This window comes from Thioalkalivibrio sp. ALgr3, assembly GCF_000377325.1.
Lineage (GTDB): Bacteria > Pseudomonadota > Gammaproteobacteria > Ectothiorhodospirales > Ectothiorhodospiraceae > Thioalkalivibrio.
In genome coordinates, this window is the sequence record NZ_KB897977.1 from 1 (window position 1) to 113,608 (window position 113,608).

Below are 113,608 nucleotides of genomic sequence, written 5' to 3' on the forward strand. Positions count from 1 at the left end.
GGTGATGCGGGTGATGCGCGAGCACGAGCTGCTCGCTCCGTATCGGGCCCGCCGCAACCTCGGCCCCGACGTGCACGACGGCACCATCGTTCCGGAGGCGCCCAACCGGATGTGGGCGACCGACGCCACCACGACTTTCCTGCCGGAGTGCGGGCAGGTGACGGTCTTTGCCGTCGTGGACCACTACAACGCCGAGGGCCTGGGGATCCACGTGGCTCGACCCGGGACCCGCTTCGAGGCGCTGGAGCCGCTGCGCCAGGCGGTGCGAAGGGTCTTCGCCGGCTTCCACGAGGACATCGCCGCCGGCGGTGGCCTTGCGCCACGATCATGGCAGCCAATATCTGAGCGAGGCCTTCCTGCAGGAGCTCGGCTTCCTTTACCTCGATTGCTCGCCGGCGTTCGTCTACGCCCAGGAGGGCTACGGCGTGATTGAGCGGTTCTTGCGCACCATCAAGAAATAGCTGATCTGGTGCCATGGGCCCGCACCGTAGTGGACTTCAATGAGGCCCTGCAGCGCTGGCGGGTGCGGTACAACCAGGGCTGTCTGCTGGAGTGCCTTGGGTTCCGGTGGTCGGCGTTGGTCCGTGCTGACTACCTTGAGGCCATGCCGAGAGCGGCGCGACCATGCTTACGCGGTGTCCAAGGATTGGTGTGCGGTACATGGGCAGCCGATTAGTAATCTCAAACAGTCAGGCTCACTGTGTGAGCCACCGTGATTGTTTCAGACTATTGTTGGGGCCCATGTGTGGCCCCTTTGCGCGGTCTAAGGGCAAGCTTGTCCGCGTTATGTCGACTTCGTGCTTCGCGTAACTGCCAGGCAGTGGGCTGGCACGATTCGATTGTATATGTCGTGTATATATCGCGCCTGTACCCGGGTGAGCCCCCATTTGAATTGGCGTAGACAGCGGCGAGTACGTGGGGGTATATATGGGGGTACACCCGATTTATGGATGCTAATCAACGCTTTCGAATCAATCATATATATTGAAGGTGTGGCGCCTGCCGGGGACGCCATTTCCTCTGAAATGATGTAAATACCTGAAAATAAAACCTTTTCTGGATGGCTTCGTATTGCATCCGGTACAGGTTTCCGGTACAGGGTGCCGGTACACGGCGGCCCTGCTACGGGGCTCTTCCCGTGTTGGTCGGATGCCATCCCCGCTGCTCCCGAAGAGCTGGCAACGTGCTCTCTCTCTCTCTCTCTCTCTCTCTCTCTCTCTCGTAACCGCTCACGGGTCTTCAATGGGTAGACCACCGTTGGCAGTGGTCTCAAATCCGCCAATTAGACCTAGTTGCGCTGGGCTCCAGACTTCACCCCCGACTCATGCGGGTTCAGCTTCCCCTTAATCCGGGTTTTCGTAACCCTGGGCCTCACTTTTGACAGCGCTTCGGTTTGGCTCCAGTTCCTCGCCCTATCTGGATCCCGATGGCCTTTGCGTTGGTCGTGGTGGGTGTGTTGGCCTTGATAATGAAGCGTAAAGGCTTCAACGTTTACCGACTGCTACAGGAGACATCCATGGAAATTCTGCAATCGTTAGGCACCATAGCCATCGGGGTAGCGTTATTTTTTCTGATCGTCAAGGCGATCAAGGCGATGAAAGGAAGGGGTAAAGAGTGAAGAATTTGTTAATAGTGGGCTGCATTAGGTTAGACTAATGATGCAATCAGGCATTCTAGCCTGCAAGTTAAAAAGGCTTGTGTCTCTTCAAACAAAGAGTCTTGTGAAGTGAGAGAAGACACAATACATTCACGCTATGAATAACGAACAACGCTCTTGGTCGGGGCGTTGGTCAATGCATTGCGAGCGATGGTTTTTGGGAAAGGCCGGTTGCGTTTAGGGGAGGGGGGTTAGATTGAGAGAAATAAAAATCGGGTGATGGGTGAAGGTGGGGTATAAGGGCGGGTAAAGTAAAGAAAGGTGCGGCAGGATAGGGTGGGGAAAGGTAAAGTTACCGGGGCGGGTGTAAAAAGTGAAGGAGGCCCCAAGGAGGGACCTCCCTGGGGCTACCTGATTTCGTCTATGCCTAGCAGATCCTCAATGGATTGTGGTTCGCCACGGATGGATTCACGGGGCAGGTCGTCCATCAGGACGTTCCCCACGTTGCGGATACCCGTCACGTTGTTCAGAGCCAGTGCGGTCCATAGGTTCTGAAAATCGTTCTGGGAGTATTCATAGTCATCCCGGAATGGTGCAGCAGACAGGCCACGAATGGCCCCGTGCATGGAATCCAGGAAGTCGATGGTGGGGTTGCCCGTGATGAAGTCTGTAGCCAGACCACTGGAACGCCCATAGTTGAAGATGCCGTCATCCAGCATGGGAGTCATCGGCGCAATGGTGTCCACCGCACCCGGCAGCAGGGACGCAAACCCGGCACGCTGGAAGGCACTGAGTCCGATCTCCTGCATGGACAGACGTTCTTCCCGGAAGTCCTCAGCATCCGGGCGACCAAGCGAGTTCAGCGACTGCTGGGCCGCATAGGCACCACCGGCCCACATCATGGAGAACATGAACGTGGTGAAGGTCTGAAAATCCTTCATGTTGATGCCCTGCATGAGCTGCTTCTGGTAAGCGTTCATCATAAACGAGCGGAATTGACCCAGAAGCTGGCCAACGGTCGTGTGCATGAAGGCCGGAAGTTCACCCGGCAGGTTCCGTTGGACCATCCGGGAGCCCCAGCGGTGCATGGCATCCAGAAATGCCTCACGCACTTCGGGTTCCCATTGCTCCAGGTTCAGGACATCAGCATACCGACCGCTCTCCATCTGCTTCTTGCCAGACTTCTCGGCCAGCTCTCGCTGGACCCTGGGGATCATGTCTTCATCCAGTCCCAGAGAACGCACACGGGCGTTGTCCAGTTGCCCTGCCTTGGACAGCTTCAGCATCTTGTGGGCGGCACTGAGTCCGGCCATGCGCTGCATGTAGATGGTGATTCCAGACATGCCAGACAGATCACCGACGCCTCGCTTCAGAACCTCCACAAAGTTGGATGCCTTGTTGAGTGCTCGGACGCCCGAGTCGCCTTCCATGCCGTGGGGCTCCATACGGTAGCCCGGTTGGATGACCATACGTTCGGCACCAAAGACCAGCTCGAACTCTTCCATCTCCCTCAGGATGGGTTCTTCCAGTTCACCGTTACGGCCCCGCTGGACAATATCCCGGAACTTCGGGACGTTTCTCAGCAGAGTCGTCACGCCTACCTGAGACATCACAGGACCCCATTCGGCAATCTGGGCGAAGCCCACCTGCCCCATGAGGCGCGTAAAGTTCCAGTCACGGACGAACCTCAGGACCTGATGGAAGGCGCTGTTCACATTGTCTTCCGGTGGCCGACCCGTAATCAGGTTGTAGGCCATCGTCAGGTCGTTCAGCTCCTTCGGGGTAGCACCCTCGGACGCTGCAACGTTCTTCAGCCGGTCGAACTCAGCATCAGTGCGGATACCCCGCTGGGCTACCTCTTCCGGGTCCAGGTGCGGCCTGAGCCGCTGGGCAACCGCGATGTGGCCGGTGATGTTCCTCAAGTAGCTGATATGCAGGCGTTCAGCATTGTTCTCGGTCAAATCCGAGAAGTGCAGCCTGCGCCCACTCGGGAGATCAATGGCCGTGTCTTCGTCCATGGTAATCCGTTGGCGAGCAAAGGAAATCTGACCGGCATCATCGGCACCGGCCTGACGGTCTGCTGCCTGTAGATGACGGACCACGTTTTGAATCTCGGATTCGTCCAGATTGGACTCCCTCAGGATTCGGCGGGTCGCATCTACGTCCCGGCCAAAGAAGGCCCGGTTGAACGTCGCTTGGAGACCGTGGCCCTTGGCGTTGAACCTTCGGAACACGGCCTTGGACATGGACTCAGCAACGTTCCTCGGCGTGTTTGGATCACCACGGATGATGGCCTCGGTCAACAGGTCACGGATACCCGCGCCCCCTACCTCGGGATCATTCGTCAGAGCATGGAACTTGTTGGGTTCCCACTGACGGTGGATGTACCGCATGTTCTCCTGGACTTCCTCGAAGCCAGCCAGTCCAGCCTGACGGGCACGCTCCAAGATGGCCTTGTTGCCGTCCTGAATGGCCTGCGCAGCACGCATCACGTTCTCGTCTTCGTCTCCACCAGTCCGAATGGCCTGGGTGACACGCTCGAAGAACTGCGTGCGGGCAGGTCCGGGGAAATTCCGGTTCCAGAAGTTATGGCCTTGTTCGCGAGCAAAGTTCTTCCATGCAGGCAGGGCGTTCTTCAGGAAGTTCACGGCTCCAGCGGTAAACAGACGATCTTGAGTCTCAGCCGCTGAGTGCATCCGCACCTGCTGGTCTGCTTGGCCCACAATCCGGCGTCCACTGTCTCCCGCAAGCGGGTCAGACAGCAGTGTCCGGGCCAGGAAGTTCATGGTGGCACTGTCGGACGCCATAAGACGGCCAGCCATGTCGATGCGGGCCTTCTGGTAAGGCACACGGGCACGGTGGGACACCGCTTCCGGGACCGCATCTTCATCAATGGGCGAGTCGATGGGGTCCATTCGGACACCCTCAACCTGAGCCGCACCTGCGTCACCACCAGTCCCCGTCTCCGGGGCTCGGGCCTGTTGCGCCGGGGTGGCGTCGAACACAGACGGACGCTGCTCTTGTGCGCGGCCCGTAAGGACCTCTTCACCTGCGCCGATGCCCATGCGGCTACGGGCAGGAGCATCAAGCTCTGCCTGTTGGTCCTGGATCAAACGCTGGAGATGGTCAGCCCTTTCTTCCAACTCGCGGGTCCGCTGAGGGAGTTCCTGAGCTTCATGGGCTTGGTCTCGGGCTGCCTGTTGGACGCGCTGCTGGGCACGCTCACGGATCTTGGAGCCTTCCTTGCGTCCGATACGTCCGTGACGTTGTGGAGTCAACGCTTGGATTACAGCTTCATCCAGATCGTCCTCACGGGAGCTATGTTGGCGATGCGTAGCTGCGGCCTCCAGGTCCCCTCGGTCCCTCAAAGGCTGCGGCGTGGTATCCACTCCCTCTTCACGCAGCACACGTTCTTGGGGAGTCTCTGTCTCCAGACGCTCACGGGCTACTCGGGTGCCTTCCAGTTCCTGTTGGACTTCCCTCAGGGCCTGTTGGTTGGCCTTCAGGTTGTCCACCGCACGGTCAACCTCAGTACGATCCAGACGGGTTGCCACTTGAACGGCATCCTTCATCTGCTCTTCGTTCCACTGCTGGGCAGCTCGGGTGAACCGTTCCGGATCATTCGCCAGTCCAGTGACCTGGCCGGGAAGCTCGGTCTCGGTCCCCGGACTACCGACCGGACGTGCAATGGCACCGAACGGAGCACCAATGGCCGCGCCCATCAAGGCAGCGAAGACCACATCATCAGCACCTTTGGTCTCCCGTTGGGTGTTGATGTAGGACTGGATGGCACCCTCAGTACCGGCGGCAGCCCCAGCGGCCCGCAGGGTGCGCGTCAGGCGAGTTGCCTTGGCAGAAAAGATCCAGGGCGCTGCCGTGCCCTCGGTTAGCGCCACTGCTGCTAGCGCCGACTCATCGAGAACCCCGGCCAGCAACCGTGCGCTGGTGCCCGTCCACCCTGCCTGGGCAATCTGCTCTTCCACCTCGCGTTCCTCCATGTAACGCTTTCGGATGTTGTCGGCTTCCTCTCGGGACTCCGCATCCTCGAAGATGTGGTGGTCGTCAGCGGGAATGTCCTTGGTCAGATCACTCCAGACATCTTCCGTGAACTCGAATGCCGGATCGGACTCCGGGGTGTCGGCTTTCATGTGGTCCGCAATGGCGGGAGCAACTGCGTCCAGCTCACGCCCAGCGGCGAAAGCCTCAGTGAAGCTCATGGCTTCGTCTTCGATCTGTGACTCAAGCCGCTTGCGCTGGATTCGACTGAGACGCTGGGGACGTTCAGCACGCCCAATAGGCTGGTCATGTTGACCAGAGGATGGCCGGGAGGGCTGTTGCCCTCTTTCGACCGGTACTTCAATCGGTTGACGGCCCTTTTCATTGCCTTCGTCATTCACTCCACTCATTCCACTTTTCCTTCTCGTTTGCTCTGGCGTATATTGCCAATCTTGTTTGCTTGCGTTATCACGTTCGAGTTCAGTTCACAACACCATGCCAAGCATCAATTTCGGCATGGACCTGTTAGTAGGTGGTTAGCCGAAAGCAATCACAGATGACGGGTTAATCCTGAGTGCTTGCCTGCGAGCTTCTTTGTCCGACAATGACCCGTCTGCGCCCTCCTGGGCGGGCACCTCACGCCAGGCCGCTTGTACCGCCTGACCAATCCGTTCCTCGTCCCAATCCAGTCGGTCAAAGATTGCCGTCATCTCCCTTACCGCCTCGGTCTCTTCAGTAAGACCAATTGCATTATTGTTTCCCTTGATCCACGAACAGAGTGGTTCCATACGCTCTACATCGGGAAGATAGCTGTTCTTTTTACTCGCCTTCTTTTTCTTGGGAACATCCCCCCACGAGCACGGCGCACCCTCCCCGATTTTGTGAGGCAGGAAGCGTGCTGCTTTCCGGAATGCGCTGATGTAGGTGAACGACACTCCGGTTTTCTTTGCCGCATCCATGAGCGTCAAGCCATCTAGCTTACCCTCCCAGAATGCTTCCCAGGCCGCTTCTGTCTTAGCGCTTGGCACCCGGTTACGCTGACTGGGGTGTTTCCACTCAGGCGGACGTTTTTGATGTTCTGTCATCTCTTCAGCCCCATGTGTCCAAACGGCTCAATCTTCCGATTCCCTGGAGCAGCGTTCGCGTTCCTTCTGGCAGTCGATAGCCATTTTCAGAACCTCCTTGTCATCCACTGCATTGAGGATGTGGAGGCTCTTCGTCTGACGGCGGATTGCCGTCCGGGCAAGCTCCAAGAAGCTGTACTTCTTTCCGGACGCTCTTTCGACCAGCCCTTGCATTCTCCGGAGCTGCCGGTGGGTAGGTCGGTCATAGTCGCCGACTTTACAGATCTGCTTGTCGTTGGTCTTCTGTGCTTCGCTCATTTTGCTACTTCCTTATTTCCCTTCTTGCTAGAGTGAGCCCAAGCCCGTTTGCTCAGTGCTTCAAGCGCCGTATGGTTGTTCATCTCCATGGCACTTTCGATGGTTCGTGCCAGGTTCTCAATAGCGACTCGAAGGACGATTGAGCGGGAGAAGTTGTAGCCGCTCATACCGTTGAGACTCACTTGGACATCGTTTAGCGTCTCTTTGGTGCGGGGGTCAAAGGAGAAACTTTGGCTCAGTCGTTTGCGGGACTGAGATACTTGTAGGTGTGGCGATTGGTTGGTCATATTTATTTCCTTGAGTGTAAATAGACAAAATTACAGGGCAGCGCGCGGGCAACCCGTTTTACACGCAGCTCCGCCATTGAGCGGCCTTTGAACGGGGTTCTCGGTTAGGCCACCGGGGTGCTGGCTGCGTCAGTCCAACTGCCTATGGGTAAAAGGTGCGTGCGTGCTGAGGAAGGAGGAGGGGCGCAAATCGGCTGTGCAACTAGCCTTATTGCCAAGCGCCTGGGGCTCATGCCCCAAGGCCCTTGTGCTGCGACGCACCGTCTATTTAGTCCGCGTCGGGTTCCGGGAGGTCTTCCAGATACTCTGGAATCTCGGCGTAGTTCTGGAAGTCTCCGCGCTTCGGAGACAGGCGGGTAAAGGTCTGGTCACGATTTCGGGGACCGTTGCCACCTTCGATACCAATCCTCTCGCCTACAAGCTGGGCGACTTCCTTCATCTTATTGGAGACCAGCATCCCCGCGCGGGGGCTCTTCGTCAGCGGAATCAGGGCACGAAAGCTGTCATGCACACGGTCGAATGACGCTTCCAGTTTCTTAACATCCTTCTCCAGCTTCTCCAAGGAGTTCCCCACTTCATCCGTGGCCTGATCGATCTGTTCCCTGAGCTTGGCCTGGGCGCGTTCTAGCTTGTCACTGTATTCTTCCGCGAGCTTGTCCTGCTCGACATGGGCTGCCCGTTCCAGTGCATCAATCACGGAATCGTGATGGGCAATCTCATCCCGGAGGGTCTCGACTTCCTCTAGGCTCCCTTCTCCCCGCGCCATCTGATGTGAGGCGTTGTTCAGATGCTCTTCCTTCTCGGCCCGCTGCTCTTGGTGGTGCTTGAGGTCAGCCCGAATACGCTCCAGCTCCTCACTGGTATGAGACTGCTCGTTCTTCCGGGCCTGGGCTTTTGCCCGGTTGCGATGCATCTGACGCTTGGCCTCGGGAGTCTTACTGTCTTCGTCCTTTACCCATTCCTCTGCGTCAATCGCGAGGCTGTCCATATTGACGCTGAAGGGCAGTCCGTCTGCTGTGTTCGTGCGGTAGCTTTCACTCATTGATGCGGTCCTTCTTTCGGCTATTGGTTCGTTGCTTGTGCGGAGGTGGTGCCGCACTTGGGCGGAATGGTCGCTGAGAGCTCCTGAGAGGCCACTCACGCCGTGGTTGGGGGTGTTTATGGCCTTCCCCTAGCGGGTAAGGAAGATGTGCCTCTCCGTGGACTCTCAGTGGCTCGGACGCTCATTGGTCCTTGCTCTCGGTTGACCTTGAGTGCTAATTGGAGAAAAAAAGCCCACCGGGGCCCCGGTGGGCAAACCAAGAAGTAGGTATGGAGTCTTCCAAGCTCCAAATGCCTGCTCTGTGTCCTATCGCAGCAGGACACACCACAAACACGGATCTTTCTCCGTCCGTAGCCGGAGCATTAGCGGGACTCTAGAGGATGCGGTGTTTCTGGTCTGTCCTGGTGATACGTGGCGGGGCCTTGGTATGTGGCCTTCACCTGATATTGTGGGAGCAAGCTAGGCTATCTGGGAGATAGGAGGTCTTTCTGGGAGGCGTGTCCGCTAGCCGTGGCGGGGCATTGATGGGATTGCCTCTGAGATTGGACTTCAGTAGGTCGTGCGTCGGTTCTAGTAGACTGAAGATGTCATCTAGGCTGCTTGACGTGGACTACGGCCTGCCTTCGCGTCCCCTGTAGGCCATGTATAAGACCAAGATACAGGGATAGGTTGGTTGTGCTGTATGGGATAGGACTTAGATAAGGCATTGGGGTGTCCCTATGTAGGTCTTAGGGCAGCCCTGAGGTGAGACTTAGTGGGTCAAATGGGGGAGAAACTGTCGTTTCACCCTTGATTGTGGAAGCAAGTTATCCATAAGGGATGCTCTTGGCCTCTGTGTCTGAGGGGGGGCTAGAGAGAGGATATTTATTTGTCCTGAATGGGATAGGACTTAGAGGAGGGCTGTAGATCCCCTGAGGCAATCCCAAGGGCCATCCTTAGGTCTTCCTAATGGTTATCTTTAGGGAGAGACTTTCTTCTAGCTTCCCCCTGAAATTGTGGGTTCAAGTTTTCCACAAGTTGTCCACAGGGTGGTGGCTTTCCAATCATGTGCGTGTCTTTGTCAGTGCTAGTGCTGGAGGCGGCGAACCATTGCAATTAGTGGGTGTTTCCTGCTAGCGCCGCGTCTGGACCTCCAGGTCCAGCGAACCATTGCAACGCTCTTTCCGCCGAGGCTCGCATCCGTTCCTTTTCGGGAAGGGTTATGCAGTTAGCGTTGTTGGTGGGAACCAGGGAAGCGTTTCATGTGGTGTAGCGGTGTTCTTTGGTGTATGTCAAAGGCTGGCATTGGGCGCAGTTTGACATATGCCAAACGAGATCAGCGTTTTATGGTTGACTCGTGAAGTTTGTTCTGATGTGCTGACGACGAATTTCAACGCAACGGGAGTAAGATCAATGACTATTGAACTCATGGGGCTGACCTTTGAAGTGAAGCACAATCACCTTTACACCGCTATCGGTGACCATGAACTATTGGTCTTGATGGAGTCTTGGCGCTCCTGGTATGTCGCTGCTGGGAACCGCGAGTGGTTTCCCGCTTTGTGACGTGTAGACAGACTCCCGGTGGATAGTTGTGGAGCCAAGTGCGGGGACTGAGAGTCCACTGAGGGGCGCGCATGGGCTAGGCGCTAGGGTAGGCGGGCATACGGGATAAGCGGGCGCTGTGCGGCTTCTCCGGGGCGTTCTGTGTGGTATTGCAGCATGAGGCAGGGGATGCGGCAGGGTGTATGCTCAGCGGAGGCGGAGGAACTGAGAGTCCACTGAGGGCGGCGAAGGGCGCTGCCGGTAGGGTTCACCTCTCGATGAAAATCCGCTGTGTGCCACTCTCAGTGGCCTTAGAGCCGAATCATTGGCGACGCGGGGGCGTCATCGCGCCCCTTGTCGGTGTTCCTTTACAGCTCTGCTGATGGTAGACCGGGATGCCCCGGTTTCTTCTGCTACCTCAGACCAGGACAGTCCCCGCTCCAGTAGCCTGATGATCCTTTCATGGCGCTTTGTGTCCTTGGGCCGTCCCCGGTACTTGCCTTTCGCCTTGGCGCTTTCAATCCCCTGCGCCTGACGGCGTCGGCGGTCTTGGTAGTCTTTTCGGGCCAGTGCGGCAAGCATATCTAACATCATGTCGTTCATGGCCCGGAGCATCCGCTCTGTTACTTCGTCCCCTTGGTTGTCTGCCATGCTCCATGAGGTCGGCAGATCCAGCGCCACCACCTTCACGCCCCTGCTGCGGATCTCTGCCTTCAGGCGCTCCCAATCGTCCGCGTTTAGGCGACTGAGACGGTCCACCTGCTCGACCAGGAGAATATCCCCCTCGCCGCAATCTTCCAGGAGACGGAACAACTCGGGCCGTTTCAGGCTGGCCCCCGATTCATTCTCGACGTAGTAGGCGGCGATGCGCTGGCCCCGTTCGCTGGCGAACTGCCGAAGGGATTCCTTGGCGCGGCTGGCGTCTTGATCGTCTGTGCTGGCCCGAAGGTATGCCCGGATGAACGACATAGTTGCTCCTGTTCCCGTGAGGGTGGTTTGATTTGGATGGTTTGACAATAGCGGTTCGGTAAGGGTGGTGTCAAAACCATGGTTCGGGATTTCACGGCAGAACTTGGGTGGTTCGGTCTGGGCGTACCCAAATGAAACCATGGGTCGCGGTGGTCCGAGCAGCGCGCGTCTGGAGGGAGTAACGGCGGCAGGCAGGTTGATAGACGGGGCAGATTCTTGGCGGTGGTGGTCGGGATTCAGACTCAAGCCAGGCAATGATGGGACGGGCCGATAGGTGCGCAGGGCCTGCCACGGTTTGACGCGAACGCATACAGAAGGGACAGGCCGGAGCGGTCATTCGTTTGCGCCTAAGGCCGGTCCATGTGGTTCCCGTGAAGGCCACCCCCTGCATGATGGTGGCGGTCCCGGCAGCAGGGATTCCCTGGAATGTACCGGCAGCGGGCGTCTCGCTTCACGTTCGTGACAAGCCTGGTTTCCTGTGCTTGTCTGGGAGGGTAGCTAAGAGGGGCCCCCACGGGGGAAACTCGCCGCCGCCAGTGTAATCAACACCCGCTCAAAAATTTGCGGCGTATAGAAAACGGGGTTGCGCCACACACAGACAACTGAGTCCATTGGGGAGTCCATTGGGCTGGTTCTGTTCTGGAGGGAGCAATATGGGGATATTTCGCGGGATCAAGTCAACGTATAGGAAAATTCAGGCTGCGGCCTTGATTGAGAACTTGCTGAGAGAGGAGAAGGAGAACGGGAACTTCGAGGGAGATCCACAGAGCACGGCTACTGGGTTGGTTAGGGATTGCTGGGATATCTTGGGGGAACTTTTAAGTGGGAAGATGACAGGTGGTCGCCCCCACAAGGTGGTGATTGCCGCTCAGTCTTTGGCGAAAGCCATAGAAGACACAGATGCCAGCGATCCGAACTATACGGCTTATGGCATGGCGCTGAGTCGTCTCTTGCAAGCAGCGGAGGACCATCAAGTTCAGTTGGGCTTAACGGCGGGAGACTTCGGGGTTTTTGATGAAGCATTCCGGACGCTCAAGAACCAGCAGGATGAATTGTCGGAACTCTTGTGAATGTGTTCAGCCGTGCAGGGGGAACCCTTGGCATTCCTCCGGCAGCTCCAGCGCCTGGGCCACCTCCACGAACTCGAACCGATCCGGGGTATAGTACACATCCAGCCCCATGACATTGGTGCGACGGCCCAGGAATTTCTCCACTTGGGGGATTCTGAGGGCACTTTGGGTTGCTCTGGTTTGAACCCAATGGCGCAGACCATGAGCAGGGGCAAGAGCCTTGTCTTCACTAACATGCTGGCGGGCATGTCTCGCTAGCCTTTTGCTGACTGCGGCGGAAGCACTGCCATTTCGGTTCTTTGGCTGGCACTCCGGGAAAAACCATGCATGGCCGTCTTCTATCCGTTGCTCCAGTCGATTCTTGAGTAGACCGAATGTTGTGTGGTCGGTCACCGGGATTTTGCGAGTAGCGTTCTCTGTCTTTCCTTCCTGGATGTTGAGCCAGATAACGCCGTTTCGCTCGGAATCGGGGGCCACATCATCCGTTCCGAGTGAGCAGGCGTCATCAAGCCTCATGCCAGTGACTGCCATGAGCCGAACGATCAGAGGGTCAGCCGGATGCTTTTGGGCGGTGGCATCTACGGCCACCAGTAGAGCCCGAACCTCGGGTTCGTTGTAGGGGCGTCGCTTGGTCGGCTGTTTGGTGGAGCCGTTGGAGTTGTTCTTGGGGATGGTCTGATTCGTCCAGGGGGAAGGCCCTTCGGTGTAGCCGTTACCGTCCAGCCATCTCCAGAACTGGCGAAACGTGCTCATCATCCGTTTGACCGTTTCTCGGCTGCGGTCCCCACCCGCGAGGTCTTGGCGGATGAAAGCGGCGGCGGCTTTCCTGTCTATGTCCTCAATGCAGGGGTGCTTCTGAGAAAGGAGCGTCAATCCTTGGCGGTGCATGGTCTCGGATTTGGCGGGGTAATCAGATTCGGACAGCCATTGAAGGGCCAGGGGCCAGATTTCCGTTTTATTGCCGCTGGCCCGGTCGTAGAAGTCTTTGGCAGCCTTGTATCCGCTGCGATATTCAATCTCCTCGGCTCTATCAACGAGCAAGTGACTGATGGGGTTATTGCCATCTGCATCGGTCTCTGACTGAGCCAATGCGTAACGCCAGCCGATGGCTTCGGGGTCTCCGCCGAGCTGCCCGCGAGCCTCGTCAATCTGCGCCTGCCAGCGGTCCAGGAGAGGCCATTTCCGGCGCTCGGCTTCTTTGAGGCTGTCGGTCTTCAGGCTTTGGACGAACTCATACCGGCCCAGTAGCTCCCGCACGTCGCCGGGGACTTCCAGACGGGCATACCAGGTCTGATAGCGTCGTTTCAGGTTCTTCGGCATTGGAGCCTCCGGAATGCTCCGGACGTGTCGTCCGGTACAGAGTTCCGGTACAGGGTGGCTGATTAAATGCCTGGAAGGCAAGGAGAAAGAGGGTCTTAGACTATCCCTTGTCCCCTCCTGCCGGGGACGCCATATTTATACCGCTCTCGATTTTCCGTCCCCGCGCGACGCGGAACGGCGTATTCCTGACTACACTCAAAGGACATGACCTCCACGTGACGAACGTGAGGGCCGTGCAACCACGTCAAGGAGCGGTTCATGAACAACAGCTTTGCCCCCATCCAGACTCGTCCGCTGTCCGCGGATACCGCCGTGCTGCGTTGCGACGGTGTCCTGGCGCCGCGGGTGACACCGGATTCACCGGCGGATCGCGCCATGACCGATCTGCGCAAGGTGCCGGCGGTGACGACCATGGCGGACATGCGGGCCGACGAGGCGCTGCAGCGGATGATCCATGCCGGGGTCCGTCTGTTGCTGGTGGTCGATGCGCAGGACTCGGTGAAGGGTGTGGTGACGGCCCGCGACATCATGGGCGAGGGCCCGGTGCGGGCGGCCCAGGAAGAGGGGATCCCCCGCGAGGCGGTGGAAGTGAAGCACGTAATGAGCAGGGTCAGCGAGCTGGAAGCGATGGATCTGGACAAGGTCGAGCATTCGCGAGTGGGCGACGTGGTCCGGACCCTGAAGAAATCGGGTCGTCAGCATGCCCTGGTGGTGCTGCGCCGGGATGATGGCAGCGAGGCCGTGTGCGGGCTGTTCTCGGCCACCCAGATCGGGCGCCAGCTGGGGGTGGATGTGTCCCCCGAAGGGCCGGCCCAGTCGTTCGCCGAGCTGGAGCGGTCGCTGGCGTCCTGAGCCGTCGGGGCAGGGGCGGAGGCCTCTCAGGGGCCTTCGCCGCGCCCGTTGCCGCCGTCTGCGTAGGGGTAGCCCGGCGCCTCGAGGTCCTCCTGAAAGGTTTCGAGGCGTTCCACGGCGATGTCGGTGCGGTGGAACTGGGCGATGTGGAAGACCGCGTCGCCTTCGTTCACCAGGGGCAGGCGCAACTGGCCGATCACGATCCCCGATACCGGGGCACGGATTTCGGTCTCGCGTTCGCCGAACGGGTCGGAGACGATCGCCAGAAGGGTCTGGTCGCGGGTTACGCGGTCCCCTTCGCGCACGAAGATCCGCAGGATGCCGCTTTCCGGTGCGCGTACCCAGCTGGCGGAACGCGCCATCACTGGCTCCTTGCGCCGCCGCTGGCGGGGCGGCGCCGGCAGCATGCCCAGATAGCGCATGACCTCGATGATCCCGTGAACCCCGCCGCGGATGGAGAGCTCGTCGAAGCGCAGGGCCTCGCCGGCCTCGTACAGCAGGATGGGGACCTGCCGCTCCGCGGCGGCCTCGCGCAGGGAGCCGTCGCGCAGGGCCGAGTTGAGGATCACCGGTGCGCCGAAGGCCTGCGCCATCTCGCGGGTCTCGCGGTGGTCCAGGTTGGCGCGGATCTGCGGCAGGTTGGAGCGGTGGATCGCGCCGGTGTGCAGGTCGATGCCGTGGGTGCTGTTGTGCACGATCTCGCGCATGAACAGGCGTGCGACCCGGGCCCCCAGCGAGCCCTTGCGGGATCCGGGGAAGACGCGGTTGAGATCGCGCCGGTCGGGCAGGTAGCGGCTCTGGTTGATGAAGCCGTGCATGTTGACCACCGGCACCGCCAGCAACGTGCCCTTCATCCGCCGCAGGGCCGGCACCTTGAGCAGGCGCCGGATGATCTCGACGCCGTTGATCTCGTCGCCGTGGATGGCGGCGCTGACGAACAGCACGGGCCCCTTCTGCCGGCCGCAGACCACCTGCACCGGCATGTGCGCCGGGGTATGGGTGTACAGGCTGCCGACTTCCAGTTCGACCGTGCGCCGTTCGCCCGGCTGCACGGTGGTGTCGCCCAGCGTGACCGGGCGGTTGCGGCGGGCCCGCGGCAGTCCGGCCATTCAGCCGCGACCCTTGGTCTTGGTGCGGTTGGGCTTGGCGTTCTTCTGGATGAAATCGATGATCATCCCGGCGACGTCCTTGCCCGAGGCGGCCTCGATGCCCTCCAGTCCGGGCGAGGAATTGACCTCCATGACCACCGCGCCGTGATTGGACCGCAGCAGGTCCACGCCGCAGACGTTCAGGCCCATCACCTTGGCCGCGCGCACCGCGGTGGCGCGTTCCTCCGGGGTGATGCGGCAAAGCGCGGCGCTGCCGCCGCGATGCAGGTTGGAGCGGAACTCGCCTTCCTTCGCCTGGCGCTTCATCGACGCGACGACCTTGTCGCCGATCACGAAGCAGCGGACATCCGCCCCTTTCGCCTCCTTGATGTATTCCTGCACCAGGATGTGCTGCTTGAGCCCCATGAATGCCTGGATCACGCTTTCGGCCGCCTGCTTGGTCTCGGCCAGCACCACGCCCAGCCCCTGGGTGCCCTCCAGCAGCTTGATCACGCAGGGGGTGCCGCCGACCGTGTCCAGCAGGTCCTCGATGTCGTCCGGCGAGTGGGCGAAGCCGGTGACCGGAAGCCCGATACCGCGGCGCGACAGCAGCTGCAGGCTGCGCAGCTTGTCGCGCGAGCGCGAGATCCCCACCGATTCGTTCAGCGGGTAGACGTTCATCATCTCGAACTGGCGCAGGACCGCCGTGCCATAAAAGGTGATCGAGGCCCCGATACGCGGGATGACCGCGTTGAATTCATCGAGGATATCGCCCTTGTAGTGGATCTGCGGGTTGTGCGCGGTGATGTTCATGTAGCAGCGCAGCGGGTCCACCACCCGCACTTCGTGCTCGCGCTCCTGGGCGGCCTCGACCAGGCGGCGGGTGGAGTAGAGCTTGGCGTTGCGCGACAGGATGCCGATCTTCATGGGGTTTCCCGGGGGCTGGTTGCGGGTTCGTCGTCGTGGTCCTGCTGCAGGCTGTCGGGCTGCTCCGGGGGTTTCCCCAGGGCGAAGGATGCGCCGGGGTCGACCAGAAACCGGCCCCGCATCGCCTCGCGCCCGAGCAGCATGCGAAACAGCATGGTATCGCGAGCGGTCAGGGAAAGATCCACCGGCAGCAGCGATTCACCGATGCGTACGGGCGTACGGATGAAGTAGCGGTCGCTCTGGTGGCCGCCGGAGTCGGTGACCGGGCGTACATCCAGCACCGGGGCTTCGCACCAGGTCTCGGTCGTGCTGTCGTGCTGGCGCGGGTGCATGCCGAAACGGACCCATTCGTGCCCGTCGCGCTGGAAGGTTTCAATCGCGAACGCGTGCAGCGCCGAGCTGCGCGCGCCGGTATCGACCTTGCACTTGATCCAGTCGAGCCCCAGTTCCGGCAGCCCCACCCACTCGCGCCAGCCCAGTAGCGGACGGGTCTTCATCCGCCCCTCGCGGGCCCGATTTCCGGGTACAGCCGATTGCAGTACATCAACGTCTCCTGATGAAGTCCATGTGAGCTGTGGGGATCGGTTTGCGGCCCGGCCGTCAGGTGCCTAAATTGCGCGGCTTCGGAACGGGGGAGATCACCATGACGCAACGTACCATCGGGAAGACGACTCTGGCCACGCTGCTGGCCCTGCCGGGCGCGGCCCTGGCCCAGGACGAGGCCGTGGAGCTGGCACCGGTATCGGTGACGGCCACCGGCTACGAGACCCTGATCGAGGATACGCCGGCATCGGTCACGGTCATCGACCGCGACGAAATCCGCAACCGCCCGGGGGTGGGCGTCGGTGATCTGCTGCGTGGCGAGGCGGGCCTGGCCACCGCGGTGGACGGTTCGGTGGGGCAGGACCCGATCATCCGCGGGCTCAAGCGTGACCAGGTCCTGGTGCTGGTGGACGGCGTGCGGGTCAACGCGATGCAGCCGCCGGCGCGCGGCTCGCTCGCCTCCTACGTGAACATGGACCTGATCGAACGCATCGAGATCGTGCGCGGCCCGAGCTCGGTGCTCTACGGTTCCGGCGCGATGGGCGGGGTGATCAACATCATCACCCGCAGCGGCGATTTCACCGAAGAAGAGGAGATGAGTGCCTGGAGCCGTCTGGGCTACAGCTCGGTGGATCGCGGGCTGCGCACCGCGCTGGGCGTGACCGCCTCCAACGAACGCCACGTGCTGGACTTCTCCACCGCCTATCTGGATACCGACGACTACCGCATGGGCGACGGCGACCGCCTGGACGACAGCGGTACCCGCCAGGAGGCCTATCACCTGCGTTATCGCACGCGCCTGACGCCGGACCACGAACTCGGTTTCCGTGCCCAGCGCGACGAGCGCGAGGACGTGTGGTATCTGGCGTCGCGGACGTTCAACGAAACGGACCCGGATGATGTTTTTCCGGGCACCAATGACCCTAACGAGCTGCAGCAAAGGCTGCAGGCCCCGCCTCAGGGCCTGAATACCCATTACACGCCGACCCAGACCCGGGACCTGCTGGAGGCGACCTACCGGGGCGATTTCGGTGGCGCCTGGGCGCCCCGCGTCGAGGCCTCGATCTATCGCCAGGAGCTCTCGCGCGGCAACTACGACTGGAGCCATGCGCTGGGGCGGGACTACCGCGTGTCCGACACCGATTTCACCACCGACGGGGCCCGGATCCAGACGGAGCTGTTCCCGACCGACAACCAGATCCTGCTGGTGGGCGCCGAGTACTGGCGCCTGCGGGCCGGTCCGGATTCCTATATCGGGAACGTCGATCAAGACTTTCGGCCCCGAGAGAATGCCCCGATGAATCTGATCGATGATGGGCAGATCGATTCGCAGGGCGTGTTCGTGCAGTACGAGACCTTCCTTGATGCCGGCACCCTGAACCTTGGCATGCGTTACGACCGCGTGGAGGGTGATGCGGATGACGTGCGCGGTGCGGCGGGTGATCTGCAGAAGGTGGATCACAACCTGAGCTGGTCCGCCGGCTTCAACTGGGACCTGCGCGATGAGGTCAACCCGTATGTCAGCCTGTCCGAAGGCTACCGTTCGGCCAGCCTTCTCGAACGCTATCTGAATTACGAATACAGCGATGGCTACCGCTGGATCGCCGACCCCCAACTGGATCCCGAGCGCAACCGGACCCTGGAGGTCGGGGCGCGCGGCCATCTGCAGGGCTTCAGCTACATGGTCTCCGCCTACGAGAGCCGGATACGCGACTACATCGGTGCGGTGGTGTTGCCGGGCACGCAGAACCAGCGTGAAACGGTCAACCTCGACGAAGCGCGCATCCGCGGGGTCGAGCTGCAGGTCCAGCGCCCGTTCACCGAACACGTGACCGGCGAATTCACCGGCACCTGGATCCGCGGCGAGAACCGCGACAGCCGGTTCGACGAGCCGCTGGCGGAGATGCCGCCGCCGGAGGCCAGCATCGCGCTGCGTCGCTCGGTGGAGCAGGGCTGGCAGTGGGAAGGCCGGCTGCGCGCGGTGGCGCGGCAGGATCGCACGGCGGACCGCTTCACGGATAACACCGAACGCGAGACTTCCGGCTTCGCGACCGGGGATCTGCTGGTGGGCTATCGTTTCCAGCCGTCCGGTCTGCTGCGCCACAACGAGCTGACCTTCCAGGTGAACAACATCGCCGACAAGGCCTACCGCGAGCATGTGACCGGCCAGCGCGAGGATCAGATCGACCCGGCGCGGGGTGCGCAGGAGATCCTGGCCCCCGGTCGCAGCTTTGGCGTGGTCTGGTACGCTGAGTTCTGATCCGGCCCGCGACCGGAGCCGTCATGGATACCGGGGCCGCGGCCCCGCTCGATCAGAGGAAGGAAGATGCGTTTGCGCGTGATCGATTTCGGGCAGCAGCCCGCACTGCGTTCCCAGGCCGTGTACCACGGCGTGGCCGAGGCGATGGGGCCGGACGACGATCCGGTCCTGACCCTGGTAAACCCCGATGATCCCTACGTCTGCGTGGGACTGCATCAGGAGATCGCCCTGGAGGTGGACGAGGAGTACTGCGAGGAACAGAACCTCCCCATCGTGCGCCGGCATGTGGGGGGCGGCGCGGTGTATCTGGACCGCGACCAGATGTTCTTCCACTTCATCTACCCGAGCGCGAAGGCCCCGCGCATCGTCTCGCAGATCTATCAGAAATTCATCGATCCGGTCATCCACACCTATCAGGATCTGGGGGTCAACGCGACCTTCCGTCCGGTGAACGACATCCACGTCGACGGACGCAAGATCGGCGGCACCGGCGCGGCCAGCATCGGCGATGCCACCGTGATGGTCGGCAGTTTCATGTTCGATTTCGACACCGCGACCATGGCGCAGTGCCTGAAGGTGCCGTCGGAGAAGTTCCGCGACAAGCTGCGTGCCGGCATGGAGGACTATATCACCACGCTGACCCGCGAGTTGGGCGAGAAGCCGCCGCGCGAGACGGTGCGCGACGCCTTCCTCAAGCGGGTGGGCGAGGAGCTGGACGTGGACGTCGAGCTGAGCGAGCCGACGGCCGAGGAGGTCGCCGCCATCGATGAACAGCTGCAGGCCCTGGCGGATCCCGAGTGGACCTATCGCAAGGGCCGCAAGTTCGTCGAGATGGGGGTCAAGATCGCCGCGGGCACGCATCTCACCGAGGGCGCGCACAAGGCGGCCGGCGGGCTGATCCGCGCGCAGCTGATGGAAAAGGACGACGAGATCGCCGATCTCCTGCTGTCCGGCGACTTCACGGTGTTCCCCGAGGACGGCATGGACCGGGTTGCGGAGGCCCTGCAGGGGATCCCGCTGGAGGAGCCGGTGCTGCAGGATGCGGTGGCCACGGCCATGTCCGGAGTGGGGCTGGATGCCCCGGGGATTGAACCTGCGGATGTGGCGGCGGCGATTCTGGCAGCCCGCCACCACGAACCGCACTGAGGAAAGGCTGCGGCGGCCGGTCCGTTTCCGGGGCCGGCCGCCGTGGGCGTGCCGTGGCGCGCGGCGTCAGCTGCCCTGCGTCGGGGAGCCGGTCACCGGCGCGGCCGGGCTGTCGACACTGGACATGGCTCCGGCACCGAACAGGTCGCGCATGCCGCCCAGTGATCCCAGCAGGGCGGTGCCTTCCATCGGCACGAACACGCGGTCGCCCTGTTTGGCCAGTTCGGGCAGCATCTCGATGTAGCGCTGCGCGATCAGGTACTGCACGCCGGCCATCGGGTCGTCGGCCTTGCCCTCGAGGGCGGCCATGACGTTCTGGATGGCCTCCTTCTCGCCCTGGGCCACCAGGATGGCGGCCTGTTTCTGGCCCTCGGCCTTCGCGATCTCCGCCTGCTTGTCACCCTCGGCCTTCTGGATCTCGGCTTCCTTGTAGCCCTCGGCCTCGCGCACCGTGGCGCGGCGGTTGCGCTCGGCGACCATCTGCTGGTTCATCGCCTCGCGGATCTCCTGCGGGGTGTCGATGTCGCGGATCTCCACGCGGTTCACCTTCAGGCCCCACTTGTTGCCGGCCTCGTCCATCACCGTCTGCAGGCGCGAATTGATCTCCTGGCGCGACTCGAAGATCTTGTCCAGCTCCATGGTGCCGATCTCGGAGCGCAGCGAGGTCTGGGCGAGGGTCTGGATCGCCAGCACCAGGTTCTCGGTGCCGTAGACCGCGGCCTGCGGGTCCATGATCTGGTAGTAGAGCACGCCGTCGATCTGCACGCCGACGTTGTCCTGGGTGATCACCGACTGGCTGGGGAAGTCCAGCACGACTTCGCGCATGTCGATCTTGTCCTCGGTGCGGACCACCGGCTGGTCGTTCTTGAAGGTGAGGATCGTGATCGCCCGGGGACGGTCGATGAACGGGATGATCAGGTTCAGGCCCGGCTCCAGGGTGCGGTGGTACTTGCCGAGGCGTTCGATCACCTGGGCGCGGCGCTGCGGGATCATGGTGATCCCCATGCTGAGGAAGACCGCCACGAGGACGGCGATGGCGATGAGGGTGATGAGCGTATTCATGCGGGATTCCCTTCGTTGGTGTGGCTGGAGTGGGTGCCGGGGTCGTCGCCGGCCGGGCGGACCACGGCGGTGATGCCCTGGAAACGCTGGATGCGCACGGCGTCGCCTTCCTGCAGGGTCTGCTGCGGATCCTCGGGCCGGGCGGGGTAGGCATCGCCCAGCACGCGCACGCCGAGCCCTCCATTGTAGGGTTCGAGGTGCAGGATCTCGTTGCGCACCCGGGGGTCATCGGGCGGCCCCTGCTGCGGGCGGCCGGCCCAGCGGCGGCCGACCCAGAACGCCAGGGCGCCGGCCAGGATCATGCCGACCACGCCGGCGCTGAGCTGGCCGGCCAGTTCGGCACCGAAGGCCGCGGCCACCATGGCACCGAGGGCGCCGCCGGCCAGTACGAGGGTGATGCCGCCACCGCCCGACATCAGCCCGCCGAGGATGGCGAGGTCGATGATCAGGATCAGCAGGGCGGCGAGCAGCCAGATCTGCCAGGGATCGAGGGCCCCGGCCCAGGAGGCGATGTCGGCCATGATTCGGTTCCTTCCGTTGCGTGGTTCGACCCTGCCCGACTCGGCACGGGCTTGCAATGCATGGTCACGGTCCCGAGTGGATGCCCGCGCCCGGTACGGGCTGCCATACTGCGGGTTTTGATGGCCGGAGACAGCAGATGGCGGACGGGGAACGCCTGCGGCGCTTTGATGCCGAGGACTACAACAAGGAAGGCGTGCTGCGGCGCAAGGTCTATGAACGCGAGCTGCGGCGGCTGCAGGTGGAGCTGATCAAGCTGCAGCGCTGCGTGAAGGCCGAGGGCCGCCGCGTGGTGATCCTGTTCGAGGGCCGTGACGCGGCCGGCAAGGGCGGGGTGATCAAGCGCATCATGGAGAAGAGCAACCCGCGCATCGTGCGTACCGTCGCGCTGGGGAAACCCTCGGACCACGAACGCGGGCAGTGGTATTTCCAGCGTTATGCCGCGCATCTGCCTACGGCGGGCGAGATCGTGCTGTTCGACCGTTCCTGGTACAACCGCGCCGGGGTCGAACGGGTGATGGGCTTCGCCTCGGAAGAAGAGGTGCAGCGCTTTCTCCATGCCTGTCCGACGTTCGAGCGACTGCTGGTGGAAGACGGCATCGAGCTGTACAAGTACTGGTTTTCGGTCAGCGAACAGGAGCAGGAACGCCGCTTTCAGGCGCGGGTGGAGGACCCCGTCAAGCGCTGGAAGCTCTCGCCCATGGACCTGAAATCGCGTGAGCTGTGGCATGAATTCTCGAAGGCCAAGGACGACATGCTGCGCCATACCGATACCGCGCATGCCCCATGGCGCATGGTGGATGCGGACATCAAGCGCCACGCGCGGCTCAACTGCATCGCCGATATCCTGGAGAATATCCCTTACAGCGACCATCCGCCCGAGAAACCGGAGCTGGGACCGCGCGTCTGGGCCCACGACCAGGAAGCACGTGGCCCGCTGCTGACGGGCAAGTACATCCCCGCACGCTACTGACGGGGCGTACGAGGAGCTTCAGGGCAGGTTCAGAGGGGGCTCGTCGAGGGCGGCGCGCTGCTCGCGCAGCGTGAGGATGTGCTCCTCCCAGAAACGCGGGGTGTAGAACACCGGGAAGCCCTGGACGAAGGCCGGGTCGTCCGCGCGCCGGGCGAGCCAGGCGGCGTGGCGCAGGATGCGCAGGGCCCGCAGCGGCGCGATCAGGGCCAGCTCGCGGCGGTCGAAGGGACGAAAGTCCTCGTATCCCTCCAGCAGGTCCAGCAGCTGTCCGGTCATGGTCGGCGTATCGCCGGACAGGAACATCCACAGATCCTGCACCGCGGGCCCGGTGCGGGCGTCGTCGAGATCGACGAAATGCGGGCCGGCATCGGTCCACAGCAGGTTGCCGCGATGTGTGTCGCCGTGCAGGCGGATCGCCGGGACTTCGCCCAGTATCGGCTCGAAGTCCCGCAGACGCTCGACCAGATCGGCACTGAGGTCGCGGTAGACCGATACCAGCTCCGGCGGCAGATGCGCGCCGGACAGGACATCCTCGCGGGCCGCGGTGGCCAGACCGGCAAGGTCCATGATCTCGCGATGCAGGAAGGGGGCGGCGGCGCCGACGGTGTGGATGCGGCCGATGAAACGTCCGATGCGTTCCAGCACCTCGGGATGTTCCAGATCGGGACTGCGGCCTCCGCGCTGCGGGTACAGCGCGAAACGGAACCCGGCGTGTTCGTGGAACGTCTCACCGGTGGCATCCGCCAGCGGGGCGACTACCGGGATCTCCGCCGCCGCCAGCTCGAGGGCGAATGCGTGCTCCTCGCGGATGGCGGCATCGCTCCAGCGCCCGGGACGGTAGAACTTGCCGATCACCGGGAGCGAGCGGCCGTCGTCCCCCTCGGTGCCGATCTGGTAGACCCGGTTCTCGAAGGAATTGAGCTCCAGCAGCCGCCCGTCGCAGCGCAGCCCGGTGGTTTCCACCGCATCCAGGATGCATTCGGGGGTCAGGGCGTCGTAGGGGTGGCTGCTCATGGCGCGATTGTGACACAGCCGCGACCCGTGCGGCCGCGCACGGGTCGAGCGCATATATTAGGATGACGCCATTCCATCCAGGTCTTTTTCTGCGGAGTCCCACTTGGACAAGGCAACTCTTTTCGGCGTGGTGCTGGGGCTGGCGGTGATCTTCGGCGCCATTGTCCTGAGCGGTCAGGCGGCGGATTTCTGGCATCTTCCGGCGGTGCTGATCGTGTTTGGCGGCACCATGGCCGCCACGTTCATCAAGTTCCCCTTCCGCCACGTGATGAGCTCGTTCCGCGTGGCGGTGAAGACCCTCTATCACCAGGAGGATGACCCCCGTGCCCTGATCGAGCGCACCAAGGAACTGGCGCAGGTCGCGCGCAAGAAGGGGCTGCTGGCACTGGAGGACGAGGAGACCCCCAACGAGTTCTACGCCAAGGCCCTGCAGCTGTCGGTGGACGGTTTCGAGCCCGAGCGTATCCAGCACGTGCTGCGCGAGGATCTGGAGCTGTCGCTGGAGCGTCACGAGACCGGACAGAAGGTGTTCCGGTCCATCGGCGAGCAGGCGCCCGCCTTCGGCATGATCGGAACCCTGGTCGGGCTGGTGCAGATGCTGGGCAACCTGGAGAGCCCGGAAGCGGTCGGCCCCGGCATGGCGGTGGCTCTTCTGACAACGCTTTACGGCGCGATCTTCGCGCAGCTTGTGGCCCTGCCCATCGCGGACAATCTGGAAATGCGGGCGCGCTCCGAACACATCACCCGGAACCTGATCGTGGATGCCGTCAACTGCATCCACCAGGGCTTCAACTCGCGCATGATCGAGGAGATGCTGCTGCCGTACCTGCCCAGCAAGCAGCGCGAGAAGGCGGCCGAGGAGCTCGAAAAGCAGGGACAGGCCGAGGGGCAGCCTCAGGGGTCGTCTTCGTAGATGGCCGTGCGCAGGAGCAAGAAAGGCGAGGGCGGCGCACCGCGCTGGATGACCACCTTCGCCGATCTGATGGCGGTGCTGGTGGTGTTCTTCGTGATGCTTTACGCCTTCTCCACCATCGACGCGGAGAAGTACGAGCAGATGGCCGATTCGCTGCGCGAGGTGCTGGGTTCCACCGAGGTGCAGGAGGAAGTGCCCGCCATTCCGGAGCCGACCGTCATCGACCTCGAAGGCCGCTCGCCGGAGCCGCGCACCGTCGAGGAGCCGGAACCCGAACCGGAATACCGCGAGCAGGACGAGATCACCGAGGCCCTGCGCGAGGCCCTGCAGGACGAGCTCGAGCAGGGGCTGATCGACATGGCGGAAGACGACGCCGGTATCCTGCTGCGCTTCGAGGAGCAGGCCGCCTTCGAGATCGGGGAAAAGGATCTGAACGTGGACTTCGTGCCGGTGCTGGAACGGGTGGCCGAAGTGCTGGCCGAGACCCCGGGCCAGATCGTGATTGCCGGGCATACCGACGACTTGCCGATCCGCAGCGAACGTTTCCGTTCCAACTGGGATCTGTCCACCGCGCGGGCGGTCTCGGTGGTGCACGTGATGGAGGACACCGGGGTGGAGCCGGCCCGCATGCGTGCCACCGGCCATGCGGATACCCGCCCGCTGCGCCCGAACGTGGATGCCGAAAGCCGCGCCCGCAACCGGCGGGTGGACGTGCTGCTGATGGACGCCGACGACGCCGATCCGGGCGGGGGGTCGACCGACATCATCGAGGGAGACAGGGGGACGAATGGGCCGGTGCCGCTGGATGAGGCCGTGCCCGAGGCCGACGGAACGCCGGATGGTTAGCCGCGGCACAGGGGGGGCCGCCCTGCCGTCGGCACGGGATTCGTGTCGGGGCGGGCAGGGTTCGTGATAACCTTTGCATGAAGGTTATCCGAATTTATTTCATTTTCTGAATCAGCGACGTTCGACCCCGCGTATGGGTCGGCGAAGGAGTTTCGCAATGCCTGCAGTATCCCTCCCCGACGGCAGCCGCCGCGAGTTCGATCAACCCGTCACCATCATGGACGTGGCGAAGGATATCGGCACCGGCCTGGCGAAGGCGGCCGTCGCCGGCAAGGTGAATGGCGAACTGGTGGACGTGCGCCACGAGATCGACGACGACGCCGAGGTCGCGATCGTCACCGACCGCGATCCGGAAGGCGTGGAGATCATCCGCCACTCCACTGCGCATCTGATGGCGCAGGCGGTCAAGGAACTCTTTCCCGATGCCCAGGTGACCATCGGCCCGACCATCGAGAACGGGTTCTACTACGACTTCGCGTATGACCGCGGCTTCACGCCGGAAGATCTGGAAAAGATCGAGAAGCGCATGAAGGAGCTGGCGAAGCAGGATCTGCCGGTGGAGCGCTCGACCATGGACCGCGACGAAGCGGTGGAGTACTTCCGCAACATGGGGGAGGAATACAAGGCCGAGATCATCGAATCCATCCCGAAGGGCGAGACCATCTCGCTGTACCGTCAGGGCGATTTCATCGACCTGTGCCGGGGCCCGCACATCCCGTCCACCGGCAAGCTGAAGGCCTTCAAGCTGACCAGCGTGGCCGGGGCGTACTGGCGCGGCGATTCCGACAACGAGATGCTGCAGCGCATCTATGGCACCGCGTGGCCGAACAAGCAGCAGCTGGAAGAGCATCTTCATCGCCTGAAAGAGGCGGAACGCCGCGACCATCGCAAGATCGGCGCGGAGCTGGACCTGTTCTCCATCCAGGACGAGGCCGGCGGCGGTCTGGTGTTCTGGCACCCGAAGGGCGCGCGCATCCGCCGCGAGATCGAGAACTTCTGGTACGAGATGCACGAGAAGGCCGGCTACGACTTCGTCGTGTCCCCGCACATCGCCAACCTGGAGCTGTGGCACACCTCCGGCCACGCCGAGTTCTATGCCGACTCGATGTACGAGCCGATGCAGGACGAGCACCAGGCGTTCCAGCTCAAGCCGATGAACTGCCCGTTCCATGTGCTGATGTACAAGGACCGGCTGCATTCCTATCGCGATCTGCCGATCCGCTGGGGCGAGATGGGCACGGTGTACCGGCGCGAGATGTCCGGGGCGCTGCACGGCCTGATGCGCGTGCGCGGGTTCACCCAGGACGATGCCCACATCTTCTGCCGCGAGGATCAGATCGAGGCCGAGGTCATGGGCGTGATCGACCTCACCCTGGAGACCCTGCGCACCTTCGGCTTCGAGGATTTCGACGTGAATCTGTCGACCCGGCCGGATGACGCGGTGGGATCCGACGAGATCTGGGATCACGCGACCCGGGCCCTGCGCGGCGCGATCGAGAAGAAGGGGCTGGAATACAGCCTGGACGAGGGCGGTGGCGCCTTTTACGGACCAAAGATCGATATCAAGATCCACGACGCGATCGGCCGCCAGTGGCAGTGCTCCACCATTCAGCTCGACTTCAATCTGCCCGAGCGTTTCGACATGGAGTACGTCGCCGAGGACAACGAGCGGCGCCGCCCGATCATGATCCATCGCGCCCTGCTGGGATCGGTGGAACGCTTCTTCGGTGTGCTGATCGAGCACTATGCCGGGCACTTCCCGACCTGGCTGGCGCCGATCCAGGCCTCGGTCCTGACCATCACCGAACGCCAGGACGACTATGCCCGGGACGTGGCGCGGCGGCTGCGCGAGCAGGGCTTCCGCGTCGAGCCCGACTTGAGAAACGAAAAGATCGGCTTTAAGATCCGCGAGCACACGCTTAAGCGCGTGCCGTACCTGCTGGTGCTCGGAGACCGGGAGATGGAAGAGGGCAAGGTCGCGGTTCGTACCCGCGACGGCGAAGACCTCGGTACCATGTCCCTGGATGAACTGAGCGAACGCCTCGGGAAAGAGGTTGCCAGCCGGGGCACCGGAACCTGAACTGGAGAAAAGGCCATTAGCGCAGCGAAAACCGTTCGCCTGAACGATCAGATTACGAGTTCGAAGATCCGGCTGATCGACGCCGAAGGCGAGAACCGGGGGATCACCACCAGCGAAGAGGCCCTCGACATGGCCCGCGAATCGGGGCTGGACCTGGTGGAGATCTCGCCGAACGCCGAACCGCCGGTCTGCCGGATCATGGATTACGGCAAGTACAAGTTCGAACAGTCGAAAAAGGCGCAGGAAGCCAGGAAGAAGCAGAAGCAGATCCAGATCAAGGAAGTGAAGTTCCGTCCCGGGACGGACGAGGGCGACTACAACGTCAAGCTGCGCAATCTGCGGCGCTTCCTGGAAAATGGTGACAAGGCCAAGGTCACCATCCGTTTTCGCGGGCGCGAGATGCGCCACCAGGAGCTGGGCAATCAGCTTCTGGATCGAATCGAAGAGGACGTGACCGACATCGCGGTGGTGGAGCAGCGCCCCAAGATGGAAGGACGTCAGATGATCATGGTGATGTCGCCCCGCAAGAAGCAGTAGGGCCGACATCGACAAGGGGCGGCGGGTCTCCGCATACCTGATCGCCCTTTTCACAAACGACCGGCCCTGCGGGGAACCGGTCCCAAATGCCGGAGCAGAAAATGCCGAAGATCAAGACCAACCGGGGTGCGGCCAAGCGCTTCACCCGTACGGGGTCGGGAAAGTACAAGCGGTTCCAGTCGCACCGCAGCCACATCCTGACCAAGAAGTCCACCAAGCGTAAGCGTCACCTGCGCAGCCCGGCGATGGTGCACGAGGCCGACACGGCCGCCGTGCGCAAGATGCTGCCCAACCATCGTTGAACTGACCGAGGAATCGAGACATGCCACGAGTCAAGCGCGGTGTAACCGCTCACGCCCGTCACAAGAAGGTCCTCAAGCAGGCGAAGGGGTACTACGGGGCACGCAAGAACGTCTATCGCGTTGCCAACCAGGCGGTCATCAAGGCCGGCCAGTACGCCTATCGTGACCGTCGCCAGAAAAAGCGCGACTTCCGTTCGCTGTGGATCGTCCGCATCAACGCCGCTGCGCGGCAGTTCGACCTGTCCTACAGCCGCTTCATGAGCGGGCTGAAGAAGGCCGGCATCGAGATCGACCGCAAGTCGCTGGCCGATCTGGCGGTGCACGATCTGACCGCATTCGGCAAGCTGGCCGAACAGGCGAAAGCCGCCCAGGCGGCCTGAGATCCCGCAGGATCACCGCCGTCCTGGCCCTCCGCGCGAGGAGGGGACGGCCGGCAATCCCGGATCATGCGGGAATCCCGAAAGGGGAGGGTTCAGGCCCTCCCTTTTTTGTTTGCAAGGGGGATCGTACGTGGAGCAATTGCAGGAGCTGACCGACGAGGCGCTGGCGCGTGTCGAGGCCGCCACGGACCTCAAGGCGCTGGATGACGTTCGGGTCCATTATCTGGGCAAGAAGGGCGTGCTGACCGCCCAGCTCAAGGAGCTGGGACGGCTGCCGGCGGAAGAACGTCCGGCCGCGGGACAGGCGGTGAACGCGGCCAAGGAACGGGTGGCGGAGGCCATCGAGGCGCGCAGGACCGCACTGGCCGAGGCCGAGCGGGAGGCACAGCTGGCGCGCGAACGTGTGGACGTAACCCTGCCGGGGCGCCGGTCCGCGGGCGGGGCGCTGCACCCCATCACGTCGACCATCGAGCGCATCGAACATTTCTTCGCCGGTCTCGGGTTCCGCGTGGCGGAGGGCCCGGAGGTGGAAGACGACACCCACAATTTCGAGGCCCTGAACATCCCGGCGCATCATCCGGCGCGGGCGATGCACGACACGTTCTACTTCGATGCCCACCGCGTGCTGCGGACGCATACCTCGCCGGTGCAGATCCGCGCGATGGAACAGCAGAAACCACCGCTGCGCGCGATCGCGCCGGGGCGGGTCTACCGCTGCGATTCGGATCTGACCCACAGTCCGATGTTCCATCAGATCGAGGGGCTGTGCGTGGACGAGGACATCACCTTTGCCGATCTGCGCGGGATCCTGGATGCGTTCCTGCGCGGCTTCTTCGAGCGCGACGATCTGGCCACACGCTTCCGGCCGTCGTATTTCCCGTTCACCGAGCCCTCGGCCGAGGTGGACATCCAGTGCGTGCACTGCGGCGGCGACGGTTGCCGGGTGTGCAAGCACACCGGCTGGCTGGAGGTGATGGGCTGCGGGATGGTGCACCCCAACGTGCTGGGCCATGTCGGGATCGACCCCGAGGAATACACCGGGTTCGCGTTCGGCCTGGGCGTCGAACGCATGGCCATGCTGCGCCACGGGGTCAATGACCTCCGGCTGTTCTTCGACAACGACATCCGCTTCATTCGGCAATTCGGGCAGGCAGGCTAATGCGCATCAGTATCGAATGGCTGCAGGACTGGCTGCAGATCAACGAGACCCCGCAGGAGCTCGGGCACCGCCTGACCATGGCGGGGCTGGAGCTGGACGCCATCGAAGCGGCGGCGCCGGCGTTCCACGGCGTGCGGGTTGGCCGCGTCACCGCGGTGGAGCCGCACCCGGATGCCGATCGCCTGCGGGTGTGTCAGGTGGAGGCGGGCGAGGCGGAACCGCTGAACATCGTCTGCGGCGCACCCAATGTCTATACGGGGATGGTGGCGCCGGTCGCGGTGGTCGGGGCGGAGCTGCCGGGCGAGTTCCGCATCAAGCGCTCGAAGCTGCGCGGCGTGACCTCCGAAGGGATGCTCTGTTCCGCACGCGAGATCGGCCTGGCCGAGGACGCCGAGGGGCTGCTGGATCTGCCGGCGGATCTGGAAATCGGCAGCGACCTGCGCACGGCGCTGGGGCTGGATGATCATGTGCTGGAGGTCGACCTGACGCCCAATCGCGCGGACTGTCTGGGCATGCGCGGGATCGCCCGCGAGTGCTCGGCCCTGCTGGACCGGCCGCTGCAGGCCCGCCCGGCGCCCGCGGTGGAGGCGACGCTGGATCGACGTGTGCGCGTGACCGTCGACGATGCGCAGGTCTGTCCGATCTATTCGGGGCGGATCCTCGAGGGCCTGGATGCCCGAGCGCCCACGCCGCTGTGGATGTCCGAACGCCTGCGCCGGGCCGGCGTGCGCCCGCTCTCCGCGATTGTCGACGTGACCAACTACGTGATGCTGGAGCTGGGTCAGCCGCTGCATGCCTTCGATGCCGACCGTGCCGGCGAGGTGATTCGCGTGCGTCGGGGCGGCGAGGGCGAGTCCCTGACCTTGCTGGGCGGCGAGCAGACGGTGGAGCTGTCGCCACGGGACCTGGTGATTGCCGGAGAGACACAGCCGCTGGCGCTGGCCGGAATCATGGGTGGAGCGGCTTCGGCGGTGGATGACGAGACGACTCGGGTGGTCCTGGAATGTGCCCATTTCGCGCCGCGTGCGCTGGCGGGCCGGGCGCGCGAACACGGGCTGCATACCGATGCCTCGCACCGTTTCGAGCGGGGTGTGGATCCCACTCTGGTGCCGCGCGCGATGGAGCGGGCCACCGAGCTGTTGCTGGCGATCTGCGGCGGCGCCTGCGGGCCCGTGGAGACGGCCGGCGACATCCCGTCGACGCACGATGAACGGCCGATCACCCTGCGCGCCGGACGCATTGAGCGTCTGCTCGGGGTTGCCCTGGACGACGGCGAGGTGGAGCGTATCCTGCGGGCGCTGGACTGCGTGGTGGAGCCCGGTGGCGCTGGCACGTGGCGGGTGTTGGCCCCGCGTGCGCGCTTCGACCTGGAGCGCGAGGAAGACCTGATCGAGGAACTGGCGCGGGTGCACGGGTATGACCGGCTGCCGCGCACCCTGCCGGGCGCGGTGCCGCCGGTGACACCGCCGGGCGGGCTGAAGGCGCTGCGCGAGGGGCTGACCCGGCGCGGGTTCCACGAGGTGATCAGTTTCAGCTTCATCGACCGCGAGGTCTCGCAGCGCTTCTATCCCGAGGTGGAGCCGCTGGCGCTGGCCAACCCCATCGCCTCTGACATGAGCGTGATGCGCCCCGGCCTGTGGCCGGGGCTGGTGAGCACGGCCGCATGGAACACGGCCCGGCAGCAGTACGACCTGCGGCTGTTCGAACACGGCCTGCGCTTCGTGCCCGGGCCTTCCGGTCTGTCCCAGGAATCCCGGCTGGCCGGGCTGCTGAGCGGACGGGCCATGCCCGAGCACTGGGAGACGGCATCCCGCGAGCTGGACTTCTTTGACGCGAAGGGCGAGGTGGAGACCCTTTGCGGCAACCTGGCGGAGCCGTTGCGCTTCCGCGCGGAAAAGCATCCCGCGCTGCACGATGGTCAGAGTGCCCGTGTGCTGGCCGGCGAGCAGCCGATCGGCTGGGTGGGCAAGCTGCATCCGTCGCTGGCGGAGCGCTTCGACCTCGGAGCCCCGGTGTTCCTGTTCGACCTGGATGCACGGACCGTCAGTACCGACCCGGTGGCGCAGTTCCGGCCCTTGTCGGCTTATCCCTCGATCCGGCGGGATCTGGCCCTGGTCGTGCAGGAGGACGTGCCTGCCGGGGATCTGCTGGCGGCGATCGGCGAACTCGAGCTGGAGCTGCTGCGTGACGTCCGGCTGTTCGATGTCTACCGGGGCAAGGGCTTGAATCCGGACGAGAAGAGTCTCGCTCTGGGCTTGATTTTGCAGGCATTTGATCGCACGCTTGATGACTCCGATGTGACCGCCGTGACCGATGCGGTGGTGGCGCACCTCGAAAGCCGGTTCAATGCGACCCTGAGGCACTGATCGATGGCAGCTGTGACCAAGGCGGATCTGGCCGCCACGCTGAACGAGGAACTGGGCCTGAACAAGCGCGAGGCCAAGGAATTCGTCGAAATGTTCTTCGAGGAGATGCGTCAGTCGCTGGAAGACGGCGAGGGCGTAAAACTCTCGGGGTTCGGAAATTTCGTGCTGCGCGACAAGAACCAGCGCCCGGGGCGCAATCCCAAGACCGGGGAAGAGATCCCGGTCTCCGCGCGCCGGGTCGTGACGTTCCGCCCGGGCCAGAAACTGCGCGAACGGGTCGAGAGCTATGCTGGAAGCGAGTAACCACCAGGAGCTGCCGGCGATCCCGGGCAAGCGGTATTTCACCATCGGGGAAGTCGCCGAGCTGTGCCTGGTCAAGCCGCACGTGTTGCGTTACTGGGAGCAGGAATTCCCGATGCTGGAGCCGGTCAAGCGGCGCGGCAACCGCCGGTACTACCAGCGTCAGGACGTCATCCTGATCCGTCAGATCCGCGCGCTGCTGTACGAAGAAGGCTATACCATCAGTGGCGCGCGGCAGAAGCTCTCCGGGGACGAGGCGCGCGAGGATCACCAGCAGGCCCAGCAGATCATCCAGGACACGATTCAGGAACTGGAATCGGTACTGAAGGTGCTGCGGAACTGAAACACGCGGAAGACGGGGTGGTTCGCCCCCTTTCGCGAACGGCCGCTCTCGATTACCATATGTCGCGTTCGGGGCGTAGCGCAGTCTGGTAGCGCATCTGCATGGGGTGCAGAGGGTCGCAGGTTCAAATCCTGCCGTCCCGACCAAACAGGACAGTAAAAAGGCCGCCGGGGGAGTCCCCGGCGGCCTTTTTTGTGCGCGCCGAACGGGTTCGGCGTCGGCCGGGATCGGTTTACTGCATGTAGGAATAGCCTTCCTGCTGCAGATGGATGATTTCGGAGTCCGCCATGGGGACGATCTCCACGAACCCGTGCACGTCCTCGGGCTCGATGCCGCGCAGGGCGGCGGAGGCCTCGCACATGCGGATGTCGATGTTGCCGGCGCGGGTCAGGGACTCGGCGCGGCGCATCAGGTCACGGTGTTCATCGAACTGATCGCGGGTGAAGAAGGGCACCTCGCGGCCGTGCAGCACCAGCACGATGTGTGAATCGAACGGATCGGCCTCGTAGACGTTGTTGAGCATGCTGACGCGGTCGAGGACGAAATCCATCTCGTCCGCGGTATCCACGGCCACGTCATACACCACACGGGCCGGTTCGTACTCCTTCTGGTTGACCTCGGCGGAGCCCCAGGGCATGTCGTCCTGTGCCGGGGCGGTCAGCGGGGCGCCCAGCAGGAGTGCCCCGGCGACCAGGCTGGCGAGGGGACCGATACGGCTTGCATGTGCGGACATCACGTTCTCCCTTGCAATGTGGACTGGAGATACCAACAAGACGCATGGACGGGCCGGATCCATTCCGTCAGTGTGTCCGTCAGCGTGGCGGTTCGCCCGGCCCGCGGGCGTGTTCTTCGGGGCTGCGGGCGTGCAGTACGCGTTCCAGCAGTTGTTCGGCGGCCATGCCGACCCGGCGGCCGATCGGTTGCGCGCGGGTATAGGAGACCTCGAAGACCTCGGCTTCGCGTGCCAGTTTCATCAACAGGTCGTCGCTGGTGCCGATCTCGTCGGCCAGCCCCAGGGCGCGGGCCTGGTCCCCGTACCAGTGTTCGCCGGTGGCGACCCGGTCCAGTTCCAGCTGCGGCCGGTATCTCTGCAGGAACTGCTTGAACAGTTCGTGGGTTTCGTCGAGGTGATCCTGGAACTTGCGCCGGGCGGCGTCGGTATTCTCGCCGAACACGGTCAGGGTGCGCTTGTAGTCCCCGGCGGTCAGCAGTTCGAAGTCGATGTCGTGGCGGTCGAGCCAGCGATGGAGGTTGGGGATCTGCGCCACCACCCCGATGGAGCCGAGGATGGCGAACGGTGCGGCGACGATGCGATGGCCGACCGCGGCCATCATGTAGCCGCCACTGGCGGCCACGCGGTCGACCACCACGGTGAGATCCAGTCCTGCCTCGCGCAGACGGCCGAGCTGCGAGGCGGCCAGCCCGTAGGACGGCACCATGCCGCCGGGGCTCTCGAGGCACACCACGGCCTGGTCGCGGCCGGGCTCGGCCAGAGTGAGTACGGCGGTGATTTCTTCGCGCAGGTTGTCCACTGCCGACGCCCGAATGTCGCCCTGAAAGCGCAGCACGAAGACCCGCGGCGCGGGGGCCTCTTCGTGTTCGAGTTCGATCACGGTGGGTGATTCGCTGACCGGCTTTCCGCCGGGTGCGGAAGAAGCGGACGGGTCGGCCGGCGATTCGGCGGTGTCGGCGTCGCTTTCCCCGGCGGATTCCGTCGACCCATCGGGGGTCCCGTTGCCCTGGCCGTTGCTATTGCCATTGCCATCAAAGGGGTGTCCGGGCTGGCGGCGCCGGCGCAGGCGGTCTCGCAGGCGCTGCAGGCGGGTGCGCGGGCCTTCCACCGCGCGGCGCACGGTCTTTTCCATGCGTGCATAGCGGTCGTTCAGGCGTTTGACGTTGAGCTGGTCGGGCCGGCGCTCGCGGCTGCGGGCGATCAGCCCGACAAAAGCGCTCATCAGGATCAGCACCGCCATGACGGCGGTGACAACCTTGGCGAAGAACAGTCCGTAATCCTGCAGCAGTTCCATGTGATTCCTCGGGGTCGGCGGGTGGTCGACGCATCGTCTGTGCGTGCCATAATGCCACCATGATTGCTTCCGACGCTTGGGACCCGCGCGCTCCGGGTCGTTTTCATGGTTGCGAGGATGCCGGCGGGCCGGAACCCGAGCCGGTGGTCTACCGCGATGTGCCGGTGCTGACGCTGCGTCAGGTCGACGAATGGAACGGCCAGCCCAAGGGCACGGCGTTCCGCATGTTCCGGGCCCGCGAGGGTGAGCTGGAAGAGGGGCGTGACTTCTTCCTGATCCGGCGGGGCGAGGAGCCCGAGCTTGCCGAGCAATGGCGTGCGGCCGGCACCATCTATCCGTCGACCGTGCACGTGGTCCTGCTGGGAGCCCGGGCGGTGGAGCGCATGCGTGCGGAATGGCATGCGCGCACGCACAGCCCGGACTGCGGATGTCCCGGGTAACCCTCGAGCAGTGGCGCATGCTCAAGGCGGTGGTGGATGCGGGCGGTTTCGCCCGCGCCGCCGAGCGGGTGCACAAGAGCGCCTCCAGCGTGAATCACGCGGTGCAGAAGCTGGAGGAACAGCTGGGGGTCGAGGTCTTCGAGCTGCAGGGCCGCAAGGCGGAACTGACGCCGGCGGGCCATGCGCTGTTGCGGCGAGCCGAACACCTGCTCGAGGAGGCCGCGGATATCGAGGCCCTGGCCGGCGCGCTGGCCACCGGTGTGGAATCGGAACTGCACCTGGCGGTGGAGCAGATCATCCCCGCCGCGCGGGTCATCCACGCCCTGGAGGCGTTTTCGCGCGAACAGCCGGCGACCCGCATCCAGCTGCACGAGGTGGTGCTGGAGGACGGTCCGCAGCGTCTGGAGCAGGGGCGGGTGGACATGCTGCTGGCGCCCCAGGTGCCCTCGGATTTCCTGGCGCAGGAAATCGGGGAACAGACCATGGTGTGTGTCGCTCATCCGGGGCACCCGCTGGCGACCTCCGGCGCTCCCCTGACGCGTCGCAATCTGCGTCCGCACCGCCAGGTGGTGCTGCGCGATTCGGGTGCCCGTGGCAACGGTGAAGGCGGCTGGCTGGACGCCGATCAGCGCTGGACCGTGGGGCATGTGTCCACGGTGCTGGAGGTGCTGCGTTCCGGGGTCGGGTTTGCCTGGGTCCCGCTGGACCGGGTCGCCGCGGATCTGGACGCCGGGCGCCTGACGGAACTGCCGCTGGAGGCGGGCGGGCGTGTGCGCGTCCCGTTCTATCTGACGCTAGCCGATGGTGACGCGGCCGGCGTCGCCGGGCGGGCGCTGGCTGACGCGCTGCGCACGGCCTTTCAAACTTCGCCAACCTCGACCGGGATGGATCCATAACCCATGTGCGGAATTGCCGGAGAATTTGTCTGGGGCGAATGGCGCGCGAACGCGGATGCGGTCGCGCGCATGCTGCCCTGTCTGGAACGCCGCGGCCCGGATGCCGATGGCCTGTGGGCCTCGGGCCGGGTGGCGCTGGGACACCGGCGGCTGTCCATCCTGGACCTGTCGCAGCGGGCGCATCAGCCGATGTTCGACCCCGAGACCGGGCTATCTCTGGTGTTCAACGGGGCGATCTACAACTTCCGCGCGCTGCGCAGCGAGCTCGAGGGGCGCGGTCACCGGTTCTTCTCCAGCGGTGATACGGAGGTGATCCTGCGCGGGTATGCCGAATGGGGCGAGGGCGTGGTGGCGCGGCTGCACGGCATGTTTGCCTTCGCACTGTTCGACGGGGAACACCAGCGCCTGCTGCTGGCACGTGATCGCATGGGCATCAAGCCGCTGTATCTCGCGCGCACCGGTGACGGGATCCGGTTTGCCTCCAATACCGCGGCCCTGCTGGCCGGCGGCGGTGTGGATACCGAGCTGGATCCCGAGGGTCTGCACATGCTGTTCTCGCTGCATGCGGTGGTGCCGGCGCCGCGTACGGTGTTGCGGGGCGTGCGCAAGCTGGAACCCGGGCATTACATCACCATCGATGCGCGCGGCCAGGAGCGCCGCGAATGCTACTGGACACTGTCGGCGCGGCGCCCGGCGGAAGCGGTCAGCGATGCGGAATGGCAGGAGCGCATCGAGGACGGCCTGCGCCGCGCGGTGCGCCGCCGACTGGAAGTGGCGGACGTCCCGGTGGGGGTGCTGCTGTCGGGCGGCCTGGATTCCTCGCTGCTGGTGGCGCTGGCCATGGAAGAGGGGGCGCGCGACCTGCGGACATTTACCGTCGGGTTCGAGGATCAGCCCGAGGAAAAGGGCTCCGAGTTCGAGTATTCCGATCCGGTGGCGGAGCGTTATGCCACCGATCACCAGGCCACGCTGATCCCCAACGACCAGGTGCTCGCACGGCTGCCGGAGGCCGTGGAGGCCATGGCCGAACCGATGTTCGGGCAGGACGCGGTCGCGTTCTACCTGCTCTCCGAACAGGTCTCGCAGCACGTGAAGGTGGTGCAGTCGGGGCAGGGGGCGGACGAGGTCTTCGGCGGCTATTTCTGGTACCCGCAGATGGCGGAGGACCGTCACGGCGACTGGGTGGAACGCTTCCGCCGGCATTACTTCGACCGCGATCACCCGGAGATGGCCGAGATGCTGCGTCATCCGCCGCCGAATGACGTGACCGGGGAGTGGCTGCGCGAGCAGTTCCGCCAGCTCGAGACCGACCGTGCGGATTCGTTCATCGACGCGGTACTGGCGCTGGACGTGACCACGTTGATCGTCGACGACCCGGTCAAGCGCGTGGACAACATGACCATGGCCTTCGGTCTGGAGGCGCGGGTGCCGTTCCTGGACCACGAACTGGTGGAGACCGCCGCGGCGATGCCGCCGCACCTGAAGCTGGGCGACGGCGGCAAGGACGTGCTGCGGCGCATCGCCCGCGGCCGTCTGCCGGACGCGGTGCTGGACCGGCCCAAGGGCTATTTCCCGGTGCCGGCCCTGAAATACGTGCGCGGCGAGTTCCTCGAGTTCATGCGCGACATCCTCAACTCGCGTGCGGCGCGCGAGCGCGGACTGTATCAGCCGGCCTACATCGACAAGCTGCTGGACGCCCCGGACCAGTATTTCACCCGGATCCAGGGCTCCAAGCTGTGGCACGCGGCGCTGCTGGAGTACTGGCTGCAGGTCCACGTGGATGGCTGAATGCCGTGCCGGAGCGGGCAGGGGATCGGTCAGGGGGCTGACCTCCTGCGCGTCTCAGCTCTCCTTCAGGCGCGGCATCAGCATGGTCAGGTTGCAGGGCATGGTGCGGTCGTCGAGCTGGGCGCGGATGATGCGATCCCAGGCGGTGCGGCAGGCGCCGGTGGAACCGGGCAGTACGAAGATATAGGTGCCGTTGGCCACGCCGGACAGGGCGCGCGACTGCAGGCTGGAGGTGCCGATCTCTTCCCACGACAGCATGCGGAACAGCTCGCCGAAGCCTTCGATCGTCTTGTCCAGCAGCACCGAAACCGCCTCGGGTGTCCCGTCGCGGCCGGTGATGCCGGTGCCCCCGGTGGTCAGGATGGCATCGATCTGCGGGTCCGCGATCCAGCGCGAAACCACCGCGCGCAGGGCGTAGATGTCATCCGGCCGGATGTCGCGCTCCGCGAGTCGGTGACCGGCCTTTTCCAGACGTTCCACCAGCGTGTCCCCGGAGCGGTCTTCGGCGGTGGAACGGCTGTCGGAGACGGTCAGCACGGCGATGTTCAGGGGGGTGGTGACGGGATCCCCGGTCTCATGTTCGGCGTTATTGCCGGCTTCGGGCGTGTGCGTGCTCATGGCGGTTTCCGGTTGGTGTATCGTGGGCGGTCATCATAAACAGTGGCAGGGCTCGATGCAGGAACGGGTACAGAAGGTCCTCGCGGCGCGCGGTCTGGGATCGCGGCGCGAGATCGAGGGGTGGATCGAACGCGGCGAGGTGCAGATCAACCAGCATACCGCCGGACTGGGCGATCGCGTGGGGCCGGATGACGTGATCCGGGTGCGCGGCCGCGTGGTCACGCGACCGGAATATCCGCATCGCTGGATCGCCTATCACAAGCCGGTCGGCGAGATCTGCTCGCGCTCCGACCCCGAGGGCCGGCGTCCGGTGTTCGCCAGCCTGCCGAAACTCAAGGGCCAGCGCTGGGTCGCGGTGGGCCGGCTGGATCTGAACACCTCGGGGCTGCTGCTGTTCACCACCGACGGCGAGCTGGCCAACGCCCTGATGCATCCGGCCGGTGCGATGGAACGTGAATATGCCGTGCGCGTGCTGGGGGAAGTCCCGGAAGAGACCCGGCGCATGTTGCTGGAGGGCGTTGAACTGGAGGACGGTCCGGCGCGCTTCGATGCGCTGGAGGCCGGTGGTGGCGACGGGGCGAACCAGTGGTATCACGTGATCGTGAGCGAGGGGCGTAATCGCCTGGTGCGGCGGCTGTGGGATGCAGTCGGGGTCACGGTCAGCCGCCTGATCCGGGTGCGCTACGGGCCGGTGGTGCTGGGGCGCGGGCTGAAATCGGGCGCTGCGCGTGACCTCGAGGTAGGCGAAGTGGCCGCGCTGTATCGCGAGGCGGGGCTGAATGTGCCGGAGAATCTGCAGCCGCCGGAGAAACGTCGCGGTACTCGGCCGAAAAAGAAAAAGGGCGGGGCAGCCAGGGGTCGCGACAAGGGCGAGGGCTGGAGTTCGTCACGTCCGGGTGCCGGGGCGAAGACCGCCAAATCCGCCAAATCCGGCAAGCCCGGCGCGCGCCGGGGCAGGGGGGCGCGCAGCGGACGCGGCCGGCCGGGGCGCTGAGCCATGACCGACGGTGCTGACACCGCGGTGCCGGACTGCCGCACGGTGCTGGAGCGGCTGCACGCGCATTACGGTCCGCTGCACTGGTGGCCGGCCGAGACCGCGTTCGAGGTCATGGTCGGGGCGGTGCTGACGCAGAACACGGCCTGGAGCAACGTGGAGCGCGCACTTGCGGCCCTGCGCGAGGCGGATGCGCTGACGCCGGCGGGGATGGCGGCCCTGGAGCCGGAGGAACTGGCCGAGCGAATCCGCCCGTCGGGGTATTACAACGTCAAGGCCGGGCGCCTGCGGCACCTGCTGGCGTTCCTCGAGCGGACGGGCGGGATCGAGTCGCTGTCTGCGCTGGAGACCGGGTCACTGCGCGAGGCCCTGCTGGGGGTGAAGGGCATCGGTCCGGAAACGGCCGATGACATCGTGCTGTACGCCTTCCACCGCCCGGTGTTCGTCGTGGATGCCTACACCCGGCGACTGTTCGAACGCCTCGGGCGACCGCATGCGCGGGACGGCTACGAGACGCTGCGGGCTTCCGTGGAGGCCGAGCTCGGTGCGGATACCGTGGCGTTCAACGAGCTCCATGCGCTGATCGTGGAGCACGGCAAACAGCGCTGTCGGCCACGGCCGCTGTGCGACGGCTGTCCGCTGGGGGATCGCTGTTACGGGGTTGTCACGGGCTGATGCGCCACGCGGAGCGGCACCGGCGGGTGTGGCTCAGAGGTCGTCATCCAGCCGCTGCAGGTGCCGGTACAGGCTGCGTTCGCTGAGCCCCAGACGCGCCGCCAGCGAGCGCCGGTCGCCCCGATGAACGGTGGCCGCGTAACGCAGGTATTCGCGTTCCACTTCCTCCAGCGGGCGGATCTCGCCACCGGCCAGCGCGCGCGGCGGCGGCAGATCGCGGTCATCGACGCCTTCGGTCACCTCGGTGCCCAGGTGTTCCGCACGGATCTCCTCGCCGTCGCTGAGCAGCGCGGCGCGTTCCAGGATATTGCGCAGCTCGCGGATGTTGCCGGGGAAGGGATAGCGTTCCAGCACCTCGCGCGCGCCCTGACTGAGATACGGGCGGGCCGGCAGTTCGAGGCGCTCGAACAGGGCCTGGGACAGGATCGGGATGTCGGCCCTGCGTTCGCGCAGCGGCGGTACGCGGATGGGAAAGGTGCTCAGCCGGTAATAGAGGTCCTCGCGAAACTCCCCTTCGCGGACCAGCTGGCGGAGATCACGGTGCGAGGCACAGACCAGGCGGAAATCGGCGCGCCGCGGTTCGGTGCTGCCCACCCGCCGGAAGGTCCGGGTCTCCAGCAGGCGCAGCAGCTTGACCTGCAGCCCGTGGGGCACGTCGCCGATCTCGTCGAGGAACAGTGTGCCACCGGCGGCGGATTCCACCAGCCCGGCCTTGGCATGGGTGGCCCCGGTGAAGGCCCCGCGTTCATGGCCGAACAGCTCGCTTTCGAACAGGGTCTCGGTCAGGCCGGAGCATTCCACCGGCACGAACGGGCCTTCCGCGCGGCGGCTCTGGTCGTGCACGGCACGGGCCACCAGCTCCTTGCCGGTGCCCGACTCGCCCTGCAGCAGCACCGATGCCTCACTGGGTGCGACCCGGCTGACCAGCCCCAGCATCTCGTTGAAGGCGGCGGACTGTCCGACCAGCCCCTGTTCCCCGGCCTGCGGCGACGAGACCGGAAGGTGGTGCAGGACCTCGATCAGGTAGCGCAGCTTGCCGTCGGAACCGTAGATCGGGAACATCTCCACGTCCACGTGTTCCTTGCCGCGGGCCGTATGGTGGACGTGCAGCGTGCGGTTGGGCTTGCCGGTGGCGAGGGTATCCCGCAGAGGGCAGGTCTCGCCCGCTTCGTCACAGGGCCGCCGGAAGTCGTGCGAGGCTTCGTAGCAGCGTTGCCCGTTGCCCCCGGCATCTACCTCGTACAGATGCCGATAGGCCTGATTGGCGCCCAGGATGTCGTAGTCTGGCGACAGCAGGATGGCGGGCTCCTGAAACACGTCGAGGATGCTGACCACCTCGTCGCGGTCCAGGCCGCGTGTCCATTGAGGCACGGATTCTGTGGGCAACTTTTCGTTCACGATGCTGACGGCTCCGGTGTCCGGGAATGGGTCCCTGCGCGATGCAGTATCTCCCGTGTTCCCGGTTGGAGTCATGTTCCCGCATCGTGTTCCGGTGCTCCGCAAACAAAAAACGCCACGAACCCGAAGGTCCGTGGCGCCCAGGGAGACACTGCCCCGTATACGGGGCAGTGTCTCCCTTACGCCCCGCAGCGGGCGGTTGCCTGCGAGCCGGGTCCGGAGAGAGAGAGAAAGACCCGGTCGCAAACCCTGAACGGTCAGGCAGCGGCGCTAGTGGTAACCCGCGTCCGCCGTGACCTTGCCGCGGAAGACCCAGTAGGTCCACGCGGTGTAGCCGAGGATGATCGGGATGATGAACAGCGCCCCGATCAGGATGAACAGCTGCGCATCCGGGGAAGATGCGGCGTCCCAGAAGGTGTAGTCCGGCGGGACCACGTACGGCCACTTGCTCACGATCAGCCCCAGGAAGGTGAAGATGAACAGGGCGATCGTGGACACGAAGGGCAGCCCCTCGTGGCGCCGGCGCACCGAGCGCAGGATCTGCCAGGCCGCCAGCAGCGCCAGGGCCGGAAGGACCCACAGGATCTCGAAGGTGCCCATCCAGCGTTCCATGACCTTGGCATCGATGAACGGCGTGATCGCACTGACCAGCCCGAACACCACCAGCACGGCACCCAGCAGCCACGGGGTCACGCGATAGGCAAACGCCTGGGTTTCACCCTCGGTCTTGAGAATCATCCAGGTCGCGCCCAGCAGAGCGTAGCCCGCCATCAGACCCAGACCGGTGAGCACCGTGAACGGGGTCAGCCAGTCCAGCGCGGTGCCGGCGTAGTTCAGCCCGTCCATCTGGAAGCCCTGGATATAGGCCCCGACGACCGCGCCCTGGGCGAAGGCCGCCACCATCGAGCCGATCGCGAAGGAGGCGTTCCAGCCGCGCCGCGACTTCGCCGAACTCGCCTTGAAACGGAACTCGAAGGCGACGCCGCGGAAGATCAGCCCGGCCAGCATCAGGAACACCCCGATGTACAGAGCCGGCAGGAACACCGAGTAGACCAGCGGGAAGGCTGCCAGCAGGCCGGCGCCCCCGAGGATCAGCCAGGTCTCGTTGCCGTCCCAGACCGGGGCGACCGAGTTCATCATGATGTCGCGCGACTGCTCGCCGGGGGCGAAGGGGAAGAGGATCCCCACGCCCAGGTCAAACCCGTCCATCAGGACGTAGCTGACCAGCCCGACGGCGATGATCACGACCCATACCAGTGTGATATCGACCATGGTTTCAGCTCCTTGCGTCAGCGGCAGGGTTGTCGTTGAACGGCGTATCGGCCGCCGACAGCGGGCGCTTGGCGTGCTGCGGCTCCTGCACCGGTTGGTCCGGCTCCGGACCCTTGCGCACGATGCGCACGATGTAATAGACGCCGGCGGTGAACACCACGGCATACACCGCGATGTAACCCAGCAGACTGAACAGCGCCATGCCACCGGTCAGCGACGGCGTGAGGCCGGTCGCGTGGTCCATGATTTCGTAGACCAGCCAGGGCGCACGGCCCGTTTCGGTCACGAACCAGCCCGCCAGCACCGCGACGAACGGCGTCGGGATCATCCAGGTCAGGCCCTTGAGGAAGCGCTCGGACTGGTACAGGTCGCCACGGAAGCGCAGCCAGGCGCTCCACAGGGCGAAGCCGATCATCACGAACCCAATGGCCAGCATGATGCGGAACGACCAGAAGGTGATGCCGACCGGGGGACGCTCTTCGGCGGGCACTTCGTTCAGTCCGGGCACCTCGCCGTCCAGCTCGTGGGTCAGCACCAGCGAAGCCATGTTGGGCAGGCCGATCTCGAAGTGGTTGGTCTCGTTGGCCGAGTCGGGGATGGCGAACAGCAGGAACGGGGCCCCGCGTTCAGTCTCCCAGACGCCTTCCATCGCCGCCACCTTGGTCGGCTGATGCTCGAAGGTGTTGAGGCCGTGGATGTCACCCACCACCAGCTGAGCCGGGGCGGCGAACAGCAGGATCCACATGGTCACGCCCAGCGCCTTGCGGTTCATCTCGACGTGCTTGTTGCGCAGCAGGTAGTAGGCGGAGACCCCCGCCACCACGAAGCCGGCGGTCAGCAGCGAGGCCAGCCCCATGTGGAAGAAACGCGGCCAGAAGCTGTCGTTGAAGATGGCCTGACCCCAGGAAGTCACCTGGAAAACTCCGTCAACCAGCTCCACACCGCCGGGCGTCTGCATCCAGCTGTTGGCCACCAGGATCCAGAACGAGGAGATGAAGGTGCCCAGTGCCACCATCATCGCCGCGAAAACGTGCACGCCCTGCGGCACACGGTCGCGACCGAACAGCAGTACGCCGAGGAAGGCCGCCTCCAGGAAGAACGCGGTGATGACCTCGTAGGACAGCACCGGCCCGAGGAAATTGGCCGTGGCATACGAGAACACGCTCCAGTTCGTGCCGAACTGGAAGGACATCACGATCCCGGAGACCACCCCCATGCCGAACACGACCGCGAAGATCTTGATCCAGAACTTCGAGATCCGGGTGTACAGGGCATCACCGGTCTGCCAGGCCCGGAACTCCAGGAAGGCGATGAACGAGGCGAGCCCGATGGTGAATACCGGGAACAGTGCGTGAAATGACACGACGAATGCGAACTGCAGTCGTGACAGGAGTAAGGGGTCAAGCTCCATGGCATTGCCTCCGTGAACGATTGAGAGAGGACGCGTGGTGCGTTCCGCCCGGATGACAATCAAGTTGCGTGCCAGTTCTCGCTCTGGCGTGCGTGTTCGCGCTGCGACGCGGTTTGCGGCATCGGTCCGGGACGAGCCTCGTGGTCCCGGGGTGTTGTACATGCCGCACATGACAGTCTGGAACATGGAAATGACAGTCACGGCAGACAAAGCGTCCGGAGTCGGGCGGCCGAGGCGCGCGGAAAGCGGTTTTTGCGAGTTTTGTGGCACTGGCACGAAATCTGTATGTCAGAAGGGTTGAAGCGCGGCGCCATCGGCGACCGCTCCGGAAAAAGACGCCCCGCGGGATGACGGGGTCGCGAGGAGGCATACACATGACAGATCGCAATAAGGCAGGTTCGTCGAAGGCACCGCTGGTATTGCGGGACGGACTTTCGCGGCGGGATTTCCTGAAACTGACCGGCGGGCTGACCGCGGCGGCGGCCGTGGGGTCCGCGCCCGCGGCGGCGCAGGCCGGAGTGCAGACCCGCGCGCGGATCGTTGTGCTGGGCGGCGGCGCCGCCGGGCTGACCGTGGCGGCGCGGTTGCGCGACCTGCTGGACGGGGCGCGCATCACCGTGGTGGAGCCGAGCGAGACCCATCACTACCAGCCGGGCTGGACCCTGGTCGCGGCCGGGACCTATTCGGTCAGCGACGTGACCGCGCGCAACGAGCATTACATCCCGCGCGGCGTCGACTGGAAGAAGGACTACGTGGCCGCAGTGGATCCGGAGAGCCAGGTGGTCGAGACCGCCGGCGGCGATCGTCTGGATTATGACTTCCTGGTCGTGGCCACCGGGATCCATCTGGATTACGAGGCGATCGAAGGCCTGGAGCGCGCGGATATCGGGCAGAACGGCCTGACCAGTATCTATGCCGGCCCCGAGCAGGCGCGGCATGCCTACGAACAGACGCAGCGCCTGGGCGAGCAGGGCGGGGTGGCCCGCTTCACCATTCCGAATACGCCGATCAAGTGCGCGGGTGCACCGATCAAGGCGACCCTGATCGCGGAGGACCTGCTGCGCAAGGCGGGGCAGCGGGATCGCATGGAATTCCACTATCACGCCCCGGAAGGCGCGCTGTTCAGCGTCGAACGTTTTGACGGGATGGTGCGCGACATCTATCGCGAGCGCGGAGTCGGGATCGAATCCGGGTCCGTGCTGCAGGGCGTGGAGCCCGAGCTGCGCCGTGCGACCTTCGTGGACGGCGACGGTAATCGCGAGACGGTGGACTACGACTACCTGCACGTGGTGCCGCCCATGCGCGCCCACGACTGGGTGCGCGAGGCCGGTCTGGCGGTGGAAGACGGCAGTCTGGCGGAAGGCGGCTGGCTGGCCGTGGACGACCAGACTCTGCAGCATGCCCGCTACCCGAACGTGTTCGGCGCGGGTGACGTGGTGGACACGGCGATTGGCAAGACGGCCTCCACGGTCCGGGCCCACGGGTCGGTGACCCCGGACAACCTGGTGTCGGTGCTGCAGGATCGCGAACCGCAACAGCGTTTCGACGGCTACACCTCCTGCCCGCTGATCACCGAGGTGGGCAAGGCGGCCCTGGTCGAGTTCGACTACACCCTGGAGGAGGTCCCGACCTTCGGCTTCATCGACCAGGGGCAGCCGAGCTGGATGTGGTGGCGGCTGAAGGTGCACATGATCAAGCCGCTGTACTACAACATGCTGCGCGGGCGTTACCTCCGCTGATCGCGGGAGGCGCGCGCCCGGGGGCGGGGATGCGTTAGGGTAGGCGCATTCGCGAACCCCCGGGAGCGGCGTGGCACCCGATATTCTGTTCTATGGCGACCCCCATGGTCTCTTCGATCCCCTGATCGAGGCGGTGGCACGGTACCGGCCGCGGGCCGTGGTCCTGCTGGGGGACATGGAACTGCGCGAACAGTCACTGGATGCCGTACTGGCGCCGTTGCGGGAAGCCGTGGCGGCGGGTGCCACGATGCCGGCGATCTACTGGATCCCCGGCAATCACGAGAGTGATACCGATGCGGCCTGGGCGAATGTGTTCGGCAGTTCCTATGTGGCGGGCAATCTGCATGCGCGTGTCGCGGAAGTGGCCGGCCGGCCGGTAGCGGGTCTCGGCGGGGTGTTCCGTGGCCGCGTCTGGTACCCGCGGGGCCCGCGCTGCAAGGCGCCGGTCTTCTTCACCCGAAGCGAACATGTGGCGCAGCTCCCGGAACGCGATCGCTGGCAGGGCGCCGGGGATCGCGAACCGGGCCTGCCCCGGCGCCATCGCACCTCCATCTATCCCGAAGACATCGAGCGCCTGCGCGGGCTAAAGGCCGACATCCTGGTCACCCACGAGGCGCCGTCGCCGCATGCCAGCGGCTTCGACACCATCGACGGCCTGGCCGAGCTGCTGGGGGCCGGGCTGATCGTTCACGGGCACCATCACCAGGACTACGAGGCGCATACCCCGGACGGGGTGCGGGTGCGCGGCGTCGGGCGGGCCGGGGTGGTCGGCCTGTATCCGGACGGCCGGCTGGAGACCCTGACGCCCGGCATCGACGATCCTTAGCGGGCAGGCCCCCGGGAACGATCCGTTTCCGGCGAATCCTCCGTTTCGTCCGTCTCGCCGGGGACGATGAGCATGCTCCGGGCCTTGCCGAAGAGTTCGCGCGCGACATCGGGTTGTTCGCGCAAATGCCGGCTCCAGTGGGGAAACAGGTTCTGTTCCTCGCGTCCTTCGTGTTTGGCCAGACCACCCGAGATCAGGGCGAAGAACGGTGCGATGGCCCAGGGTTCGTCCACGCCCTCGGTGAATTCGTGTTCCAGCATCGCGGTCTGGTCCAGCAGCTCCTCGTGTTCGCGCAGCATGATCGAGGTCGGGTCATCGCCGCGGGGATGGCGCGGCAGATCGAGCAGCGGGACGATCAGTTCGTTCTCCACGTGTACGTGGCGTCGCAGTCCGGCGACGTAGGCATGAAACGCCGGTGCTGCGCCCTCGGCGTCGCCGGCATTGACCCGGTGCAGGGCGCTGGCGAACAGGCGGTCGATACGCAGGTGGTCGCGGGTGAGGAGATCGACCAGGTCGACGGGCTCGGTGTCGTCGCGCCGGCGGACCCGCAGGGTCCACAGCGGCGGGCCGGCCTCGACGGTTTCCCAGTGGATGGCATGACGCAGTTGCTGTGCGACCGCGGCCATCAGCAGTTCGGGCTCTTCCTCCACAAGCACGTCGAAGGTCTGACCGGCGCCGAGTTCGCGCAGGGTGTAATAGGCGCGGGTATGGGCATGGTCGCCCAGCCCGCGCAGGTCGAGAGTGAAATCAGCCATGGGGTTCCGGTTCCAGGTCGCGCCGGCGGGCCATGGATTCGCCGATGGCGCGGCATTGATCGGCGTCCAGCAGGTGTTCGGCCAGCGGCAGCACGGCTTCTTCCTCGAGGGCCAGATGGCGCCGGTACTGGTCGATCCATTCCGCCGCGCCGTCCAGCGAGGCATCGCGTCCTTCGGCGATGTCGAGCAGGGCCGGCTCCAGCCGGGACCAGCCGTTTTCCAGGGTTTCGTGCTCCGCGGTAAGACGGTCCAGCCAGTCGGGCAGCTGGGGATGGCAGTCGGGATGATGGCCGAGGCCCTTGAGCCGCGGGAACAGATCTTCGTCCTCGTCGGCATGGTGGTGCGGTGCGGAGGCATGGAAATATTTCAGCAGCCGCTGGGCGGCGGCCTGGGCCTCGGCATCCGCACCATGATCGGGGACATGTGCCTGCAGGCGGTCGAGCGTCTCCAGACAGCCCTTCAGGCGACGATGACAGGCACGCAGGACTTCGAGGGGGCGATCGAAGCCGGGCAACGGTTCGTTCATCTGGAGATTCATGCGGGCCTCGGGATGCACATCTGCCCCCTGTGTAGCAGTTCGGTGACCGTGTGGCCTTGATGCGGATCACATCGTGCGGAGGGTTTGTCTTTTGTGTCATTCGCCCCCAGAATCGATGGGACAGAGGCACCGGCGTCCGCGTGCCCGGCTTTGTAGTGTCCGTCGTTGCCGCGGCGGCCTTTCCCTGCATGTTCGTCCGGTCACCCCGGAATCGGTGACCGGCCCTGAGAGGTGGAGTTGTGGACAAGCCCGAGATCGTTGTTTCGGCAACCGACATGGAACGGCTGGACAAGCTGCTGGAATCCGCTTCGGCGGAAGACTGGCCCGGCAAGTCCGGGCTGGAGGCCGAACTGGATCGTGCGCGGGTAGTGGACTCGCACGAGATGCCGGCGTCGGTGGTAACCATGAACTCCAGCGTGCGCTTCCGGGTGGTGGAATCCGGGGAGGAATTCACCATGACCCTGGTCTACCCGCGTGACATGGATGACAGCGGGCAGACGCTGTCGATCATGGCGCCGGTGGGCAGTGCCCTGCTCGGACTCTCGGAGGGCGAGGAGATCGAGTGGCCTCGTCCGGGCGGGGGCGTGATGCACGTGCGCATCGACAAGGTGCTGTTTCAGCCGGAGCGGGCGGGCGAACACCACCGGTAACCGCGGGGTCTATCCCCAGTAGCCCTGGCGATACCATTGCCCGCTGCGCAGGCAGCGGAACACCCAGACCCCGCGACCGCGCGGGTCGCGCGCCAGGGCATAGTCGCGGCGCTGATCGTTTCCCCGGTCCCACCAGCCGTTTTCCATGCGTCCCAGGGGCTGCAGCCCCTGCAGATCCGTGGCCGCTGCCGGCACCGGCGCGTGCACCCACAGGGCCGTGCCGCAGGCCTGCTGCGCGGGGCCGGGCGCGGGCGTGGATCGGAGCCGTTGCAGGGTGGAGCCGACGGGCTCCTGCGCGTCTTCCGGGGCCGGGGTTCCCCGGTTGCTCAGGCCGCCGACCTTCTGTGCCCCCAGGCGCGCCCGCAGGCGGGCAAGCACGGCGGGCAGGTGCATGCCCGGGTTGTTCTCGCCGGCGGGATCTCCGGTCAGCAGGCCGTCATCGGTGGCGGGCGGGTCCAGCAGGTCGGCCGCGTGCAGGCGCAGGCCGATGACCGGGGCCTGCAGGGTCTCGCGCTCCAGTCGGGTCTGCCACAGGCTCAGCCAGTCCGCCGCGCGGATGCCCGGCTGGCCGCGTTCCAGGCTCAGGCGGGTGGTGGTCTCGCGATGCCGCAGTTCCAGCTGCATGCGCTGCAGGCTCAGGGCCCGCCCGCGCAGTTGCTGCTCGGCCTGCTGCAGCAGGCGGCGCAGGGGGAACACCAGCGCGGTGCTCGCGCGGATCTCGTGATCCAGGCGCAGGGCGAGTTCCAGGGTGGCCGGGGGGCAAAAGCGCGGCAGGGCCTCGCGGGCGTCACCCAGCAGGCGGTCGATGGTCTGCAGCAGTTCCGGTTCGTGGCGTCGTGCCAGTTCCGTGCGCGGCAGACGCAGCAGGTCACCGAACATCCGCAGGCCGGTGGCCTGCAGAGCCTCGCGGGTGCCCGCGGGCAACGGCAGGGTGTTCAGCGGGAAGCGTGCCAGGTTGCGGCGCAGGGCGTCGCGGTCCTCGGGGATCTCCGGGTGCCGGTGCGCGGCGAACAGCCGTGCAGCAGCCGGGCTGCGGGCCATGCCGGTGCGCGGCTGGAAACCCAGTTCGCGCAGCACCGCCTCTGCCCGTTCGCGCAGGGCCGGCAGCCCGCCGAACAGGCGCCGGCTGCGCCCGACCTCGAGCAGGATGCGCTGCTCTTCGGGTTCGGGATGCACGTGGTCGCTGAACTGCAGCAGGGCGGCGGCGAGTTGGTGAATTTCGCGCGCGCGGGCCGCCGGGTCGTCCTCGATCAGTTCCGGGGTGTCCAGAAGGGCCAGGGCATCGCCCAGGGGCATGCCCGGGCGGGCGCCGGCGCGGCGCGCGGCACGGTTGGCGGCATGCACCCGGGGTCGTTCCCCGCGTTCCACGATCAGCAGGGGATGCTGCGCGAGACGGGCGGCATCCGCGCGGCGGCGGGCCTGAAGATCCAGGGCCAGATGCGGAAGCTGCACGGCCAGCCAGCATTCCCGGGCCTCCGGCGCGGGGACGGGAGCGGGGTCAGGTTCCCGCGCCGGCTCCGGGAGCCCCGGGAGCAGTTGCAGGGTCGGCCCCGGGTGGGCCTGCTCCGTGTCGGGTGCCGGTCGTGCAGGACGTGTGTCCGGGATCACGGGGTGCCCTCCGCGGGAGGCGGGTGCGCCACGGAGAGATCCAGCGGCCGGCCGCGCCGGTACCGGGCGCCGCTGCCCTTGATGAAGTGCAGGCGCAGGCCCCGGCCATGGGGCTGCCATTGCAGGCGCTGATGTGCGGGTGAGGGCTGTTCCGCGGCCTGTGGTGGACGATGGAGCACGGCACAGGCGCGGCTTTCGCCGGCCGCCAGGCGCAGACGCCGCAGTCGTGCGGTCTCCGCGGGGCCGTGGATCCAGATCAGCAACACGCCAAAGGCGGGGTCGCGCAGGCACTGTTCCGCACTCCACAGGCGTTCGCCGTCCTGGTCGGCCCGCACCAGCAGGACCCGCTCCGGGGGAATGCCCAGCTGTTGCCAGCCGGGGAGCCAGGGGGTGGCCGGCGGGCCGATCAGGGCGATCCACAGACGCGCGCGCCCGCAGGCGGCGAGCATCGGGACCAGCAGGCGGGTCTCGCCGCTGCCGAAGGGCGCGCCCAGCAGTTCCACCAGCTGGCCGCGCGGCCAGCCGCCGCCCAGGGCCGTTTCCAGTTCGGGTGTCCCCGCTGGCCAGACCGCGTCGCCGCTGGCGGGGGCGCCCTGGCGGCCGCGCCACAGGGACGGGTGTTCCAGCAGTGAGTCCAGGGCGCGGCTCATTCCCTTTCCAGATCGCGCAGCACGCCCACGCCGATCCCCTCGATCGCGAGTTCGCGGCGCTCGGGGTCGATATCGATGGGGGCGAAATCGGGGTTTTCGGGCAGCAGGCGGATCCGCGAACCATCGTGGTGGAAGCGCTTGACCGTGACCTCGTCCTCGATGCGCGCGACCACGATCTGGCCATCCCGGGCCTCCGGCGTGCGGCGCACGGCGAGCAGGTCGCCGTCGAGGATGCCGGCATCACGCATGCTTTCGCCGTGTACCCGCAGCAGGTAGTCGGGGCGGGCGCGGAACAGGGCGTCGCCGAGTTGGTAGTGCCCCTCGATGTGTTCGGTGGCCAGCAGCGGCGAGCCGGCCGCGACCCGGCCGATCAGGGGAATGCCGTCCGCTTCCGGGGGCGTGCCGGGAGACGGGCGGGCCTCGGGGGACAGGCGGATCCCGCGGGCCGCCCCGCCCACCAGTTCGATCGCGCCCTTGCGCGCCAGGGCCTTGAGGTGGCATTCCGCCGCATGCGGCGAGCGGAAGCCGAAGGCCGCGGCGATCTCGTTGCGCGTGGGTGCGGTGCCCTGGGTGGTCATCACCTCGGTGATGTAGTCGAGGATGGCCTGCTGGCGCGGGGTGAGCGACGGGACGGACGACACGGGGCGGCTCCGGATACTGTTCGTAATTACAGTAACTGGAGGGCGCCCGGGTCGGCAAGCGGTCAGTCGGGGTCCGCTGCGTGTCCGGTGTAGAAGCGCCGGGCGTCGTCGAACAGCTCGGCGTTGGTGTCGGCACGCATGTACAGCATGTGCCCGCCGGGATAGCGGCCGGTGACGATGCGCTCGTCGTCGCCCGGGTCCGCGGCATGCGCGATCTGCCCCAGCAGCCATTCGGTGGCGAAATAGGGGGTGATCAGGTCGGCCTCGCCGTGCACGCTGAAGATGCGAAAGCGGGGATCCAGTGCCAGGGCGGTGGCCAGGTCGTCCATCGCCGAGGCCGGGCCGGTCCGCTGCGAGCTGTCCCAGTCCCAGGCACCGAAGACTTCGCGGCTGAGCAGGCGATACTGATGCCCGTGCGACCAGTCCAGGGTGTTGCGCAGGTGGTCCAGCATGGCGGTGGACAGCGGGGCCACCAGACCGTCGAGGATGGCATCGGCCCGCGGCCGCGTGCGGGTCGGGACCGGATCCGGCGAATCGATCCCGCCATCGTACAGGCTGACCAGCCGGCCCTCGTCCCGCAGCAGGCCACGCTGCGCCATGTTCAGGGTGATGCGGCCGCCGGTCGCGCGCAGGTGGTCGCGCTCCATCCCGGTGAAGCGGACCACTTCATCGATCCAGTCGGCGTCGATCCGCCCCGGGTGCAGCAGCCCCTCGAGATAGTCCCCCAGCGCGAATGCCTCCGCCTGCTCGAGGCTCGGCGGGTCATCGCCCAGGCGGTCATGCGCGCGTGCCGAGGCGGTCAGCGCCGGCAGCATCAGGGCGTGCGGGAGCGGGCGGCCGGTGCCGCCCTCGAGCATGCCGAAATCCAGCGCGGGGGAGACCAGCACCGTGCCCGAGACGCTGATACCGGAGTTGCGCATCAGCCGCGCGGGCAGGGCACCGGCGCGATAGCCGCCATAGCTTTCCCCGCCGAGGTACACCGGGTCGCCGCGCCGTCCGTGGTCGTCCAGCCAGCGTTCCAGCATCTCCTCCAGCGCGGCCAGGTCGCCCTCCGGCTCGAAGAAGTCTTCGGGATCGCCGGCCTCCATCACCCGGCTGAAGCCGGTGCCCGGCGGATCGACGAACACGAGGTCGGTAAACGCCAGCCAGGTCTTCGGGTTGTCCGTCAGCCGCGGTGGCGTGGCGGCCGACAGGCCCCGGTCGTCGGTGTCCAGGACCCGCGGTCCCAGTCCGCCGACGTTGAGATAGGCCGAGGCCGCCCCCGGGCCGCCGTTGAACAGGAAGGTCACCGGGCGGTCGGTGTCTTCATCCTCCACCGTGTAGGCCACGCTGAAGACCCGTGCCTCGGGGTGTTCGCGATCCTCGCCCAGCGGAGTGTAGCCGACCGTCGCGCGGTATTCAAGCCGTTCGTCGTCCACCGTTTCCAGCGAATGCGTGGTGGTCACCGGTTCGGGGAGCACTGCCGGCAGTTCCTCGTGTTCGTCCCCTTCGCCCGTGGCCGGGGCCGCGAGCAGCAGCAGGACCAGACCGAGGGCCCCGGGTCCGCCATGTCGCCGCATCAGCAAACCGCCGTCTCCTCGGTATCGGGGCAGTCGTGCTGCACCACGCGGTCTTCTTCCAGCCAGTGCTTGATGCCGTCGGTGACGTTATGGACGTCCTCGTACCCCAGACCGTCGGCCAGCGCGCGGGCCAGTACGCCGGTGCGGCTGCCGGTGCGGCAGATCAGGACCACGGTGTCATCCGGGTCTACCGCATCGGTGAACGCCTGACCGAATTGCGGAATGAACTGGCCGCGTTCGTCGAAGGCGGTCATGCGCAGGCTGCCTTCGACCACCCCGGTCTCGGCCCATTCGTCGGGGCGGCGGATGTCGACCACGGTCACGTCATCGCGTTCCAGCATCCCGGCCAGCTCGTCATTGTCGAGCCCGCCGAACGGGGCCGGTTCCACCTCCAGGATCTCCACCTCGAAGCGCAGGGTGGCATCCGGCGGGATCACGTCACCGGCGCCGCGCGAACCGTAGCCCAGTTCCGGCGGGATGATGATTTCGCGCTCGCCGCCCTCGCGCATGCCCTCCAGGCCCTTCTCCCAGCCCGGAATGACTTCGCCGGCGCCCAGGGTCAGGGTGAACGGCTGGCCGCGGTCGCGACTGGAATCGAAGGGCTCTCCCTGATCCTCGCCGTCCTCGTGGACCCAGCCGGTGTAATGCACGGTCACGGTGTCATGACGCACGACCTCGGCGCCTTCGCCTTTTTCGAGGTCGCGGACCTGGACGTTTTCCGCCAGCGCGGTGGCGGGCAGGATCAGGAGCATGGCGGCGAGCCAGTATTTCATCGGTTCGTACCTGTCGATCGTGAAAAGGATGATGATTGCAGAGACTGTCGGAGCCCCGGGAACATTCCCTGTGGTCAGCGCAGCAGCCGGCGGCGGATGCGGTAGCTGGCCACGCTGATGGCCAGGACGCCGTAGCCAGTGATGACCGCAAGATGGGGCAGCCAGCGGATCGGCCATTCGCCGGTCATCAATGGCCGCACCAGTTCGATTACGTGGGCCAGCGGCAGCATCCAGGCCAGGGTCTGCACCCAGCCGGGGAGCTGTTCCAGGGGGAAGAAAACCCCGGACAGCAGCAGCATGGGGGTGACCGCCAGGGTGAAGTAGTAGAGGAAGAAATCGTAGCTGCGCGCCAGCGAGGTGACGACCAGCGCCAGCGCGCCGAAGGTGAAGGCGGCGAGGAAGATCACCGGCAGCGCCAGCAGGGCGCGCGCGTCGGCCACCAGCCCCAGCAGGCTGGCCACGATCAGTACGGTGATCGCGGAGATCAGGCCCTTGGTGGCGGCCCACACGGCCTCGCCGAACACGATGTCGTCCAGCGTGAGCGGGGTCGCCAGCATGCCGAGCCAGGTGTTCTGTTCCGCCATGCGCGTATAGGCCGAGTACATGCCCTCGAAGCTGGCGGTCATCATCGCGCTGGAGGCGACGATGCCGGAGGCGATGAACACCATGTAGCGCATGCCGTCGACCTCGCCCACCATGGCGCCAAAGCCGACCCCGAACGCGAGCAGGTAGAGGATCGGCTCGCCGAAATTGCCGACCACCGCCGGCAGCATCAGTTTGCGCCACACCCGCAGATTGCGGCGCCACACCGTGAACAGGCGCGGGCCGGGGCGGGGGAGCAGGGGGTGGGTGCGCTGGCGCATGGGCATTCAGTCCCGCAGGTCGTGGCCGGTGAGCTTGAGGAAGACGTCTTCGAGGTTGGCCTCGCGCAGGCCCATGCGTTCCCCGCGTGCCTCCAGCCGGCCGCGCAGGCCTTCCGGGTCGGGGGTGTAGATCAGCCAGGTGTCGGCGACCTGGTGGGCGCGGTCGCGCGGCCCCAGTTCGTTTTCGATGGATGCGGCGGCGCCGCGGCCGGCGACCGTGGCCACCCAGGGCTCGACGTGTTCGCGGATCAGCCGGGCGGGGGAGTCACAGGCGATGATGCGGCCATGGTCGATGATCGCGATGCGATCGCACAGTTCTTCAGCTTCTTCCATGTAATGCGTGGTCAGCACCAGGGTGACACCCGAGGCACGCAGCTCGCGCAGCTGTCGCCAGAGGTGGTGACGGGCCTGGGGATCGAGTCCGGTCGTGGGTTCGTCGAGGATCACCGCGGCCGGGTCGTTGATCAGCGCGCGGGCGAGGGTCAGGCGGCGCTTCATGCCCCCGGACAGTGACTGGATCGGCGCGTCGCGCTTGTCGCTCAGGTTCACCCGTTCCAGCAGCCGGTCGATGTGCGTGTGCAGCGAGGGGCCGGACAGGCCGAAATACGAGGCATAGGTGCTCATGTTCTCGCTGACGGTGAAATCGGGATCCAGGGTGTCGAACTGCGGCACCACGCCCAGTCGGTGGCGGACCGCCCGCTCGCCCTCGGGCATGCTCCGGCCGAGGACCTCGATGTGACCGGCATCAATGGGCGTGAGGCCCAGCAGCATGCGCAGGGTGGTGGTCTTGCCCGCCCCGTTGGGGCCCAGCAGGCCGAAGAACTCGCCCTCCGGGATGTCCAGGTTGACGCCGTCCACCACCGGCGTGCCGTCGTACCACTTGCGCAGGTCCTGGATGCGGATGGCGGTCAAGGGGTGTCCTTTTCGCAAAACGAGTAGTCGGGATCCCGCACAGTGTAAGGTGTTCCCGCCGGGTGCCGCGAAGGGGGCAGGACCGCGCGGGGATTTCCGGTGCCCATGGTCGTCGCCGGGGCAATGCGCTACCCTTCGCCGCGTTTGCGCGCAGGCGCGCTCCTGCAAAGGCAGCAGCTCTGCGGCAGACTGTTCCGGCCAACGCGAGGTGATCCATGCAGTTGTTCTGGCAGCCCCGGACGGATCTGGGCAAGGCGATCGGGCCGGGCATCCTGATGGCCGGCGCCGCGATCGGCGGTTCCCATCTGGTGTCCTCGACCCAGGCCGGTGCACTCTACGGCTGGTCCCTGCTGGGATTGTTGCTGCTGGCCAACCTGTTCAAGTACCCGTTCTTCCTGTACGCGGTGAAGTACCGCGCGGCCACCGGCGACACGATCCTGCATGGCTACCGGCGCATGGGGAAGGGCTTTCTCGCGGCCTTCTTTGGCCTGAATCTGGTCAATGCCTTCCTCAATACCGCGGGGGTCGCGTTCATCTCCGCCAGTCTGTTTCTGGCGTTCCCGTTCGTGGACGCCGCCGATTACGTGACCGGGATCGCCATCGGCATCCTGTTGCTGTGTGCCGCGATCATCATCGCCGGGCATTATCAGCTGCTGGACAAGATCGCCAAGGTGGTGGTGTTCCTGCTGGCGGTGTCCACCCTGACCGCGGTGATCGTGGCGATCTGGCAGAGCGCGGAGATCCCCGAGGGGTTCGTCGGGCGCGACCCGTGGGACCTTGCCTCCATCGGCTTCATCATCATGTTCATGGGCTGGATGCCGGCGCCCATCGACATCGCGGCGTGGCCGTCGCTGTGGCGGACTTCGCGCGAGATCGAGACCGGCCACCGCGCCACGGTGGGCGAGTCGACCGCCGATTTCCACATCGGCTACATCGTGACCGTGGTCCTGGCGGTGTTCTTCCTCGCCCTGGGTGCGCTGGTGATGTATCGCGCCGGCGCAGGGATCGAGCTGGCCGACATGACGGCCGGCGAGTTCTCCGCTCGCTTCATCGAGATGTACACCTCGACCATCGGCGACTGGGCGCACTGGCTGATCGTGCTGGCGGCGTTTTCCGCGATGTTCAGTACCACCCTGACCTGCATGGACGGATGGCCGCGCTCGCTGGCGATGAGCACCCTGCTGCTGTTCGACCGCCCGGAGACGGGGCTGCGGCGCACTCTGGTCGCATGGCTGCTGTTCACGGTGGTGGCCTGCATCGTGATCATTCAGTTCCTGCTGACCGATCTGCTGGCGATGCTGCAGTTCGCGATGGTGGTGTCGTTCCTGACCTCGCCGGTGTTCGCCTGGCTCAACTATCGCGCCATCCAGCGTCCCGAGGTGCCGGAAAAGGATCGCCCGGGACCGGTGCTGCACGTGCTCTCGTGGGCGGGCATGGCGTTCTTCGTGGTGTTCACGCTGCTGTTCGTGGTGTGGTTCTTCGGGTTGCAGGATGCGGCCGAGGAGGAGCGCGAGCGGATGCAGGAGGAGGAGCAGGCCCTGGTCGTCCCGTTCGAGCCGACGGCCCGGGTGTGACAGGAACCTCCTCAGTTCGAGGCGCGTGCTCGGGTGAGCCGGCGCACGATCAGCGTCAGCAGGATGGCCACGCCGATCGCCCCGATCGCGAACACCGGGCTGGAGAGCAGGTCCGGGCGCAGCAGCAGTAACAGGCCCAGCGCCAGCATCATCATCCCGGACAGCAGTTTGAGCAGACGCCCCTCGTGTTCCTGCAGCTTGCGGTTGCCCAGGGTGAAGGCGAACAGGGCGACGATCGCCAGCATCGGCAGCACGTAGATCAGGTTGTACGCGACCAGATAGCCGTAATAGCTCACCGCGCCGGGATCGTGGGTGGTCAGGATCCGGGTGTAGATCATCGGGAAGCCCAGGGTGCACAGGATCTCGTAGAGGTTGACCACCACCGCCAGGACCACGGTGGCGCCCAGCACCCAGGGCAGGCTGTCGGCCTGGGTCAGCTCGCGCATGCGGCGGAACAGGCCCGGCCGGGCCGAATCCGGGATGCTCAGCGATACCCCGCGCTTGAACAGGAAGTAGTCCTTGATATTGATCAGCGCCATTGCCAGCGCCACGGCCCCGGCGATGCGCGTGATCAGAGGCATCTCGCCGAGTACCAGGAAGGCGTTCAGCCAGGCGGTCATGAAGGTGAAGTAGATGACCCCCGAGATGGTCACGAAGACCCCTCCGATCAGCAGGATGCGGCCCCGGCTGCGGCTGTGCACCACCACGCTCAGCAGGAACAAGAGGACGAAGAAGGCGCAGGGGTTGAACGCGTCGAAGCCCGCGAGAAGCAGCGTCAGCGCCGGCAGGGACAGCCGGTCGGGGTGCAGCTCGCCGAACAGGGGCAGGCGCAGCGGCTCGGCCCCGGTCCACAGCGCGCGTTCCAGCTCGGGCGGTTCGCCGGCCTGAACCCGCCGGTGACAGGTCTCCAGCAATTCGCGCAGCCGGGCCTCCTGACGTCCGCGCGTGTCGAACCCCTCCAGCATCGCCCCGCAGAACAGGAAACCGGGCACCGCCCGGGCCTGTTCGCCACGTTCGGTGGCCATCTGGCGGTAGAGCGAGCCCAGTTGCGGGTGTGCGGTGAGGTCGTAGCTGCGCACGGCCAGCCAGGGGTAGTCCTGCGCCAGCTGATGGACCACCGGCAGCGCGTCCAGACAGCGCGGACACTCGCGGGTCCAGAAGAAATGCAGGGTGATGGTGGGGGCGGCCTCGTCGGCGTCGTCGGATTGCCCACCCGGAGTCTGGGCCTGGGCGGTGCCCCCGGCGAGCGAGAGCAGCAGGAAGCCCATCAGTATCCAGGCCAGTCCCGCGAACATCCGTGCCGGATGTCCGTGGTCCTTCGCGGGTGGATCGTGCCTTCCCGGCATGGGGCTCCCCGTGCTGTTCCCTGTCGCCGAGTATAACCGGCTTTCAGTGTGCCTCGTCGCGCCAGCTGGCGAGCGCGTGCAGGGCCAGGGTCACGAGAACGGCCGTCCCCGCAACGAGCGTCATCAGCGGCGGCGCTTCGGCCAGGAACAGCCAGACCCACAGGGTACCGAACACCGCTTCGAGGACCAGGAACAGGGCGACCTCGCCGGCCGGGAGGTGACGGGTGGCCAGGGCGATCATCACCAGCGCCAGTGGCAGCTGGACCGCGCCCATCAGCAGCAGCGTGGCCAGGCTGGTGGCCGACACAGCCAGCGGCGCGGCAAAGAAGAGCGCAATCACCGCGCCCAGCAGGCCGCCGGTGGCGATCACCGCGAGCCGGTCGATTTGCGGCGAACGGCGCAGCAGGGTCAGCTTGAGGCCGACCACCATCGCCGCGCCCAGCGCGAACAGGTCCCCCAGCCAGCCGCCGGTTTCCAGCGAGCCGGCGAACACGCCGACGATGCCGACCAGGCTGAGCAGGATCGCGACCCAGGTCCGCAGCGGGATCCATTCGCGCAGGATCAGGCCCGAAAACAGGGCCGCGAACAGCGGCGAGGCGGCGAGGATGACCACGGCATTCGCGACGGTAGTATGCAAAACCGCGAGGACGAACAGATAGTTGGTGGCAGCGAATCCGGTCGCGGTCCACCACGCGTCCATGCCGCCGCGCCGCATGCAGGCCCAGCTCCAGCGCCCGTTCATCAGCCGCAGCACGACGGTGAGGGTGATCGCCATGAACAGGCCGCGCCAGAACAGGATGTCCGGCGCGCTGGCATCGGCGAGGCGCACCAGCAGGCCGTCGAAGCTGATCGCCATGACTCCGATGAACGCGAACAGGGCACCGGTGGCGTGCGGACTGAGGTTGCGAATCAATGCGGGCTCCTTTTCTGCTACGTTGGCCGGATTTCCAGTCCGAGGAGTTTTCCATGTCGTCAGCGACGATCCCCGCCGCGTTGCAGCCGGTCGGCTGCGTGGGCCTGGGCATCATGGGCGCGCCCATGACCCGCAACCTGCTTGCTGCGGGGGCCGAGGTGCATGTCTGGGCCCGACGTCCGGAACAGGCGCGGGCCCTCGAACCGGACGGTGCCCGGGTGCACGGGGATCTGGCCGGGCTGCTCGCGCAGGTCTGCGTCCTGGTGCTCAACGTTTCGGACACGCCCGACGTCGCGGCCCTGATGGAGGGGCCCGGCGGGGTGCTCGAACACGGTCGTCCGGGCCTGATCATCATCGACCACAGCACCATCGAGCCGGTACGTTCCCGCGAGCTCGCACGCGCCGCGGCGGAGCGTGACATGGTGTTCATCGACGCCCCGGTTTCGGGGGGCGAGCCCGGTGCCCGCGCCGGTACCCTGAGCCTGATGATCGGCGGGCCCGCGGACGCGGTCGAGCAGATCCGGCCCCTGCTGGAGGCCGTGGGCTCCACGCTCACCCATGTCGGTGACAGCGGTGCCGGGCAGATCGCCAAGGCCTGCAACCAGCTGGTGGTCGGCGAAACCCTGGCGGCGATCGGCGAGGCCTTTGCGCTGGCCGAGGGGCAGGGCGTGGATCCCGCACGCATCCGCGAGGCGCTGCTGGGCGGTTTTGCCGGATCGCGGATCCTCGAGGTGCACGGCCAGCGGCTGCTGGACGGCGACTTCGAGCCCGGGTTCCAGCTGGGACTCTACCAGAAGGACGCCGGGATCGTGGCCGAGCTGGCCCGGCGCACGGGTCTGGAACTGGACGGGGTCCGGCGGATCGGCGCTGCCGTGGACGCCGCCTGCGCGGACGGGCGCGGTGACGCCGACGTGTCCCTGCTGGCACGCTACTGTGCCGGATCGTCGGGCGGGCGTGCCGAATAACCCGGCTACAGTGCCAGGGGGGTGTTGCGGTAACCGGGGGCGGGGGGCTGCATGCGATCGCCGGGTTCGGGGAAGCGCTGCATCAGCTTGTCGTAGTAACTGCGGATATTGCGGGTGTAGCTGACCGGCTCCCAGCCGCGGGCGTAGCCGTGCCGGGTCTGTTCGTACCAGCGGGATTCGGCCAGTCGCGGCAGCCATTCCTTCACGTCGACCCAGCGGTCCGGATCGTCGCCGTTGTTGGCGGCCAGCGCACGTGCGTCGTTCACATGCCCCAGGCCCACGTTGTAGGCGGCCAGGGTCATCCAGGTGCGGTCCGGTTCGGGGATGCTTTCGGGGAGGCGTTCGCGCATCTGCAGCAGGTAGCGCGTGCCCCCGTCCACCGAGGCCTGTGGATCGGTGCGGTCGGGGATCCCCAGATCCTGCGCGGTGGCCCGGGTCAGCATCATCAGGCCCCGCACCCCCGTGGGCGAGACCGCGTCGGGGTTCCAGTGCGATTCCTGATAGGCCACGGCGGCAATGAAGCGCCAGTCGAGGTTGTATTTCTCGCCGGCGGCCTCGAACAGATCGCGAAAACGTTCCAGACGGTCATGGACGCGTCGCTCGAAGGTCAGGGTGTCCACCAGGTCGTGGGTCTCCAGGTGGCCGAGGTAACGATCCAGTAGCCGTTCCAGTTCACCGGTGTCCCGCAGGGACTGCAGGAAGCGTCCGGCTTCACGTTCCAGGCTGGTGTCGCCACGATCGGGAAACAGCCAGACCAGCGGGGTGGTGCCGGCCAGTTCGTAGCCGGCGCGCAGTTCGGGATGCAGCCGCTGCAGGCGCCGGTATTCCAGCGATGTCATCAGGGCAAAGTCGATCTCGCCGCGCTCCAGGGCGTCGCGCATCCGCTCCGGCCCGGGCAGGGGCAGGACTTCATGCGGGGCCGTGGTGGCGACATCATCTTGGCCATCCTCCCGGTGCGGGCGATGCAGCATGGGCGGCAGCGATGCCCCGGCGGGGACGCCGATCCGGCTGCCTGCGGGGATGTCCATGGGCGACAGCAGGGGGCCGCCGTTCTCGGCCCCCTGCCAGTAGGCCAGGATACGCTGAACCTCGAGAATCTCGGGGCCCCGTCGCAGTCCGGCATCGTCGCCCGGCGGCACGAGAAGACCGGCTCCCAGATCGACGCGACCGGCCCGGAGCAGGGCGTGGACATCCGCGGGGCGTTCCACGCGCCGGACCTCCAGGGAAACGCCCAGACGCTCGGCGAGGCGGTCGAGGAGCTCCAGTTCCAGTTGTTCGCGCCCCCCGTAGTCCGCCAGGTCGGAGCGGCCCAGGGCATGTTCCACGAATGCCACCCGCAGTTCCTCGCGGAACTGGATCTGCTCGGTGACCGGCGCGGGCTGCAGCCATACCCGCAGTGCTATGGCGACCAGCACCACGACGAACACGCCCAGTTCGATCTGGTGGCGCGTGGAGAGTGCGGGGCGGAGGCGGCGGGTCGGGCGCATGGGCCGAAGGGTAGCGCATCGTGCCGCTCGGGATCCGTGATCCGGATCAGCGGCCGGTTCGGGTCAGCGCCAGTGCAGCACCAGGCCCTGTTCGCGCAGGAGCTGCAGGGCGGGATCCACGCAGTCGTCGATGAACGCGGCGCGCTGCGGGTTGTTGCGGGCGACACGGCAGTAGTCGGGGCCCTCGGGCAGCCCGGCCAGCTGATAGATGTCCTGCGTGGGGTAATAGAACGCGTGCACGAACTGGCGGAACACCCGGCGCATCAGCGGCCGGTACAGCATCTTCTGCCAGTTCGGCAGGGTTTCCATGTGCTGTTCCAGCGTATCCCGGGCGTGGGCCATGTGCCGCGCCTCGTCGATCATGTGCGTGGTGACCACGTCGTGCACCGTGGGGCTGATGGTCTCGCGGTGGCGGCGGATCAGCCGGTTCATGCGGTCGGGGACCTCTTCGCCGATCATCACCGCAATCCAGAACACCGCCGATTCGAACGGGGCGAAGCGTCCGACCAGCGTGGCCATGCGCGGCTTGGGGAACCGCCGGAGCGGCAGTTCCAGACCGCTGCGCCGCATGAACTCGATGAACATCAGGCTGTGACCGGCTTCTTCGCGCAGTTCGTGCAGACGGTAATTGAGCCGGTCGAGGCGGTCGGCGGAGTGCATCGAGATGCGTGCGATGCGCTCCATGAACAGCCCCTCCAGCCACAGGGCCCCGCTGATGAAGTAGATGAATTCGTATTGCGACAGGCGCCGTTTGAGCGCATCGGACAGGCGGTCGTATTCCGGCGTGCCGTACAGCGAGATGGCCGGCTCCGGGATCCAGAAATCGTCCAGGGACAACGCCTCCCATTCCACTCGCAGGAGCGGATCCTCGTAGGGCGCGCTGTTGCGGCTCAGATGGTCGAGCAGCTCCTGCGACGAATTCATCAGGGGATCACCGGGCAATGGCTGCAGTCAGTCGCGCGAATCATACCCGCAAACCGCTGCCGGACCAATGTCCCGGATTCAGGTACGCGGGGGAACGCTCACGCCCGCCGCGCGCAGCAGGGCGGCCAGCCGGATCAGGGGCAGGCCGACCAGTGCGGTGGGGTCCTCGGTGTCAATGCGTTCGAACAGGCTGATGCCAAGACCCTCCGAACGGAAACTGCCGGCGCAGTCCAGCGGCTGGTCCTGGCGTACGTACGCGGCGATCTCGGCGGCGTCCAGATCGCGGAAGGTCACCCGGCAGGGGATCTCTTCCACTTGTGCCTCGCCGGTTGCGGTGTCCAGCAGACAAAGCCCGGTGTGGAAGGTGACCGTGCCCCCCGAAAGCATTGCCAGTTGCTCGCGGGCGCTTGTTTCGTCTCCGGGTTTGCCGAGGATGCGCCCGGCATGGGCGGCGTTCTGGTCGGAACCGATGATCAGGGCGCCGCCGTGGCGCCCGCTGACCGCGCGAGCCTTGGCTTCGGCCAGGCGGCGGACCAGATCCGCCGGTGCTTCGCCGGGGTACGGCCGTTCGTCAACGGTGGGGGCATCGGTGCCGAACGGCAGCGCCAGACGCTGCAGCAGCTGTGCGCGATAGGGCGAGGTCGAGGCGAGGATGACGCTGCGTTCCGGTGATGGCATGGCTCAGTCTCCCGTGGCGACGGCGGTTTCGACCGTCACCAGCACGCACCCGGCGGTCACCGCGGCGCCGCGTTCCACATGTACTGCGGTCACGGTGCCTCCGGCGGGGGCGACGAGTTCGGATTCCATCTTCATGGCCTCGACCACCACCACCGCCTGCCCGGCCTCCACCGGGTCGCCCGGGGCCACCAGGATGTCCACCACGGTACCGGGCAGGGTAGTGGTGACATCCCCGGGACCGGCCGCCGGCCCCGCGGCGCCGCCGGCGGATGGCGCCGCGGGGTCCGGTGCGGACGTGCCCGAGGGGCGGGTGTCCAGGGTATCCAGGGTGTGCACGCCAACCTCTTCGGGCAGGCCGTCCACGCTGAGGAACAGGGTCCGGTGGCCATCGTCGCGGGGTCCGCTGCCGCGGATCTCGATCTCGTGGTCTTCGCCGTCGAGCTGCAGGATGAAACGCCGCGGCGCGGGGCAGCCGGGGCGGTCATCGCCGGGCAGGTCCAGGGGTTCCGGGGCGAGGGTCCCGGCACGCCGGTCCTCGAGGAAGCGTCGGCCGATCTCGGGGAACAGCGCGCAGGTCAGGACGTCCTCCGGCGATTCGGCCAGATCCCCGGCCTCGGCAGTGAGACGCTCCATCTCGGGTTCCAGGTGATCGGCGGGCCGTTCTTCCAGCACCGGCTCGTCGCCGATCGCCCTGCGGCGCACTTCGGCATTCACCGGTCCCGGGGCCCGGCCATAGTGCCCGCCGAGATAGCGCTTCACTTCGTTGCTGACATGGGCGTAGCGCTCTCCACCGAGTACGTTCATCACCGCCTGGGTGCCCACGATCTGCGAGGTCGGGGTGACCAGCGGCGGGTATCCGAGATCCTCGCGGACCCGCGGCACTTCCTCCAGCACCGCGTCGAAACTGTCCAGGGCACCCTGTTCGCGCAGCTGGCTGGCGAGATTCGACACCATGCCGCCGGGCACCTGGTTGACCTGAACCCGGGTGTCCACTCCGGTGAAGCGGCTCTCGAAGCGGTGGTACTTCGGCCGCACGTCGTGGAAATGGCGGGCGACGGTCTGCAGGGCTTCCAGGTCAAGGCCGGTGTCGTGTTCCGTGCCGGCCAGTGCGGCCACCATGCTCTCGGTCGGCGGGTGGCTGGTACCGCCGGCGAATGGCGTCAGCGCGGTTTCGATGTGCCGGCAGCCGGCACGGATCGCCTCCCAGTGGCACAGCTCGGACAGGCCCGAGGTCGCGTGGGCATGCAGATGCACGGGTACGTCCAGGGCGTCGACCAGTTCGGTGACCAGTTCGCGCGTGGCCGAAGGTGTCAGCAGGCCGGCCATATCCTTGATCGCGATGCTCTGCGCCCCCATGGCCGTGAGTTCGCGCGCCAGCGCCACGAACTGGCCGCTGTCATGCACCGGCCCGGTGGTGTAGCAGAGCGTGCCCTGGGCGTGGGCCCCGGCCTCGCGGGTCGCCTCGATCGCCACCCGAAGGTTTCGCGCATCGTTCATCGCGTCGAAGATGCGGATGATGTCGATCCCGCCTGCCACCGCGCGATCCACGAAGGCGCGCACCACGTCGTCGGCATAATGGCGATAGCCCAGCAGATTCTGGCCACGCAGCAGCATCTGCAGCGGGGTGCGGGGCAGGGCGGCCTTCAGGCGATGCAGCCGTTCCCACGGGTCCTCGCCCAGGTAGCGCAGGCAGGCGTCGAAGGTGGCGCCGCCCCAGACCTCCAGTGAGTGGAAACCGATGGCATCCAGCTGCGCACAGGCCGGCAGCATGTCCTCGGTCCGCAGGCGGGTCGCGATCAGGCACTGGTGCCCGTCGCGCAGGGTCACGTCGGTCAGGCGAACGCGGTCCATGGGCGGTCCATTGGCAGGTGGGAAAGGGATGGTCGGCTCATCATGCCCATGTGTGCAGGCCGTGATGGGCGGCGATCGCGGCCGCCACCAGTGCCGCCCGGCGGCGCGGATCGGGCCGCGGCCGGAGGTGTGCCAGCCCGGGTCGGGCTTCGATGAATCCGGTGTCGAAGTGGCCGCTGCGGAAATCCGGATCGTCCAGAATGGCCAGGTGGTAAGGCACGGTGCTGTGTACGCCGCGCAGTTCGAGGTCGTTCAGCGCACGCTGGCAACGGGCCAGCAGGGCGGGCCAGGTATCGGCGTGAACGATCAGCTTGGCGCACATCGAGTCGAAATTCGACGGGATCACGTAACCGTCGTACAGCGCGCTGTCGGTGCGCACCCCCGGGCCCCCGGGCGGCACGAAACGCGTGATCCGGCCCGTGTCGGGGCGGAAGTCGTTCGCCGGGTCTTCGGCATTGATGCGGAATTCGATCGCCATCCCGCGCGGATGGATGTCGGCCTGGGTGAATCCCGGTGGTTCACCGGCCGCCACGCGCAGCTGTGCCTGGACCAGATCGATGCCGGTGATCATTTCGGTGACCGGATGTTCCACCTGAAGACGCGTGTTCATCTCCATGAAATGAAAGGACCCTTCATGGTCCAGGAGGAACTCGACCGTCCCCGCGTTGCGGTAGCCCGCCGCCTCGGCGGCGCGCACCGCCAGGGCGCCGAGGTGTTCCCGCTGGTCCCTCGTCAGGGCCGGCGACGGGGCGATCTCCAGGAGTTTCTGGTGACGCCGCTGGATGGAGCAGTCGCGCTCGTACAGGTGGACGGCGCGGCCGGCGGCATCGGCGAGGATCTGGACTTCGATGTGGCGTGGATTGAGCACCGCCTTCTCGAGGAAGATCTCGGTACGCCCGAAGGCCCGCGTGGCCTCCGAACGCACGCGTTCGAACTGCCGCTCCACCGTGGCGGCGTCCTCGCACAGGCGAATCCCGCGTCCGCCGCCCCCGCTGGTCGCCTTGAGCATCACCGGGTAGCCGATGCGGTCGGCCACCACGCGGGCTTCCTCGGCATCGGCGAGGTTGCCGTCGGACCCGGGCGTAACCGGGACACCGGCCGCCTGCATGGTCGCCCGCGCGGCGACCTTGTCGCCCATGCGCCGGATGACCCCGGCCGGCGGACCCACCCAGATCAGGCCGGCCTGCGTGACGGCCTCGGCAAAATCGGCGTTTTCCGACAGAAAGCCGTAGCCCGGATGCACGGCGTCGCAACCCCGCGCCCGGGCGGCTTCCACCAGTCGGGCGATATCGAGGTAACCGGACTCGGTGTCGGGGCCGAGGTCGACCGCTTCCGCCGCGCGATGGACATGCAGGGCGTGGCGGTCGGCGTCCGTATGCACGGCCACCGGCGTGACGCCCAGCTCGCGGCAGGCGCGGATGATCCGGACGGCGATCTCGCCGCGGTTGGCGATCAGGAGTTTGCGGATCAACATCGCTCTCCGGGCGACCCTGGAAACCGCAGTATCGACACGCCCGGGGGGTGCTCGCAAGTTTCTGTTTCGGTTTGACGCCCTGTTCGCGCGCGCGCATAATCCGCGCCCTTGTACACGGTCCCGTTTGTATGAGCCGCGTCCCCGCCTCACTTGATCCGCAGCAGCCCCGCGTCCAGCAACGCGAGTTCGTCATGGACGCGCTCGTGGCCGGCGATCTGCCGCGTCTGCGTGCCGAGTCGCTGGAGGGCCATCCGCTGCATGTAGCGGCGCGTTTCGAGATCCGGCGGGGGGCGCTGGGCGAGTTGCGGCTCTCCGGGACCATCGAGGGCGAGCTGTGGCACGAGTGTCAGCGCTGTCTGCAGCCGATGGCCTGGCATTTCCGCCTGACGCCGGACGCGGTGCTGGTGCCGCTGGAGGGATCCATCGAGGGCCTCGACGCCGGTGACGACTTCATCGAGCTGGATGCCGAGGGCCTGCTGCGCCCGCGCGACTGGGTGGAGGAAGAGGTCCTGCTGGCCTGGCCGCTGGTGCCGCGCCACGAGGACTGCAACACCGGTCGGACGGACGAATTCGCCGAGGGCGAGGGACGCGAGAATCCGTTTGCGGTGCTGGCCGGGCTGAAGGACGACCTCGCCGGCCGCGGGGACGACTCCTGACCCGACCGCAGGTACCGGGGCGGGCATTCGCCGCGGTGAAACGCTATACTGCCGCCCGTTTTACGGGCTATCCGTACCAACTGGCTTCAATCTGGAGATTCATCATGGCCGTTCAGCAACGCCGCAAGACCCGTTCCAAGCGCGACATGCGCCGTTCCCACGACGGGCTCAAGGGCGCGACCCTGTCCACCGATCCGACCACGGGCGAGATCCATCGCCGGCATCACGTGACGCCGGATGGTTTCTACCGCGGCCGTCAGGTCGTGCAGCAGCCGGTCGAAGTCGACGACGACGAAGACTGAATTGCAGGACATGCGGGGGCCACGGGGTAACGGGCCTCGTGGCCCCGTTGTTTCCGGGGAGCCCCGGTTCCGGCAGCCACAACGGTACTCGGCATGAGCAGCAGCTACACCATCGCCCTGGACGTGATGGGCGGCGATCACGGCGTGTCCGTGGTGCTTCCGGCAGCGCGACGGGCCCTCAAGGGGCAGGGCGATTTCCGGCTTCAGCTGGTCGGTGACCGGGAGGTCATCGAGCCGGAACTGGAGGACTGGAACGCGTCCGAGCGCGATCGGGTGGAGATCGTCCATGCGTCCCAGGTGGTCGGCATGGAGGAACTGCCGGCCGTCGCCCTGCGGACCAAGCGCGACTCCTCCATGCGGGTCGCCATCGACCAGGTGCGCAAGGGCGAGGCCCAGGCCTGCGTGAGCGCCGGTAACACCGGCGGGCTGATGGCCACCGCGCGTTACGTGCTCAAGACCCTGCCCGGGATCGACCGGCCGGCGATCGCCACCGCCCTGCCGTCGATGAACGCCCATACCCACATGCTGGATCTGGGCGCCAACGTCGATGTCGAGGCCGAGCACCTGTATCAGTTCGCGGTGATGGGGTCGGTGCTGGCGAAGGCCGTGGACGGCCTGGACAGCCCGCGGGTCGGTCTGCTGAACATCGGTTCGGAGGCGATCAAGGGCAACGACCGCGTGCGCGAAGCCGGGCGCATGCTCGAGGAGTCCTCACTGAACTACGTCGGTTTTGTCGAGGGCAACGATGTCTACTGCGGTGACGTCGACGTGGTGGTCTGCGACGGCTTCGTCGGCAACGTCGCGCTGAAGACCAGCGAAGGCGTGGCGAAAATGATCACCAGCAACATGAAGGCCGAGTTCCGCAGCTCGCTGTACTCGCGTCTGGCCGGGTTGATGGCCCTGCCGGTGCTGCGCCGACTGCGCCAGCGGTTCGATCACCGGCGCTATAACGGTGCCTCGCTGCTGGGGCTGCAGGGCATCGTCATCAAGAGTCATGGGAGCGCGGATTCGCTGGCCTTCGCCAATGCTATCCGCATCGCGCGGATCGAGGCCGAGGCCAATATCGCGACCCGCATCGACAAGCAGCTGGAGCGGCTGCTGCGGCAGGAGACGCCGGAGTGAACCACGCCCGTATTGCCGGAACCGGGAGCTACCTCCCCGAGCGCATCCTCACCAACGAGGAACTGGAATCCATGGTCGAGACCTCCGACGCCTGGATCCGCGAGCGCACGGGGATCCGCGAGCGGCACATCGCCGCGGAAGAGGAGCTGACCTCGGATCTGGCGCTGCAGGCGTCGCAGCGTGCTCTGGATGCAGCCGGCCTGAAGGCCTCCGACCTGGACCTGATCCTGGTGGCGACCACGACGCCCGACCAGATCTTCCCCAGCACCGCCTGTATCCTGCAGGCCAAGCTGGGCATCGGTGGCTGCCCGGCGTTCGATATCCAGGCGGTGTGCAGCGGCTTCGTGTACGCCCTGGCGACTGCCGACCGTTTCATGCGCAATGGCGGGCCACGGCACGTGCTGGTGGTGGGGGCCGAGACGCTGTCGCGCATCACCGATTACACCGACCGCTCGAACTGCATCCTGTGGGGCGATGGTGCCGGCGCGGTGGTTCTCTCGCGGTCCACGGATCCCGGCATCATCTCCACCCATCTGCATGCCGACGGCCAGCACCGGTCCCTGCTGGAAGTCCCGGGGGGGATTTCGCAGCCCGGTGACAACCCCGATCTGGACTTTATCCGCATGGAAGGCCGGGCGGTGTTCCGCGTGGCGGTCAATACCCTGGACCAGATCGTCGACGAGACCCTGGAGCACAACGGGATCGACAAGTCGGAACTGGACTGGCTGGTCCCGCATCAGGCCAACATCCGCATCATCCAGGCCACCGCGAAGAAGCTGAACATGTCCATGGATGACGTGGTGGTCACCGTGGATCGACACGGAAACACCTCGGCGGCCTCGGTGCCACTGGCGCTGGACACGGCGGTACGCGACGGACGCATCAAGCGCGGGGACCTGATCCTGACCGAGGCCTTCGGCGGCGGCTTCACCTGGGGCTCGGCCCTGATCCGCATGTAGGGGAAACACCGACATGGGACGCGAAATCGAACGCAAGTTCCTGCTGACAGGGGACGGCTGGCGCGAACAGGCGCACCGTTCCTGTTACATGCGCCAGGGCTACCTGTGCGGCAACGACCGGGCGTCCATCCGCGTTCGGGTGGAGTCGGGGGCCGCCAATCTCAACATCAAGAGCGCGACCCTGGGTGTGGAGCGCGACGAATACCAGTACCCGGTTCCGGAAGCCGAAGCACACACAATGCTGGATACCCTTGCCGGAGCGCAGGTGGAGAAGACCCGCCACTGGGTCGATCACCACGGCTGGGTGTTCGAGGTGGACGAATTCCACGGCGCGAATGCGGGGCTGATCGTCGCCGAGCTGGAACTCGACGATGCGGACGCCGAATTTCCGCGTCCGGATTGGCTCGGCGACGAGGTCTCGCACGATCCGCGCTATTACAACACCGAACTGGCGCGCCACCCCTACAGCGAGTGGGAGCGGGGTGAGTAACCCGGCGGAGGGGGCGCCATCCCCGGAACCGCCCGGGGGGTTCGCCCCCGACTGTCGACGCTGTTCCCGCCTGGCACAGTTCCTCGACGAGGTGCGTGCGGAGCACCCCGGCTACCATGCGGCTCCGGTGCCGTCGTTCGGACCGGCCGATGCAAGCCTGCTGATCGTCGGCCTCGCCCCCGGAATGCACGGCGCCAACGCGACGGGGCGGCCGTTCACCGGCGATTATGCCGGCATCCTGCTGTACGCCACCCTGCACGAATACGGTTTTGCCAGCGCGCCCGAGAGCGAACGGGCCGATGACGGCCTGATGCTGCTCGACTGCCGCATCACCAATGCGGTGAAATGCCTGCCACCGCAGAACCGTCCGACCACCGCCGAGATCCGCGAATGCAACGGCTACCTGGCGGCGGAGATCGCCGGGGTTCGTCCGCGCGTGATCCTGGCGCTGGGCAAGGTCGCCCACGATGCGGTGCTGCGCACGCGCGGGCTGGCACTTGCCCGGCACCCGTTTGCCCACGCCGCGGAGCACCGGCTGGATGACGACATCGTGCTGGTGGACTCCTATCACTGCTCGCGCTACAACACCCAGACCGGGCGCCTGACCCCGGCGATGTTCCGGACGCTGTTCGCCCGCATCCGTGAACAGGTATCCTGACAGCGCCATGAGCGCGCCAGAGACCGGATTCGACCCCGAACCCTTCCTCGAGAACCTGACCCGTTCGCCCGGCGTGTACCAGATGCTGGACGTGGACGGGAAGGTGCTCTATGTGGGCAAGGCCCGCAACCTCCGCAGCCGCGTCACCAGCTATTTCCGCGGCGGGGATGACCGCGGTCCGCGCATCCGTTCGATGGTGCGGCAGATCGCGGACATCCGCATCGCGGTCACGCACACCGAATCCGAGGCGCTGCTGCTGGAGGCCAATCTCATCAAGCAGCACCGGCCGCGCTACAACGTGCTGCTGCGCGATGACAAGAGCTATCCCTATATCTTTGTTTCCGGCCACGAGTATCCGCGTCTGGGGTTTCATCGCGGGGCGAAGAAAAAGGGTGTGCGCTATTTCGGGCCCTATCCATCGGCCGGGGCGGTGCGCGAAAGTCTCGCACTGCTGCAGAAGCTGTTTCAGGTGCGCCAGTGCGAGGACAGCGTGTTCGCGCATCGCAGTCGGCCCTGCCTGCAGTACCAGATCGGTCGCTGTACCGCCCCCTGCGTGGACTATATTTCACCGGAGGAGTATGCCCGCGACGTCGAGGCCAGCGTGCGTTTCCTGGAGGGTGACAGCGAGGCGGTGATCGGTGATCTGATGGAACGCATGGAGTCCGCCTCGGCCGCACTCGAGTTCGAGAAGGCGGCGCGCCTGCGCGATCAGATCGGCCGGCTGCGCGAGATCTCGCAGCAGCAGTTTGTCGCCGGCGGCGAGGGCAATGCCGACGTGATCGCCCTGGCGCAGTCGGGCGGGAGTTTCGCGGTGGAGGTGTTCTTCGTACGCAATGGCCAGAACCTGGGCAACAGCGAGCTGTTCCCGGACGTGCCGGAGGCGGCCGGCCACGACGAGATCATGGCGGCCGTGCTGGCGCAGTACTATGCCGAACGCGAGCCCCCGCCGCAGGTGCTGCTGTCGCATGAACCCGAGGGGGCCGAGGCCCTCGAAACCCTGCTTGGCGAGCGCCGCGGGGCACGCGTGCGGCTGGCGTGGTCGCTGCGGGGCGAACGCGCACGCTGGGTCGACATGGCGCAGCGCAATGCCGAGCAGGCCCTGAAGACCCGGTTGGCCAGTCAGGCCGGGCAGACCGCGCGCCTGGATGCGCTCACCGCAGAGCTCGAACTGGAGGCGCCGCCGCGGCGCATGGAATGCTTCGACATCTCGCACACCCGCGGCGAGGGCACCGTGGCGTCCTGCGTGGTGTTCGGGCCGGAAGGGCCGATCAAGTCCGATTACCGGCGCTTCAACATTGAAGGGATCGAGCCGGGCGATGACTATGCCGCGATGCACCAGGCGCTCAGTCGCCGTTTCGCGCGCCTGAAAAAGGGCGAGGGCCGGGAACCGGACATCCTGTTCATCGACGGGGGCAAGGGGCAGGTCACCCAGGCCCTGAACGTGCTGGCCGATCTGGGGCTGGATCACATCCGGGTGGTCGGGGTGGCCAAGGGCGAAGAACGCCGGCCCGGCATGGAAACCCTGGTGTTGAGCGGGGTGGAGGCGCCTTCTATACTGCCGCCCCATTCGAGTGCACTGCACCTGATTCAGCAGATCCGTGACGAGGCCCATCGTTTCGCGATCAGCGGTCATCGGGCGCGGCGGGCGAAGGCGCGCAAGGAGTCCACCCTCGAGTCGATTCGCGGGCTGGGGCCCAAGCGTCGCACTGCGTTGCTCAAGCACTTTGGCGGGCTGCGCGGGGTATCCCGCGCGGGGGTCGACGAGCTGGCCAAGGTGCCCGGCATCAATCGTCGCCTGGCGCAGGCGATCTACGACCAGTTCCACGAGGCCTGATCCGACATGTTTCCACGACTCCCCACCTGGCTGACCTGGTCGCGCATCGTGATGATCCCGCTGATGATCGGGGCCTTCTATGCGCTGCCGATGCCGGCGGCGGGGATCGTGGCGGCCATCATCTTTGCGCTGGCCGCGGTGACCGACTGGCTGGACGGTTATCTGGCCCGGCGCTGGTCGGTGACCAGCCGCTTCGGCGCCTTTCTCGATCCGGTGGCGGACAAGCTGATCGTCGCTGCCGCGCTGGTGCTTGTGGTGGACCACAACCCCGGTGTGGGGCTGGCGCTGGCCGCGATCGTGATCATCGGTCGCGAGATCGCGATCTCGGCACTGCGGGAATGGATGGCCGAAGTCGGGACCAGCGCGAAGGTGGCGGTTTCCTGGATCGGCAAGTTCAAGACCAGTGCCCAGATGGTGGCCATCTTTCTGCTTCTGTGGGCCGAGCCGGTGGCGGGACTGTCGCTGTTCCTGATCGGGGAATGGCTGCTGTATCTGGCGGCGGTGCTGACGCTGGTGTCCATGGTGCAGTACATGCTGGCCGCGGCCCGGGACGCCTGAACGAATTTTTCGTATCCGGTGTTGACGAAGCCGACGCTGTCTGTAGAATACGCATTTGTCGACGGGCGGGAATAGCTCAGCTGGTAGAGCACAACCTTGCCAAGGTTGGGGTCGCGAGTTCGAATCTCGTTTCCCGCTCCAAACGATTTCCCGAAGCCCCGGCACCGCCGGGGCTTTCTGTTTCGGCGGCATCCAAGACCGTCGAACAAGCCTTGCCCCGGCTGGGTGGCAGAGTGGTGATGCAGCGGACTGCAAATCCGCGTACCTCGGTTCGATTCCGGGCCCAGCCTCCATCTTCGATTGCAGGCCCGCCGGCTTTATGCTGGCGGGCCTTTTCGTTTGCGGGGTGCCTGCCGGGTCTTCGCCGGTCCCTTCGGGCATTCAAGGTTGGGGCCGAACGGCCGAAAACCCGGATGGAGGCGCCGGTGAATCCGGGCGCCCGCAATCCATGACCTCGGGGTAACTGCATGCTGCGTCGCCTGTACGACCTTCCCATCTGGCTGAGGCTGCTCGGCGTCATCTGGCTGATCCTGGTCTTCGTCTGGTCCGGCATGATCGGATGGGCGGTGCTGGAGCAGCGTGACACCGCCCAGGAGCAGGCCGGGCATTTTGCCGGCAGTCTGCACGAGATGACCTGGGCCGGACTGACGACCCTGATGATCACCGGCACCATGGACTCGCGCCACGAATTCATGGATCAGATCCAGGAAATGGGTGATGTTCGCGACCTGCGCGCGATCCGCGCCGCGTCGGTCACCGAGCAGTGGGGTGAAGGGACGGCCGACAGCGAACCTCGTGATGCGGTCGAGCGCGAGGTCCTGGATACCGGAGAACCCTTTGTCGAGGTGGATCGCGAGCGCGACGAGCTGCGCGTGGTGAAACCGATCCGCAATCATCGCGAATACCTGGGACGCAACTGCATGGCGTGTCACGGTGCTGCGGAAGAAGACGAGGTTCTCGGAGCCACGTCCATGCGTCTCGACATGACCGAGGTGCACGAGGGGGCGACGAATTTCGGGATCCAGCTGTTCGGCTTCGCGATCCTGGTCAGCCTGCCGCTGCTGGGTGCGATCTTTCTGTTCATCCGGCGTTTCGTCACGCAGCCCCTGGCCGAGATGACGGAAGGGTTGCGTGACATCGCCGGGGGCGGGGGCGATCTGACCCGGCGGCTGGACGTGCACGGCGATGACGAGGTCGGGCGCGCGGCCCGGGCGTTCAACGACGTGATGGAACAGTTCCGTTCCCTGATCGGCGCGGTGGTCGGTTCCAGCGGGCAGCTGACTTCGGCGGCCGAAGAGGTCTCGAACGTGTCCGACCGCACGCGCGAAGGCGGGGATCGTCAGCGTCGGGAGATCGAGCAGGTGGCCACGTCGATGAACGAGATGAGCGCCACGGCCCAGGACGTGGCCCGCAACTCGCAATCGGCGACCGAGGCGGCGCACCGCTCGCTGGAATCCACGCGCAGTGGCCAGGAGGTCGTGCAGCGGACCGTAACCGGGATCGAGCAGCTGGCCTCCGAGGTGCATCGCGCCGCGGAGGCAATCCAGCGGGTCGAGCAGGATTCGGAGAGCATCGGCAAGGTACTGCAGGTGATCCAGGAGATCGCCGAACAGACCAATCTGCTGGCGCTGAATGCCGCGATCGAGGCCGCGCGTGCCGGAGAGGCGGGACGTGGGTTCGCGGTGGTGGCCGACGAAGTACGGGCCCTCGCGTCGCGTACGCATGAATCCACGGAGGAGATCCGGCGCACGGTCGAGACCCTGCAGGGGGGCACGCGCAATGCCGTGGAGGTGATGCAGGCCGGCGAGGAACGGGCACGCGCGACCGTGGATCAGGCCGGCGAGGCCGGTTCGGCGCTGGAGGACATCCGCGAGGCGGTGCAGTCGATCACCGAGATGATTGACCAGATCGCCAGCGCGGCCGAGCAGCAGAGCCAGGTCGCCGAGACCATCAACCGCAATGTCACCACGGTGACCGAGGAGGCCGAGCAGAACGCCGAGGGGGCGAGCCAGGCCAGCGATTCGGCAGCGGAACTGATGCGCCTGGCGCGCGAGCTGCAGGAGATGACCCGGCGCTTCCGCGTATGAGGTTTGTCACCCGTCCGGTGGTGGAGGGTGATGCGGGCGACCCGCCGCGGCAGGGCGGGCGCGATCAGCTGGGCCGGGCGGTCAGACCTGGATGTCCAGAGTGGAGCCCGCAGTGTTGATGCCGCGGTTGTCCATGGTTCCGTCGGGCATCAGGGTGGCGGCCAGGTTGTTCTCGGCCGCCTGCTCCTCTTCGCGGGCTGCGAGTTCGGCGGATCGGGCGTCACCGTTGTCGGAAGCACCGTCGACGCTGCTTGCCTCGTCGGTGGCGCTGACGGCGTTACCGCCCTCGGGCCCGTTGATGGCACCGGCGGCCGTGGCCCCGCCCGCGGCGTTCGTTTCCTGGGTGCCGCTGACCTGAGCGATGCCACGCGCGGCCGAGGGGTTGTCGGCGGCCTGAGCCGACGGGCCGGCTCCGCCCTGGTTGGCGCCGATCGCCGCGGCCTGCCCCGGCTGGGTCTGTTGTGCCCCGGGCGTAGCCTGGTTCGCCTGGGCCGAGCCCGGCTGCTGGGCCCCCGGGGCGCGGTTCTGGTCCGTGTTCTGGCTGGCATTCACGGCCGCCGCCTGGCTGGCCATCGCGGCCGGATTGGGTCCGATCCCGTTGATCATGGGTCGCTCCTGTCGAGGTTGGCCGTCGGCCGGTCCATGCGGGGAGGCCGGGCCCGGGTCGGTGCCCGGTCGGGCGCATGGATACAGCCGGGCGCCTGCTACGTGCTCCTTTTCCAGTATAGAACAATCAAGGGGCAGCGTGCCGCCGGTCACCCGCGCGCGGCTCCGGTAGAATGCCGCCCCATGAATGAAACGACGGAAATCTTCGATGTCGCGGTGATCGGGGCCGGGGCCGCGGGCATGATGTGCGCGGCGGTAGCGGGAGCCCGCGGGCGCCGCGTGGTCCTTCTGGATCACGCGGACCGGGCCGGCAAGAAGATCCTGATGTCCGGGGGCGGCCGCTGCAACTTCACGAACATGGATTGCGGGCCGGAGAACTTCCTGTCCGCGAATCCGCACTTCGTGAAATCGGCCCTGGCGCGCTACACGCCCTGGGATTTCGTGGCCCTGGTGGCGGCGCACGGGATCCCGTATCACGAGAAGAAGCTCGGTCAGCTGTTCTGCGACCATTCGTCGAAGGACATCGTGCGCATGCTGCTGGACGAATGCGCCACGGCCGGGGTGACCCTGCGGACGTCCACGCCCGTGGAGGTTGTATCCGATCAGGCGCCGTGGCGCCTGCGCACGCCGTCCGCGGTCATCGAGGCCGAGTCCCTGGTGATCGCGACCGGCGGCTATCCGATCCCGCGGATGGGCGCCACGGGCTTCGGCCTGGACCTGGCGCAACGGCTGGATATCCCGCTGGAGCCGACGCGGCCCGCGCTGGTTCCGCTGACCCTGGACGGTGACGCACGCGCGGCGGTCGAGGCGCTGTCCGGCATTGCGCTGGACGCGGTGGCCGAGGCGGGCGATGCGGGCTTTCGCGAGAATGTGCTGTTCACCCACCGGGGCGTGAGCGGTCCGGCGATCCTCCAGGTTTCCTCGTACTGGCAGCCGGGGCAATCGGTGACGGTGGATTTCTTCCCCGGCGAGTCCCTGGAACAGGGGCTGCGCGCAGCGCGCGAAGAGACGCCGAAGCGCCAGCTGCGTCGGGTGCTGGGCGAATGGCTCACCCGGCGGGTCGCCCGGCACTGGCTGGATCCGCAGGTGGCGGAGCGGCCGCTGGAGCGTTTCTCCGACGCCGAGCTGGCCGCGCTGGCCGGTCGTTTTCAGCCCTGGGTGTTCACGCCGTCGGGGACCGAGGGCTATGCCCGTGCGGAGGTCATGGCCGGGGGCGTGGACACCCGCGCCCTGTCGTCGCGCACCTGCGAGGCAAAGGGATGCCCGGGGCTCTATTTCATCGGCGAGGTGGTGGATGTCACCGGGCATCTCGGGGGCCACAATTTCCAGTGGGCCTGGGCCTCCGGTCACGCTGCCGGCGAGGTCGCCTGATCCGGGCCTCAGGAATCGGCAGGGGTTTCGAGCACGATGGAAACGCGGCGGTTCTCCGCACGCCCTTCCGGGGTGTCGTTGTCGGCCACCGGGCGGGTGTCCGCGTGGCCGACCGCCTGCAGGATGCCGGGGTCGATGCCGCGGTCGACGAGATAACGCACCACACCGCTGGCGCGCGCCGAGGAGAGTTCCCAGTTCGACGGGAAGCGCGGGGTCGCAATGGGCACGTTGTCCGTATGGCCCTCGATGGTCACGCGACCCTCATGTTCTTCCAGCAGCGGAAGGAGGTCGTCCAGCAGTGCCTGCCCGTCGGCGGCCAGGTCGGCCTGCGCGGTGGCGAACAGGATGTCGTCCTGGATCCGCAGCTCGATGCTGCCGGGCTGTTCGATGACCTCGACGCCCTCCGGCGCGCGGTCGCGCATGTCGCGCACCGCCTCGGGGTCGGCCTCCGGTGGCGGGTCGTCCGCCGGGGTCGCCACGGGCGAGGGCGGATCGGCGGCCAGCGGCGGGTCTTCGACCGGCCCGGGGGGCACTTCCGGGGCCTCGGGTGACAGCCGGAACAGGCGCGGATCGACCAGGTTGGAGAGGTCGCGATAGACCAGCTCCACCGGGTCGTCATCGGCGGCACGGATGCTTTCGTCCCGCGGTTCGGCGAAGGTCAGCATGATCACGAAGACCACGATCACCAGGGTCAGGACGTCGAGGTAGGTCAGGATCCAGGCGTGTTCGTCCTCGCGCAGGCTTTCCCCGCTGCGTCCGGTCTCCACTGCGAGCGTCTCCCGCGGGAGGACATGGTCTCCCTCGCGGGCGGGCTCCCGGGCCGACGGGGTTGATTGCGGCTCGCCGTGGGTGGCCATGGTTCAGCGTCCGCCGCTCTCCGCTTCGTCTTCCGCGACGGACGGTGCCTGCCGGATTTCATCGTGGTGGTTCTCGGCGAACGAACGCAGGGTCTCGCGGATGTAGCCGGGGGTGCGGCCCTTGCGCATCAGCATGATGCCCTCCAGCACCATGGTCATGACCACCACCCGTTCCTCGGTACGCCGTTCCAGCTTGATGGCGATCGGCCGGAACACCAGGTTGGCCAGCAGAATGCCGTAGAAGGTGGTGATCAGGGCAATGCCGAGGTTCACCGCGATCACCGCGAAGTCGTCGGTGTCGGTGGTCAGCAGCAGGTTGATCAGGCCCAGCAGGGTCCCCAGCATGCCGAAGGCCGGCGCGTAGGTGGCCATGGTGCGATAGACCTGGGCCTCGGCGAGTTCGCGTGCGCGCAGCCGCGCCAGGCGCCAGTGCAGCAGGTCGGACACGTCTTCCATCGGGGTGTCGTCGATCACCAGCTGCACCCCGGTTTTCAGGAAGGGGTTGCGCAGGGTCTCCAGCCGTTCCTGCACCCGGGCCAGGTTCTGTGCGAACCACAGGCGCGAGACCTCGACGATCTCCTCCATGTCCTGAGTGACGTCGTAGCGCTCGTCGCGGATGACCGTGGCCGCGAGACGGAACACCCGCACCAGCTCGTGCAGGGGGTAGCTGAGCAGGGTGGCCGCCAGGGTCCCTCCGAGCACGATGCCGAGGCCGGGAAGGTTGAGGAACACCAGCAGGTCCTGGCTGGTAAAGGCGATGATGCTGACGAACAGCACGACGCCGCCGATCATGCCCAGCAGGGACGAAAGATTCATGAGAGCCGCCGCCGGAGTGAGTGTATGTCCGCCAAGGATAAACGTCCCGCGTCCGCGCGTCGCGCTCGCGAGTGGGCGGCGTAACGCGTACACTGCCAAGACCTCGTTACAAGCATGGGAGAAGCGACATGGAATGGGTCCTGCTCGGGATCGTGATCCTCCTGGTGATCTGGGGGGTGTGGACGTACAACCGCCTGGTGACGTCGCGCAATCGCTATCAGAACGCGTTCGCGCAGATCGATGTGCAGCTCAACCGCCGGTATGACCTGATCCCCAATCTGGTGAAGGTCGCGGCTCGCTACATGGCCCACGAAAAGGACACCCTGGAAGCGGTGATCGAGGCCCGCAATCAGGCCCAGAGCAGCCTGCAGAAGGCGGCGGCCGATCCATCCAACCCCGAGGCCATGCGCGAGCTGTCGCAGTCCGAACAGGGTCTGTCCGGCGCGCTCGGGCGTCTGTTCGCACTGTCCGAGGCCTATCCCGACCTCAAGGCGAACGAAAACATGATGCAGCTCTCCGAGGAGCTCAGCAGCACCGAGAACCGCATCGCCTACGCGCGGCAGGCATTCAACGACGCGGTGATGAGTTACAACATCCTGCGCGAGATGTTCCCCAACAGCCTGATCGCGAACAACTTCGGTTTCCGTCGCGCCGAGCTGCTGGAAATCGAGGATCCGCAGCGCCGGGAGGCGGTCGAGGTCAACTTCCAGTAAGCGAGCCCGACCATGAACTTTTTCGAACACCAGGACCGGGCGCATCGCCGCACCCGGGTCCTGCTGGTCCTGTTTTCCCTGGCCGTCCTGGCCATCGTGGTGGCGATGAACGCGATCGCCCTGCTGTTTCTGGGCCACGATCCATCGGCACAGCCGGGCGAGCCCCTGCAGCTGGACAAGCTGGTCCGGAACAATCTCGATCTCCTGTTCTGGGTGACCCTGTTCACGATCGTCCTGATCGGTGGCGCCAGCCTTTACCGGGCGTCGTCACTGCGGGGCGGGGGTGGCCAGGTCGCCCGGGAGCTGGGTGGCACGCGGGTCGAGCCGGACACCCGGGATCCGCTGCGCCGACGCCTGGTCAACGTGGTCGAAGAAATCGCGATCGCCTCCGGGGTGCCGGTACCGGAGATCTACGTGCTGGAGGAAGAAAGCGGCATCAATGCCTTTGCCGCGGGGCATGCGCCGGGTGACGCGGCCATCGCGGTGACCCGGGGAGCCCTGGAAACCCTCAACCGCAACGAGCTCCAGGGCGTCGTGGCCCATGAATTCGGACACATCCTCAATGGCGACATGCGCCTGAACATTCGTCTGATCGGAATCCTGTACGGGATCCTGGTGCTCGCGCTGGTGGGGCAGCGCGTGCTGATCGCCATGCGTTTCTCGCGTGACAGCCGCAATGCCGCCGGCCTGATGGCCGCGGGGCTGGCACTGCTGGTGGTGGGCTATATCGGCCTGTTCTTCGGCCGCTGGATCCGGGCCTCGGTTTCACGCCAGCGCGAGTATCTGGCGGACGCCTCGGCCGTGCAGTTCACCCGGCAGCCGGACGGCATCGCCGGGGCCCTGAAGAAGATCGGCGCACGTCATGCCCGCCTCGATGCGGACTCCGAAGAGGTGGGGCACATGCTGTTCGCCAGTGGAGGCCTCGGGCGCATGTTCGCGACGCACCCCCCACTGGAGGAACGGATTCGGGCGATCGAGCCGGGGTTCGATCCGTCCGAGTTCGAGCAGGTCGCCCGGCGCATGCGTGAAGAAGCCGAATCGGGGCAGGCCGCGGCCGAGGCAGCCGCCGAGCAGCAGGAAAAGGAAGACCGGCGGGGCCCCGGGGGGCTGCCCCTGGATGCCGACCGCCTGGTGGACGGCATTGCCGATCCCGGGCTGGCGCAGATACTGGGTGCCGGGATTCTGATGGCCTCGATGCCGGGGCCGCTGGAACAGGCCGCCCACAGCGATGGCTGGGCGGCCGAGGTGATCCTGTATCTCCTGATGAATGCCGACCCCGAAGTGCGCGAGCAACAGCGCCTGATGGTCGCGGAGAAACGCGGCGGCGACAGCGAGCGCAGGGTCGGCCAGCTGCTCGAGATGGTGCCGCAACTGCGCGACGACCTGCGGATTCCGCTGCTGGAAATGGCCTTCCCGGTGTTGCGCCGGCACCCGCGCGAGGAACGCGAGCAGCTGGAGGAACTGGTGGAACGCCTGATCCATGCGGATGGCCGGGTTTCGGCATTTGAATATGCCCTGGGGCGTCTGCTCAACCGGCATCTGATGGATGCCGGAAAGCCTGGTGACGACGGTGCCGGTGGACATGGGCGACTCGATCGGCACCACGAAGAGGCCCGGTTCCTGCTGGCCGTGCTCGCGCGTCATGGCCACCCCGGGGACCCGGACGCCGGACGCGCCGCACTGACGGCGGGGATCGAGCGCATCGAGGGACAGGCGCCGGCCGCGGTGGATTTCCCCGAAGCCTGGACCGAATCCGAGGGGAGCCGGGCATGGGCGGGAGTCCTCGACCAGGTGCTGGATACCCTCGATGCGCTGCGCATGGCGGACAAGGAACGCCTGGTGCGGGCCATGCTGACGACCGTGACGCACGGGGGGCAGGTACGGACCGCCGAAGTGGAACTGCTGCGGGCCATGGCGGCGTCGATGCACGTCCCGCTGCCGCTGGCGGAATTCGCCGCCGGTGAGGAAGGAATGCCCTCCGCCGATTGACGCGGTATCATCCGCCGCGTCTGCGGGGGCGTGGCGAAACAGGTAGACGCAGCAGACTTAAAATCTGCCGGCCGCAAGGCCGTGCCGGTTCGAGTCCGGCCGTCCCCACCATTGTCGTCTTTTCCGCCTGTCGCGGACGAGCTTTCTCAGCCTCCCATGACCATTTTCATCCTCCGGGGATTACGCGCCCCCGGGTGAATGGGCATAGTGGGGGTGTGGGGTTCGGATCGAAGGGGGCGGACATGCGCGGGATACCGGGCGACAGCGCCGCAGGAGAGGCCCCGACCGCCGGGACGGACGGGACAGCACAAGGTCGGACGGGCGGTTTTGCCGCCACGTCGGTGGTGTCGGGGCTGCTCGCGATGCTGATCTTCGCCGGGATGTTTCTGCTGGCCGACCGTGCCTGGGAGCATCAGCTGGCCGAGCGGCATCAGGCGAACCTGGCGAGCGAGGTGGCCAGCAAGCGTACGCGCCTGGAAAGCGTGATCAACAGCCTGGTGCACGCCACCGTTGGTCTCTCCGCCTATGTCGAGGCACGCCCGCACCTGGATGGCGACGAGTTCGAGCGCATGGCCGACCGGCTGTACAGTCGGGACCCGGAAGTCATTCGCTCGCTCACGTTACTGGCGGGATCCCGCATCGATTTTGTCTACCCGCGCGAGGGCAATGTGGATGCCCTGGGTCTCGACGTGGCCAGCCATCCGGAGCAGGCGGCGTCCTTCCGTCGGGTCATGGAAACCGGAGAGACCGTCGTCGCCGGGCCCTGGGAGCTGGCACAGGGCGGGACGGGCCTTCTGGTCCGCAGTCCTGTCGGTCTGGAAGAAACCGGCGACCCGCTGGTCGAGGCCCGGCAAATGGATCCCGGGTTTACCATGGCCAGCGTGGCGGTGGATTTCGACCGGGTACTGGCGCGCGCGGGGTTCGGCCGCACGCGCGGCGCGCTCCAGTTTGCGCTGCAGGGACGAGACGGGACCGGGCGCCGCGGCGAGGTGTTCCATGATCCGGACGGAATCGCCGAAGGGCCCGTGGAGTGGCGCAAGACGGTCAGCTTTTCCGGCGGCGAATGGGTACTGCTGGCGCGCCCGGTGTCCGAGGCCATGCCGACCTCCAGGCCGCCGGCCTGGTGGGCCTTCGGGATCCTTGGCACCCTTGCACTGGGCGGACTGACCTGGCGCGTGAGCGGGCATGTGCGCGATCGCGCGCGCCTGCTGAGCCAGTACCACACGCTGGTCGCCAATCTGGAGGACGCCACTCTGGTGGTCCGGGACACCCGGGTCCTCTGGACCAACCCCGCGTTTCGCCGCACGACCGGACAATCCCCGGTCGACGGTACCTCCGTGAAAGACCTCGAACTGTTCCATCCGGACGATATCCCGTTGCTGCCCAACGGGCTGGTATTTTCCAGGGAAGATCCGGATCCGGCCGGGCGCCAGGTGCGCGTGCGCATGGCGGACGGCCACTGGCGCTTTCATCTGCTGCGCTGGGTGCCGATCCCGTGGGAGCAGGATCGGGCCATGCTGCTGATCCTGGTGGACGTGCACGACAACCGGATGCTGTTCGAGGCGCTCGCCCAGGCCCGCGACCTTCAGGAGGCGCTGTTCGAAGCCATGCCCGGTCATGCCCTGGTGCTGGGGGAGGACGGGATGATCTACCGGGCCTTTGGGGATAGTCGGGGGGGCGAAGGAGGCGGACGCGTCGGGGCGGAGGGGGCGGGGTCGATCGTGGGGCACGGCATCGAGGAGTTCCTGCCCGAGGCGGTGGCCCGCCAGTTCCTGGCAGTCGTGCGGCGGGCGCTGGACGAGGGGGCCCTGCAGGAGACCGAATACCTCCTCGATCCCGGTGTGTTGCATCCGGCGCGACGGTCGGAGCCGGAACTCGCCGGGGATGGCTGCGAAAACGGGCAGCGCTGGTTCGAGGCCCGCGTGCGCCCCATTGCCGCGCATTTCGAGGGACGTGCCGCGGTCGTCTGGCATGCGCTGGACGTGACCGCGCGGCGCAAGCTCGAGGAGCGTCTGCACACCCTGGCCTGGCAGGACCCTTTGACGGCGGCTGCGAACCGCGCGGCGATGGAACGGGCGTTTCCCCGCATGACGTCCCGAGCCCGCCGCGACGGGGGGCAGCTGGCCATGGTGTTCATCGACCTGGATCGCTTCAAGCCGGTCAACGACGAACACGGCCATGCCGTCGGTGATCAGCTGCTGCGCCGCATGTCCGCGGATCTGGCGGCGCACCTGCGTGCCGAGGATCTGCTGGTCCGGCTGGGCGGTGACGAATTCCTGGTGCTGACCGGGACGCTGACTTCTCGCGACGAGGTGCATCCGCTGATCGAGCGGATCCGCAGCGTCTTCGATACCCATTGGGAGATGACCCTGGACGACGGGGAGCGTATTTCGGTGGTGGTGACCGCGAGTATCGGCGTGGCGTTCTATCCGGAACACGGGGAGACCCTGGCCGACCTGATCGCGGCGGCCGACCAGGCGATGTACCGCGTCAAGGGACAGGGCCGCAATGCGGTGGCCTGGGCGGACTAGGCGACGCGTTGCGGCGACAGGCGTCGGGCCACGTTCTGCTCCAGGGGCTCCGGCAGGTCCAGCAGGCGGTCGGCTACCAGCTCGCCGCTGATCGGTGCATAGAGCAGGCCTCGTGAGCCGTGCCCGAGGGTGAGCATGACCCGGCCCCGGCGGTCCATGCGCGAAGCGCCCACCAGCGGAAGGCGGTCGCGAAAGACGGCGCGCATGCCGGTCCAGCGCTGCGTGATCCGCGCATCCTCGGGGGCGGGCATGCCCGGAACCCATGCCAGATGCTCCAGGTTGTGGCGGTCGTCTTCGGCGGTCGGTTCGGGGGGCGCTGCCGGATCCGCCGGGAGCCCGTCGTGGCGGTAGGTGGCGCCGATCCAGTGATCATCCGTGTCCCGTTGAATCCAGTAGCCCTGACCGGTGCGCACGCGGAAATCGGGGCCGGGAAGGGGGTGCTGCACCCGGGTCATCTGGCCTCCCACGGTCCCGAGGCGCGCCTGTTCCGGGCACAGGGGCGCGCCGGCAGTGGCGATCACGACCGCGTCGAAGCCCCGCGCGGGGTGGTCGCCGTCGAACGTCACCCGGACTTCGGTGGCGTGCGGCTCGATCGCGCTGACCCCGGTGCGCTCCACCGCGGGCAGTGCGGCGGCCAGTCCGCGGCACAGGGCCCCCATGTCCACCGCCCGCCCGCCGGGGTATTCCAGCATCGGCCCGGGAGTGCCGGCGGGGGCGGTGGCGGCCGGGTCGAAAAGGTAGCCGCTCTCCGCCGGATCGCGCGCGCGAAGTCGCTGTACGCGCTTGCGTGCGTGCGCGGAGATGCCGTGGAAGGCGACGCTGTCACCCAGCAGGAGCGTCGATCGGCCCTCTTCCAGGCCCTCGGCGGCGCGTTCGATCAGGGCATGGGTGTGGCGCATGCCGGTGAGCGCCAGGGCATTGAGCCCCGGGTCATCGGGGAGCAGGTGAGGCAGCAGCACCGCCGCCGGGTTGCCGGACGCCCCCCCGCCCGGGCCCGCGGGATCGAACAGGGTGAGGTGGCAGCCGCGGTCCTGCAGGGCCAGGGCGGCCGACAGTCCGGCAATGCCCGCCCCGATGACTGCTACGCGTCGCGGACGTTCGCGAGTCTCGGGCAGGGCGGGGGGAGCCGGGTCATGGAAATGGCCGCACAGGCGTTCACGCTTGCGTCCGTGCCCGGGTTTGCGCCGGACCACGAAGCCGGCCGCCTCCAGGTCGCGGCGCACCTGACCGGCCGCGGCGTAGGTTCCGAAGGTGGTGCCGGGCCGGGAGATACGGGCCATCTGCCGGAAGACACCGATATTCCACAGGCCCGGATTGCGGCGGGGTGCGAATCCGTCCAGATACCAGGCATCCACCGCGGCATTCAGCTGCGGGAGGGTGATCGCCGCGTCGCCGAAGACCAGGGTCAGCACCGCGCGTGCCCGAGGGAAAGGGATCCGGTGAAGGCCGCTGACCGGTGGGGGATACCCGTCGCGCAGGCGTTCGGCGTCCGGGCCGTCAAGGCCCAGCTGCTGATGGGCGCGGGCGAGGTCGTCGGGATGCAGCGGCCGCGATTCGAAGCCGATCAGCGACAGGAAGCCGTCGTCCGGGGCCCGGGCGCGCCACTCGCGAAGCGTCAGGAGGGTGTTGAGTCCGGTGCCGAAGCCGGTCTCGGCGATGGTCATCCGGGTACCGGGGCGGGCGAAGCGCCGGGGCAGGTCGTTGGCCTCAAGAAAGACTTCGTGCGCTTCCTCGAGCGGGGCGTCCGAGCCGAAATAACCGTCGCCGAACTCGGGAGAGACGGGCTGTCCATCCCTCCATTCGAGACGCGCAAAGGCCAGTGCTTCGGGCAACGGCGGGGCGGCGGGCCGGTTCCTACTGCGCGGCGAGTTCGCTGAACGGCCGCAGAGCGACCTGTTCGCCGCGCTGCCCGTTCTCCAGCTGCGCGAACAGGACTTTGCCAATCTCGCGGAACTGCTCGAGGTCTTCGCCTTCCAGCGAGTCGCTTTCGGGCAACGCTACCCGCATCGGATCCTTCGGCCGCCCCTTCACGTGCACCTCGTAGTGCAGGTGCGGACCGGTACTGCGTCCGGTGTTGCCCGACAGGGCGATGCGATCCCCCCGCTCGACATCATCCCCCGGGCTGACCAGGGCACGGTCCAGATGGAGATAGCGCGTGGAGTAGCCCTGTCCGTGTTCGATCACGATGAAGCGACCGGCATACCGGTCGTGCTCGACGCGCGTGACCCGACCATCCGCCGGTGCCCTAATGGGGGTCCCCACCGGCATGGCGAAGTCCGTACCGTGGTGCGGCGCGACCCGGCCGGTGACCGGATGCCGTCGCTGCGGATCGAAGCCCGAGCTGATGCGGTAGTTGCCGGAGAAGGGACGGCGGTCGAACGGCGGCAGCAGGCTTTCGCCATCCGGGCGATAGAAGCGCCCGTTGACGTTGCGCGCGGCTTCCTCCTGTATCCGCTCGCCGTTGTATTCGAACGCCAGCAGTCGCAGATTCTGCGGCGTGTCCTCGCCGACGACGGTTTCCTGCTCCACCAGCAGGGTGAATTCATCGCCGGCGCGTGCGTTCAGGCGCACCGGCAAGTGGCGATCCATCAGCACGGCGATCGCCGCTGCCGCCCGCGAGGAGAGTTCGGTCTGGCGGGACAGGGCCGCGGAGATCGAGCCGTCGATCTCCGCGCTGATGATCAGGTGCGAGGTCTCGCGGGCATTCTCGACCTCATGACGGTCAAAGTCCCAGCCATCCTCCTCCCGGACCCATTCGTAGCCCGAGGCGCTGTCGGTCCACAGCCGCATGCGGGTCAGGTAGCCTTCGTCGTCCACCTGCCATTCGATCTCCTGGCCGGGCCGGACGCGGTTCAGGATGTCGGCATTTTCGTCGTCGTCCAGCAGGCGATAAAGCGTGGCCAGCGGCAGATCCCACTCCTGTTCCCACAGCCCGGAGAGGCGCTCGTTGCGATCCAGAGTGTGCGAATTCCAGTCGGAGTGGCCGAGTTCGGCCGTTGCGGAGGGCTCGTCGTCGTCCAGGTCAAAGGTTTCGTACGACGTGGCCCCGGTCGTCGGCTCGCTGGCCGTCGGCGGCTCTCCGGCATCCTGGTCGGGATCGAATGCGAATGCCACCGTGTGAGTGTCGCCCGGCGGGACCGAGCCGCCCACCGCGGGCACCGGTTCGGCCACCGAGGCCCGGCTCCAGTCAGCACGGATCTCCGTGCCGCGGGCGCCGGAGCCGTTGTCCGCCGATTCGGGATCCGCGCTGGAGAGGGGCGCGATCTGCAGGGGCTGTTCCGTTTCCTGTGGCTTGGAGGCGAGGACCAGGCCGGAACCCACAGCGAGGGCGAGGCCGGCGGTTCCCACGATGACCGAAGACGTGATCCTGCGCTGACCGTTCATGAACATGGTTCCGTTGGGCGATGCCGTTTTATACCACGTTTGGCCGCGATGTGAACCACCCCCGCGGATGCGCCGATTCTCGCCGTGCCGTCGCTTGAAGGTCTTCATGAGCGGATGCCCGTTCCTCGATTCAGAAGCCACAGTGCCAGACCATAGAGCACAATGATGAACAACGCGATGATGGCAAAGGATGCGATCACTGGAAAGTCACTGGTTCCAAGGCTCCCGTAACGAAAGGCATCCACCATGTAAAAGATCGGGTTCAGCATGGACGCGCCCTGCCAGAAATCGGGCAGCAGGCTGATGGAATAGAAAACGCCTCCGAGGTAGGTCAGCGGGGTAAGAACGAATGTGGGAATCAATGCGATATCGTCGAAAGTTCGTGCGAATACTCCATTGATCAGTCCGGCCAGTGCGAACAGGATGGAAGTCAAAAGGACGACCAGCAGCATCACGATCGGGTTGTGCACGCTCAGGGGCGAAAAGAACAGCGAGACGATCAGAACGGCCACGCCCACGGTGAGCCCGCGTGCGACCCCGCCGAATATGAACCCCAGGATGATGACGCTGTTGGGGATCGGCGAGACCAGTAGTTCCTCGATATGACGCTGAAACTTTGAACCGAAGAATGATGATACGACGTTGGAATAGCTGTTGGTGATTACCGCCAGCATGATCAGCCCGGGAACGATGAAGTCCATGTAGCGAAAGCCTTCCATTTCGCCGATGCGGTCGCCGATCAGGCCGCCAAAGATGATGAAGTACAGCGCGGTGGTGACGACCGGGGGCAGGACGGTCTGCACCCAGATTCTGGCAAAGCGCAGTATTTCCTTGATTGCGATGGTGCGCAGGGCGGTGCCCCACAACCGGAGATCCGCGCGGGTCATGCCTGGCCCTCCTGCTGCTCGGTGGCTCCGTCGCCGCCGGGGGTCAGCGGGCTGCGGGTGGTCTCGTTCTGGGTCATGCGGACAAAGAGCTCTTCCAGTCGATTCGCCTTGTTCCGCATGCTCTGGACCCGGATCCCCTGATTATCAAGAATCTGGAAGAGATCATTCAGGTTCTGGTTGGAGTGTATGTCGGCCTCCAGGGTCAGCTCGTCGATGCGTCGCAGCGGGATGGGGCCGCCCTCCGGTACCGCCAGCGGGGGTTCCACCAGGTCCAGCACCATGGTCTCGGTCTCGAGCTTGGCCAGGAGCTGCTTCATCGTGGTGTTCTCGATGATGCGGCCGTCGTCGATGATCGCGATGTTGCGGCAGAGCGATTCGGCTTCCTCGAGATAGTGGGTGGTCAGGATGATGCTGCGGCCGTCATCGTTGATCTTCTGCAGGAAGTCCCACATGGAGCGCCGCAACTCGATGTCGACCCCGGCGGTGGGTTCGTCGAGGATCAGCAGCCGCGGTTCGTGCACCAGGGCGCGGGCGATCATCAGGCGGCGTTTCATGCCGCCGGAGAGCATGCGGGCCATGTTCTCGCGCTTGTCCCACAGGCCCAGTTCGTTGAGATAGTGGCCGGCGCGGTCCCAGGCCTCGCGGCGGGGAATGCCGTAGTAGCCGGCCTGGTTGACGACGATCTCGCCCACCGGTTCGAACTGGTTGAAATTGAACTCCTGCGGGACCAGGCCGATCGAGCGCTTGACGCCCCGGGGATCCCGGTCGAGGTCGTGGCCGAACACCCGGACTTCCCCGGCCGTCTTGTTCACCAGCGAGGTGATGATGCCGATGGTGGTCGACTTGCCGGCGCCATTGGGCCCGAGCAGGGCGAAAAAGCTGCCGGGGGAGACCTCGAGGTCGATTCCCTTGAGGGCTTCGAAGCCGTTGTTGTAGGTCTTGCGCAGCCCGCGGATTTCCAGTGCTGGCGTCATGGCACGTTCCCTGTCGGTCGGTGGGGGCCGGGCGTCCCGGCCGCAGGTGGCGTTATTATGGGGGCTTTGCCGTGCAGATGAGGAAGCCCCCAGTGGAATCCGTTTTTGTTGATGAGTCGTCCGCCGCCGTTGAACTGATACCCGTGACGCCGGAGTCGCTGCATGCCGCGCTGGAGGGGCGGCCCGCACGCTATGCGCGCTGGGCGCAAGCGACCGGCTTTACCGGCGAGGCCGGGGGTATCCTGCAGATCGCCGGGGACCAGGGCGAGCTGGAAGCGGCCCTGGTCGGCTACGACGTGGGCCAGCCCCTGTGGATGCTGGCTGCGGCGGCGGAGTCCCTGCCGGGGGGAGATTATCGCCTGCATGAGGCGGGCCTGACAGCGGAGGCAATCGAACGGGCGGCGGTCGGCTGGGGGCTGGGCAGGTATCGCTTTCGCCGGTATCGCAGCGAGCCACCGACCGACGACACGCCGGTGCGGCTGATCTGGCCGGACAGGGTGGATCGGGAGCGTGTCACGTCCATGGTGGCGGCGGTCGGCCACACCCGGGATCTGATCAATACGGCCCCGGCCGATCTGATGCCGGACGAACTGGCGGCGGAGGCCGAGGGTCTGGCCGAACGTCACGGCGGAACCGCCAGGGTGGTGGCGGATCCCGACGAGGTGGCCCGGGACTGGCCGTGCATCCATGCCGTGGGGCGCGCCAGTGAACACCACCCGCGGGTGATCGAGCTGACCTGGGGGCCGGAGGATGCCCCGCCGGTGGTACTGGTGGGCAAGGGAGTCTGTTTCGATTCGGGCGGTCTGAACATCAAGCCCGACAGTGCCATGCGGCAGATGAAGAAGGACATGGGCGGTGCGGCCACGGCGCTGGGGCTGGCCGGCCTGATCATGCGGGCCGGGCTTGCAGTGCGCCTGACGGTCCTGGTCGGAGCGGTAGAGAACGCCGTGGGCTCGCGTTCCTTCCGTCCCGGCGATGTCCTGACCACGCGCAGCGGGCGTACCGTGGAAATCGACAATACCGATGCCGAGGGCCGCCTGGTGCTGGCCGATCTGCTGGACCGTGCGGGTGAACTGGAGCCGGCCCTGGTGGTGGATTTTGCGACCCTGACCGGTGCGGCGCGAGTGGCCGTGGGGCACGAGATCGCCGCGTTCTTCGCCAGCGACGACGCCTGGGCGGCCGCCCTGGACGAGCCGGCGCGCGCGTGGGACGATCCGGTCTGGCGGCTGCCGTTGCATGCGCCGTATCGGCACATGCTGGAGAGCGATGTGGCCGACGTGGTTAACGCCAGTTCGGGCGGGCAGGCCGGGGCGATCACCGCGGCGCTGTTCCTGCAGGATTTCGTGCCGGCCGAAACGCCCTGGCTGCATTTCGACATCATGGCCTTCAACACCCGCGCACGCCCGGGCCGGCCGAAGGGTGGCGAGGCGATGGGCCTGCGGGCGGTGTTCGCGGCCCTGGAGGCCCGTTTCGGTCGGGTCAGATGACCTTCAGGTCGGGACGGGCGCGGATGATCTTGCGCAGCGCGATCAGGTATGCCGCGGTACGGTAGTCGAGGACCTCGCCATTGCTTTCCACCTCGCGCACTTCCTGCATCTCGCTGAAGGCCTCGCGCATGGTGTCGTCCAGGCCCGAGCGCACCAGATCGATCTCCTCGGCACCGCGCACGATGGATTCGCGCAGCCACTCGGGCACATCCTGGTTGGTCATCATCTCGATGGCGCTGACGATGTGCTGGCCCTGGGCCTGGTCGTAGCGGCGCTCCATGCGGCCGAAGCGGATGTGCTGGATGTTACGCACCCATTCGAAATAGGAGACCACCACGCCGCCGGCATTGACGAACACGTCGGGCAGCACCGTGATTCCGCGCTGCTGCAGGATGCGGTCGCCCTCGAATGTGCAGGGGCCGTTGGCGGCCTCGACCACCAGGCGGGCGCGGATGCGTGGCGCGTTCTCCTCGTGGATGGCGCCTTCCAGCGCGGCCGGGACCAGCACGTCGCAGTCTTCTTCCATCAGGCGGTTGCCGTCGCGTTCGAAACGCACGCCCGGGTAGCCTTCCAGGGTGCCGGTGCGGTTCATGTAGTCATGTACCGCGTCGACATCCAGGCCCTGTTCGGAGTAGATGCCGCCGTCGCTCTTGATGATCCCGACGATGCGGACGTTGTCGTCCTGCTGCAGGAAATGGGCGAGGTGATAGCCCACGTTGCCGAAGCCCTGGACGATGACCCGCTGCTGACTCAGGCCGCCCCCGAGGCCCGCCTCCGCGACGGCCGCCTTCGAACGGAAGAAGGCCTGCAGGGCGTACTGCACGCCGCGGCCGGTGGCTTCCAGCCGGCCACGCATGCCGCCCAGATCCACCGGTTTGCCGGTCACCGCGGCGACGTGGTTGATGTCGTCCGGACGGTGCTGGCGATAGGTGTCCGCAATCCAGGCCATTTCCCGCTGGGAAGTGCCGACGTCCGGGGCCGGGACGTTCTGCGCCGGCGAGATGTAATCGCGCTGGATCAGTTCGTGGGCGAACCGGCGGGTGATGCGTTCCAGTTCCCATTCATTGTACTGGCGCGGGTCGATGCGCAGACCGCCCTTGGAACCGCCGAACGGGATGTCGATGATTGCGCACTTGTAGGACATCAGTGCCGCCAGAGCCTCGGCGTGGGCCTGGTCCATGTTGGGTGCGAAACGCATGCCGCCCTTGACCGGAAGCCGGTGCGCGGAATGCACGGCTCGCCAGCCATGAAAGACCTCCACGCGGTCCCGGAACTGGATGGGGAAGGACACCTGGATGACCGAATCGCAGGTTTGCAGCGCCTCGCACGCCCCGTCCGGGATCTCGAGGTAGCGCATCGCGCGTTCCACCATGCGCGAAACGTTCTGCTGGAAATCGTTGGTCTGCGGGGTTGCAGGAGGCGTCATCCGGCGATTCCGTGACTGAATTCGCAGCGGATTGTACATGCGCAGGCCCGCATGCAGGCAAAAAGACGCCGAAGGGCCCCTCAGGACCGCTTCGGCGTGGGCAGGGGAGGGCGCGTTACCAGTCCGGGGCGCCGTCGTCTTCGTCGTCGTCTTCGTCTTCTTCTGCACCCATGGGCGCGCCACCGGCATCGGCACCCCCGGCAGCTCCCTCGTCTGCCGGCGGCGCACCGCCCTGAGCCCCTCCGGCGTCAGGCGCACCACCGGCCTCCGGGGGAGCCCCCGCTTCCGGTGCCCCTTCCTCGGCCGGCGGGGCACCGCCCTGTTCGGCACCGCCGCCGCCCATGGCGCCGGCGGTAGCCATGGAGCCAATGGTGAACAGGGAGGAGAGGGCAAAAGCGATGGCAGTCTTGCGATATTTCATGGATCTGCGCTCCTTGGAGGCTGTAGAAAGTTCTCGCAGACTCCGGAGGCCGAAAATAACGGCGAAGCCGGCGTCTGCACCCGAAAGGAAAGCAGGGATCGTGCCAGGTGAGGGAGAGGGTGTCTGGAAGCCCGAAGGATCAGTGGGTTACGGTAGATGCTGTGAAATGGTTCCAGAGATAGCCGGGCGGCGGGCGGTCGAGTCGGTCGGACACAGCGGGTCAGGCTGACCCGTGTCGCATTGGCACAGGCAGAGTCGGGCGTTGCTGGACGTCGGGGGCGCGCCGGGACACCATGGGCGGCCCATTTATGGTTCAGCCCGGAATGTCCGATCCGCCTTCTGCCAATCCCATCGTGTGCGCGCCGCAATCCGGCTCGCCGACGGCCTGCACGTCCTCGCTCGCGGGCGGGCCGGAGCGCTTTTCCGTCGCGCCGATGATGGACTGGACGGACCGCTGGTGCCGACGCTTCCACCGGCTTCTGACGCGGCATGCGCTGCTGTACACCGAAATGCTGCATGCCAACGCGGTGGTGCGGGGCGATCGCGCGCATCTCCTCGGCTACGCGGAGGTCGAGCATCCGCTGGCGCTGCAGCTGGGGGGATCCGAGCCCGACACGCTGGCGGAGGCCGCGCGCATTGGCGAGGACTTCGGCTACGACGAGATCAATCTCAACGTGGGCTGTCCGTCGGACCGGGTACAGTCGGGTGATTTCGGAGCCAGCCTGATGGCGACACCCGACCGGGTCGCGCGCGCGGTGGAGGCCATGCAGGCGGCGGTCGACATCCCGGTGACGGTCAAGCATCGCATCGGTATCGACGAGCAGGATTCGGATGCGGATTTGCATGCCTTCGTGCGTACCGTGTCGGATGCCGGTTGCCGGCATTTCATCGTGCATGCACGCAAGGCGTGGCTGCAGGGGCTGAGTCCGAAGGACAACCGCGATGTCCCGCCGCTGGACTACGCGCGGGTCCACCGGCTGAAGGCCGAATTCCCGGGGTGTGTGATCGTGCTGAACGGGGGGCTGGATGACGTGGCCGCCGCGCGCGACCACCTGACCACCCTGGACGGGGTCATGTTCGGCCGCCATGCCTATCATCATCCCTGGAGTCTGGCGGAGGTCGACCGGCTGTATTTCGGTGAGGCCTGGCGGCCCGAGCGTGCCGAGGTGGTCCGCGAGCTGCAGGACATGGCCGAAGGGATGCGGCGCGAGGGCGTGCCGCTGGCGCGGCTGACCCGCCACGTACTGGGGCTGTTCCACGGCGAACCCGGGGCGAGGCAGTGGCGGCGGATCCTGACCGAGGGGGCCCATCGACCGGATGCCGGCCCCGAACTGATCGAACGGGCGGCGGCCGCCTGTCCGGCGGCGCAGGTCGACGCGGTGGCCCCGGCCGGCTGAAGGCCGCTGCAGTGCTGGCCCCGGGCGGTACCGCCGCTCAGTGTTTCCCTCAGTCGTCGGGCTCCAGCCACCCCTCGCGCAGGCCATCTTCCAGCACCTGATGGATCGACGGAAAGCCGGCTTCCCAGTCTGCCGCAGCGAGGGTCTCCACCGTGCAGAAGATCTCCAGCTGTTCCGCTTCCAGTGCCGGGGCGGGGTGGTCATGGCCCGCGATGCACAGCACCGGGCCGTCCGGACCGTGGAACCAGGCCCGACGGATGCCCGGATGGATGCGGTAACGCACACCCGGCTGCGGGGCCGGGGGCGGGGCGTCCTCGTCCGGGGCAGCGAGCCCGGTGCCTGCCGTGGGACGGGTCAGGAAGCGGCCGAGGTAGGCGTCCAGATCGGCGTCGTCCGCGGCCAGCAGGGCCCGCAGGGCGTCGCGCAGTTCGCGCCGGTCGCCGGCCGGAAGCTCCCCCGGCCACTGGTCGGCGGGGCGCCCCGGGTCCTCGAAGCGGGCCTGATCCCCGATCACGTTCGCGCGTTCTTCCAGGAACCCGGTGAGCACGTCGAGGATGGCCGGGGCGCGGAAGCCGACGGACCAGGTCATGCATTCGCGATCCAGGGATTCACCGTAATGCGGGACGCCCGGCGGCAGGTACAGCATGTCTCCGGGCTCCAGCTCCCACGAATCGGTCGGCCGGAATTCGCGCAGGATCGCCAGCGGCAGATCCTCGAAGCATTCCGGGTTCCCGGGCGGGTCCTGGATCTGCCAGCGCCGCCGGCCAGCGGCCTGGAACAGGAAGACGTCGTACTGATCCACGTGCGGGCCCACCGAGCCGCCGGGCGGGGCGTACGAGATCATCAAGTCGTCGCGCCGCCAGCGCGGGATGAAATCGAACTGCGCGAGGAATCCGGGGCCATCGGGCCAGAACCGTTCGATATCACTGACCAGCAGGGTCCAGTCGCGTTCCGGCAGCCGGGCCAGGCGGTCCGGCTCGAACGGGCCGTATTCCACGTCCCAGTCGTTGCGCTCGCGGTGGCCGAGGACCAGCCGGCTGCCGGCCTCGGGATCGGTTGCCAGACCGGCCAGGTCGTCGGCTTCGATCGGGTTCTCGAACCCCGGGATCGCGCCGCGGATCAGCAGGGGTTTCTGCTGCCAGTAATCCCGCAGGAACGCGGCCGGCGTGAGTCCGCCCAGCAGGGTCAGCGGGGTATCCGGATCGGGCGCTGCCATGGTCGACTCAGACGTCGCGGGCCAGGCGGTCCGCCAGACCGGTGTAACGCCCGGGGGTCAGCTCGCGCAGGCGCGCGCGGGCCTCCTCGGGGATGTCCTGCGCGTCGATGAACTCGTGCAGGGCCTCGGGGGTGATCCGGCGGCCACGGGTGAAGTCCTTGAGCTTTTCGTAGGGCGAATCGATGCCGTAGCGGCGCATCACCGTCTGCACCGCCTCGCCGAGGACTTCCCAGTTGGCATCCAGGTCCTCGTCCATGCGAGCGGTTTCGATCTCCAGCTTGCCCAGCCCGCGGGCGAACGATTTCCACGCGATCAGCGACCACGCGAAACCCATGCCGATGTTGCGCAGCACGGTGGAGTCGGTGAGGTCGCGCTGGAAGCGCGAGACCGGCAGTTTGCCGGCGAGGTGATCGAACACTGCGTTGGCCAGGCCGAGGTTGCCCTCGGCGTTCTCGAAGTCGATCGGGTTGACCTTGTGCGGCATGGTCGAGGAGCCGACTTCGCCGGCCACGACCTTCTGCTTGAAATAGCCCAGCGAGATGTAGCCCCAGATGTCGCGCGAGGCATCCAGCAGGATGGTGTTGGCGCGCATGAAGGCATGGAACATCTCGGCGAGGTAGTCGTGCGGCTCGATCTGGGTGGTGTGCGAACTGGGCTCGAGGCCCAGGTCACTGACCACGCGCCGCGCCAGTGCCGGCCAGTCGACCTCGGGGTAGGCCACCACGTGGGCATTAAAGTTGCCCACCGCGCCGTTGATCTTGCCGCGGCAGACCACGCCGGCCAGCTGCTCGCGCTGGGCCTGCAGGCGATGCACCACATTGGCGAATTCCTTGCCCATGGTGCTGGGCGAGGCGGGCTGACCGTGGGTGCGCGAGAGCATCGGCTGGTCGGCGAACTCCCCGCTCAACCGGCGCAGGGTGTCCACGATGCCGTCCAGCGCCGGCAGCATCACCTCGTTGCGCGCCTCGCGCACCATCACCCCGTAGGCGAGGTTGTTGATGTCCTCGGAGGTGCAGGCGAAATGCACGAACTCCATGCGCGCGGCGAGTTCGGGATGCTCCTGCATCTGCTCCTTGATGTAGTACTCGATCGCCTTGACGTCATGATTGGTGGTCGCCTCGATGGCCTTCACGCGTTCGCCGGCGGCGTTGTCGAAATCGGCCGCGATGCGCTCCAGCGCGGCGGTGCCTTCGGCGGAGAGCGCGGGGACCTCGGCGATCGCGGGCTCGGCGGCCAGCGCCTTGAGCCAGGCGATCTCGACGCGCACGCGGGCCTGCATCAGGCCCTGCTCGCTGAACCAGGGAGCAAGGTCGCGGGTGTGACGGGCATAACGGCCATCGACCGGGGCGATGGCGGTGAGGGCGTTCAGGGACATGGTCGGCCTTGTGATGGGGCTTGCTTGTGCGGCGCAGTATAATACAACGATCAAGTCGACCGCCGGAGCCAGGAATGACCCGATCAGGCCATCGCCAGGAACACGACAGCCTCGGCACCGTGGAGGTGCCCGAACATGCCCTGTGGGGCGCGCAGACCCAGCGCGCCATCGACAACTTCGCCATCGCCGGGCGCCCCTTGCCGGCTGCCTTCATCCGTGCCCTGGCGCAGGTCAAGGCGGCCTGTGCCGAGGCCAATCACGGCCTGGGCCAGCTGGACGGAGAGACCGCGCAGGCCATCGTGCAGGCGGCCGAGGCGGTGGCGCTGGGCGAGCATGCCGATGCCTTCCCGGTGGACGTGTACCAGACCGGCTCGGGCACCAGCAGCAACATGAACATGAACGAGGTGCTGGCGCATCTGGCCTCGACCGGCGCCGCCGGGGCGGTTCATCCCAATGATCACGTGAACCGCTCGCAGAGCTCGAACGATGTGATCCCCACGGCGCTGCACGTGGCCGCGCTCAACCAGCTGGAACACGAGCTTCTGCCGGCGATGCGGCGCCTGATCGCGACCATCGCACGGCGCGAGGCGGGGGCAAAGACCCTGGTCAAGACCGGTCGTACTCATCTGATGGATGCCATGCCGGTACGCCTGGATCAGGAACTGTCCGGCTGGCGTACTCAGCTGGAGCAGGCGGTGGAGCGCCTCGAGGCGACCCGCGGCCGGCTGGGGCGGCTGGCGATCGGCGCGACCGCGGTGGGTACCGGGGTCAATGCCCCGGAAGGGTTCGGCGAGCGGGTGGCGGAGCGCCTGTCCGAACGCACCGGGCTGGCATTTCGGCGCGAGCCGAACGGCTTCGCCGCACTGGCCAGCCAGGACACCGCAGTGGAGTATTCGGGGCAGCTGCGGACCGTGGCCACTGCGCTGATCAAGATCGCCGAGGACCTGCGCTGGATGAACTCGGGCCCGCTCGCGGGACTCGGCGAGATTGCCCTGCCGGCGTTGCAGCCGGGCAGTTCGATCATGCCCGGCAAGGTGAATCCGGTCATTCCCGAAGCGGTGCTGATGGCGGCGCGCCAGGTCATCGGGCTGGATGCCGCGGTCACCGCCGCCGGGGCCGCCGGCAATTTCCAGCTCAACGTGGGCCTGCCACTGATCGCCGACAACCTGTTGCAGATGACGGGCCTGCTGGCGCGCGCCGCCGACCATCTGGGCGAGCGCGCGGTGGCGGGCTTCAGCGTCAACGAGGAGGTGATGCGCGCGGCCCTGGATCGCAACCCGATCCTGGTGACCGCGCTCAACGACGAGATCGGTTACGAGGCGGGGGCCCGCATCGCCAAGGAGGCCTACGCCTCGGGCCGGCCGATCATCGAGGTGGCTGCGGAACACACCGGCATGGACCGCGACCGCCTGCGCGGCCTGCTGGACCCGCTGCGTCTGACCGGGGGTACGGACAACGGCGCCTGAGGCACCCGTCCGGTACCGTTCGGCGTTCGCGTCATTCGGGCTCGGGCAGCATGCGCACGTCGTTGACGATCATCTCCCGCAATTCGTCGAAGGGGACCGGCCGGGAATAGCGAAACCCCTGGGCGTAATCGCAGCCGAATTCCCGCAGCAAGTGGATCTGCGCGTCGGTTTCCACTCCTTCGGCCACCAGCTGCATGTCCAGGCTGCGCGCCATGACCACGATCGCACGCACGATCTTGGCGTCCTCGTGGCTCTTCTCCAGATCCATCACGAAGGAGCGGTCGATCTTGAGGGTGTCGGCCGGAAGCTGCTTGAGCTGGGTCAGCGATGCATGTCCGGTACCGAAGTCGTCCACTGCCAGTGACATGCCGACTTCGCGCAGGCGCTGGAACACGCGCGCGGCGGTGTCGGCGTCATCCATGATCACGCTCTCGGTGAGCTCCAGCTCGATGCGGTCGGCGGGGATCCCGTGTTCCTCGGTGATCGCGAAGAATTCCTCCGCAAGATTGGGCTGGCGCAGCTGGCGCGCGGAGACGTTGATGGCGATATGCGGAAGCGCCTGCGCGGTTCCGGGCAGGGAGGCGAGATCGCGGCAGGCCTGTTGCAGAACCCATTCTCCGATCTGTTCGATCAGGGTCATGTCTTCCGCGATTTCCATGAACTGACCGGGGGGCAGCATCCCCAGACGCGGGTGGTCCCAGCGGATCAGGGCCTCGGCACCCACGACACGGCCGGTCGCCAGCTCGATCTTGGGCTGATAGTGCAGCCGCAGCTGGTCATCCTCGATGGCGCCGCCAAGGTCGGTTTCCAGGCGGAAGTGCCGGAAGGTTCGCGAATTGAGGTCCTGGGTGTAGAAGCGGAAGCCGTTGCGGCCGCGTTCCTTGGCATCGTACATCGCGGCGTCGGCGTTGCTGAGCAGGGTGTCGGGTTCGTCGCCGTCGTAGGGGAACACCGCGATCCCGGCCGAGCAGGAGGTCAGCACCGGATGGTCGGCCACCGTCCGTTCCACCGCCGTGGTCCGCACGATTTCGGTCACCAGCCGGACGACACCCTCCAGCCCCTGGATCCCCTCCACCAGGATGCCGAATTCGTCGCCACCCAGCCGCGAGAGCGTCGGGCTGGCGCCCTGGCCACCCGTCGATCCGCGGGGGGTCTCCAGCAGGGCGGAAAGATCGGTGGCCACCTTGCGGATCAGTTCGTCCCCCGCGCGATGACCCAGCGCGTCGTTCAGACGCTTGAAATTGTCCAGATCGAGCAGGATCAGCGCGACATGGCTGGAGCCGTTGGCGTGACGTTCCATGGCCCGGGCGAGACGGTCACTGAACAGCATGCGGTTGGGCAGGTTGGTCAGCGAGTCGTGCGACATGTGATGCAGGAGCTCGCGCGACTGTCGCTCGGTGATCCGCTGCAGGGCCTGCTGACGCCGTTCCATCAGGTGGTAGAGATCGGCCGATTCCAGCGCATAGGCCGCGTTGAACAGCACCAGGGTCAGGGCGGACATGACCAGCTCGTGGCGCGGGGCTTCGTCCCGGCCCGGCCGGGCGGCGAACATCCCGCGCACCCGGGTACGGGTGGAAATGACATGCAGCAGCACCATCCCGCCATCTTCGCCGGCGGGCAGGAATACCGGGTGGTTTTCATGCAGGGCCCAGGAGAAGGTGCCCTGCCGGATCAGCTGTTCCACCCGGTCGGGCAGGTCACCGGGGCTGTCGTCTTCCGCGTCGTGCTGTGCCAGATTGAACGAGGCGTCGCCGTCGAGCAGATAGATGGCCGACTCCGGCAGGGCCAGCAGGCGGCGCACGGCCTCCAGGGTATTGCGAACGATGACGTCGGGGCAGCGGTTGCCCTCGGTGTCACCGAAGATCGCCGTGGTCGAGGACAGTACGTCCATCACGTAGGCATTGTCCTCGAGACTCTGCTCCAGGTAGCGGATCCGCTCCTGCAGCTGCTCGAAGTCTTCCGGCGTCCGGTACGAAGGGCTCATGGCGTCAGGGCCTTTCCGCTCATCGCGGGGTCAGTCCAGGAGGATTCGGGCCAGCTGCTCGAGCTGTTCGCGTGCCGTATCGGCGATTTCTTCACAGGCAGCCATCTCCAGTCCGATCCGTTCGAAGGCTTCGGCGTGGATCGGCGGCACCATGCGCTCCCCGGAGGAACCCAGGCGCAGGGCGTTGGCGATTGCATCGGCGACATGCACGATCCCGGCCTCGACCGGGAAGGAGGGGGCGGCCAGCGGGTCGTGGTGATAGCGGGTGGCTTCCACGTGGGCGGGCGTCATGCCCCATTGCTCCAGCAGACCGGCGCCGATGGTCGCATGGTCGAATCCGAGATAACGCTGTTCCGTGACGAACAACAGCTCACCGTCGCGTTCGCGCAGGTTGATCAGCTCCTCGGTATCGCGGCCGAGGCGCAGGAACAGGACCAGGCGGCCGATGTCGTGCAGCAGCCCGAACAGGTACAGCCGGTCCACATTGGCCTCGCGTCGGAAACGGGCGATCCCGCGGGCGATGATCGCAGTCGCCAGACTGTGTCGCCAGAACGAACTCATGTCCACGCCGATCACCGGCAGGCCGCGAAAATGTTCGATCACCACGGTGGACAGTACGATCTGCCGGATCTGCTGCAGCCCGATGATGGCCACTGCCCGGTGCAGGGTCTCGATCTCCTGCGGGAACCCGTACAACGACGAATTGGCCAGGCGCAGGGTCTTGGCCGCGATCGTGGGGTCCAGTTCGATCGCTTCGGTGATATCGGCGACGCTTGCGGTCGGATCGTTGATGCGTTCCACGATCGCGTTGAACGCACCGGAGAAGCTGCACAGCGCGTCATCCGCCTGCAGGAAATCTTCCAGCCGCATAGTCATCGCGAGCCCGCACCCCTGGACTGCCGAAGTTCGTCGATCATCGCGCGTCGCGCGATGCGGTAGATCCCGTCCATCGGAAAGCGCTCGATGTCGCAGTGCTGGAAGCGTTCCGCCAGCGCTTCGTCCGCGGTGGCGCCAAGGCGCGCCTCGGCGGCATCCGGATCCTCTTCGCCGGCGGTCTGCTGCGTACCCTCGGCCGCATCCGGGACGGGTTCGGTCGCGGGCGGGGTCCCGTCCTGGATCCGCACCTCGCTGACGCCCCAGGCCTGCAGGACCCGCAGATGCTTGTCCTGCAGGGTCATGCCCGCGGGGATCAGCAGGCGACCGGAACGGTCGTGCACCGGGGCGGCCAGCGTCATTCCGGCACGCAGTTCCGCAGTGGGGACGGTTTGCGACATGATGGCGGTTCAGCCTTTGCCCGCCAGTTGACGCAGGACGTACGGCAATATTCCACCGTGACGGTAGTAGTCGATCTCCTGCGGGGTGTCCAGCCGCACGCGCACGCGGAATTCCTTGCGTGCGCCGTCATCGGCGGTGGCGGTCACCGTCGCTTCCTTCGCCTCGCCACCCCGGATGCCGCTGATGGTATAGGTCTCCTCGCCGGTCAGGCCCAGCGATTCGGCGTTTTCGCCGTCGTGGAACTGCAGAGGCAGCACGCCCATGCCGACCAGGTTGGAGCGGTGGATGCGTTCGAAGCTCTCCACGATCACCGCCCGCACGCCCAGCAGCAGGGTGCCCTTGGCCGCCCAGTCGCGCGAGGAACCGGTGCCGTATTCCTTGCCGGCGATCACCACCAGCGGGGTGCCCTCGGCCTGATAACGCATGGAGGCGTCGTAGATCGACATCGGTTCGCCATCCGGCAGGTGCCGGGTGACGCCGCCCTGAGTGCCGGGCGCCAGCAGGTTGCGCAGGCGCACGTTGGCGAAGGTGCCGCGCATCATCACCTCGTGGTTGCCGCGCCGCGAACCGTAGGAGTTGAAGTCGGCGGGCTTGACGCCCTGTTCTTCGAGGTAACGGGCGGCGGGGCTGTCGGGCGCGATGGAGCCGGCCGGCGAAATATGGTCGGTGGTCACGGAATCCCCCAGCAGGGCCAGGACCCGTGCGCCTTCGATATCCGGGGTCTCGGCCGGCGTCATGCCCATGCCGTCGAAATAGGGTGGCTTGCGCACGTAGGTGGAGTCTTCCTGCCACTCGAAACGGTCGCCCGCGGGGGCCTCGAGGTTGCGCCAGCGGTCCTCGCCGGTATAGAGGTCGCCATAGGCACTGGTAAAGCTGCCGGCACCGACGTGACGATCCACCTGCTCACGGATTTTCTGCGAACCGGGCCAGATGTCCTTGAGATAGACCGGATTGCCGGCGTCATCCTCGCCCAGCGGATCGTTGTAGAGGTCCAGGTTGGTGCGGCCCGCCAGGGCATAGGCGACCACCAGCGGGGGCGAGGCGAGGAAGTTCATCTGCACCTCGGAATGGATGCGGCCTTCGAAATTCCGGTTGCCCGAGAGCACCGAGGAGACCACCAGGTCATCCTTGATGATGGCCTCGCTGATCGCTTCGGGCAACGGGCCGGAATTGCCGATGCAGGTGGTGCAGCCGTAGCCCACTACGTGGAAGCCCAGGTCTTCCAGGTCCTCCAGCAGGCCGGCATTCTGCAGATAATCGGTGACCACGCGCGACCCGGGGGCGAGCGAGGTCTTGACCCACGGCTTGACCTTCAGACCCCGCTCGCGCGCCTTGCGGGCGACCAGGCCCGCACCCAGCATCACCGACGGATTGGAGGTGTTGGTGCAGGAGGTGATCGCCGCGATCACCACGTCGCCGTGGTCCAGGGTGAAGGTCTCGCCGTTCATCTCGATGGCGGTGTGGTGCGGTTCCTCCGCCTGATGCTCCACGCCCACCGCGGTATGACCGCCCTCGGCCGCAAAGCGCTCGGCTTCGGCCGGTTCGTCGGCCCCCGAGGCGCGTTCCTTCAGCAGGGTATCCAGGTGCTGGCTGATCATGGCTCCGGCGCGGCCCAGCGGGATGCGGTCCTGGGGCCGTTTGGGGCCCGCCAGACTGGGTTCCACCGAGGATAGGTCGAGTTCCAGCAGGTCACTGTAGCGCGCCACCGGGGCGCTGTCGTCGCGCCACAGGCCCTGTTCGCGGGCATAGGACTCGATGAACCGGACGTGGCCTTCTTCGCGGCCGGTCAGGCGCAGGTACTCCAGGGTTTCGTCGTCGATCGGGAAGATCCCGCAGGTCGCGCCGTATTCCGGAGCCATGTTCGCGATGGTTGCGCGGTCGGCCAGCGGCAGATCGGCCAGGCCGTCGCCGAAGAACTCGACGAACTTGCCGACCACGCCGTGCTTGCGCAGCTGCTCGACGATCACCAGCACCAGGTCGGTGGCGGTCGCGCCCTCGGCCAGCTTGCCGGTCAGGCGGAAGCCGACCACCTGCGGGATCAGCATGGAGATCGGCTGGCCCAGCATGGCGGCCTCGGCCTCGATCCCGCCCACGCCCCAGCCCAGCACGCCCAGGCCGTTGATCATGGTGGTGTGGGAGTCGGTGCCGACGAGCGTGTCGGGATAGGCCATGCAGCTGCCGTCGGCGCGGTCCTCGAGGAACACGGTGCGTGCCAGGTATTCCAGGTTGACCTGGTGCACGATGCCGGTATCCGGGGGCACGACCTTGAAGGTCTCGAATGCCTGCTGTCCCCATTTGAGGAAGCTGTAGCGTTCGCGGTTGCGCGAGTACTCGAGCTCGGCGTTCAGGTTCATCGCATCCGGATTGCCGTAGGCGTCGACCTGCACCGAATGGTCGATCACCAGTTCCGCCGGCTGCAGCGGCGCAATCTTCGCCGGGTCGCCGCCGAGGTCTTCCATGGCGTCACGCATCGCGGCCAGATCGACCACCGCCGGGACCCCGGTGAAATCCTGCAGCAGCACGCGCGCCGGGCGGAACGCGATCTCGCGCGCGGGTTCCGCGGCCGGGTCCCAGTCCAGCAGTCCCTCGATGTCGTCGCGGGTGATGGTGCGCCCGTCTTCGTGGCGCATCAGGTTTTCCAGCAGCACCTTGAGCGCGAAGGGCAGGGTCTGCGCGCGCGGGTCGTCGGCGATCGGGACGTACTGGCACTCGTGTCCGCCGGCGGACAGGGTGCGGGTGTTCCGGGGCATAGCGTCGCTCATGATGCGTCCATCCGATTCAGGTGTTGAGACGTTGAAGAATGCGGTCGGCCTCGTTCATCAGGCGCTTGCGCCCGAACAGGAGCTTCCAGCGCGAGCCGCCGGCCTGGCGCCAGAGTACGGCGCCGCGGATGCCGGCCAGGAGCAGCGCGCGAATACGGGCCGCGGTATCCGGGTTGGATAGATTGTTCTGTTCGCCCTGGACGATGATGCGGGGGCCGAGCTCGGAGATGGTCTCCTTGTAGATCTCGCCCAGCCGCGAGATCACGCTCTCGTGGGTCAGGGTGAAGTAGTCCACCTGCCGCTGGGCGCCCTGCAGGCCGTCGGCCAGCTGCTGCATCATGTCGCCGCGCTTCTGCAGCTTGCGCTCGAGAAAGATCAGCCCCACCGCGTAGCGGGTGATCTCCATGTCCGGCGGCTTGCCGCCGCTTTCCAGCTGGGTCCGTACGCGTTCCAGCCCGGTACGCAGGCTGACTTCGCCGCGATAGATCTCCTCGGGCGTGGTCGAGTCGAAGGCGAACAGGCTTCCGATCAGGACCTCCAGCTCGTATTCGTCGCAGGAGCCTCGCCAGGCCAGGTCCTTGACCAGGCTCGCGGCCTGAAAGATGGCCGCCAGTGCCAGGGTGCGGTTGTGGTCGCTGCGCTCCAAGCCGTGTCCGTCCGGGTCTGGGTATCAGGAGAGGCACTATACCGGAAACCGCCCTCCGGACTCATGCCCCGGCGGCCGCCGGGGTGTCCGCGGACAGGGTGTGGCGTGTGGCAATCACGCCGCCCCCCAGGCAGGTGCCGTCGCGATAGAACACGATGGACTGGCCGGGCGTGGCCGCACGTTGCGGCTGATCGAAGACCACGCGTGCGCGTCCGTCCGCCTCCGGGTGGACCCGACAGTCCTGCAGCGGCTGGCGATGACGCAGACGCGCCTGCAGGGTTTCCCCGTGGGTCGGGCGACGGTGGATCCAGTGCACGGGTTCGGTCGTCAGCTCCGGGCTCATCAGCAGCGGATGGGCCGAATTCTGCGCCACGATCAGTCGGTTGCCCGCGAGGTCCTTGTCGACCACGTACCAGGGGGCATCGGCCGCGCCTTCGACCCCGCCGATGCCCAGTCCCTGACGCTGCCCCAGGGTGTAGAACATCAGGCCGTGATGGCGGGCGACCACGCGACCGTCCGGGGTGCAGATGTCGCCCTCGCTGCCCTCGAGATAACGGGCGAGGAATTCGCGGAACGGGCGTTCGCCGATGAAACAGATGCCGGTGGAATCCTTGCGCGCGTGATTGGGCAGGCCGTGCTCGTATGCCAGCTCGCGCACCCGTTCCTTGGGCAGGTCGCCCAGCGGGAAGCGGGCCGGGCGGAGCTGCGCCTGATCCAGGGCGTGCAGGAAATAGGTCTGGTCCTTGTTGGCGTCCGCGGCGAGTCGCAGTTCGCTGTGGTCGGGGCCGTGCCAGGCGCGGGCATAGTGGCCGGTGGCGATGGCGTCGGCGCCCAGTGCCTGGGCCTGCTCGAGAAAGGCGCGGAACTTGATCTCGCGGTTGCACAGGATGTCCGGGTTGGGGGTGCGGCCGGCGCGGTACTCGTGGAGAAAGTGGGCGAAGACCCGCTGGCGGTAATCCTCGGCGAAGTTCGCCTTGTGCAACGGGATCTCCAGGGTGGCCGCGACCTCGCGGGCCATCGCGTAGTCGTCTTCCGCGGCACAGTGGCCGTCCGCGTCATCGTCTTCCCAGTTCTTCATGAACAGGCCTTCGACGCGGTGTCCCGTCTGCAGGAGGCGCAGGGCGGCGACCGCCGAATCCACGCCGCCGGAGAGCCCGACGATGATGCGTTCACTGGTGGCCATGCGGCTCATTCCTCGGGGCGTGCGGGGGCGGGCCGCACGTTGTCGACGAGTTCGCCGGCAGATTCCAGCGGCAGGCGCAGACCCGATTCCCAGCGTCGCAGGCTGCGGGCCACCAGCGGGCTGCGCAGGCGATGACCGTTCAGCGCGGTGGCGGCATCCAGCCAGTGGGTGGCAAGGATTGCGGGGTCGCGGCGGATCGGCTGCGCCGGTGTCGACACCGTGCCGGTGAAGGCCACGCGCAGGATGACCGCGCCGTCGGCCAGACGCAGCAGGTCGCAGCCCAGCGAGTGCTGCGGGGCGAATTCGAGGGCCGTCTCTTCGCGGACCTCGCGCCGCACTGCGGCGATCAGGTCCTCGTCCGGGTCCAGGTGGCCCGCGGGCTGATTGAGAACGCGCAGGCCCGCATCCTCTTCCTCGACAAACAGGAAGCGGCCTCGATCCTCGATGACCGCAGCGACGGTGATATGGCAGCGCAGGCGTTCATTCATGGCGCAATGATACCCGCCGCCCGGCGGCGAAGGCCACGGAGGCCATGTATAATCGCCGAAATCCAAATCCCAATGACACGGCGCTGCAAAAGGAGTCTTCATGGCGTACCAGCACATTCGCATCCCGGAGAAAGGCCAACCCATCGAGGTGGGCAAGGACGGCGGCCTGGTGGTGCCCGACCACCCGGTGATCCCCTATATCGAGGGGGACGGCATCGGCGTGGACATCACCCCGGTGATGCGCCGGGTGACGGATGCGGCGGTGGAGAAGGCCTATGGCGGCCAGAAGGCGATCGAGTGGATGGAAGTCTATGCCGGCGAGAAGGCCACGCAGGTCTACGACGATGACTCCGGTCTGCCCGATGAGACGCTGGATGCGGTGCGCGAGTACAAGGTTTCGATCAAGGGCCCGCTGACCACTCCGGTGGGCGGCGGCTTCCGTTCGCTGAACGTGGCGCTGCGGCAGAAGCTGGATCTGTATGTCTGTCTGCGTCCGGTGCGCTACTACCAGGGCACGCCCAGCCCGCTGAAGGAGCCGGAAAAGACCGACATGGTGATCTTCCGCGAGAACTCGGAGGATATCTACGCCGGCATCGAGTTCGAATCCGGCACGCCCGAGGCGAAAAAGCTGATCGGCTTCCTGCAGGACGAGATGGGCGTGCGCGAGATCCGTTTCCCGGATACCGCCGGCATTGGCGTGAAGCCGGTCTCCAGCGAGGGCACGAAGCGCCTCGTGCGCCAGGCCATCCAGTACGCGATCGACAATGACCGCCCGTCGGTGACCCTGGTGCACAAGGGCAACATCATGAAATTCACCGAGGGCTCCTTCAAGGCCTGGGGCTACGAGCTGGCGCGCGAGGAATTCGGTGCCGAGGACCTCGACGGTGGCCCGTGGCAGGTGTTCCGGAACCCGAAGACCGGTCGCGAGATCGTAATCAAGGACGTCATCGCGGATGCCTTCCTGCAGCAGATCCTGCTGCGCCCGGAGGACTACTCGGTGATCGCCACCCTGAACCTGAACGGGGACTATATCTCCGACGCCCTGGCTGCCCAGGTCGGCGGGATCGGCATCGCCCCCGGGGCCAACATCTCGGACACCACCGCGATGTTCGAGGCCACGCACGGTACCGCGCCCAAGTATGCCGGCCAGGACAAGGTCAATCCGGGCTCGCTGGTGCTGTCGGCCGAGATGATGCTGCGCCACCTGGGCTGGACCGAGGGGGCGGATCTCGTGGTGCGCGGCATGGAGGGCGCGATCGCCGCCGGCGAGGTGACGTATGACTTTGCGCGGCTGATGGACGGGGTGGAACCGATCGCCTGCTCCGCCTTCGGCGAGGCGATGATCCGCCACATGGACGACTGAACGACCCGGGCGCAGGCAGCCAGTGGAGATGCAGCCTGTGGGAGGCCAGCCTGTGGTGGGAGGCCTGCCCCTGTGGGAGCGCAGCCCTCTGCGCGATCAGGCATGACCGATCGGCCAAGGGGCTGGCCTCCCACAGGGGCAGGGCCTCCCGCAGGGGCAGGCCTCCCGCGCCATGCGGACACTTGGCAAGCGCCGGGAACCGTTCGATGATGTCAGGACTCTACAGAAATGAACACGCGGTGCCCGAGGGCGCCACGAGTGCGAGCTGGACCGAGAAATGAGTGACGACAAGCCCCGCCAACCCGATCACGACGATTCCGTTGCGGTCGACGAATCGAGGCCGGAACTCAAGCCGCCACGGCAGTACAAGGTCGTGTTGAACAACGACGACTACACGCCGATGGAATTCGTGGTGGAGGTCCTGGAGACCTTCTTCGGCATGGATCGCGAGAAGGCCACCCGGGTGATGCTGCAGGTGCATACCCGGGGCAAGGGCGTGTGCGGCATCTATACCCGCGATGTCGCCGAGACCAAGGTGGCCCAGGTGAATGAATACGCCCGGAGCCATCAGCACCCACTGCTATGCTCGATGGAGGAGGCCTGACCCCCATGCTCGACAAGGAACTCGAATTCAGTCTGAACCTGGTCTTCAAGGAGGCCCGCGAGAAACGCCACGAGTTCGTGACCGTGGAGCACTTGCTGATGGCCCTGGCCCAGAACCCCAGTGCAGCCACCGTACTGCGTGCCTGCGGTGCGGATCTTGACCGGATCCGCGACGAACTGGAGGCCTACATCGACGAAAACACCCCGCGGATCCCGCCGAACGACACGCGCGAGACCCAGCCGACCCTCGGTTTTCAGCGGGTCCTGCAGCGCGCGGTGTTCCACGTGCAGTCCAGTGGTCGCAAGGAGGTCTCCGGGGCCAACGTCCTGGTGGCGCTGTTCGGCGAGCAGGACAGTCAGGCGCTGTACGTGCTGGGCCAGCAGAACATCTCGCGTCTGGACGTGGTCAACTTCATTTCCCACGGTATCTCGAAGGTCGGCGAGGACGAGCTCGGCCAGATTCACCAGGAGCAGGCGGAGGAATCCTCCGAGCAGCAGGGCGAGACGGTGACCGAAGAAAAGACCAACGCGCTGCAGCTGTACGCGACCAACCTCAACGAGAAGGCGCGCAATGACGAGATCGACCCGCTGATCGGGCGGGACCACGAGATCGAGCGCACCATCCAGATCCTCTGCCGGCGGCGCAAGAACAACCCGCTGCTGGTGGGCGAGGCCGGGGTCGGCAAGACCGCGATCGCCGAGGGGCTGGCGCGGCGTGTGGTCGATGGCCAGGTGCCGGAAGCGATCGAGGAAGCCACGGTCTATGCCCTGGACCTGGGCGCGCTGGTGGCCGGAACCAAGTATCGCGGCGACTTCGAAAAACGCCTGAAAGGGGTGCTCGCCCAGCTCAAGAAGGAACCCGCCGCGGTCCTGTTCATCGACGAGATCCATACCATCATCGGGGCCGGTGCCGCGTCCGGCGGGGTAATGGATGCCTCGAACCTGATCAAGCCGATGCTGGCCTCCGGTGAGCTCAAGTGCATCGGTTCGACCACCTATCAGGAGTATCGCGGCATCTTCGAGAAGGACCGCGCGCTGGCGCGGCGCTTCCAGAAGATCGAGGTGCCGGAACCGACGGTGGACGAGACCTACCAGATCCTGCGCGGGCTCAAGTCGCGTTTCGAGTCGCACCACAACGTGCGCTTTACCAAGCCGGCGCTGCAGGCTGCGGCGGAGCTGTCGGACCGCTACATCACCGATCGCTTCCTGCCGGACAAGGCGATCGACCTGATCGACGAGGCCGGTGCCAGTCGCCAGCTGCTGCCGGTGAGCCAGCGCAAGAAGACCATCGGCGTGCAGGACATCGAGAACATCGTGGCCAAGATCGCGCGCATCCCGCCGAAATCGGTGTCCAGCACCGACAAGGAGACCCTGCGCAACCTGGAACGCAACCTGAAGATGACGGTGTTCGGTCAGGACGAGGCGATCGGCACCCTGAGCACGGCCATCAAGATGTCGCGTTCCGGCCTGGGTGACCAGGACAAGCCGATCGGTTCCTTCCTGTTCGCCGGTCCGACCGGTGTCGGCAAGACCGAGGTCACGCGTCAGCTGGCCCAGCAGATGGGTATCCATCTGGCCCGCTTCGACATGTCCGAATACATGGAGCGCCACACGGTCTCGCGGCTGATCGGTGCGCCGCCGGGTTATGTCGGCTACGACGAGGGCGGCCTGCTGACGGATGCCATCCTCAAGCATCCGCATTCGGTGCTGTTGCTGGACGAGATCGAAAAGGCGCACCCGGACGTGTTCAACGTGCTGCTGCAGGTGATGGACCACGGCACGCTGACCGACGCCAACGGGCGGGAAGTGGATTTCCGCAACGTGATCCTGGTGATGACCACCAACGCCGGTGCCGAAGCGGCTTCGCGGCCGTCGGTGGGCTTCACGCGCAAGGATCACTCCACCGACGCGATGGAGGCCATCAAGCGGACGTTCACCCCGGAATTCCGCAACCGTCTGGATGCCACCATCCAGTTCGGCCCGCTGGACGAGGCGACCATCCTGAACGTGGTCGACAAGTTCCTCACCCAGCTCCAGGCCCAGCTGGACGAGAAGAAGGTGACCCTGACGGTGGAATCCGAGGCGCGCGCCTGGCTGGCCGAGCACGGCTACGACGCGCAGATGGGTGCGCGGCCGATGGGGCGGACCATCCAGGAGCACATCAAGAAGCCGCTGGCGGACGAACTCCTGTTCGGCAAGCTGGCGCAGGGTGGCGAAGTGACCGTGCGCCTGGGCGAGGACGGTCTCGAGATGGATATCCACGAACCCGCCGTCTCTTCCTGATCCGACCACGAACGGGACACCACGAGCCTGTGGTGTCCCTCACGAAAAAGGCCGGCACCCCTCGGGGCGCCGGCCTTTTGCATGCCGGGGAGACTGTGGCGCGCTTACTTGTTGCGGTAGACGATGCGACCCTTGCTCAGGTCGTAGGGCGTCATCTGCACGATGACCTTGTCGCCGCGCAGGATCCGGATATAGTGCTTGCGCATCTTCCCGGAGATGTGCGCGGTGATCGTGTGCCCGTTCTCGAGCTCCACCCGGAAGGTGGTGTTGGGGAGCGTCTCGACGACCGTTCCTTCGAGCTCGATTTCGTCTTCCTTCGCCATGCAGTTCCTCGCGTAATGAGTCAGGGTTGCGACATTATGCGGATGCGTGGACGGAACTCAAGGGAAACCCCCTGTTTTTCGTTTTACGGATACGGTGCCGGTCGCGTTTCGGGGTTTGCCGGGGGCGGCGTCAACGCCTAAACTACGCCCGCTTTCTCATCCAGTGAATTTCGGACACGAACCATGACAGTTTCCTGGGCAGCGGTTTTTCCGGGACAGGGGTCCCAGTCGGTGGGCATGCTCGCCGATGTCGGCGATGATTTCGCCGTGGTACGCGATACCTTTCAGGAAGCCTCGGACTGCCTGGATGCCGACCTGTGGAGCCTGGTACAGCACGGACCGGCGGAACAGCTCGACGAGACCCGCTGGACCCAGCCGGTGATGCTGGCGGCCGGCGTGGCCTGCTGGCGGATGCTGCGTGAACAGGGGGTGCCGGAGCCCATGGCGGTGGCCGGCCACAGCCTGGGCGAGTACAGCGCCCTGGTCGCGGCCGGGGCCCTGCGGTTTCGGGATGCGGTGAGTCTGGTCGCCGAGCGCGCCCGGGCCATGCAGGACGCCGTGCCCGCAGGGGAGGGAGCCATGGCCGCGATCCTCGGCCTGGAGGATGCCGACGTGATCGGCCTGTGCGAGGCACAGGCCGACGGTGACACTCTGGAGGCGGTGAACTTCAATGCGCCGGGACAGGTGGTGATCGCCGGCACGGCCGGGGCCGTGGACCGCGCGGTGTCGGCGGCGCGCGATGCGGGCGCCAAACGGGCGCTGAAGCTGCCGGTCTCGGTCCCCTCCCACTGTGCGTTGATGCGCCCGGCGGCCGAACGTTTGCAGGCGGCGCTGGACACCGCCGAATTCCGTGCCCCGCAGATCCCCGTGTGGCAGAACGCGACCGCCGAACCGGCGAGCGATGTGGACAGCCTCAAGGTCCGTCTGGCGGAGCAGCTGTACCGCCCGGTGCGCTGGGTGGAAACCGTGCAGGGGCTGCGCGATGCGGGCGCCGGCGTGCAGGTGGAATGTGGTCCCGGTCGGGTGCTGACCGGGCTGGCGAAACGCATCGACCGTTCGATTGATCATCCGGACGTGGCCGATCGGGCCACGCTGGAAAGCGTTCGTGACCGGCTGACCGCCGGCTGACCGCCCATTTCCCAACAGCAAGGAAACCGTTGATGTCGGAAAACCAACGAATCGCTCTCGTGACCGGGGCGAGCCGCGGCATTGGCGCGGCCATCGCCCGCCGTCTGGCGGAACAGGGCATGCAGGTGGTGGGCACCGCCACCAGTGACGCCGGCGCCGGCCGGATCTCGGAGGCCCTGGCCCCCTGGGGTGGCCGCGGGGTCGCCATGGACGTCACCGATGCCGAATCGGTCAGGACCGCGCTGGAGGACATTCAGGCGACCGAGGGCGCCATCGAGGTACTGGTGAACAACGCCGGCATCACCCGCGACAACCTGTTCATGCGCCTGAAGGACGAGGACTGGGATGCGGTGATCGACACCAACCTAACCGCGGCCGCCCGGCTCACGCAGAAAGTGATCAAGGGCATGATGAAGGCCCGCCGCGGGCGGGTGGTGCTGATCGGCTCGGTGGTCGGGACGGCCGGGAATGCCGGACAGACCAACTACGCCGCGGCCAAGGCCGGGCTGGCCGGCTTCGCCCGCTCCCTGGCGCGCGAGGTGGGCGCCCGCAACATCACCGTCAACACCGTGGCCCCCGGGTTCATCGACACCGACATGACGCGCGAGCTGGACGAGGCGACGCGCGAACGGCTGCTGGGCGAGATCCCGCTGGGCCGGCTGGGTGATGCCGAAGAAGTGGCCGCGGCGGTGGGCTTTCTGGCGTCCGACGAGGCCGGGTACATTACCGGCGAGACCCTGCACGTCAATGGCGGCATGTTCATGCACTGAGCCGCGGGCCCGTTACGCGGAGCCCTCCGCCGGGGTTGTGGATCACGGCGGTGCTTTTCAATAGAATGGCGGACCTTTACCGGACCCGCCTCATATCCAAGGGGATGTTTCAACCATGAGCAGCATTGAAGAACGCGTCAAGAAAATCGTTGTCGAGCAGCTGGGAGTCAAGGAAGAGG

The 113,608-nt window shown here is 66.4% G+C and carries 102 protein-coding genes, 4 tRNA genes and 1 pseudogene (1 of these 107 cut by a window edge); 53 read left to right on the forward strand and 54 right to left on the reverse strand.

Annotation, left to right across the window (positions count from 1 at the left end; all coding sequences use genetic code 11):
• A pseudogene (locus C998_RS14760) lies at positions 1 to 433 on the forward strand (hypothetical protein); the annotation flags it as partial.
• Between the two features lie 1,571 nt (positions 434 to 2,004).
• Here C998_RS14760 and C998_RS14765 read toward each other — a convergent pair.
• From C998_RS14765 to C998_RS0102640, 5 genes are all read right to left on the reverse strand, one after another.
• Positions 2,005 to 6,003 (reverse strand): hypothetical protein, encoded by a 3,999-nt coding sequence (locus C998_RS14765; RefSeq protein ID WP_156001245.1) that lies wholly within the window; start codon positions 6,001 to 6,003, stop codon positions 2,005 to 2,007.
• Between the two features lie 126 nt (positions 6,004 to 6,129).
• Entirely contained in the window at positions 6,130 to 6,678 is a 549-nt protein-coding gene (locus tag C998_RS14770; RefSeq protein ID WP_156001248.1) for a hypothetical protein, read from the reverse strand.
• A gap of 27 nt (positions 6,679 to 6,705) precedes the next feature.
• Entirely contained in the window at positions 6,706 to 6,975 is a 270-nt protein-coding gene (locus C998_RS0102635) for a hypothetical protein (protein WP_018869299.1), read from the reverse strand.
• On the reverse strand, positions 6,972 to 7,262 hold the full coding sequence (locus C998_RS14775; RefSeq protein ID WP_156001251.1) for a hypothetical protein: 291 nt from the start codon (positions 7,260 to 7,262) through the stop codon (positions 6,972 to 6,974). Before C998_RS14775 ends, C998_RS0102635 begins: the two co-directional genes overlap by 4 nt.
• 268 nt (positions 7,263 to 7,530) lie before the next feature.
• The gene (locus C998_RS0102640) at positions 7,531 to 8,304 is read right to left on the reverse strand and encodes a hypothetical protein (protein WP_018869300.1); all 774 of its coding nucleotides are present in this window, start codon (positions 8,302 to 8,304) and stop codon (positions 7,531 to 7,533) included.
• Between the two features lie 1,302 nt (positions 8,305 to 9,606).
• Between C998_RS0102640 and C998_RS14780 the strand changes: the two genes are divergently transcribed.
• Positions 9,607 to 9,846: a hypothetical protein gene (locus C998_RS14780; protein ID WP_156001254.1), complete on the forward strand. Its 240-nt coding sequence runs from the start codon at positions 9,607 to 9,609 to the stop codon at positions 9,844 to 9,846.
• Positions 9,847 to 10,167: 321 nt separating this feature from the next.
• Here C998_RS14780 and C998_RS0102650 read toward each other — a convergent pair whose 3' ends face one another.
• Positions 10,168 to 10,794: a recombinase family protein gene (locus C998_RS0102650; RefSeq protein ID WP_018869302.1), complete on the reverse strand. Its 627-nt coding sequence runs from the start codon at positions 10,792 to 10,794 to the stop codon at positions 10,168 to 10,170.
• Between the two features lie 653 nt (positions 10,795 to 11,447).
• Here C998_RS0102650 and C998_RS0102655 point away from each other — a divergent pair.
• Positions 11,448 to 11,864: a hypothetical protein gene (locus C998_RS0102655; protein WP_018869303.1), complete on the forward strand. Its 417-nt coding sequence runs from the start codon at positions 11,448 to 11,450 to the stop codon at positions 11,862 to 11,864.
• A gap of 6 nt (positions 11,865 to 11,870) precedes the next feature.
• Here the strand turns inward: C998_RS0102655 and C998_RS0102660 are convergent, their stop codons facing one another.
• A complete protein-coding gene (locus C998_RS0102660; RefSeq protein ID WP_018869304.1) occupies positions 11,871 to 13,184 on the reverse strand; it encodes a DUF6538 domain-containing protein in 1,314 nt (437 codons plus the stop codon).
• Between the two features lie 258 nt (positions 13,185 to 13,442).
• Here C998_RS0102660 and C998_RS0102665 point away from each other — a divergent pair, with 258 nt between their 5' ends.
• A complete protein-coding gene (locus C998_RS0102665; protein ID WP_018869305.1) occupies positions 13,443 to 14,036 on the forward strand; it encodes a CBS domain-containing protein in 594 nt (197 codons plus the stop codon).
• A gap of 26 nt (positions 14,037 to 14,062) precedes the next feature.
• Here C998_RS0102665 and C998_RS0102670 read toward each other — a convergent pair whose 3' ends face one another.
• From C998_RS0102670 to C998_RS0102680, 3 genes are read right to left on the reverse strand one after another with little or no spacing between them, the layout of a single operon-like run.
• Positions 14,063 to 15,145 (reverse strand): succinylglutamate desuccinylase/aspartoacylase family protein, encoded by a 1,083-nt coding sequence (locus tag C998_RS0102670; RefSeq protein WP_018869306.1) that lies wholly within the window; start codon positions 15,143 to 15,145, stop codon positions 14,063 to 14,065.
• Positions 15,146 to 16,051, reverse strand: a complete 906-nt coding sequence (rimK, locus tag C998_RS0102675; RefSeq protein ID WP_018869307.1) for a 30S ribosomal protein S6--L-glutamate ligase — start codon at positions 16,049 to 16,051, stop codon at positions 15,146 to 15,148.
• Positions 16,048 to 16,548, reverse strand: a complete 501-nt coding sequence (locus C998_RS0102680; RefSeq protein ID WP_018869308.1) for a RimK/LysX family protein — start codon at positions 16,546 to 16,548, stop codon at positions 16,048 to 16,050. The genes rimK and C998_RS0102680 overlap by 4 nt, the downstream gene beginning before the upstream one ends.
• Positions 16,549 to 16,694: 146 nt before the next feature.
• Here C998_RS0102680 and C998_RS0102685 point away from each other — a divergent pair, with 146 nt between their 5' ends.
• Entirely contained in the window at positions 16,695 to 18,854 is a 2,160-nt protein-coding gene (locus tag C998_RS0102685) for a TonB-dependent siderophore receptor (RefSeq protein WP_018869309.1), read from the forward strand.
• 66 nt (positions 18,855 to 18,920) lie between these two features.
• Entirely contained in the window at positions 18,921 to 20,000 is a 1,080-nt protein-coding gene (locus tag C998_RS0102690) for a biotin/lipoate A/B protein ligase family protein (RefSeq protein ID WP_026279445.1), read from the forward strand.
• Positions 20,001 to 20,066: 66 nt separating this feature from the next.
• Here the strand turns inward: C998_RS0102690 and C998_RS0102695 are convergent, their stop codons facing one another.
• Entirely contained in the window at positions 20,067 to 21,062 is a 996-nt protein-coding gene (locus C998_RS0102695; RefSeq protein WP_018869311.1) for an SPFH domain-containing protein, read from the reverse strand.
• The gene (locus tag C998_RS0102700) at positions 21,059 to 21,583 is read right to left on the reverse strand and encodes an NfeD family protein (protein WP_018869312.1); all 525 of its coding nucleotides are present in this window, start codon (positions 21,581 to 21,583) and stop codon (positions 21,059 to 21,061) included. Before C998_RS0102700 ends, C998_RS0102695 begins: the two co-directional genes overlap by 4 nt.
• 137 nt (positions 21,584 to 21,720) lie before the next feature.
• Between C998_RS0102700 and ppk2 the strand changes: the two genes are divergently transcribed.
• Positions 21,721 to 22,554, forward strand: coding sequence for a polyphosphate kinase 2 (gene ppk2, locus C998_RS0102705; protein ID WP_018869313.1), 834 nt, complete (start codon positions 21,721 to 21,723; stop codon positions 22,552 to 22,554).
• An 18-nt stretch (positions 22,555 to 22,572) separates the two neighbouring features.
• Here ppk2 and C998_RS0102710 read toward each other — a convergent pair whose 3' ends face one another.
• On the reverse strand, positions 22,573 to 23,568 hold the full coding sequence (locus tag C998_RS0102710; RefSeq protein WP_231364944.1) for a serine/threonine protein kinase: 996 nt from the start codon (positions 23,566 to 23,568) through the stop codon (positions 22,573 to 22,575).
• 103 nt (positions 23,569 to 23,671) lie between these two features.
• Here C998_RS0102710 and C998_RS0102715 point away from each other — a divergent pair, with 103 nt between their 5' ends.
• The 11 genes from C998_RS0102715 (at position 23,672) to C998_RS0102765 (ending at position 32,940) form a co-directional block, all read left to right on the forward strand.
• Positions 23,672 to 24,481 carry a motility protein A gene (locus C998_RS0102715; RefSeq protein WP_018869315.1) on the forward strand — a complete coding sequence of 270 codons (810 nt, stop codon included), beginning with the start codon at positions 23,672 to 23,674 and terminating at the stop codon, positions 24,479 to 24,481.
• Positions 24,482 to 25,327: a flagellar motor protein MotB gene (locus C998_RS0102720; RefSeq protein ID WP_018869316.1), complete on the forward strand. Its 846-nt coding sequence runs from the start codon at positions 24,482 to 24,484 to the stop codon at positions 25,325 to 25,327.
• Positions 25,328 to 25,484: 157 nt separating this feature from the next.
• Positions 25,485 to 27,407, forward strand: a complete 1,923-nt coding sequence (gene thrS / locus C998_RS0102725) for a threonine--tRNA ligase (RefSeq protein WP_018869317.1) — start codon at positions 25,485 to 25,487, stop codon at positions 27,405 to 27,407.
• A 15-nt stretch (positions 27,408 to 27,422) separates the two neighbouring features.
• The gene (gene infC, locus C998_RS0102730; protein WP_081617406.1) at positions 27,423 to 27,944 is read left to right on the forward strand and encodes a translation initiation factor IF-3; all 522 of its coding nucleotides are present in this window, start codon (positions 27,423 to 27,425) and stop codon (positions 27,942 to 27,944) included.
• Positions 27,945 to 28,045: 101 nt separating this feature from the next.
• Positions 28,046 to 28,246, forward strand: coding sequence for a 50S ribosomal protein L35 (gene rpmI / locus C998_RS0102735; RefSeq protein WP_018869319.1), 201 nt, complete (start codon positions 28,046 to 28,048; stop codon positions 28,244 to 28,246).
• Between the two features lie 20 nt (positions 28,247 to 28,266).
• Positions 28,267 to 28,626, forward strand: a complete 360-nt coding sequence (gene rplT / locus C998_RS0102740; RefSeq protein ID WP_018869320.1) for a 50S ribosomal protein L20 — start codon at positions 28,267 to 28,269, stop codon at positions 28,624 to 28,626.
• A 130-nt stretch (positions 28,627 to 28,756) separates the two neighbouring features.
• A complete protein-coding gene (gene pheS / locus C998_RS0102745; protein ID WP_026279447.1) occupies positions 28,757 to 29,785 on the forward strand; it encodes a phenylalanine--tRNA ligase subunit alpha in 1,029 nt (342 codons plus the stop codon).
• Positions 29,785 to 32,151, forward strand: coding sequence for a phenylalanine--tRNA ligase subunit beta (gene pheT, locus C998_RS0102750; protein WP_018869322.1), 2,367 nt, complete (start codon positions 29,785 to 29,787; stop codon positions 32,149 to 32,151). Before pheS ends, pheT begins: the two co-directional genes overlap by 1 nt.
• Before the next feature lie 3 nt (positions 32,152 to 32,154).
• Positions 32,155 to 32,454: an integration host factor subunit alpha gene (locus tag C998_RS0102755; protein WP_024329755.1), complete on the forward strand. Its 300-nt coding sequence runs from the start codon at positions 32,155 to 32,157 to the stop codon at positions 32,452 to 32,454.
• Positions 32,438 to 32,794, forward strand: a complete 357-nt coding sequence (locus tag C998_RS0102760) for a MerR family transcriptional regulator (RefSeq protein ID WP_018869324.1) — start codon at positions 32,438 to 32,440, stop codon at positions 32,792 to 32,794. Before C998_RS0102755 ends, C998_RS0102760 begins: the two co-directional genes overlap by 17 nt.
• 69 nt (positions 32,795 to 32,863) lie before the next feature.
• Positions 32,864 to 32,940, forward strand: a tRNA-Pro gene (locus C998_RS0102765).
• 86 nt (positions 32,941 to 33,026) lie between these two features.
• Here the strand turns inward: C998_RS0102765 and C998_RS0102770 are convergent.
• Positions 33,027 to 33,527 carry a DsrE family protein gene (locus C998_RS0102770; RefSeq protein WP_018869325.1) on the reverse strand — a complete coding sequence of 167 codons (501 nt, stop codon included), beginning with the start codon at positions 33,525 to 33,527 and terminating at the stop codon, positions 33,027 to 33,029.
• A 79-nt stretch (positions 33,528 to 33,606) separates the two neighbouring features.
• Positions 33,607 to 34,821, reverse strand: a complete 1,215-nt coding sequence (sohB, locus tag C998_RS0102775) for a protease SohB (protein WP_018869326.1) — start codon at positions 34,819 to 34,821, stop codon at positions 33,607 to 33,609.
• A 59-nt stretch (positions 34,822 to 34,880) separates the two neighbouring features.
• Between sohB and C998_RS0102780 the strand changes: the two genes are divergently transcribed.
• From C998_RS0102780 to C998_RS0102790, 3 genes are read left to right on the forward strand one after another with little or no spacing between them, the layout of a single operon-like run.
• Positions 34,881 to 35,261, forward strand: a complete 381-nt coding sequence (locus C998_RS0102780) for a hypothetical protein (RefSeq protein ID WP_231364945.1) — start codon at positions 34,881 to 34,883, stop codon at positions 35,259 to 35,261.
• The gene (locus tag C998_RS0102785) at positions 35,249 to 36,157 is read left to right on the forward strand and encodes a LysR family transcriptional regulator (RefSeq protein ID WP_018869328.1); all 909 of its coding nucleotides are present in this window, start codon (positions 35,249 to 35,251) and stop codon (positions 36,155 to 36,157) included. Before C998_RS0102780 ends, C998_RS0102785 begins: the two co-directional genes overlap by 13 nt.
• A 3-nt stretch (positions 36,158 to 36,160) precedes the next feature.
• Positions 36,161 to 37,945 carry an N-acetylglutaminylglutamine amidotransferase gene (locus C998_RS0102790; RefSeq protein WP_018869329.1) on the forward strand — a complete coding sequence of 595 codons (1,785 nt, stop codon included), beginning with the start codon at positions 36,161 to 36,163 and terminating at the stop codon, positions 37,943 to 37,945.
• Between the two features lie 54 nt (positions 37,946 to 37,999).
• On the opposite strand, the gene moaB is transcribed toward C998_RS0102790, so the two are convergent.
• Positions 38,000 to 38,563, reverse strand: a complete 564-nt coding sequence (gene moaB / locus C998_RS0102795) for a molybdenum cofactor biosynthesis protein B (RefSeq protein ID WP_018869330.1) — start codon at positions 38,561 to 38,563, stop codon at positions 38,000 to 38,002.
• Positions 38,564 to 38,618: 55 nt separating this feature from the next.
• On the opposite strand from moaB, the gene rluB reads away from it, so the two are divergent.
• The gene (gene rluB / locus C998_RS0102800) at positions 38,619 to 39,557 is read left to right on the forward strand and encodes a 23S rRNA pseudouridine(2605) synthase RluB (RefSeq protein WP_018869331.1); all 939 of its coding nucleotides are present in this window, start codon (positions 38,619 to 38,621) and stop codon (positions 39,555 to 39,557) included.
• 3 nt (positions 39,558 to 39,560) lie between these two features.
• Positions 39,561 to 40,232 carry an endonuclease III domain-containing protein gene (locus C998_RS0102805; protein ID WP_018869332.1) on the forward strand — a complete coding sequence of 224 codons (672 nt, stop codon included), beginning with the start codon at positions 39,561 to 39,563 and terminating at the stop codon, positions 40,230 to 40,232.
• Positions 40,233 to 40,265: 33 nt separating this feature from the next.
• On the opposite strand, the gene C998_RS0102810 is transcribed toward C998_RS0102805, so the two are convergent.
• The 3 genes from C998_RS0102810 to C998_RS0102820 form a co-directional block, all read right to left on the reverse strand.
• Positions 40,266 to 41,630 carry a sigma-54-dependent Fis family transcriptional regulator gene (locus tag C998_RS0102810; protein WP_018869333.1) on the reverse strand — a complete coding sequence of 455 codons (1,365 nt, stop codon included), beginning with the start codon at positions 41,628 to 41,630 and terminating at the stop codon, positions 40,266 to 40,268.
• A gap of 270 nt (positions 41,631 to 41,900) precedes the next feature.
• The gene (gene cydB / locus C998_RS0102815) at positions 41,901 to 42,902 is read right to left on the reverse strand and encodes a cytochrome d ubiquinol oxidase subunit II (protein ID WP_018869334.1); all 1,002 of its coding nucleotides are present in this window, start codon (positions 42,900 to 42,902) and stop codon (positions 41,901 to 41,903) included.
• 4 nt (positions 42,903 to 42,906) lie between these two features.
• On the reverse strand, positions 42,907 to 44,313 hold the full coding sequence (locus tag C998_RS0102820) for a cytochrome ubiquinol oxidase subunit I (RefSeq protein WP_018869335.1): 1,407 nt from the start codon (positions 44,311 to 44,313) through the stop codon (positions 42,907 to 42,909).
• Between the two features lie 374 nt (positions 44,314 to 44,687).
• On the opposite strand from C998_RS0102820, the gene C998_RS0102825 reads away from it, so the two are divergent.
• Positions 44,688 to 46,052, forward strand: coding sequence for an NAD(P)/FAD-dependent oxidoreductase (locus C998_RS0102825; RefSeq protein ID WP_019021997.1), 1,365 nt, complete (start codon positions 44,688 to 44,690; stop codon positions 46,050 to 46,052).
• A 70-nt stretch (positions 46,053 to 46,122) separates the two neighbouring features.
• Positions 46,123 to 46,878, forward strand: coding sequence for a metallophosphoesterase (locus C998_RS0102830; protein WP_018869337.1), 756 nt, complete (start codon positions 46,123 to 46,125; stop codon positions 46,876 to 46,878).
• On the opposite strand, the gene C998_RS0102835 is transcribed toward C998_RS0102830, so the two are convergent.
• Positions 46,875 to 47,633, reverse strand: coding sequence for a hemerythrin domain-containing protein (locus C998_RS0102835; protein WP_018869338.1), 759 nt, complete (start codon positions 47,631 to 47,633; stop codon positions 46,875 to 46,877). The two genes, C998_RS0102830 and C998_RS0102835, sit on opposite strands and share 4 nt — an antisense overlap.
• Complete coding sequence (locus tag C998_RS0102840) at positions 47,626 to 48,171, reverse strand: hemerythrin domain-containing protein (RefSeq protein WP_018869339.1); 546 nt, start codon at positions 48,169 to 48,171, stop codon at positions 47,626 to 47,628. Before C998_RS0102840 ends, C998_RS0102835 begins: the two co-directional genes overlap by 8 nt.
• Positions 48,172 to 48,410: 239 nt before the next feature.
• On the opposite strand from C998_RS0102840, the gene rnk reads away from it, so the two are divergent.
• Positions 48,411 to 48,821, forward strand: coding sequence for a nucleoside diphosphate kinase regulator (rnk, locus tag C998_RS0102845; RefSeq protein WP_018869340.1), 411 nt, complete (start codon positions 48,411 to 48,413; stop codon positions 48,819 to 48,821).
• 9 nt (positions 48,822 to 48,830) lie between these two features.
• On the opposite strand, the gene C998_RS0102850 is transcribed toward rnk, so the two are convergent.
• The 7 genes from C998_RS0102850 to C998_RS0102880 form a co-directional block, all read right to left on the reverse strand.
• On the reverse strand, positions 48,831 to 50,279 hold the full coding sequence (locus tag C998_RS0102850) for a DNA polymerase Y family protein (protein WP_026279450.1): 1,449 nt from the start codon (positions 50,277 to 50,279) through the stop codon (positions 48,831 to 48,833).
• 146 nt (positions 50,280 to 50,425) lie between these two features.
• Positions 50,426 to 51,079: a translesion DNA synthesis-associated protein ImuA gene (gene imuA / locus C998_RS0102855; RefSeq protein WP_018869342.1), complete on the reverse strand. Its 654-nt coding sequence runs from the start codon at positions 51,077 to 51,079 to the stop codon at positions 50,426 to 50,428.
• Positions 51,076 to 51,720 (reverse strand): transcriptional repressor LexA, encoded by a 645-nt coding sequence (gene lexA, locus C998_RS0102860; RefSeq protein WP_018869343.1) that lies wholly within the window; start codon positions 51,718 to 51,720, stop codon positions 51,076 to 51,078. Before lexA ends, imuA begins: the two co-directional genes overlap by 4 nt.
• A 62-nt stretch (positions 51,721 to 51,782) precedes the next feature.
• A complete protein-coding gene (locus C998_RS0102865; RefSeq protein WP_018869344.1) occupies positions 51,783 to 53,279 on the reverse strand; it encodes a hypothetical protein in 1,497 nt (498 codons plus the stop codon).
• Complete coding sequence (locus C998_RS0102870) at positions 53,279 to 54,052, reverse strand: FKBP-type peptidyl-prolyl cis-trans isomerase (protein WP_018869345.1); 774 nt, start codon at positions 54,050 to 54,052, stop codon at positions 53,279 to 53,281. Before C998_RS0102870 ends, C998_RS0102865 begins: the two co-directional genes overlap by 1 nt.
• A gap of 74 nt (positions 54,053 to 54,126) precedes the next feature.
• A complete protein-coding gene (locus C998_RS0102875; protein WP_018869346.1) occupies positions 54,127 to 54,915 on the reverse strand; it encodes an ABC transporter permease in 789 nt (262 codons plus the stop codon).
• Positions 54,916 to 54,921: 6 nt separating this feature from the next.
• Entirely contained in the window at positions 54,922 to 55,827 is a 906-nt protein-coding gene (locus C998_RS0102880) for an ABC transporter ATP-binding protein (RefSeq protein WP_018869347.1), read from the reverse strand.
• A 215-nt stretch (positions 55,828 to 56,042) separates the two neighbouring features.
• Between C998_RS0102880 and C998_RS0102885 the strand changes: the two genes are divergently transcribed.
• Complete coding sequence (locus C998_RS0102885; RefSeq protein ID WP_018869348.1) at positions 56,043 to 57,401, forward strand: NRAMP family divalent metal transporter; 1,359 nt, start codon at positions 56,043 to 56,045, stop codon at positions 57,399 to 57,401.
• Between the two features lie 11 nt (positions 57,402 to 57,412).
• Here the strand turns inward: C998_RS0102885 and C998_RS0102890 are convergent, their stop codons facing one another.
• Together C998_RS0102890 and C998_RS0102895 are read right to left on the reverse strand one after the other, a co-directional pair.
• The gene (locus C998_RS0102890; protein WP_018869349.1) at positions 57,413 to 58,696 is read right to left on the reverse strand and encodes a hypothetical protein; all 1,284 of its coding nucleotides are present in this window, start codon (positions 58,694 to 58,696) and stop codon (positions 57,413 to 57,415) included.
• A gap of 94 nt (positions 58,697 to 58,790) precedes the next feature.
• Positions 58,791 to 59,660, reverse strand: coding sequence for a DMT family transporter (locus C998_RS0102895; protein WP_018869350.1), 870 nt, complete (start codon positions 59,658 to 59,660; stop codon positions 58,791 to 58,793).
• Positions 59,661 to 59,713: 53 nt separating this feature from the next.
• Here C998_RS0102895 and C998_RS0102900 point away from each other — a divergent pair, with 53 nt between their 5' ends.
• A complete protein-coding gene (locus C998_RS0102900; protein WP_038081552.1) occupies positions 59,714 to 60,625 on the forward strand; it encodes an NAD(P)-dependent oxidoreductase in 912 nt (303 codons plus the stop codon).
• Between the two features lie 5 nt (positions 60,626 to 60,630).
• Here C998_RS0102900 and mltF read toward each other — a convergent pair whose 3' ends face one another.
• The 5 genes from mltF to C998_RS0102925 form a co-directional block, all read right to left on the reverse strand.
• On the reverse strand, positions 60,631 to 62,112 hold the full coding sequence (mltF, locus tag C998_RS0102905) for a membrane-bound lytic murein transglycosylase MltF (RefSeq protein WP_018869352.1): 1,482 nt from the start codon (positions 62,110 to 62,112) through the stop codon (positions 60,631 to 60,633).
• A gap of 63 nt (positions 62,113 to 62,175) precedes the next feature.
• Positions 62,176 to 63,036, reverse strand: a complete 861-nt coding sequence (locus C998_RS0102910; protein WP_018869353.1) for a diiron oxygenase — start codon at positions 63,034 to 63,036, stop codon at positions 62,176 to 62,178.
• Positions 63,037 to 63,114: 78 nt separating this feature from the next.
• The gene (locus C998_RS0102915) at positions 63,115 to 63,714 is read right to left on the reverse strand and encodes a nucleoside triphosphate pyrophosphatase (protein ID WP_018869354.1); all 600 of its coding nucleotides are present in this window, start codon (positions 63,712 to 63,714) and stop codon (positions 63,115 to 63,117) included.
• A gap of 3 nt (positions 63,715 to 63,717) precedes the next feature.
• Positions 63,718 to 65,565 (reverse strand): sodium-extruding oxaloacetate decarboxylase subunit alpha, encoded by a 1,848-nt coding sequence (oadA, locus tag C998_RS0102920; protein WP_018869355.1) that lies wholly within the window; start codon positions 65,563 to 65,565, stop codon positions 63,718 to 63,720.
• A gap of 40 nt (positions 65,566 to 65,605) precedes the next feature.
• A complete protein-coding gene (locus C998_RS0102925; protein WP_026279452.1) occupies positions 65,606 to 67,036 on the reverse strand; it encodes an acetyl/propionyl/methylcrotonyl-CoA carboxylase subunit alpha in 1,431 nt (476 codons plus the stop codon).
• A 194-nt stretch (positions 67,037 to 67,230) separates the two neighbouring features.
• Here C998_RS0102925 and C998_RS0102930 point away from each other — a divergent pair, with 194 nt between their 5' ends.
• From C998_RS0102930 to C998_RS0102980, 11 genes are all read left to right on the forward strand, one after another.
• Positions 67,231 to 67,695, forward strand: a complete 465-nt coding sequence (locus tag C998_RS0102930; RefSeq protein WP_018869357.1) for a YceD family protein — start codon at positions 67,231 to 67,233, stop codon at positions 67,693 to 67,695.
• A gap of 104 nt (positions 67,696 to 67,799) precedes the next feature.
• Positions 67,800 to 67,997 (forward strand): 50S ribosomal protein L32, encoded by a 198-nt coding sequence (gene rpmF, locus C998_RS0102935; protein ID WP_018869358.1) that lies wholly within the window; start codon positions 67,800 to 67,802, stop codon positions 67,995 to 67,997.
• A gap of 93 nt (positions 67,998 to 68,090) precedes the next feature.
• Positions 68,091 to 69,119 (forward strand): phosphate acyltransferase PlsX, encoded by a 1,029-nt coding sequence (gene plsX / locus C998_RS0102940; RefSeq protein ID WP_018869359.1) that lies wholly within the window; start codon positions 68,091 to 68,093, stop codon positions 69,117 to 69,119.
• Complete coding sequence (locus C998_RS0102945) at positions 69,116 to 70,078, forward strand: beta-ketoacyl-ACP synthase III (protein ID WP_018869360.1); 963 nt, start codon at positions 69,116 to 69,118, stop codon at positions 70,076 to 70,078. Before plsX ends, C998_RS0102945 begins: the two co-directional genes overlap by 4 nt.
• A gap of 13 nt (positions 70,079 to 70,091) precedes the next feature.
• Positions 70,092 to 70,568, forward strand: a complete 477-nt coding sequence (locus C998_RS0102950) for a CYTH domain-containing protein (protein WP_018869361.1) — start codon at positions 70,092 to 70,094, stop codon at positions 70,566 to 70,568.
• On the forward strand, positions 70,561 to 71,226 hold the full coding sequence (locus tag C998_RS0102955) for a uracil-DNA glycosylase (protein WP_018869362.1): 666 nt from the start codon (positions 70,561 to 70,563) through the stop codon (positions 71,224 to 71,226). Before C998_RS0102950 ends, C998_RS0102955 begins: the two co-directional genes overlap by 8 nt.
• A gap of 7 nt (positions 71,227 to 71,233) precedes the next feature.
• Positions 71,234 to 73,060 (forward strand): excinuclease ABC subunit UvrC, encoded by a 1,827-nt coding sequence (uvrC, locus tag C998_RS0102960; protein ID WP_018869363.1) that lies wholly within the window; start codon positions 71,234 to 71,236, stop codon positions 73,058 to 73,060.
• Positions 73,061 to 73,066: 6 nt separating this feature from the next.
• Positions 73,067 to 73,618: a CDP-diacylglycerol--glycerol-3-phosphate 3-phosphatidyltransferase gene (pgsA, locus tag C998_RS0102965; RefSeq protein WP_018869364.1), complete on the forward strand. Its 552-nt coding sequence runs from the start codon at positions 73,067 to 73,069 to the stop codon at positions 73,616 to 73,618.
• 65 nt (positions 73,619 to 73,683) lie between these two features.
• Positions 73,684 to 73,759 (forward strand) — tRNA-Gly (locus tag C998_RS0102970).
• A gap of 78 nt (positions 73,760 to 73,837) precedes the next feature.
• Positions 73,838 to 73,911: transfer RNA gene (locus tag C998_RS0102975), tRNA-Cys, on the forward strand.
• Positions 73,912 to 74,085: 174 nt separating this feature from the next.
• Complete coding sequence (locus C998_RS0102980; protein WP_018869365.1) at positions 74,086 to 75,705, forward strand: methyl-accepting chemotaxis protein; 1,620 nt, start codon at positions 74,086 to 74,088, stop codon at positions 75,703 to 75,705.
• Positions 75,706 to 75,786: 81 nt separating this feature from the next.
• Here the strand turns inward: C998_RS0102980 and C998_RS0102985 are convergent, their stop codons facing one another.
• Positions 75,787 to 76,311 (reverse strand): hypothetical protein, encoded by a 525-nt coding sequence (locus tag C998_RS0102985; protein WP_018869366.1) that lies wholly within the window; start codon positions 76,309 to 76,311, stop codon positions 75,787 to 75,789.
• 183 nt (positions 76,312 to 76,494) lie between these two features.
• On the opposite strand from C998_RS0102985, the gene C998_RS0102990 reads away from it, so the two are divergent.
• Positions 76,495 to 77,682, forward strand: coding sequence for an NAD(P)/FAD-dependent oxidoreductase (locus C998_RS0102990; protein WP_018869367.1), 1,188 nt, complete (start codon positions 76,495 to 76,497; stop codon positions 77,680 to 77,682).
• 8 nt (positions 77,683 to 77,690) lie between these two features.
• Here C998_RS0102990 and C998_RS0102995 read toward each other — a convergent pair whose 3' ends face one another.
• Both C998_RS0102995 and C998_RS0103000 read right to left on the reverse strand, forming a co-directional pair.
• On the reverse strand, positions 77,691 to 78,449 hold the full coding sequence (locus C998_RS0102995) for an OmpA family protein (RefSeq protein WP_018869368.1): 759 nt from the start codon (positions 78,447 to 78,449) through the stop codon (positions 77,691 to 77,693).
• Positions 78,450 to 78,542: 93 nt separating this feature from the next.
• On the reverse strand, positions 78,543 to 79,355 hold the full coding sequence (locus tag C998_RS0103000; RefSeq protein ID WP_018869369.1) for a motility protein A: 813 nt from the start codon (positions 79,353 to 79,355) through the stop codon (positions 78,543 to 78,545).
• A 128-nt stretch (positions 79,356 to 79,483) separates the two neighbouring features.
• Here C998_RS0103000 and C998_RS0103005 point away from each other — a divergent pair, with 128 nt between their 5' ends.
• The 4 genes from C998_RS0103005 (at position 79,484) to C998_RS0103020 (ending at position 84,588) form a co-directional block, all read left to right on the forward strand.
• Positions 79,484 to 80,068 (forward strand): LemA family protein, encoded by a 585-nt coding sequence (locus tag C998_RS0103005; protein ID WP_018869370.1) that lies wholly within the window; start codon positions 79,484 to 79,486, stop codon positions 80,066 to 80,068.
• 12 nt (positions 80,069 to 80,080) lie between these two features.
• Positions 80,081 to 82,057, forward strand: a complete 1,977-nt coding sequence (locus C998_RS0103010; RefSeq protein WP_018869371.1) for a M48 family metallopeptidase — start codon at positions 80,081 to 80,083, stop codon at positions 82,055 to 82,057.
• 24 nt (positions 82,058 to 82,081) lie between these two features.
• Positions 82,082 to 82,168, forward strand: a tRNA-Leu gene (locus tag C998_RS0103015).
• A 251-nt stretch (positions 82,169 to 82,419) separates the two neighbouring features.
• Positions 82,420 to 84,588 (forward strand): diguanylate cyclase, encoded by a 2,169-nt coding sequence (locus C998_RS0103020; RefSeq protein ID WP_018869372.1) that lies wholly within the window; start codon positions 82,420 to 82,422, stop codon positions 84,586 to 84,588.
• Here C998_RS0103020 and mnmD read toward each other — a convergent pair.
• The 4 genes from mnmD to C998_RS0103040 form a co-directional block, all read right to left on the reverse strand.
• Entirely contained in the window at positions 84,585 to 86,420 is a 1,836-nt protein-coding gene (mnmD, locus tag C998_RS0103025) for a tRNA (5-methylaminomethyl-2-thiouridine)(34)-methyltransferase MnmD (protein ID WP_018869373.1), read from the reverse strand. The genes C998_RS0103020 and mnmD overlap by 4 nt on opposite strands.
• Before the next feature lie 22 nt (positions 86,421 to 86,442).
• Positions 86,443 to 87,972, reverse strand: a complete 1,530-nt coding sequence (locus tag C998_RS0103030; RefSeq protein WP_026279454.1) for a peptidoglycan DD-metalloendopeptidase family protein — start codon at positions 87,970 to 87,972, stop codon at positions 86,443 to 86,445.
• Between the two features lie 104 nt (positions 87,973 to 88,076).
• Positions 88,077 to 88,859, reverse strand: a complete 783-nt coding sequence (locus C998_RS0103035; protein WP_018869375.1) for an ABC transporter permease — start codon at positions 88,857 to 88,859, stop codon at positions 88,077 to 88,079.
• Positions 88,856 to 89,833 carry an ABC transporter ATP-binding protein gene (locus C998_RS0103040; protein ID WP_018869376.1) on the reverse strand — a complete coding sequence of 326 codons (978 nt, stop codon included), beginning with the start codon at positions 89,831 to 89,833 and terminating at the stop codon, positions 88,856 to 88,858. Before C998_RS0103040 ends, C998_RS0103035 begins: the two co-directional genes overlap by 4 nt.
• A 92-nt stretch (positions 89,834 to 89,925) precedes the next feature.
• Between C998_RS0103040 and C998_RS0103045 the strand changes: the two genes are divergently transcribed.
• On the forward strand, positions 89,926 to 91,320 hold the full coding sequence (locus tag C998_RS0103045; RefSeq protein WP_018869377.1) for a M17 family metallopeptidase: 1,395 nt from the start codon (positions 89,926 to 89,928) through the stop codon (positions 91,318 to 91,320).
• On the opposite strand, the gene C998_RS0103050 is transcribed toward C998_RS0103045, so the two are convergent.
• Together C998_RS0103050 and C998_RS0103055 are read right to left on the reverse strand one after the other, a co-directional pair.
• Complete coding sequence (locus tag C998_RS0103050; RefSeq protein WP_018869378.1) at positions 91,313 to 92,746, reverse strand: Glu/Leu/Phe/Val dehydrogenase; 1,434 nt, start codon at positions 92,744 to 92,746, stop codon at positions 91,313 to 91,315. The genes C998_RS0103045 and C998_RS0103050 overlap by 8 nt on opposite strands.
• A 115-nt stretch (positions 92,747 to 92,861) precedes the next feature.
• Positions 92,862 to 93,167, reverse strand: a complete 306-nt coding sequence (locus C998_RS0103055; RefSeq protein WP_018869379.1) for a hypothetical protein — start codon at positions 93,165 to 93,167, stop codon at positions 92,862 to 92,864.
• Positions 93,168 to 93,490: 323 nt separating this feature from the next.
• On the opposite strand from C998_RS0103055, the gene dusA reads away from it, so the two are divergent.
• Positions 93,491 to 94,564 carry a tRNA dihydrouridine(20/20a) synthase DusA gene (gene dusA, locus C998_RS0103060; RefSeq protein WP_369771833.1) on the forward strand — a complete coding sequence of 358 codons (1,074 nt, stop codon included), beginning with the start codon at positions 93,491 to 93,493 and terminating at the stop codon, positions 94,562 to 94,564.
• A gap of 49 nt (positions 94,565 to 94,613) precedes the next feature.
• On the opposite strand, the gene C998_RS0103065 is transcribed toward dusA, so the two are convergent.
• Together C998_RS0103065 and purB are read right to left on the reverse strand one after the other, a co-directional pair.
• On the reverse strand, positions 94,614 to 95,780 hold the full coding sequence (locus C998_RS0103065) for a cupin domain-containing protein (RefSeq protein ID WP_018869381.1): 1,167 nt from the start codon (positions 95,778 to 95,780) through the stop codon (positions 94,614 to 94,616).
• 7 nt (positions 95,781 to 95,787) lie between these two features.
• Positions 95,788 to 97,155, reverse strand: coding sequence for an adenylosuccinate lyase (purB, locus tag C998_RS0103070; RefSeq protein ID WP_018869382.1), 1,368 nt, complete (start codon positions 97,153 to 97,155; stop codon positions 95,788 to 95,790).
• A 74-nt stretch (positions 97,156 to 97,229) separates the two neighbouring features.
• On the opposite strand from purB, the gene C998_RS0103075 reads away from it, so the two are divergent.
• Positions 97,230 to 98,621, forward strand: coding sequence for a lyase family protein (locus C998_RS0103075; RefSeq protein ID WP_018869383.1), 1,392 nt, complete (start codon positions 97,230 to 97,232; stop codon positions 98,619 to 98,621).
• Positions 98,622 to 98,652: 31 nt separating this feature from the next.
• Here the strand turns inward: C998_RS0103075 and C998_RS0103080 are convergent, their stop codons facing one another.
• The 7 genes from C998_RS0103080 to C998_RS0103110 all read right to left on the reverse strand — a co-directional run bounded on the left by C998_RS0103080 (position 98,653) and on the right by C998_RS0103110 (position 106,959).
• Positions 98,653 to 100,605 (reverse strand): bifunctional diguanylate cyclase/phosphodiesterase, encoded by a 1,953-nt coding sequence (locus tag C998_RS0103080; RefSeq protein WP_018869384.1) that lies wholly within the window; start codon positions 100,603 to 100,605, stop codon positions 98,653 to 98,655.
• A gap of 30 nt (positions 100,606 to 100,635) precedes the next feature.
• A complete protein-coding gene (locus tag C998_RS0103085; RefSeq protein WP_018869385.1) occupies positions 100,636 to 101,475 on the reverse strand; it encodes an HDOD domain-containing protein in 840 nt (279 codons plus the stop codon).
• Between the two features lie 2 nt (positions 101,476 to 101,477).
• The gene (locus tag C998_RS0103090) at positions 101,478 to 101,840 is read right to left on the reverse strand and encodes a hypothetical protein (protein ID WP_018869386.1); all 363 of its coding nucleotides are present in this window, start codon (positions 101,838 to 101,840) and stop codon (positions 101,478 to 101,480) included.
• A gap of 48 nt (positions 101,841 to 101,888) precedes the next feature.
• On the reverse strand, positions 101,889 to 104,642 hold the full coding sequence (acnA, locus tag C998_RS0103095) for an aconitate hydratase AcnA (RefSeq protein WP_026279455.1): 2,754 nt from the start codon (positions 104,640 to 104,642) through the stop codon (positions 101,889 to 101,891).
• A gap of 16 nt (positions 104,643 to 104,658) precedes the next feature.
• Positions 104,659 to 105,288 carry a high frequency lysogenization protein HflD gene (gene hflD / locus C998_RS0103100; RefSeq protein ID WP_018869388.1) on the reverse strand — a complete coding sequence of 210 codons (630 nt, stop codon included), beginning with the start codon at positions 105,286 to 105,288 and terminating at the stop codon, positions 104,659 to 104,661.
• A 61-nt stretch (positions 105,289 to 105,349) separates the two neighbouring features.
• Positions 105,350 to 106,471, reverse strand: coding sequence for a tRNA 2-thiouridine(34) synthase MnmA (gene mnmA / locus C998_RS0103105; protein WP_018869389.1), 1,122 nt, complete (start codon positions 106,469 to 106,471; stop codon positions 105,350 to 105,352).
• Positions 106,472 to 106,476: 5 nt separating this feature from the next.
• The gene (locus tag C998_RS0103110) at positions 106,477 to 106,959 is read right to left on the reverse strand and encodes an NUDIX domain-containing protein (RefSeq protein ID WP_018869390.1); all 483 of its coding nucleotides are present in this window, start codon (positions 106,957 to 106,959) and stop codon (positions 106,477 to 106,479) included.
• Positions 106,960 to 107,059: 100 nt separating this feature from the next.
• Between C998_RS0103110 and icd the strand changes: the two genes are divergently transcribed.
• The 3 genes from icd (at position 107,060) to clpA (ending at position 111,208) form a co-directional block, all read left to right on the forward strand.
• Positions 107,060 to 108,322, forward strand: a complete 1,263-nt coding sequence (gene icd, locus C998_RS0103115) for an NADP-dependent isocitrate dehydrogenase (RefSeq protein WP_018869391.1) — start codon at positions 107,060 to 107,062, stop codon at positions 108,320 to 108,322.
• A 277-nt stretch (positions 108,323 to 108,599) separates the two neighbouring features.
• The gene (gene clpS / locus C998_RS0103120) at positions 108,600 to 108,926 is read left to right on the forward strand and encodes an ATP-dependent Clp protease adapter ClpS (RefSeq protein ID WP_018869392.1); all 327 of its coding nucleotides are present in this window, start codon (positions 108,600 to 108,602) and stop codon (positions 108,924 to 108,926) included.
• 5 nt (positions 108,927 to 108,931) lie between these two features.
• A complete protein-coding gene (gene clpA, locus C998_RS0103125; protein WP_018869393.1) occupies positions 108,932 to 111,208 on the forward strand; it encodes an ATP-dependent Clp protease ATP-binding subunit ClpA in 2,277 nt (758 codons plus the stop codon).
• Between the two features lie 104 nt (positions 111,209 to 111,312).
• On the opposite strand, the gene infA is transcribed toward clpA, so the two are convergent.
• Positions 111,313 to 111,531, reverse strand: coding sequence for a translation initiation factor IF-1 (gene infA, locus C998_RS0103130; protein ID WP_018861401.1), 219 nt, complete (start codon positions 111,529 to 111,531; stop codon positions 111,313 to 111,315).
• A 183-nt stretch (positions 111,532 to 111,714) separates the two neighbouring features.
• On the opposite strand from infA, the gene fabD reads away from it, so the two are divergent.
• From fabD to acpP, 3 genes are all read left to right on the forward strand, one after another.
• Complete coding sequence (gene fabD / locus C998_RS0103135; protein WP_081617407.1) at positions 111,715 to 112,659, forward strand: ACP S-malonyltransferase; 945 nt, start codon at positions 111,715 to 111,717, stop codon at positions 112,657 to 112,659.
• A 32-nt stretch (positions 112,660 to 112,691) separates the two neighbouring features.
• Complete coding sequence (fabG, locus tag C998_RS0103140) at positions 112,692 to 113,429, forward strand: 3-oxoacyl-ACP reductase FabG (RefSeq protein WP_018869395.1); 738 nt, start codon at positions 112,692 to 112,694, stop codon at positions 113,427 to 113,429.
• A 115-nt stretch (positions 113,430 to 113,544) separates the two neighbouring features.
• Positions 113,545 to 113,608, forward strand: the start of a protein-coding gene (acpP, locus tag C998_RS0103145; protein WP_018869396.1) for an acyl carrier protein. 176 nt of this gene lie beyond the right edge of the window; only the first 64 of its 240 coding nucleotides appear in the window; it begins with the start codon at positions 113,545 to 113,547; its stop codon lies beyond the right edge, outside the window.

Bases quoted from the DNA above. Each gene is read 5' to 3' on its own strand.
- C998_RS14765 (WP_156001245.1), bottom strand. From the start codon at position 6,003: ATGAGTGGAGTGAATGACGAAGGCAATGAAAAGGGCCGTCAACCGATT.
- C998_RS14770 (WP_156001248.1), bottom strand. From the start codon at position 6,678: ATGACAGAACATCAAAAACGTCCGCCTGAGTGGAAACACCCCAGTCAG.
- C998_RS0102635 (WP_018869299.1), bottom strand. From the start codon at position 6,975: ATGAGCGAAGCACAGAAGACCAACGACAAGCAGATCTGTAAAGTCGGC.
- C998_RS14775 (WP_156001251.1), bottom strand. From the start codon at position 7,262: ATGACCAACCAATCGCCACACCTACAAGTATCTCAGTCCCGCAAACGA.
- C998_RS0102640 (WP_018869300.1), bottom strand. From the start codon at position 8,304: ATGAGTGAAAGCTACCGCACGAACACAGCAGACGGACTGCCCTTCAGC.
- C998_RS14780 (WP_156001254.1), top strand. From the start codon at position 9,607: ATGCCAAACGAGATCAGCGTTTTATGGTTGACTCGTGAAGTTTGTTCT.
- C998_RS0102650 (WP_018869302.1), bottom strand. From the start codon at position 10,794: ATGTCGTTCATCCGGGCATACCTTCGGGCCAGCACAGACGATCAAGAC.
- C998_RS0102655 (WP_018869303.1), top strand. From the start codon at position 11,448: ATGGGGATATTTCGCGGGATCAAGTCAACGTATAGGAAAATTCAGGCT.
- C998_RS0102660 (WP_018869304.1), bottom strand. From the start codon at position 13,184: ATGCCGAAGAACCTGAAACGACGCTATCAGACCTGGTATGCCCGTCTG.
- C998_RS0102665 (WP_018869305.1), top strand. From the start codon at position 13,443: ATGAACAACAGCTTTGCCCCCATCCAGACTCGTCCGCTGTCCGCGGAT.
- C998_RS0102670 (WP_018869306.1), bottom strand. From the start codon at position 15,145: ATGGCCGGACTGCCGCGGGCCCGCCGCAACCGCCCGGTCACGCTGGGC.
- rimK (WP_018869307.1), bottom strand. From the start codon at position 16,051: ATGAAGATCGGCATCCTGTCGCGCAACGCCAAGCTCTACTCCACCCGC.
- C998_RS0102680 (WP_018869308.1), bottom strand. From the start codon at position 16,548: ATGAAGACCCGTCCGCTACTGGGCTGGCGCGAGTGGGTGGGGCTGCCG.
- C998_RS0102685 (WP_018869309.1), top strand. From the start codon at position 16,695: ATGACGCAACGTACCATCGGGAAGACGACTCTGGCCACGCTGCTGGCC.
- C998_RS0102690 (WP_026279445.1), top strand. From the start codon at position 18,921: ATGCGTTTGCGCGTGATCGATTTCGGGCAGCAGCCCGCACTGCGTTCC.
- C998_RS0102695 (WP_018869311.1), bottom strand. From the start codon at position 21,062: ATGAATACGCTCATCACCCTCATCGCCATCGCCGTCCTCGTGGCGGTC.
- C998_RS0102700 (WP_018869312.1), bottom strand. From the start codon at position 21,583: ATGGCCGACATCGCCTCCTGGGCCGGGGCCCTCGATCCCTGGCAGATC.
- ppk2 (WP_018869313.1), top strand. From the start codon at position 21,721: ATGGCGGACGGGGAACGCCTGCGGCGCTTTGATGCCGAGGACTACAAC.
- C998_RS0102710 (WP_231364944.1), bottom strand. From the start codon at position 23,568: ATGAGCAGCCACCCCTACGACGCCCTGACCCCCGAATGCATCCTGGAT.
- C998_RS0102720 (WP_018869316.1), top strand. From the start codon at position 24,482: ATGGCCGTGCGCAGGAGCAAGAAAGGCGAGGGCGGCGCACCGCGCTGG.
- thrS (WP_018869317.1), top strand. From the start codon at position 25,485: ATGCCTGCAGTATCCCTCCCCGACGGCAGCCGCCGCGAGTTCGATCAA.
- rpmI (WP_018869319.1), top strand. From the start codon at position 28,046: ATGCCGAAGATCAAGACCAACCGGGGTGCGGCCAAGCGCTTCACCCGT.
- rplT (WP_018869320.1), top strand. From the start codon at position 28,267: ATGCCACGAGTCAAGCGCGGTGTAACCGCTCACGCCCGTCACAAGAAG.
- pheT (WP_018869322.1), top strand. From the start codon at position 29,785: ATGCGCATCAGTATCGAATGGCTGCAGGACTGGCTGCAGATCAACGAG.
- C998_RS0102755 (WP_024329755.1), top strand. From the start codon at position 32,155: ATGGCAGCTGTGACCAAGGCGGATCTGGCCGCCACGCTGAACGAGGAA.
- C998_RS0102760 (WP_018869324.1), top strand. From the start codon at position 32,438: ATGCTGGAAGCGAGTAACCACCAGGAGCTGCCGGCGATCCCGGGCAAG.
- C998_RS0102770 (WP_018869325.1), bottom strand. From the start codon at position 33,527: ATGTCCGCACATGCAAGCCGTATCGGTCCCCTCGCCAGCCTGGTCGCC.
- sohB (WP_018869326.1), bottom strand. From the start codon at position 34,821: ATGGAACTGCTGCAGGATTACGGACTGTTCTTCGCCAAGGTTGTCACC.
- C998_RS0102780 (WP_231364945.1), top strand. From the start codon at position 34,881: ATGATTGCTTCCGACGCTTGGGACCCGCGCGCTCCGGGTCGTTTTCAT.
- C998_RS0102785 (WP_018869328.1), top strand. From the start codon at position 35,249: ATGTCCCGGGTAACCCTCGAGCAGTGGCGCATGCTCAAGGCGGTGGTG.
- C998_RS0102790 (WP_018869329.1), top strand. From the start codon at position 36,161: ATGTGCGGAATTGCCGGAGAATTTGTCTGGGGCGAATGGCGCGCGAAC.
- moaB (WP_018869330.1), bottom strand. From the start codon at position 38,563: ATGAGCACGCACACGCCCGAAGCCGGCAATAACGCCGAACATGAGACC.
- rluB (WP_018869331.1), top strand. From the start codon at position 38,619: ATGCAGGAACGGGTACAGAAGGTCCTCGCGGCGCGCGGTCTGGGATCG.
- C998_RS0102805 (WP_018869332.1), top strand. From the start codon at position 39,561: ATGACCGACGGTGCTGACACCGCGGTGCCGGACTGCCGCACGGTGCTG.
- cydB (WP_018869334.1), bottom strand. From the start codon at position 42,902: ATGGTCGATATCACACTGGTATGGGTCGTGATCATCGCCGTCGGGCTG.
- C998_RS0102820 (WP_018869335.1), bottom strand. From the start codon at position 44,313: ATGGAGCTTGACCCCTTACTCCTGTCACGACTGCAGTTCGCATTCGTC.
- C998_RS0102825 (WP_019021997.1), top strand. From the start codon at position 44,688: ATGACAGATCGCAATAAGGCAGGTTCGTCGAAGGCACCGCTGGTATTG.
- C998_RS0102835 (WP_018869338.1), bottom strand. From the start codon at position 47,633: ATGGCTGATTTCACTCTCGACCTGCGCGGGCTGGGCGACCATGCCCAT.
- C998_RS0102840 (WP_018869339.1), bottom strand. From the start codon at position 48,171: ATGAATCTCCAGATGAACGAACCGTTGCCCGGCTTCGATCGCCCCCTC.
- imuA (WP_018869342.1), bottom strand. From the start codon at position 51,079: ATGAGCCGCGCCCTGGACTCACTGCTGGAACACCCGTCCCTGTGGCGC.
- C998_RS0102865 (WP_018869344.1), bottom strand. From the start codon at position 53,279: ATGCGGCGACATGGCGGACCCGGGGCCCTCGGTCTGGTCCTGCTGCTG.
- C998_RS0102870 (WP_018869345.1), bottom strand. From the start codon at position 54,052: ATGAAATACTGGCTCGCCGCCATGCTCCTGATCCTGCCCGCCACCGCG.
- C998_RS0102875 (WP_018869346.1), bottom strand. From the start codon at position 54,915: ATGCGCCAGCGCACCCACCCCCTGCTCCCCCGCCCCGGCCCGCGCCTG.
- C998_RS0102885 (WP_018869348.1), top strand. From the start codon at position 56,043: ATGCAGTTGTTCTGGCAGCCCCGGACGGATCTGGGCAAGGCGATCGGG.
- C998_RS0102890 (WP_018869349.1), bottom strand. From the start codon at position 58,696: ATGTTCGCGGGACTGGCCTGGATACTGATGGGCTTCCTGCTGCTCTCG.
- C998_RS0102900 (WP_038081552.1), top strand. From the start codon at position 59,714: ATGTCGTCAGCGACGATCCCCGCCGCGTTGCAGCCGGTCGGCTGCGTG.
- mltF (WP_018869352.1), bottom strand. From the start codon at position 62,112: ATGCGCCCGACCCGCCGCCTCCGCCCCGCACTCTCCACGCGCCACCAG.
- C998_RS0102910 (WP_018869353.1), bottom strand. From the start codon at position 63,036: ATGAATTCGTCGCAGGAGCTGCTCGACCATCTGAGCCGCAACAGCGCG.
- C998_RS0102915 (WP_018869354.1), bottom strand. From the start codon at position 63,714: ATGCCATCACCGGAACGCAGCGTCATCCTCGCCTCGACCTCGCCCTAT.
- oadA (WP_018869355.1), bottom strand. From the start codon at position 65,565: ATGGACCGCGTTCGCCTGACCGACGTGACCCTGCGCGACGGGCACCAG.
- C998_RS0102930 (WP_018869357.1), top strand. From the start codon at position 67,231: ATGGACGCGCTCGTGGCCGGCGATCTGCCGCGTCTGCGTGCCGAGTCG.
- rpmF (WP_018869358.1), top strand. From the start codon at position 67,800: ATGGCCGTTCAGCAACGCCGCAAGACCCGTTCCAAGCGCGACATGCGC.
- plsX (WP_018869359.1), top strand. From the start codon at position 68,091: ATGAGCAGCAGCTACACCATCGCCCTGGACGTGATGGGCGGCGATCAC.
- C998_RS0102950 (WP_018869361.1), top strand. From the start codon at position 70,092: ATGGGACGCGAAATCGAACGCAAGTTCCTGCTGACAGGGGACGGCTGG.
- uvrC (WP_018869363.1), top strand. From the start codon at position 71,234: ATGAGCGCGCCAGAGACCGGATTCGACCCCGAACCCTTCCTCGAGAAC.
- pgsA (WP_018869364.1), top strand. From the start codon at position 73,067: ATGTTTCCACGACTCCCCACCTGGCTGACCTGGTCGCGCATCGTGATG.
- C998_RS0102980 (WP_018869365.1), top strand. From the start codon at position 74,086: ATGCTGCGTCGCCTGTACGACCTTCCCATCTGGCTGAGGCTGCTCGGC.
- C998_RS0102985 (WP_018869366.1), bottom strand. From the start codon at position 76,311: ATGATCAACGGGATCGGACCCAATCCGGCCGCGATGGCCAGCCAGGCG.
- C998_RS0102990 (WP_018869367.1), top strand. From the start codon at position 76,495: ATGAATGAAACGACGGAAATCTTCGATGTCGCGGTGATCGGGGCCGGG.
- C998_RS0103000 (WP_018869369.1), bottom strand. From the start codon at position 79,355: ATGAATCTTTCGTCCCTGCTGGGCATGATCGGCGGCGTCGTGCTGTTC.
- C998_RS0103005 (WP_018869370.1), top strand. From the start codon at position 79,484: ATGGAATGGGTCCTGCTCGGGATCGTGATCCTCCTGGTGATCTGGGGG.
- C998_RS0103010 (WP_018869371.1), top strand. From the start codon at position 80,081: ATGAACTTTTTCGAACACCAGGACCGGGCGCATCGCCGCACCCGGGTC.
- C998_RS0103020 (WP_018869372.1), top strand. From the start codon at position 82,420: ATGCTGATCTTCGCCGGGATGTTTCTGCTGGCCGACCGTGCCTGGGAG.
- C998_RS0103030 (WP_026279454.1), bottom strand. From the start codon at position 87,972: ATGAACGGTCAGCGCAGGATCACGTCTTCGGTCATCGTGGGAACCGCC.
- C998_RS0103035 (WP_018869375.1), bottom strand. From the start codon at position 88,859: ATGACCCGCGCGGATCTCCGGTTGTGGGGCACCGCCCTGCGCACCATC.
- C998_RS0103040 (WP_018869376.1), bottom strand. From the start codon at position 89,833: ATGACGCCAGCACTGGAAATCCGCGGGCTGCGCAAGACCTACAACAAC.
- C998_RS0103050 (WP_018869378.1), bottom strand. From the start codon at position 92,746: ATGACGCCTCCTGCAACCCCGCAGACCAACGATTTCCAGCAGAACGTT.
- C998_RS0103055 (WP_018869379.1), bottom strand. From the start codon at position 93,167: ATGAAATATCGCAAGACTGCCATCGCTTTTGCCCTCTCCTCCCTGTTC.
- dusA (WP_369771833.1), top strand. From the start codon at position 93,491: ATGTCCGATCCGCCTTCTGCCAATCCCATCGTGTGCGCGCCGCAATCC.
- C998_RS0103065 (WP_018869381.1), bottom strand. From the start codon at position 95,780: ATGGCAGCGCCCGATCCGGATACCCCGCTGACCCTGCTGGGCGGACTC.
- purB (WP_018869382.1), bottom strand. From the start codon at position 97,155: ATGTCCCTGAACGCCCTCACCGCCATCGCCCCGGTCGATGGCCGTTAT.
- C998_RS0103075 (WP_018869383.1), top strand. From the start codon at position 97,230: ATGACCCGATCAGGCCATCGCCAGGAACACGACAGCCTCGGCACCGTG.
- C998_RS0103080 (WP_018869384.1), bottom strand. From the start codon at position 100,605: ATGAGCCCTTCGTACCGGACGCCGGAAGACTTCGAGCAGCTGCAGGAG.
- C998_RS0103085 (WP_018869385.1), bottom strand. From the start codon at position 101,475: ATGCGGCTGGAAGATTTCCTGCAGGCGGATGACGCGCTGTGCAGCTTC.
- C998_RS0103090 (WP_018869386.1), bottom strand. From the start codon at position 101,840: ATGACGCTGGCCGCCCCGGTGCACGACCGTTCCGGTCGCCTGCTGATC.
- acnA (WP_026279455.1), bottom strand. From the start codon at position 104,642: ATGAGCGACGCTATGCCCCGGAACACCCGCACCCTGTCCGCCGGCGGA.
- mnmA (WP_018869389.1), bottom strand. From the start codon at position 106,471: ATGGCCACCAGTGAACGCATCATCGTCGGGCTCTCCGGCGGCGTGGAT.
- C998_RS0103110 (WP_018869390.1), bottom strand. From the start codon at position 106,959: ATGAATGAACGCCTGCGCTGCCATATCACCGTCGCTGCGGTCATCGAG.
- icd (WP_018869391.1), top strand. From the start codon at position 107,060: ATGGCGTACCAGCACATTCGCATCCCGGAGAAAGGCCAACCCATCGAG.
- clpS (WP_018869392.1), top strand. From the start codon at position 108,600: ATGAGTGACGACAAGCCCCGCCAACCCGATCACGACGATTCCGTTGCG.
- clpA (WP_018869393.1), top strand. From the start codon at position 108,932: ATGCTCGACAAGGAACTCGAATTCAGTCTGAACCTGGTCTTCAAGGAG.
- infA (WP_018861401.1), bottom strand. From the start codon at position 111,531: ATGGCGAAGGAAGACGAAATCGAGCTCGAAGGAACGGTCGTCGAGACG.
- fabD (WP_081617407.1), top strand. From the start codon at position 111,715: ATGACAGTTTCCTGGGCAGCGGTTTTTCCGGGACAGGGGTCCCAGTCG.
- fabG (WP_018869395.1), top strand. From the start codon at position 112,692: ATGTCGGAAAACCAACGAATCGCTCTCGTGACCGGGGCGAGCCGCGGC.